The sequence below is a fragment of the Sinorhizobium fredii NGR234 genome, from assembly GCF_000018545.1.
GTDB classification, from domain to species: domain Bacteria; phylum Pseudomonadota; class Alphaproteobacteria; order Rhizobiales; family Rhizobiaceae; genus Sinorhizobium; species Sinorhizobium fredii_A.
On record NC_012587.1, the window covers coordinates 170,398 to 285,740 of the forward strand.

Below are 115,343 nucleotides of genomic sequence, written 5' to 3' on the forward strand. Positions count from 1 at the left end.
CCGTGCGGGTGACGGTCCGGGTCACGGCGCGTGCGGCGTAGTTCGGGGCACGCGGCGCCGAAGTCGCCCGCTTGGGACGAGCCGCCGCGGTCGTTCCGCCAGCCTTGGCGCGGCCGGGCAGGCTCAAGCGATGAACCTTGCCGATGACCGCGTTGCGACTGACGCCTCCCAGCTGCGCCGCGATCTGACTCGCGCTCAGACCCTCCGACCAAAGCTTCTTCAGCTTTTCAACCCGCTCGTCAGTCCAGTTCATCTCTGCACTCCCCGTTCTCGGCGTTGGGATGGCAGAATCCATCACCGTTCTCCGGAAAAGCCCCGGAGTTGCAACGCGATAACTATTTTGGTGACTAGGTCCGCCGCATGCGTCTAGTAATTGAATATTAACCTACCGGCAGGGTGACTCCGTGGCAAGAGTCGCCGGAATCACGCCGAATCGATTTCGCAGTTTTCCCCAACTTGCTGTCGGATAGTTGCATTTTTGCAAGCCCCGCCGGGCGATTTTTTCGCATTGCGGAATCTGTCTCGCGGACGCCGTCGCAAGCCTTGGTTTTGTTGACATGGCGCCGTGAAATGGGAATAGTGCCTGCGCCGCCGCAAGGCGGCATTTTTGATTTTTATCGGGCTGAAAGTCCGGTAGCGATGCCGACGACGAAGGAGACGCTGACCATGGCCGCAACAACGCCGCTTTACGATACCTATCTGCGTGCGCCGTTGCGTTTCGAGCGAGGCGAGGGCGTCTGGCTGATCGCGGAGGACGGCACGCGTTATCTCGATTTCGCAGCCGGGGTGGCGGTCAATTCGCTCGGCCATGCCCATCCCCATCTCGTCGAGGCTTTGAAGGCGCAGGCCGAGAAGCTCTGGCACGTCTCCAATCTCTACGACGTTCCCGGCCAGGAAAGCCTGGCGCGACGGCTGACGGCGGTGACCTTCGCCGATCGGGTGTTCTTCACCAATTCCGGTGCCGAAGCGCTCGAATGCGCGATCAAGACGGCGCGCCGCTATCATTTTGCCAAGGGGCACCCGGAGCGGTTCCACGTCATCACCTTCGAAGGTGCCTTCCACGGCCGCACCATCGCGACGATCGCCGCCGGCGGCCAGCAGAAATATATCGAGGGTTTCGGGCCGAAGGCGCCAGGCTTCTACCAGGTGCCGTTCGGCGACATCGCCGCCGTCAAGAACGCCATCAACGACGAGACCGCGGCAATCCTGATCGAGCCGATCCAGGGCGAGGGCGGCATTCGCCTGGCCTCGAAAGAGTTCATGCAGGAACTGCGCGCGCTTTGCGACGAGTACGGCCTGCTGCTGATCCTCGACGAGGTCCAATGCGGCGTCGGCCGCACCGGCAAGCTCTTCGCCCATGAGTGGTCGGGCATCACACCGGATATCATGGCCGTTGCCAAGGGCATCGGCGGCGGCTTCCCGCTCGGCGCCTGCCTGGCGACGGAGGCGGCGGCCGCCGGCATGGTGGCCGGTACCCATGGCTCGACCTATGGCGGCAATCCGCTGGCGATGGCGGTCGGCAATGCCGTGCTCGACGTCGTCCTCGCGGAAGGCTTTCTGGAGAACGTCCGCGACGTGGCGCTCGTCTTCCGCCAGGGGCTCGCCTCGCTCAAGGACCGCTTCCCGGACGTGATCGAGGAGATTCGCGGCGACGGGCTGATGCTCGGGATCAAGGCCAAGGTGCCGTGCGCCGACGTGCTGAAGGCAATCCGGGCCGAGAAGCTGCTTGCCGTGCCGGCCGGCGAAAACGTGTTGCGGCTGTTGCCCCCGTTGATCACCACTGCCGCCGAGGCACGAGAGGGGCTGGCACGACTTGAGCGCGCCGCCGAAGCGGTCCGGGCCGCCAGCGGCACGGCCGCGGCTTGAGAGCGCGACGGGTTGCAAGCGGCCCGAAAGCATGGTCGATTACCGGTTTATGACAGGAAATACAGCACGATGACTGCCACCAGACACTTTCTCGACCTCTCCGCGATGACGGGTGCCGACCTGCGCACGATCATCGACGATGCGCGCGTGCGCAAGACGGCGACCAAGGCCGGAACGGCCGAGAAGCCGCTCGCCGGCAAGATGCTGGCGATGATCTTCGAGAAGCCGTCCACCCGCACCCGTGTCTCCTTCGATGTCGGCATGCGGCAGCTCGGCGGCGAGACACTGTTTCTGTCCGGGACCGAAATGCAGCTCGGTCGCGCCGAGACGATCGGCGACACCGCCAAGGTGCTGTCCCGCTATGTCGACGCCATCATGATCCGCACGACCGATCATCGCCGCCTGCTGGAATTGGCCGAGCACGCCACCGTTCCGGTCATCAACGGTTTGACCGACGACACGCATCCCTGCCAGATCATGGCCGATATCATGACCTTCGAGGAGCATCGTGGGCCGGTCCAAGGCAAGACGATTGCCTGGACCGGTGACGGCAACAATGTGCTCCATTCGCTGATCGAAGGCTCGGCGCGCTTCGGCTACCGGATGAACATGGCCGTGCCGCTCGGCTCCGAGCCGCAGGACAAGTTCCTGAACTGGGCGCGCAACAATGGCGGCGAGATACTTCTTTGCCATGAGGCGGAGCAGGCGGTTGCCGGCGCCCACTGCGTCGTCACCGACACCTGGGTGTCGATGAACCAGGAGCATCGCGCCCGCGGGCACAATGTCTTCCAGCCCTATCAGGTCAACGCGGCGCTGATGAAGCACGCGGTGCCGGAGGCCGTGTTCATGCATTGCCTGCCGGCGCATCGCGGCGAGGAAGTCACCGACGAGGTCATCGACGGCCCGCAGTCCGTCGTCTTCGACGCGGCCGAGAACCGGCTGCACGCGCAGAAGTCGATCCTCGCCTGGTGCCTGGGCGCCGTCTGAACGGGCTTCCGAGGGCAGACCGGCTATTGAAATCGGAGAGCGGTGACACAATCTACAGCGCCGTGCGGGAGAGTCCGGCCGCTGTGCCGTTTCTCGACACCGCGCGTTTTACCGGAACCGCCGTTTTTCGGGGGCGTTTCCGGGACCGCGCTTGCCTGCTGGACAAATCCGTCCATGACGGGATCAAATAGGATAAGCGGCAGTTAGAGACGGAGCGCGCCGATCGGCGCTCTCGATGTCACGAGCAATGCACGGTGCCATGCGACCGTTGCGCCTCGATTGAGATGCAGCGATGCAAAAGGAACGACAACGGGTGTGCGCGGCTTACCGCTCGCACTACGCACAAGATTGGAAGTTCGAGCACGGCGAATTCGGGTTGCCCGGCCGCCGTGATCGATGCAAGGAGCAAACGATGACAGAGACAGCACCGGGACTTGGCGAGTTCGATTTTGCCGGTGACGACCACGTCGTTCCCTTTCAGGTCGAAGGTCTCGACGTGCGCGGGCGCGCCGTGCAGCTCGGTCCGATGCTCGACGCGATCCTTGAGCGGCACAGTTATCCGCTGCCGGTGGCACGGCTCGTCGCCGAGACCGTCGTTCTCGCCGTTCTGCTCGGAACCTCGCTGAAGTTCGAGGGCAAGCTGATCGTCCAGACGCAGGGTGATGGGCCGGTCGACCTCGTCGTCGCCGATTTCTCCACTCCGGACCGGGTTCGCGCTTATGCGCGCTACGACGAAGAGGCACTCGCCGCCGCCGAAAAGGGCGGGCGCACGCAGCCGCACGAACTGCTCGGCAACGGCATCCTTGCCTTCACGATCGACCAGGGCGTCCATACCCAGCGCTACCAGGGCATCGTCGCGCTCGACGGCGCGACGCTGGAGGAGATCGCAGCGGTCTACTTCCGTCAGTCCGAACAGATACCGACCAAGGTCCGCCTCGCCGTCGCCGAACTGCTCGACCGGGACGAAAACGGCAAGCCGCGGCATCGCTGGCGCGCCGGCGGCATGGTGGCGCAGTTCCTGCCCGAGGCTCCCGAGCGCATGCGCCAGCCGGATCTGCCGGGCGGCGATGGCGATGACGGCGATTCCAGCCTGCTCTTCGACGAGGACGATCTCTGGGCCGAAGCCAAGGTGATGGTCGAGACCATCGATATCGACGAACTGACCGACCCGACGGTCGGCACCGAGCGGCTGCTGTATCGGCTGTTCCACGAGCGGGGCGTGCGGGTCTACCAGCCCCAGGCCGTCTATGATCGCTGCAGCTGCTCGCGCGACAAGATACGCGAGGTCCTGGAGGGATTGAGCGACGAGGACATCGAGCACAGCATCGAGGACGGCCAGATCAAGGTGACTTGCGAGTTCTGCTCCACCAACTATCGCTTCGAGGCAAGCGAGGTGCGTTCTCAGTAAGGGACAAGCGCGTCAGTTCAGCGTCCGCACTAATCCGGGAGAATCGAGCGAAAAGGCGGGGATCGCCACGTTGAAGGTCTCCCCGTCTTCGGCCTCCATGCTGTAGTGGCCGAACATGACGCCCGACGGCGTGTCGAGCGGGCAGCCTGAGGAATATTCGTAGGTGTCGCCGGGATTGAGCAGCGGCTGCTCGCCGATGACGCCCGGACCGCTCACCTCGTCGACCTGGCCGTTCTCGTCGGTGATGTGCCAATAGCGGGTCATCAGCCGAACCGCGATCTCCGAATGGTTCGATATGACGATGCGGTAGCCCCAGACATAGCGGCTGTCATCCGGGTCTGACTGTTCTTCGAGATAGTACGGCTCCACCGTGACTTCTATGTCGCGAGTCAGCGCACGGTACATGTTCGACATCCTGTTTCAAATCTGCTCGAGTATCATACAGCGATAAGGTTTCGTGAAGAATAACGGCAAGATTATACGAGTCGTTTCGAATTTCACGCAAGGCGGGTGAACATGCTCGACGGCGCGGTGCGCAGGCAACTCGATCCCATCCTGAACCGGCTTGGCGCGGCGCTCGCCGGGCGGGGTGTGAGTGCCGATGCGATCACGATTTGCGGCCTTTGCCTGGGCCTTGCCGCGGCCGCGCTCATTGCTTGGCAAGAGTACGTTGCGGGCGCGGTTCTCATTCTGTCGAGCCGGCTCTGCGACGGCCTCGACGGGGCGGTGGCGCGGGCCAGCCGCAAGACCGATTTCGGCGGTTTCCTCGACATCGTCCTCGACTTCGCCTTCTATGGCGCGATCCCGCTCGCCTTCATCACCGCAGATCCGGCAATGAATGGTCTTGCCGGCGGGTTCTTGCTCTTTGCCTTCTATGTCAATGGCTCGAGCTTCCTCGCCTTCGCCGTGATCGCCGCGAAGCGGGCACTGTCGACCGAAATCCGCGGCGCGAAGTCGATCTATTTCACGACCGGGCTTGCTGAGGCGACCGAGACGATCGCCTTCTTTCTGGCCTGCTGCCTGTTTCCGGGCTGGTTCCCCGCGCTGGCGGCGATCTTCGCAGCCATCTGCCTCTATACGGCCGTGTCGCGGATCGTCCTGGCGCGTCTCACCTTTCGCGATGGGCAATGAAAAACCGCCCGTGCGAGCCGGGCGGTTAAAAAATCGTCGAAGCTGCGAGGTGATCAGGCCCTGACGGACGTCAGCGCCTTGGCGAAATCCTCGATCAGATCGTCGCTGTCCTCGATGCCGGCCGAGAAGCGCACGGTGCCGGCCGAGATGCCGAGCTCGGTGCGGGCCTCGTCGGAGAGGTTCTTGTGCGTCGTCGTCGCCGGATGCGTGATGAGGCTCTTGGAGTCGCCGAGATTGTTGGAAATCCTGACGATGTGGAGCGCGTTCTGCAGCGCGAAGGCCGCATCCTTGCCGCCCTTCAATTCACAGGCGACCAGCGTCGAGCCGCCGCTCATCTGCTTGGCGATGATGCCGGCCTGCGGATGGTCCTTGCGTCCAGGATAAATCACGCGCGCCACCTGGGGCTGCTCGGCGAGGAAGTCGGCAACGCGGCGGGCATTTTCCGTCTGCTGCTTGACGCGCAGCGGCAGCGTTTCGATGCCCTTCAGCAGCGTCCAGGCGTTGAACGGCGACATGGCCGGGCCGGTGTGGCGGAAATAGTCGTGCAGGTTCTCGTCGATCCACTGCTTGTCGGAGAGCACGACGCCGCCAAGGCAGCGGCCCTGGCCGTCGATATGTTTGGTGGCGGAGTAGACGACGATATGGGCGCCGAGTTCCAGCGGCTTCTGGAACAGCGGTGTCGCGAAGACATTGTCGACCACGACCTTGGCGCCGATCTGGTTGGCGAGCTTGGCGACGCCGGCGATATCGATTACTTCCAGCGTCGGGTTGGTCGGGCTTTCGAGGAAGAACACCTTGGTGTTCGGTCGCACCGCGTCTTCCCAGTTCTTGAGGTCGCGGCCGTCGACCAGCGTGCATTCGACGCCGTATTTCGGCGCCAGCGTCTCGACAACCCAGCGGCAGGAGCCGAAGAGGGCGCGGGCAGCGACGATGTGGTCGCCCGCCTTGACCTGGCAGAGGATCGCCGCGGAGACGGCGGCCATGCCGGATGCGGTGGCCCGCGCGTCTTCGGCGCCTTCGAGCATGCACATGCGCTTCTCGAACATGTCGTTGGTCGGGCTGCCGTAGCGCGCGTAGATATAACCCTCGGTCTCGCCCTTGAAACGGGCTTCCGCAGCTTCCGAGCTGTCGTAGACGAAGCCCTGCGTCAGGAAGATTGCTTCGGAGGTCTCGCCATACTGGGAGCGGATGGTTCCGCCGTGGACGAGTTGGGTAGCCGGGCGCCAGGTCTTGCTCATGCGACGATCACCTTCAAAAACAAAAAAACCGGCCGCGAAACGACCGGTTTGACACCCGGCCTTTTTAGCTACTTGTTTAACGTGGCTGCAAGCCGACCGGCCAAATCACCACGGGATAAAGCTCCAATACTGCCTGGCCGCGCTTGCGTCAATTCCCGGAGTTTGGTTTTGTCTGGCAACTGAGAATGAGGATGGGAATGGGCCGGGAAACAGGGATTTTGGCCGACCGCGCGATTGCTGCGCTGTTTGCCTCGGGACGTCTGAAGAGCGAGAAGGCGCTGGATGATGACCAGATCCAGCCGGCCAGCCTCGATCTTCGCCTCGGATCCAAGGCATTTCGCGTCCGCGCCAGCTTCATGCCGGGGCCGGCCCACCTCGTTGCCGACAAGCTCGACCGCCTGAAGCTGCATGTCATCGATCTCAGCGCGGGCGCGGTTCTGGAGACAGGCTGCGTCTACATCGTGCCGCTGATGGAGAGCCTTTCCCTGCCGGAGGGCATGTCCGCCTCCGCCAATCCGAAGAGCTCGACCGGCCGCCTCGATATCTTCACGCGCGTCATCACCGACCGGGCGCAGGAGTTCGACAAGATCCCGGCCGGCTATAACGGGCCGCTTTACCTGGAGATCAGCCCTCGGACCTTTCCGATCGTCGTCCGCCGCGGTTCGCGGCTGTCGCAGATCCGTTTCCGCGTCGGTCACTCGGTTCTTTCCGAACAGGAGCTGCTCGGCCTGCACGAAAGCGACGTGCTCGTTGCCAGCGAGCGGCCCAATATCAGCGGCGGCGGCATCGCGCTGTCGATCGACCTCAAGGGGACCGGCCCCGACGGCCTGATTGGCTATCGCGGCAAGCACCACACCTCGGTGGTCGACGTCGACAAGAAGGCGGAACACGCGGTCTTCGATTTCTGGGAGCCGCTCTACAGCCGCGGACGCGACGACCTGATCCTCGATCCGGACGAGTTCTATATCCTCGTCTCGCGCGAGGCAGTGCACGTCCCGCCGCTCTACGCCGCCGAGATGACGCCCTTCGATCCGCTGGTCGGCGAGTTCCGCGTCCATTATGCCGGTTTCTTCGACCCGGGTTTCGGCCACGCCTCGGCCGGCGGCAGCGGCAGTCGTGCCGTGCTCGAGGTGCGCAGCCATGAGGTGCCCTTCATCCTCGAACACGGGCAAATCGTCGGCCGCCTCATCTACGAGCATATGCTGGAGCGGCCGGAGGGCCTCTACGGTCTTGATCTCGGCTCGAACTACCAGGCGCAGGGCCTCAAGCTTTCGAAGCATTTTCGCGCCGAGTGAGCCCACTGCATGATTCCTAAATCGGAATCGATTTAAGCAATCATGCAGCAGTTCAAAGTGCTACAGCGACCTTAGCGCGTCCGATTGGACGCGCGGCGCTGTAAAGCAATTCCAGGAAAAGTGTGTAACGGTTTTCCGTCCGGATTTGCGTCGTTTCAAAGATAGTCGCTTGACAGATCGCGGCGGTTGAGGAAATTTCCGCTTCTGACGCGGGTGTAGTTCAGTGGTAGAACGCCAGCTTCCCAAGCTTGATGTCGTCGGTTCGATCCCGATCACCCGCTCCATTTTTTCTTTCGTCCGCCATCCGTTTGAGGGCCGCCGCTTCTGCGCGGCTCCTGCCTATGGCCAGCCCTGCAACACCCCGCTAAGGTCCGGTCACTGTTCGGGAATCGGATCACAATGACGCGCGTTTTCTTTCATCGTCTTTTCGGAATGCTTGCTGTCACAGTGGCGCTTCTCGCGTCCGGGGCGGGCGCCGCACCGAACGACCTGCCTCTGCTGTTCGATGCCCGCGAGCGCATCGCCAAGCCTGATCTGACCGCGCTGGCGCGGTTGCGGTTCCTCACGACGGTCGATTTCCCGCCGTTCAATTTCATCGACCAGTCGGGCAAGCTTTCCGGCTTTCACGTCGACCTTGCCCGGGAAATCTGCCGCGAACTTGAGATCGAGTCGAAATGCCAGATCCAGGCGGTAACCTATCCCGAGCTGATGCCGGCCCTTGAACAGGGCCAGGGCGAGGCGATCGTCGCCGGCATCGCCGTGACGCCGGAACTGCGGCGGCGTTTCGCCTTCTCCAGGGCCTTCATGCAAATGCCGGCACGCTTCGCCCTCAACAGGAAGGCGGCCGAGGGCGTCAAGAGCCCGGCCGATCTCGTCGGCAAGCCCATCGGGGCGGTCGCCGGGACGACGCATGAGGCGATGCTGAAAGCCTTCTTTCCGCAGCTCGAAGCCAAGGCCTATCCCGATCGCGATGCCTTGCTGAACGCCTTGCGGGAGGGCGCCGTGACGGCCGCCTTCTCCGATGCCATGCAGCTTTCCTTCTGGGTCTCCGGCAGCGTCGCCGCAGGATGCTGCACTTTGCTGGACGGCGCCTATTTCTCTGAGCGCTTCCTGGGCGAGGGCCTGACGATCATGAACCGCACGACCGAGCCTGCCTTGACCCAGGCGATCGACCACGCGCTGCTGGCGCTGTCACGCAGCGGCAGGCTGGAGGAGATCTACCTGCGCTATTTTCCGAACGGCATCTATTGAACGAATCCGCGGCGTGCTGGGCGGCTACCTGCGGAAGCGGGCGAGGGCGCCGCGTTCGATCGCCGCGCAGGTGAGCTTGTCGAGGGCGAGCCGGTCGCGCAACAGCTGCAGCAGCCGGATTTCCTCGGTGCGGATGCGCTGGTCGGCGGCGGCGATCTCGACGGCAAGTGCATAGGCGGTTTCGTAGTGCCGCTGCGGCAGCGATTCGCGAACCATTTCGAGGGTGACGTCGAGCCCCTCGGGAGCGGCAAGCTGGGCCGCGCATTCGCGGCCGATATGGACCAGCCGGTCCTCGTCGAAACCGTCGAAGGCCGGCAGGAAACGCACGAGCCCGCCGATCCGCGCGAATTCGTCATCGCTCATGCTTCTGTCCACGGCCGACATCATGACCATGACATAGACGAGGGCTTCGTGCTGGCTGAAGCTTGCGGACATCGGTTCTCCCGGGACTGGTGGCGCTGAGTTAGGGATTTTCGGGCGGGCTTACAAGTCCGGCGCGGGCTCGCCGAAGTCCGTGCCGGCGGCGGGCTCCTCGATCACCGCAGGCCTGCGGCGCAAGTCACGCGGGTCATCGCCGTAGAAACCGCGCTTGGCGTTTCGCGCGTCTTCGGCTTTCGCTTCGAGCGGCGTGCCGGGCAGGGGAGTGGCCCAGCCGTTCGTGACCAGCCATTCGGCGACGTTCATGTTGCCGACCTTGCAGCTTACGGCGGGGGAGCCTTCGGCCTTCTCGTCGATCTGGTCGCAGACGAGTGCTCGCCCCCTCAGGAAATTGCGGAATGCGGTGCGCGCGACCATGCCGCAGGGCCAACTCTTGCCGGCTCCCTCGCAAACCTTCTCCGCCTTCTCCGGCTCTATGTCCTTGATCTGCAGCGTCGTGTCGCCGTTCTGGACGAGGCCGGCGGCAAGGGCGACGGGTCGTTGCAAGACGAGGGGCACCGCCTTCTTTTCGGGCGGTGCGGAGAAGGGCGGCCGCGGCGCGATCCGTTCAAGCGGTTTGGCAACACCTTCTTCCGGGATGGCGAAAAGATTGGGGTCGACCGGCCGCACCGGCGTCCTGGAGGTCTTGGCGGCCGCCTCGGCGGGCGGCGGCGCCGGCTCGGCTGGAGGCTCCGCCGCCGGAACTGGCTCTTCGGCCGGCTCGTCGATCGCGGCAGCGTCCGGCGTCTCGAGCACGAAATCGGGCGTGGCGGCGCTCTCGCGGCCGCGGATCGTAGCGGCCCCGCCGAGCAGGATGGCGGCGTAGAGGGCGAGGGCGGCGAGCCCGCCGACGATGGAGATGACCTGCGGCCGCATCTTGACGCTATCCTATTGGCTGGCCCAGACGATCCGGGCAATCCATTCGACGTCTTTCATCTCGAAACTTCGGTTCGGGTGGTCGGGATTGAGCGACAGAAGCTCGACGCCGCGCGACGTCTGCCGCGCCAGGATCTTCGCCATCACCTCGCCCTCGCAGCTCTTGAGGACGACGCGGTCGCCACGGCGCACCGATGCGCCCGGATCGACAATCAGGACGTCCCCGTCACGGTAAAGCGGCAGCATGCTGTCGCCCTGGACCTCCAAGGCGTAGACGCTGGCCTTGCTCTGCGCTGCGACTGGAAAATCGACCTCATCCCAACCCTGGCCGACGGGAAACCCGCCGTCGTCGAAAAAGCCGCCTGCGCCGGCCTGCGCGAAACCGATGAGCGGAATGCCGGCAGCCGGCAGACCGGTGCGCGACGATGGGCCGCTACCGGACTGCAGGAGCGCCATGAATTGGTCGATCGTCGCGCCGGTCGCTTCGAGGACCTTCGAAATCGATTCCGTCGACGGCCAGCGGTCGCGACCGTCAGGCGACTGGCGCTTCGACTTGTTGAAGGATGTCGGATCGAGGCCGGCGCGGCGTGCAAGGCCGGACGGCGAGAGCTGATGGCGCTCCGCCAGCGCGTCGATCGCCCGCCAGATGCTGTCATGTGAAAGCATGTCGCTCCACCCCGCCACAGTGCGGCGACGCGGACCGACCATCGGCTACGTCGCGCCCGCTTCCGCCTCATTTTGTACCCTAACGAGGCGAGGAACCGCCGTAAAGAACAGGCAGGAAAATAGTCCTGTGCTTGCGATAAGGGACGCCCACGACGGGCTCATGAACCGGCGTTGGCGGGTTCCCGTTCCGTGGCCTTGCGGGCTATGACCTCCTCATAGGCCGCCTGCAGCGTCTGGCGCACGGATGGGCCCTCCGATACACGAGACACGCCGAGATGTTCGGCCCTGAGCTCGTCCATGAAGCGTTCCCAAAGAACCGGGCCGCCCTCCTCCATGAGCTGGGCGCGGATGCTCAGTTCCTCGCTGACCGGCAGATAGCGTCGGCCCCAGGCGCCAAGATGCGCCATGATCGGCACCAGCGCGATCGCCATCTCGGTCAGGCTGTAGATCGCCTTCTGCTTGTGGCTCGGATCGTCGCGCTTGGTCAGCATGCCGATTTCGAGCAGCGTCTTCAGCCGGTCGGCGAGGATGTTGGAAGAAATGCCCTCCTGTGATCGCAAGAGCTCGCGGAAATGGCGTTTGCCACCGAAGATCATGTCGCGGATGATCAGGAGGCTCCATTTGTCGCCGAAGACTTCGAGCGAGAGATTGATCGGGCAGGCAGAGCGGTGATCGTCAGTCATTCGGGCCTCTGTAGCGGGGCGGATGCGGACCGGCAATTTTCCGCACCCTTCAAAACTGCTTGCATTATTGCAGCAGTAACGCTACAGTGCAACTGCTTTCAAAATGATATCAGTATTGACGGCGCGGGTGCGGTCGCCCATGGGCCTCGCTTCAGATCATCGACGCAAGCGCGCTGCCGGCGATCCCGAAGGAAAAGGCGACGAGGCAGACTGCGGCGATGCGGCGGGGCAGGCGCGGGGCGACCGGCCGCGGCAAACGCGCCAGGAGAGTGCCGGCGGCAATCCACAGCGAACCGGCACCAAGCGTCAGCATCGCAAACCCGAGAAGCCATGGCAGCATCGCTTGAAGCCCAACCTGCGGCATGATGACGAGCGCAATGATCAGCGCCTTCGGGTTGAGGAGAGTGGTAACGAACACCTGTCCGGGGGCGATCGGCCGATCGCTTGCGCCCTGCGCCTTCATCGTCCAGAGGGCATGCGCCATGAAGAGGATCCAGCCGGCGGCGGCGAGCTTCAGCAGGAGGCCGACAGCCGGATGCGCGGAAATGAGCGGCGCCGCCAGCACCGTCACCGGGACGATCACCGTCAGATAGCCGCCGAGTTCGCCGGCAAGCAGCGGCAAGGAGCGTCGCATGCCGGCCGCCGCACCGGAAAGCCACAACAGCGTATTGGTCGGCCCGGGCGTCGCGAGCAGAAGCAGGATGGCAAGGGCGAAGGGGAGCGGCTGCATGATTGGTGCTGTCGTTGCTGATCTCTTCTCCTGCTCTTAGCGGACCGGTTAGCGCGCGGACTTGATCTTGGTCAACTACCCGCCCAGTGACCTCAGCTTCGTGTCAGGCGCTGTGTCTCCCCTTGCTCCGTCATCCTCGGGCTTGACCCGAGGATCCAGAATCAATCGGGGAGGCATTGCATTCAGTGTGCCAATGGTTGCTCGTGTTTGGATCCTCGGGTCAAGCCCGAGGATGACGGAGGTATTGGGCAAAAGGGAGCTCACAAAGCCCTATTTTCGCAGGCTGCGAGTTCCCCGAAAACGACAGGGCACAGGAAGAAAAGCGAGCGTCAGCTCCTGTGCAGCCGGATCGGCCGCGTCTTCTCCCGCACGATCTCTCCCCTTGCCTCGAGGTCGAGTTGCACGGCTTTCGACCACCAGGAGACGCCCTTGCCGCCCGGAAACCGCTCTTCCGGCAGATGGGCGAAGATGCGCTCGCGAACTTCGGCCAGCGTCAGCCCGGGCGCTTGCACGGGGATCACCGCGAGCAGGGCGGTCTTCATCGCCGCATACTTATCGGCGTCGACCGAAGTGGTCTTGCCGGGGTGGATGATGTTCTCGACGGTGATCCGGTTGGACTTCGACATGGTTGTTCCTCCAGTTCGCATCCCAAGGACGGTCGAGCGGGGTGGGAACCGACAACGCGTTGGCATGATCGGCTCTCACCCCCCCCCCGTCATCCTCGGGCTTGACCCGAGGATCCAGTATCAAGCGCGCCTCCACCGGTGCGCTCACGTTGGCTTGTGCATGGATCCTCGGGTCAAGCCCGAGGATGACGGAGGTGGTATACGAGGCCAGTACTGCTGATGTCTGGAAGACTGACGAAAAAGGGCCGCACACGGTGCGGCCCTCGAACACTCCTCGTGTAGAGCGGGATGAGGAAAAGTGTGTGCGGTTTTCCGCCCGCATCCCGCTCTAACCTATTGGAATCGATCACGTTCATGATTTTAGGTCGAGCCGGCCTAAAATCATCGTGATCTAGGGCTGGCGGCTTAAGCCGCCTTCTGCGCCTGCCCGTAGGGGTCGAACCGACCGTAGAAGGTCTCGCCCTTTTCGGCCATCTCCTTCAAGAGCGGCGTCGGCTCGAAGTGGTCGCCATAAGCCTTGGCTAGTTTGTTGCACATCGCGACGAAGGCTTTGATGCCCATGCCGTCGATATAGGAGAGCGTGCCGCCGGTGTAGGGCGCGAAGCCGAAGCCGAGGATCGAGCCGACATCCGCCTCGCGCGGGTCGGTGACGATGCCTTCCTCGATGGTGCGGGCCGCTTCCAACGCGATCGTCGCCAGGAAGCGCTGCTTCACCACCTCGACATCGACCTTGTCTGCCGGCTTCTGCGAGTAGAGCTCCTTGAGCCCCGGCCACAGATATTTCTTGGCCGGCTTCGCCGGATACTCGTAGAAGCCCTTGCCGTTCTTGCGGCCGCGCCGGTCGAGTTCGTCGACCATCTTGTTGACCAGTTCCATGTGGCGCGGGTCGACGGCCTTTTCGCCGAGGTCGGCGACCGTCGCCTTGAGGATCTTCTGGCTGAGGTCGATCGCCACCTCGTCGTTGAGCGACAGCGGTCCGACCGGCATGCCGGCCATCTTGGCGGCATTCTCGATCATCGCCGGCGGCACCCCCTCGATCAGCATGTCGTAGGCTTCGTGGATATAGCGGAAGACGCAGCGGTTGACGTAGAAGCCGCGGGTGTCGTTGACGACGATCGGCGTCTTCTTGATCGCCGCGACATAGTCGAGCGCCGTGGCCAGCGCCTTGTCGCCGGTCTCCTTGCCGACGATCACTTCCGTCAGCATCATCTTTTCGACCGGCGAGAAGAAGTGGACGCCGATGAACTGCTCCGGCCGCTTCGAATTCCTGGCAAGGCCGGTGATCGGCAGCGTCGAGGTGTTGGAGGCGAAGATGGCGTCCGGGGCGATGACCGCCTCGACCTTCTCGATCACGTCCTTCTTGACCTGCCGGTCCTCGAACACCGCCTCGACGACGAGGCCGGCGTCCTTGAGATCGCCATAGTCGGCCGATGGCGTGATGCGCGAAAGCAGCGCCTCGCCCTCTTCCTTGGTCAGCCGCCCCTTGCCGATCGCGTCCTTGACCAGCCCCTCCGAATGCGCCTTGCCCTTCTCGGACGCTTCCATGTCGCGGTCGATGAGGGTGACGGGAATGCCGGCGGCGGCCGTCACGTAGGCGATCGAGGCGCCCATGAAGCCGGCGCCGACGACGCCGACCGTCTTGAACTCCGTTTTCGGGACGCCGGCCGGGCGGCGGGCGCCCTTGCCAAGCTCCTGCATCGAGACGAACAGCGAGCGGATCATAGAGAAGGCTTCGGTGGTCTGCAGGATCTCGGTGAAATAGCGCTGCTCGATCTTGAGCCCGGTGTCGAACGGCACCTGCAGACCTTCATAGACGCATTTCAGGATGGCGATGGCGCCCGGATAATTGCCATAGGTTTCACGGCGCAGAATGCCGGACGCTGCCGGCCAGAGCTGCGCGGAGGCAGGCGTCCAGACGCCGCCGCCCGGAAGCTTGAAGCCCTTCTCGTCCCAGGGCTGCACGGCTTTGAGCCCGTTCTTGATCATCGCCTTGGCGGCTTCGACCAGCTTCTCCGGCTCGACCACTTCGTGCACGAGGCCCATCGCCTTGGCGCGCGCCGCGGTCAGCGACGAGCCGGTGGTCATCATCTGCAGGGCGTCCTGCGTATTGGTGAGCCGCGGCACGCGCTGGGTGCCGCCGGCGCCCGGGAAGATGCCGACCTTGACCTCGGGGAGGGCGATCTTCACGGATTTCGAGTTGGAAGCGACGCGGCCGTGGCAGGCGAGCGACAGTTCGAAGGCGCCGCCCATGCAGGTGCCGTTGATCGCCGAGACCCACGGCTTGCCTGAGGTTTCGAGCTTGCGGAACAGCCCGGTCATGCGACCGACGAGATTGAAGAGCTTCTGCGCGGCGTTGGCCGGATCCTTTTTCCTCTCCTCGGCCTGCAACGTGAACATCGACTTGATCATCGACAGATCGGCGCCGCCGGAGAAGGACGACTTGCCGGAGGTGAAGACGACGCCCTTGACGGCGGCATCGGCGGTCGTCTGGTCGACGATCGCATCGAGTTCGTCCATCACCTCCTCAGTGAAGACGTTCATCGACTTGTCGGGCATGTCCCAGGTGACGAGTGCGATGCCGTCCGCGTCGGTTTCGATCTTGAAGTTCGTGTAAGACATATTCTCTCTCCCGGGATCGGATCAGACGCGTTCGATGATCGTGGCGGTGCCCATGCCGGCGCCGATGCAGAGCGTCACCAGAGCGGTGTTGAGGTCGCGGCGTTCGAGCTCGTCGAGCACCGTGCCGAGGATCATCGCGCCGGTCGCGCCGAGCGGATGGCCCATGGCGATGGCGCCGCCGTTGACGTTGATCTGGTCGTGCGGAATGTCGAAGGCCTGCATGAAGCGCAGCACTACGGCGGCAAAGGCCTCGTTGAGCTCGAAGAGGTCGATGTCGGAGAGCTTCATGTCGGCGCGCTTCAGCAGCTTTTCAGTAACGTCGACCGGGCCGGTCAGCATCAGCGCCGGATCGGAGCCGATATTGGCGAAGGCGCGGATGCGGGCGCGCGGCTTCAGCCCCATGGCTTCGCCGCCGGCCTTCGAGCCGAGCAGCACGGCGGCTGCGCCATCGACGATGCCGGACGAATTGCCGGCGTGGTGGACATAGTTGATCCGCTCGATTTCCGGATGCGCCTGGATGGCGACGGCCTCGAAGCCGCCCATCTCGCCGGGCATCTGGAAGGAGGGGTTGAGCGAGGCGAGTGCCTGCATGTCGGTGCCGGGGCGCATATGCTCGTCGCGGTCGAGGATCGTCAGGCCGTTCTGGTCCTTGACCGGCACGACCGAGTTCTCGAAATAGCCCTTTTCCCAGGCGTGCGCAGCGCGCTTCTGGCTTTCCACCGCATAGGCGTCGACGTCGTCGCGCGAGAAGCCGTATTTGGTGGCGATCAGGTCGGCCGAGACGCCCTGCGGCATGAAATAGGCCGGCAGGCTGACGGAGGGATCCATGAACCAGGAGCCGCCCGACATGCCGAGGCCGACGCGCGACATCGACTCGACGCCGCCGGCAATGACGATGTCGTCCGCCCCTTGCGCGATCTTGGCGGCGCCGAAATTGACGGCGTCGAGACCGGAGGCGCAGAAGCGGGAGATCTGCATGCCGGGCGCCCTCGTCGAGTAGCCCGCCTCGAAAGCGGCCGCCTTCGGGATCACCGACCCTGCATCCATCACCGGATCGACGCAGCCCATGACGATGTCGTCGACGGTCGCGGTGTCGAGCCCGTTGCGGTCGCGGACCGCCTCGAGCACCTTGGCGGCGAGCCGGACGGACGGCACTTCGTGCAGCGAGCCGTCCTTCTTGCCACGGCCGCGCGGCGTGCGCACGTGGTCGTAAACGAAGACTTTCGTCATGTCTCATCTCCCTTTCGTCGGCACCTCGTCGGGCCGCGCATCATCGGTTGGATCGGCCCGCGGGCGGAAAACCGCCGCGCGGACCGTTCCTCATCCAGGTCCACTGTGAAATCAGAACGCGGCGGCGTCCAGCGCCATCAGCGTGTCGGCGCCGGTTTCGATGCGCGCCTTGCGCAGCGCCGTCTCCGGCAGGATTCGCTCCATGAAGAAGTTGGCGGTGATCAGCTTGTTCTTCAGGTAGTCCGCCTGTGCGGTTTCGCCAGCGGCAAGTTTATCATGCGCAGTCTTGGCGATCTTCGCCCACATGTAGCCGAGGACGACGAGGCCGAAGAGATGCATGTAGTCGGTCGAGCCGGCGCCGGCATTGTCGGGCTTGGCCATGGCGTTCTGCATGAACCACATGGTTGCCGCCTGCAGGTCGTTGAGGCCCTTCTTCAGCGCCTTGGTGTAGGCGGAGAGCCTTTCGTCGCCGCGGTTCTCCTCGCAGAAATCGCCGATTTCCTTGAACAGCGCCATGACGGCGCGGCCGCCGTTGATTGCGAGCTTGCGGCCGACGAGGTCGAGCGCCTGGATACCGTTCGCGCCCTCGTAGATCATGGCGATGCGGGCGTCGCGGACATACTGGCTCATGCCGTGCTCTTCGATATAGCCGTGGCCGCCGAACAGCTGTTGCGCCACGACCGTATGGTCGAAACCCTTGTCGGTCAGCACGCCTTTCAGGATCGGCGTCATCAGGCCGAGAATGTCGTCGGCCGCCTGCCGCTCCGCTTCGTTGTCGGAGCGGTGGGCGATATCGGACTTCAGTGCCGTCCAGAGGGTGAAGGCGCGGCCGGCCTCGTTGAAGGCCTTGATCGTCATCAGCGAGCGGCGCACGTCCGGATGGACGATGATCGGGTCGGCCTTCTGCTCGGGCGCCTTGACGCCGGAAAGCGAGCGGCCCTGGAGGCGTTCGCGGGCGTAATTGGCGGCATTCTGATAGGCGATCTCGGCGATCGCCAGTCCCTGCATGCCGACGGCAAGGCGGGCCTCGTTCATCATCACGAACATGGCGTTGAGGCCCTTGTTCTCCGCGCCGATCAGATAGCCGGTCGCCTCGTCATAGTTCATCACGCAGGTGGAGTTGCCGTGAATGCCCATCTTGTGTTCGATCGCGCCGCAGGAAACGCCGTTGCGCGCGCCGGGCTCACCGTCGTCGTTCAGCTTGAACTTCGGCACGATGAAGAGCGAGATACCCTTGACGCCTTCCGGCGCGCCCTCGATACGGGCAAGCACCAGATGGATGATGTTCTCGGCCATGTCGTGCTCGCCGGCGGAGATGAAGATCTTCTGGCCGGAGATCCTGTAGGACCCGTCGCCGTTCGGTATGGCCTTGGTGCGAAGCAGGCCCAGATCGGTGCCGCAATGCGGCTCCGTCAGGTTCATGGTGCCGGTCCAGGTGCCGTCGACCATCTTCGGCAGGTAGGCGCGCTTCTGCTCCTCGGAGCCGTGCACGAGGATGGCGGCAATGGCGCCCTGCGTCAGGCCCGGATACATCATCAGCGACATGTTCGCGGCGGACAGGAATTCGCCGACGGCGGTGTGAAGCGTGTAGGGCAGGCCCTGGCCCCCGAACTCCTCCGGCGCGGCGAGGCCCAGCCAGCCGCCCTCGCGGTAGAGATCGAAGGCCTGCTTGAAGCCGGCCGGCGTAGTGACTGACCCATCGTCGTTGCGCTTGCAGCCCTCCTGATCGCCGGAAAGATTGATCGGAAAGAGCTCTTCCTCGGCAAGTCTGGCGGCCTCGCCGAGGATCGCCGCCACCATGTCCGGCGTCGCATCCGCAAAACCCGGCAGGTTGTGATAGCGCTCGAGGCCGAGCACGTCGTTGAGGATGAACAGGGTGTCGTCGACCGGAGCCTTGTAAATGGGCATTGCTTTCCTCGCCTTGATGTCCCCTCGGGCGGCGCTGCGGCTTGCCCGACTTGATCTGCCTTGAGCGCGCCGAACGGTCGGTGTCGCATCGTTGGCAGGATGCTACAAAATTTTGACGTTTGCGTAAACGTCAAAAAATTTCGCATCGCAAAAAATTGGCGCGAGGCGGCTGCCGGGCAGATGAGCACCTTTTGAATGAAGATTAGGACCTGCGCAGATGGATAAATCGTTAAAAAACCGCGCCGATTAACGGGTTGTTTACCACGTTTAATGAATTGTGGGCTGTGAGATGGGCAAAGCCACAACCGGAAGGCTCGCGTTGTTGTGGCTTTGCCCGCATCGGCTGGGCTGCTGAAGAGGAACGGACCTAAACGCCCTTCCGCGGCTTCCACGATAGTCGACGACAGGGGCGAAGAGACAATGAACGGATCGCGATCCAATCCTCAGCGCACAGGCAGCCCATCCTATGGCGACAGGCCGTCGCTTGATGCCCTGAACCGGACAATCGAAGGCCTCGAGGCGCGCATCGAGGGCCTGATGAGCAGCGTCGGCCGCGAGCAGCGCCAGCCGGACCGCCGGGCAGCGCCGGCGAACAACGCCGTTTCCGAAATACTCGACCGCCAGCGCGCCCTGAGCGGCGCACGGGAGCGGCTGCCGTTGCGCGAGCGCATTTCGGCGCGTCAATCCGATCGCCCGGTTCCCGCGCCCGCGCGCCTTGCGGAAGAGCCGCGGTACCAGCCAACCCCGCCGGTGCCGACCCAGCCGCCGCGCCCGTCCGCGGCAACCGATATCGCCGAGGCTCTCGTCGGCTTGAGACAGGATCTGAAGCGCGATATCAGCGACGGATTTGCCCGCGAAATGCATGCCCTTCGCTCGGAAATCCGTGGCATCAAGGCCGAGGCTTCCGAAGACCGCGGCTACGCCGCCGATATCCGCGCCGATTTGCAGCGGCTCGCCGACAACATCAATCAACTCGGCCGTCAGGCACCCTCGGCGCAGGCCGACGCGCTTCGCGTCGAATTCGACGACCTGCGGGCAATGATCGACGGCCTGGCGCGCGAAGACAGCATGCGCCGCATGGAAAGCCGCTGGAGCGGCGTCGAGGATCGGCTGAATGCCTTCGACCAGAACCGTGATGACGAGCTCGTGGCGCTCGCCTACCGTCTTGACGAAATCAAGTCGCAGATCGGCACGCTGAGCCAGGTCTCGGCGGTCGATATGCTGGAGGACAAGCTCGTCGTCGTGGCGCGGGCGATCGAGACGCTCGGGCGCCAGATGGAGCCGGACGACAGGCGCTTCGCCTCGCAGTTCGCCGAACTCGATCAGCGGCTCGACGAAATCAGCCGGGCGGTCGCCGTCGGCCGCAATGCCGCCAGCCTCGACAGCGCCTTCGTCAACCGGCTGGAAAACCGCCTTGGCGATCTCTCGCACCAGATCGACAATCTTGCTCGCCCGGTGGACGCTGGCCTTGGCGCACGGATCGAGGCGCTGTCGGCGCGCGTCGAAGACCTTGCCGGCGACAGGGCCGCGGCCCGGCTCGAGGAACGGCTCGATCAGCTTTCCGCGCTGCTGGAGCGCAGCCAGCGCAATGTGGCGCCGGAACTGGCGGACTACCTTGCCGATATTTCGCGCAGGATCGAGGCGCTGGACCAGGGCAGCGTCAACGATGTCCTGGCGGAACGATTGGATTACCTCGCCCGCCGAATCGACGAACTGGACGGCCATGGCGAATCGCCGGCGCCGGACATGCGCTTCGACCGGCTCGAGGACCGGCTTGCCGATATCGCGCAGCGCCTGGAGGAAACACAAGCCGCGCCGTTCGACGATCGCGAGGCGCTGCGCAATCTCGAAGCGCAGATCGGCAATCTCTCGGCGCTGGTGAGCCGGTCGCATCAGGAGCCGGCCGGCGCCGCGCCGATCGAGTTCGAAAGCCGCATGACGGCGCTCGAAGACTATCTGGCGACCAGCGACGAATACATCATCGAAGCGGCCCGGCAGGCCGCCGAAGCGGTGATGGAGGCCTATGCCCGGAACGGCATGCCGCAGACCGCCTCTGGCACCGACATGGCGGCGATCTCGGCGCTCGCCGAAGATCTCCGGGCGCTCGAGGATATCAGCCGTTCGAGCGAAGAGCGCACGGCGCGCACCTTCGAGGCCCTGCACGACACGCTCGTCCACATCGCCGAGAAACTGGAACGGCTCGAAGAACGAGAGCCGGGTGCCGGCGTGCGGATCGCCTCGCCCAACGCGCCGGCAATGCCGAAAGCGGTGGAGCCTGAATTTGCAGGTGCTTTCAACGAAGCCGATCTTGCGCGGCAGGGAAGCCTTCAGCGGCTTGGAACGGCTGTTGATGCCGACGTTGACGTCACGGTCGCAAGCCCGGTCGCCGCCGACCTGTCTCCCTCCGGCGCTGCTTCGCAGGTCGCGGTCCCGGCAGCAAAAGCCGGCTTGCTCGCCGGCCTGACCAGGCGTTTCTCCGCCAAGCGCAACGAGACGGCGCCCGCGCAGGCGCGCCAGATGGTCGAGCCCACCCCCTCGATCGATCCGTCCGAAATGCTCGCCCCGGAGGACGCCAACCAGTTGCTCGAGCCGGGCTCCGGCGTACCGGACGTCAAGAAGATCCTCGAGCGCGTGCGGGCCGGGCAAATGGCCCGCGGCGGCCAGTCGGCAGACGGCGGCGAAAAGGCGGATTTCATCGCTGCGGCCCGCCGTGCTGCGCAAATGGCCGTTGAGGAAGCCGATTCGCTGAAGAGCGCCAAGGACCATAAGGGACCGTCCGCCGCAGGGGGTGCCTTCGCCCGCCATCGCCGCCCGATCCTCATGGCGGTCGGTGCGGTGCTGCTGGCGATCATGTCCTATCCGCTGGTCAGCACGATGCTGAAGGACAGGGACGCAGAGAGCGTCCAGCCTGCCGCGGCGATCGAACGCAAAGCTGAAGCCGAAATTGCGCCGAAGGCCGTCGGCGAGGAAGCGGCCAAGCCGCTTGCCGCTGCGGTCGCGGCAAAGCCCGCCGGGCTGCCGAAGGCTGCCGCTCCGGTCGAGAAGACCGGCACGCCCCCCATTGCGACGAAGGCAGCCGCGACGGGAGGCGACAAGCCTGCCGCAGCCGTTCCGGCCGTCGAGGCTGGCCAGGCGCCCCTCTTGCAGCCCGTGGCCGAGCCGGCAAAGTCGGGGCCGGTCTCGACATTCCAGCCGACGAGCCCAGGCGCACCCACGGTCGCGAATTTTGCGCCGGTCAAGGCGAACGAAATCGTCCTGCCCGAAGGCTTTGGTCCGCCGGCGCTGTTGACTGCCGCGAAGGGCGGCGATCCGCTCGCCTATTACGAGATCGGCACCCGTTTCACCGAGGGACGCGGCGTCAAGGAAGATCTTGTCGAAGCTGGCAAATGGTATCAGCGCGCCGCCGATGCCGGCGTCGTTCCGGCCGCCTACCGTCTCGCCAATCTCTACGAGAAGGGGGCGGGCGTTGCGCGGGATGCCGCCAAGGCCAAGGCCCTCTACCAGAAGGCCGCCGAGGCGGGCAACGCCAGTGCGAGCCACAATCTCGCGGTGATGCTTGCCAGCGGCCGCGATGGTGCGCCGGATCTCGCCGCAGCCGCGAAATGGTTCGAGAAGGCCGCCGATCTCGGCGTCCGCGACAGCCAGTTCAATCTCGCCGTGCTCTATGCCCGGGGCAACGGCGTCGCTCAGAGCCTCGAGGACTCCTACAAGTGGTTCGCGATCGCCGCGCGCGACGGCGACAAGGACGCCGGCGAAAAGCGCGACGAGATCGCCAAGGCGCTGAAGCCCGAGGAGCTCGCGAGCGCCAAGGCGAAGGCCGAGGCCTGGAAAGTCCAGCCGGTCGATGCCGGCGCGAATACGGTGGATGTTCCGGACGCCTGGATCGGACCCTCGACGAAGACGGCGTCGGTCGACATGACGAAGGCGGTGCGCAACATCCAGGCCATTCTCAACAACAACGGCTTCGATGCCGGCGCGCCCGACGGCCACATGGGCAAGAAGACGATCGCCGCGATTAAGGCGTTCCAGAAGTCGATCGGCCACGAGCCGACCGGTGAAGTCACCGACGAACTGGTGAAGGAACTTTTGAAGCGCAATTCATGAGGGCAGGGGAGGCCTTTCCCTCAAGAACGCCAGTGGTTCGCCACCGTCCTTTCGGCGCCCCGGCGCCGCAATGAGCCGCAAACCGCGGATGACCGGGCGACGGCGCGGAAACTGCGGCTCCATGTCCCTGAAAAGGTTGACAGCTCCCGCCCGAGGGCGCATGAGCGGAGGCGCCGTCAGACATCCCTTTGTGGACGCAGGCGGTCGGTCGAGATGCCCCTGCTCGTGGTGAATTTCCGCCACTTCGAAGAATCCCGCCATGCCTCGCCCCGAAGCGGGGTGCGAATAATTCAAAGCATTGCACGATTCCTAAATCGTTTCCGGTTAGGAGTTGTGCAGTTGCAGTTGTCACCCGCTGTGCGGGTTCGTTGTTACATCGAGGTTTGGCCGTGACGGTCTATCTGCCCATTGCAGAATTGTCGGTGAACATATTCATCATTCTCGGCATGGGCGCGGCCGTCGGTTTTCTGTCGGGCATGTTCGGGGTGGGCGGCGGCTTCCTGATCACGCCTCTCCTGATCTTCTACAACATTCCGCCGGTGGTGGCGGTGGCGACCGGGGCGAACCAGGTGGTCGCCTCATCGATCTCCGGAGCGATCACCCATTTCCGGCGCGGCACGATCGACATCAAGCTCGGAACGGTGCTGCTCTGCGGCGGTCTCGTCGGCGCGACCCTGGGTGTCTGGCTGTTTTCGCTGCTGCGCAGCATCGGCCAGCTCGATCTCGTCATTTCGCTGCTCTACGTCGTCTTGCTCGGCTCGGTCGGCGGCTTGATGCTCTGGGAGAGCATCGGCGCGATGCGCAAGGCGGCCAGGAACCAGCCGACTCAGTTGCGCCGGCCCGGCCAGCACAACTGGATCCACGGCCTGCCGCTGAAGATGCGCTTCAAGAAGTCGAAGATCTATCTGAGCGTCATCCCGGTCGCCACGCTCGGCTTCTCAATCGGCATCCTCACGTCGATCATGGGTGTCGGCGGCGGTTTCATCATGGTGCCGGCGATGATCTATCTCCTGCGCATCCCGACCAGCGTCGTCGTCGGGACCTCGCTGTTCCAGATCGTCTTCGTCTCGGCCTATACTGTGATCGTCCAGGCCTCGACCAATTATACGGTCGACATCGTGCTGGCCTTCGTCCTGATGATCGCCGGCGTCATCGGCGCGCAATACGGCGTGCGGGTCGGCCAGCGGCTGCGCGGCGAGCAGTTGCGGGCCCTTCTGGCGCTGCTCGTGCTTGCGGTCGGCATCCGCCTGGCGATCGAGCTCATCATTCCGCCGAAGGACATCTATTCGGTGGTTTCCGCGGGGTTCGGCTTCTGATGCGCGCGCTCGCCCGTCTCGTCCTGTTTGCTGCCGCTTTGACGGTTTGCGGGCCGGTGGCGGCGCAGTCGCTCGAGCGGGAAGTCGGGGACTTCACCGAAAAGCTCGAGATCGGCATCTCGACGGACGAGATTTCCATCACCTCCGATTTCCGCGGTGCCGACCTGACGATCTTCGGCGCCATCGACGGCTTCGACGCCGACCTTCTCGCCCAGGGCAAGTACAACATCATCGTCGTGCTCGAAGGGCCGAAGGACAATGCAACGGTACGCAAGAAGCAGCGTGTCTTCGGGATCTGGGTCAACACCCAGTCGATGACCTTCGAGCTGGTGCCGGAGGCTTATTCGCTGTCGAGCACGCGTGACATCGCGACGATCGCACCGCCGCGCGACATCGCCAATATGGGCATCGGCGTCGACCACATGCGGCTGGTGCCGCTCGGCTTCATCGGCGACGGCAGCAGCCTCGGCGAGTTCCGCAACGCGTTTCGGCGCATCCGCGAGGAGAGCGGCGTCTACCAGCGCGATCCGGGCGGCGTGCAGTTCATCAGTTCGAGCCTGTTCAAGGCATCGGTCCGCCTCCCGGCCAATGTCCCGAACGGCATTCATGTGGTGCGCGCCTATCTCTTCCGCGACGGCCTCTTCGTCGCCGCCAAGGCCCTGCCGCTCCGGGTGGTGAAAACCGGCCTCGAACAGGCGATCACCCGCGCCGCGCACGAGCAGCCGCTCATCTACGGCTTTCTGGCCGTGACACTCGCGGCGATCACCGGCTGGGGCGCGAGCCTGCTGTTCCGCAAGGAGTGATGCGGAACCGAGCTGTAGCTTCTCGGCCCTTCGCCGGCGTTGGCGCGTTCCCTTTTGTGTGCTTGGGGTTTAAGAGAGGGCTGAAGATCAGCAACGCCCCTTCTGCCCTTGCGCCGAAAGGGCGGCGACAAGTTCGGGAGACCGCCTCCCGGAAGCAGAGGAAAGCCCATGAAACCGATTTTCGTGCAATTGCAATGCGCTCCCGGCCGGACGTACGATGTCGCCGACGAGATCTACCGCAAGGAAATCGTCTCGGAGATGTATTCGACGAGCGGTGACTACGACCTGCTCTTGAAGATCTATGTCGAGGAAGGCCAGGATATCGGCAAGTTCATCAACGACAATATCGCCAGCGTTCCGGGCATTTCCCGTTCGCTGACGACGCTCACCTTCAACGCCTTTTAGACTAACCCAACAGGTTGGCAAAGCGCACCGAATAAATCCGGTCGCGGCCGAGCATGTGGGCGACGAGCTGTTGTCTGTCGAAGAGGCCGCTCATGGCGCGGTGCCGGAGATCGAGTCCGCCGGTGGTGACGCCGAAGGCCGGCATCAGCAGGCGCCTGCCGTCCGTCGCAAAGCAGGCGCGCCGGATGGACCTTTCCCGGCGCCGGACCGTTGCCGAGGGATGCATGTGACCGGCGATTTCGCCGAGGCCGTCTGCCATGGAGGGCTCATGGCGGAAGACAAGCCCCGCATGACGCAGCTCGTCCATCGAGGCGCCGGGCAGGCCGGAGGCGCCGTCCGGGTCGTGATTGCCGTTGATCCAGATCCAGTCGCGGCCGCGGGCCATCGCGGTAATCATCTGGCGGAAAGTATCCGGCATCGCTACCGAGCCGCGCCGGTCATGGAAATTGTCGCCGAGGCTGATCACCGTTGCGGGATCGTACCGCGCGACGATCGCCTCGAGAATGCGCAGGGTCGCCAGCGTGTCATAGGGCGGCAGCATCATGCCGCGCCGGGCGAAGGCCGAGCCCTTTTCGAGGTGGAGGTCGGACACCACCAGTGTCCGGGTGTCGGGCAGAAAGAGACCGCCGAGCGCATCGCAGATGGCGGCCACGCCGTTGACCGTCGTGCGCGCCTGGAACAAGGCGCTTGTCTCGATAGCCGATGTCGCATGAACGAGCCGGTGCATGGTCACACCGACGTTCTCGGGGGTGACGCGCCCAGGCCTGCACCCCCCTCTGGCCTGCCGGCCATCTCCCCCACAAGGGGGGAGATTGGCCCGCGGCGAGCCCAACGCTCCAATAGAAATCGTCGCATACTCTGGACACGTTCCGATGAGCGCGTCGCGCGTGCCGCATGTGCTCTCCCCCCTTGTGGGGGAGATGGCCGGCAGGCCAGAGGGGGGTAGAGCGTCGGCATCCCGCCCGGAGCGTCCATAATCTCTCTCATACCGCCTCTATTCCCCCGCAGCCTGGCCGATCCCCATCGCCTCGTTGATCAGCTCGTCGGCGGCTTCTGTCAGCAGGAAGTCCTGGGCCTCTCCGTGAACCGATTCCCGGCCGATTTCCAGCATGACCGGAACGGCGAGCGGCGAGATACGATCGAGCCGGCGATGGGTGATGTGCCCTTTGATTCGCTTGAGCATAGTGCCGAGCCGGCCAATGTCCAAAAGGCCCGACGCCGCGTCGTTGCGCGTTGCTTCCAACAGGATGTGGTCGGGCTCGTGCATCCGCAATACGTCGTAAATGAGGTCGGCGGAAACCGTGACCTGGCGGCCGGTCTTTTCCTTGCCCGGGTGGCGCTGGTCGATCAATCCGGCGATCACTGCGCAGGTCCGAAAGGTGCGTTTCAGCAGGAAGGATTCGTTCAGCCAGGCCTCCAGGTCGTCGCCGAGCATGTCCTCGTCGAAGAGCTGTGCGAGCGATGGCGCGCCGGCGCGAAATGCCGCGCCCATGTCGTCGAGCGCCCAGATGCCGAGCGAATAGTCGGTGGCGACGAAGCCGAGCGGCTTCAGGCCAGCCCGGTCGAGCCGGCGGGTCAACAGCATGCCGAGCGTCTGGTGGGCAAGCCGTCCCTCGAAGGCGTAAGTGACCATGTAGTGGCGGCTGCCGCGCGGGAAGGTCTCGACCAGCAGTTCGTCCTCGCGCGGCAGCATCGAGGCGTCGCCCTGCAGCGCCAGCCAGTCGCGCACCTGGTCCGGCAGGGTGGCGCGCCGCGCCGGGTCGGCAAGCATCTTCCTGACCTGCGCGGCGAGATAGGTGGAGAGCGGAAACTTGCCGCCGGCATAGCTCGGCACCTTGGGGTCGAAGGAAAAGGCCTGCGAAACGAGACACTCGTTCTCGCGGATGCCTTCAAAGCGCAGCACCTTGCCGGAGAAGAGAAACGTGTCGGCCGGCGACAGCATTTCGAGGAAATACTCCTCCACCTTGCCGAGCGACATACCGCCGCGGCCGAGCGAGCCGCGTGCGTTGCGCTTGACCATTCGCACGTTCAGCATCGGCGATTCGACGATCGTCCCGACATTGAGGCGGTATTGCTGTGCGACCATCGGATTGGAAACCCGCCACAACCCTTCCTTCGTCTTGCGGACGCGGGCGTAGCGCTCATAGGTGCGCAGCGCGTAGCCGCCTGTGGCGACGAGGTCGACGACCCGTTCGAAGGTCTCCCAGGAAAGATCGGCATAAGGAGCCGCGCTGGTGATCTCGTCATAAAGCGCCAGCGGGTCGAAGGGCTTGGCGCAGGCCATGCCGAGGACGTGCTGTGCCAGCACGTCGAGCGCGCCCTTGCCGACGGGCGGCGTATCCTGCGCGCCGACATAGTTGGCGTCGAGCGCCGCCTGGCACTCCATCACCTCGAAGCGGTTGGCGGGGACGAGGATCGCCCGGCTAGGCTCGTCCATGCGGTGATTGGCGCGGCCGATGCGCTGGGCGAGTCGGCTCGCTCCCTTCGGGGCGCCGACATGGACAACCAGGTCGACGTCGCCCCAGTCGATGCCGAGATCGAGTGTCGAGGTGGCGACGACGGCGCGCAGCCTGTTCTCTGCCATCGCCGCCTCCACCTTGCGGCGCTGGGCGACGTCGAGCGAGCCGTGGTGGAGGGCGATCGGCAAATTGTCGTCGTTGATCGTCCAGAGCTCCCGGAAGAGCATTTCCGCCTGGCTGCGCGTATTGACGAAGAGCAACGTCGTGCCGTGGGCCTTGATCGCCGCATAGATGTCCGGGATCGCATAACGGGCTGAATGCCCCGCCCAGGGCACGTGGCTCTCGGCGCGCAGAATGGAGATCTCGGGCTTTGCCCCGCCCGATACGGTGATCAGTCCGGCGTAGCTCTCCTCGTCCGGTGTCTGGCCGACCAGCCAGCGCTGCAGTTCCATCGGTGCGGCCACCGTCGCCGAAAGGCCGATCGTCTGCAGGCCCGGCGCCAGGCGGCGCAGACGGGCGAGGCCGAGGGCGAGCAGATGGCCCCGCTTCGAGGTGACGAGCGAATGCAGCTCGTCGAGCACGACATAGCGCAGGTCCTTGAAGAAGCGCTCCGCCTCGCCATCGGCGATGAGCAGCGCAAGCTGCTCCGGCGTGGTCAGCAACAGGTCGGGCGGGCTGAGCTTCTGGCGCTGCCTCTTGGCCTGCGGCGTGTCTCCGGTGCGGTTCTCGATCCGGACCGGCAGGCCCATTTCATTGACCGGCTTCATCAGGTTGCGCTCGATATCGACGGCGAGCGCCTTGAGCGGCGAAATATAGAGCGTGTGAATACCGATGAAGGCGGAGCCCGGCGGAATTCGGCCGCGCCGCACGAGATCGACCAGCGACGGCAGGAAGCCGGCAAGCGTCTTCCCCGCACCCGTCGGCGCGATCAGCAACGTGCTTTGCCCTGCCTCGGCCCGTGACAGCAGTTCCAGCTGGTGGGCGCGCGGTCGCCAGCCCTTTTCCGCGAACCACCGCAGAAAGGGCGCCGGCAACGTCAGGGCGTCGCTTTCCGGCAATGGGGAATCGATCCTGTCCACGGGGAACAAAGGTAGATCAAACGAGACAAAAGAGAAGCCCGATGCTGTATGCGCGCAATTGCCCCTCTCGGGATTAATCCGAGGAGAGGGGCGAAGACCATCCAAGCGTCAGAGCGCAATGTAACGATCGGCGCGGTGGTTAATTGCCACGAAGAGGTTGAGGACGACCGCGCCGAGCACCGACCAGAGAACGACCCACGGCGTCGTCACTGCAAAGGCAACGCCAAGGACCACCATGTCGATCGCGAGTTGCACGAGGCCGGCACGGATGCCGAAGCGCTCCTGCAGATAGACGCCGAGGATGCCGACGCCACCCAGGCTGGCGCGGTGGCGGTAGAGCGCCAGAACGCCATAGCCCAGCAACAACCCGCCGAGAAGGGCCGCCCAGCCGGGATGGATCTGTTCGATCTCGAAAAGCCGCGATTGCGCGTCCGTCAGCAAAGAGGTCACCCCGATGGCGATGAAGGTTTTTATGGTAAAAGCCGCCCCGAGTTGCTTCAGCGACAGGTAGAAGAACGGCAGGTTGAGCAGGAAGAAGGCGAGGCTGAAATTCACGCCGGTCGCATAGTGCAGCAGGAAGGCGACACCGGCGGTGCTTCCGGTCAGCAGCCCGGCGCTTGCGAGGAAGTAGAGCCCGAGGGCTGCGACGAGGCTGCCGGAAAAGACGCCCTGCACATCCTCGATCGGCGTATGCCGAGTGGGGCTGGTGTTCCAGAGACCGAAAACGCTGCTCGTCTGTGCCATGGCAAACTCCCGCGAAGAGCTCCACCATCTGCTGTAGTGCACAAACAGAATCAAGGAAAATATGTAAGCAATGCTGACCTATTTTCGCGGGGCAGCGTTGCGTTTCACGCAGACTTGCCGGCCAGGAACAGGATACCGGCAATCGGCAATCCGGCATCCATGCGGATGACCGTCCGTTCGATGGCGATCGTCGACAGCCCGAAGGCGGCACAGAGCGACGCGACATGGGCTTGCGAATGCGCGTAGCGCAGCGACGGCCGGAGCACGAAGCCGACGTTATCCGCCGCGTCCTCGACAGAGAAGGCAAACAGCCCGCCCGGTGCCAGAAGCCGGTCTGCGATGGTGAAGGCGCTTTCGAGACTGCCCAGATACATCAGCACGTCCGCAGCGCTGACGAGATCGGCGCGCGCTTCCGCGAGTTCGCCGAAAAGGCCGCAATCGTCCGGCGACAACGACAGGTCCGCCCGGCCCAGCCGATCGTAGATCGCCTTGCCTTCGGCCTTGGCAAGCATGTTGGCCGAAAGATCGAAACCCTCGAGAAAGTCGGCGCGGCCCCGGATGCGCTCGCCGAAAAGCCCCGTGCCGCAGCCGAGATCGGTAACATGGCGAAACTTTTGCGCGCCGGTCGCCCGGTCGATCAGCGCCGCGAGCTTTTCCGGGACGCTATAGTCGAGCTTCTCGACAAGGGCCTGATCGAAGCGCTCGGCATAGTCGTCGAAGAGCCGCTCCACATAGGTGCTCGGCGGCTGCTCCGGCGCATCGCCGGCGCCGAGCAGCGCCAGTTTCAGGCTGGCCCCGAAAATATCCTCGGAATTGAGGCGCAGCGTGGTGCGCAAGGCTGCGACGGCCGCCTCTTTTCGGCCTGATTTCTCCTCATAGTCCGCCAGCCGGAACCAGCCGGCCGCCCAATTCGGAACAAGTTCCAGCGCCTGGGCCATGAGTTCGGCCGCGCCCTGGTGGTCGCCGCTTTCGGCGAGCATCTTGGCGTAATCGGCGCGGCGATCGGCGATCAGATCGCCGGAGGAGAGCTGGTGAGCGGCCATGAGGGTGACGGGTTGGGTTGCGACGGACGCTTCTGGCGCCGGACGCGGCAAAACACAAGCGGAATCTGAAAAGCCGCGTTTCGCGCGGCTTGCGGGCCCTGACGGAGCGGCTTATGTGATGGGAAACAGGAGAACTATTCGCTGATGTCGGACGGCGTAAACAAATTCCTCGGCGATTCACCGCTGCGCGTGCTCGTCAAGCTCGTCGTCGTGTCGATCCTCGTCGGCTTCGTCATGACCGTCTTCGACTGGCGCCCCATGGACCTTCTCGACGGTATCCGCGACTTCGTCGTCGACCTCTGGCGGTCGGGCTTTGCGGCGCTTGGACGCGTCGGCGACTACCTGTTGCTCGGCGCTGCCGTGGTCATCCCTGCCTTCATCATTCTACGTCTCCTCAGCTATCGACGGTAAGCATGCAGGACCAATTCTTTCTTCCCCGCAGACGGCTTGTTCTGTCCGCCGGTGCCGCCCTCTCGCTCGGGCTTGTCGCCGGCTGCTCGACCACCGGTCTCCTTACGCCCGACGACGGCACGGGGAGCGACCAGACCGACGCGACGCTTGGCTACGTCAACACGCTGCGCAAGGGCAAGGGGCTTGCGACCCTCGAGCGCGACCCCGCCGCGTCCGTCGCCGCGATGCATCAGGCCGCCCGCATGGCACGCGCCGGCAAGATGAAGCACAATATCGGCTGGCGCGACGATTTTGCCGATCGGATGAAGGGCGACGGCGTCACGCTTCCGGCCGCCGAGAACATCGCCATGGGCCAGGACAACGCCGAGCGGGCCTATGAAGCCTGGTTCAACTCGCCGAAGCACTTGGAAAACATGCTCGGCCGCTATCGCGGCCTGGGCGTGGCGGTGGCGCAAAATACCGCTTCCGGAAATCGGCCGTTTTGGGCGATGGTGCTCTCCGGCTGAGTTGATTCCCAAGATGGCCTTGCGGAGACGGCCGCAGGGGCACTGAAGATGACTGCCATGGCAGGCCGCGAGCGCGAAAGGCTTGCCTCCGAAGCGGGGCCTTTTGACGTCACCAACCGGCTGATCCTCTCGATCGCCCTGCCGATGACGCTCGGGTTTTTGACGACGCCGCTTCTCGGCCTCGTCGACACCGGCGTTGTCGGCCGGCTCGGCCGGGCCGAGATGCTCGCCGGCCTCGCCATCGGCGCCGTCCTGTTCGATCTGATCTTCACCACCTTCAATTTCCTGCGCGCCTCGACCACCGGCCTCGTCGCTCAGGCCTATGGCCGCGGCGACCGGCGCGAGCAGCAGGCGGTGTTCTGGCGCTCGCTCGTGATCGCGCTCTTCTGTGGTGTCGCCATTGTCCTCCTGTCGCCGCTGCTGCTCTCCCTCGGTCTCTGGCTGATGGCGCCGGAGGCGGAAGTCGCCGCGGTCACGCGCACCTATTTCCTCTACCGCATGCTGTCCGGCCCGGCGGCGCTCGCCAATTATGCGATCCTCGGCTTCGTGCTTGGCCGCGGCGAAGGGACGCTCGGCCTGCTGCTGCAGACGCTTATCAATGGTATCAACATCGTGCTGGCGATTCTGCTCGGCCTCGTCCTTGGCTGGGGCGTTGCCGGTGTCGCCATCGCTACGGTGACGGGGGAGGTGGCCGGCGCGGTGGCAGGCTTCGCGATCGTCTACAGTCGCTTCGACAGAAGGGATGCGCCGAACTGGGCGACGATCTTCGCCGGCGACCGGCTCAAGGCCCTGTTTGGCCTCAACCGCGACATCATGATCCGGTCCTTCGTATTGCTCGCCGCCTTCACGCTGATGACCCGGATCGGCTCGTCCCTGGGCCCGGTGACGCTGGCGGCCAATGCCGTGCTGATGACCATCTTCCTTGTCGCCGGCTATTATCTCGACGGCCTTGCCAATGCGGCCGAGCAACTGACCGGGCGCTCGATCGGCGCCGCCTATCGCCCGGGCTTCGATCGTGCGCTCCGGATGACCGCGCTATGGTCGCTGGGGCTCGCGCTGCTGACGACGGTCTTCTTCCTCGCCTTCGGCAATGGGCTCGTCGATCTTCTGACGACGGCGCCGGAGGTGCGGGCACTCGCCTATGAATTCATGCCCTGGGCGGCTGTGACGGCACTCACCGGCGCGATGGCCTTCCTGATGGACGGAGTGTTCATCGGCGCCACCTGGTCGCGCGACATGCGCAACATGATGCTGGCGGCCTTCGTCGTCTACGGCGCGGCACTCACCGTTCTCGTGCCGGCCTTCGGCAATCACGGCCTGTGGGCCGGTCTCAACCTGTTCCTGCTGCTGCGTGGCCTGTTCCTGGTGCTGTTGCTGCCGCGCCGCGCCGCTCAGACGTTCCGCCCGGCCCAGTAATCGAGACGGCTGTCGCGGATCTCGCGGATCGAAGCGAGCTTGTCGCGATCGCAAAGCTGCGACAGGCCGCGCACGATTCTGCCGGGCAGGCCCGGTCCCTCGTAAACCATGCAGGAATAGAGCTGCACGAGGTCGGCGCCGGCGCGGATCTTTTCCGCGGCGGTCTCTGCCGAGCTCACGCCACCAACGCCGATGATCGGCACGTCTGGCCCAAGCCGTTTGCGCATCCGGGCGAGCACTGCCGTCGATTTCTCGAAGAGCGGCCTGCCGGAAAGCCCACCAGCCTCCTTGGCCTGACGCTGATCCCTAAGGCCGTCGCGCGCGAGCGTCGTGTTGGAGACGATCAGGCCGTCGAGATTATGGGCCAGCACTTCCGCCGCGATGTCGTCCATGCCCTCTTCGGTGAGATCCGGGGCGATCTTGAGGAACACCGGAACCCGCCTGCCGGTCTTCGCTGCTTCCTCGTCGCGGGCGGCGAGCACGGCCGAAAGCAGTGCCGCCAGGCTCTCGCGGGCCTGCAGGTCGCGCAGGCCCGGCGTGTTCGGCGAGGAGATGTTGGCGGTGAAATAACGAGCCACCGCATAGAAGGTGCGGATCCCCGCGACATAATCGGCGATCCGGTCCGCGCTGTCCTTGTTGGCGCCGATGTTGACGCCGATCAGCGCCTGGCGCGAGCAGGCCTGAAGGCGCGCCAGCGCCGCTCCGTGCCCGTCATTGTTGAAGCCGAGCCGGTTGATCACCGCCTCGTCCTCGACGAGCCGGAAAATGCGTGGCTTGTCGTTGCCGGCCTGCGGCCGCGGCGTCACGGTGCCGATCTCGGTAAAACCGAAGCCGAGCCGCAACAGGGCTTCCGGCACCTCGGCATTCTTGTCGTAGCCGGCCGCCATGCCGAGCGGATTCGGGAAGTTGAGGCCCGCAATGACCTGCTCGAGCCTGGTGTCGGCAGGTGCGGCACAGCTTGGCACGACGCCGCTCTTCAGCGCTTTGATCGAGACGCCATGGGCGGTTTCGGGATCGAGAAGGAAGAGGCCGCGGCGGGCGAGGCGTTCGAGAGGCCCGGTCATGGTGCAAGCTCGGGGAAGATATGCTTGCCGTCGGCACCGAGCGGCAGGGGCTTTTCCCACCGCACCGCGTCGAGCGTCAGCGGCGCATAGAGATGCGGAAACAGCGCACCGCCGCGCGAGGGCTCGTAGACGAGCTTGTCGCCGAGCGCGTCGGCGTCGACGGCGACGAGCAGCAGATCCGTCTGGCCCTCGAAATGCCGCGCCGCCGTCTCAGCGACCTGGTCGTGCGTGGAGAAGTGAATGAAGCCGTCGGCGAGATCGATGGGCGCGCCGGCGAATTGCCCGGCGCGCCGGGCTTCCTGCCATAGAAGCGCCGGAACGATCTTGTATATGGTAGCATTCATCTTCGTCCGCTCGTCCGTCATGAATCCGAGCCATGGCCTTGCCGCAAATATCGGCGCGTGTCCACCGCGGTGCACCGGATCGAACGCAGATTTCCGCCAGTCTCCAGGGGAGGATGTCATGAAGAAGGTAGTTGCAGCGCTCGCGTTCGGCTTGGCCCTCGGCGGGAGCCATTCGGCCTGGGCGCAGGAAGCGGCGCCGGGGCGCTTCAGCATGCAGAAAGCGGAGACGGGATTTGCCCGGCTCGACACAGAGACCGGCGAAGTCACCCTCTGCCAGGAAAAGAACGGCGAACTCGTCTGCCGGATGGCAGCCGACGAGCGCGCTGCCTTCGAGCGGGAACTCGACCTGCTCACCAAACGGGTCGAAGCACTGGAAAAGGCCGTGCAGGGCGGCGCGACTGCCGTTAAACCCGATCTCCCGACCGACGAAGAGATTGACCGGACCATGAGCATCATGGAAAGAATGATGCGCAAGTTCATGGATATCGTGAAGGAGCTCGAAGGCCGCGATACCACCGAAGAAGGTGGACCGGTGCCCGACAAGACCTGATCGTCCTGAGCGGACACCGAATGGCGCGCGGAGGACGAAGCCGATCGGTGAGAAACATGCGGCATTCCGGATGCTGCATCCGAGGCTCTTGGGAGGGAGCGTCATCATGCCCGACATGACCATCATCATTGCCGACGATCATCCGCTGTTCCGCGGCGCGATGCGCCAGGCGCTGAGCGGCATGGACGGCTCACCCGCCGTCGTCGAGGCCGGCGATTTCGCGGCCGCTCGCAAGGCGGCGGCGGATAACCCGGATGCCGATCTGATGCTTCTCGATCTCACCATGCCGGGGGTCAGCGGTCTCTCCGGTCTCATTGCGCTGCGCGCCGAGTTCCCCAGCCTGCCGGTGATGATCGTCTCGGCCCATGACGATCCGGCCACCATTCATCGCGCCATCGATCTCGGTGCGGCAGGTTTTCTTTCGAAATCGGCCGGCATCGAGGAGATCCGCGACGGCATCGGCAAGGTGATCGCGGGCGAGATCTTCGTGCCGGCCGGTTACGACCAGAACCAGGAATACGAGCCGGAAGTGGCCGATCTCCTGCATCGCCTGCAGACCTTGACGCCGCAGCAGTCGCGCGTCCTGTCGATGCTGGCCGAGGGCCTGCTCAACAAGCAGATCGCCTACGAGCTCGGCGTCTCCGAGGCGACCATCAAGGCACATGTCTCGGCGATTCTCCTGAAGCTCAACGTCGACAGCCGCACCCAGGCGGTCATCCAGCTTTCAAAGCTCGGGAGCGTGGCGGCGGCTTAAGCGGTAACAACTGCGGACGAATTTGCCCCTCATCCTGCTGCCGCGATCTTCTCCCCGCAGGCGGGGAGAAGGGGCAAGCCGCGCCCTCTGCCCCAGGGCCGCTGCCCGTGTATCGGCTCGCCCGGCGCCGCCGGGAACGGGAAACGAGCGGTGCGGCGGATCCCTTCGCCCCGCTTGCGGGGAGAAGGTGCCGGCAGGCGGATGAGGGGCAAATTCCGCGTCCCGCTACTCCGCCGCCGTCCGTCCCGCTGCGGCGAGCTGGGTCAGCCAGGCACGGAGGGCGGCGGGCCGCACCGGCTTGTGCTGCAATGAGACCCCATCACGCTCGGCGGCGCCGCGGACCTCCGGCGTGCGGTCGGCGGTCACCATCAGCGCCGGAATGCTCTCCTGCCAAAGCGCGCGGATTGCGGCGATCGCCTCGATGCCGGTGCCGTCGTCGAGGTGATAGTCGGCGACGATCGCGTCGGGCCGTGCCGGCAGGTTTCCCGGGCCCATCCGAGCGCAGGCGGCCACCGATTCCACCGTTGTGACGGCGCAGCCCCAACCGCCCAGGAGCAGCGCCATGCCCTCGAGGATCTTCGGCTCGTTGTCGATGCAGACGACAGCAAGGCCGGTCAGTGCCTCGCTCGTCTTCGTCGCGGCGACCGGCTGCGGCCTAGCCGGCTCGGTGGCGCTTGTATCGAGCGGTACGCTAACCTTGAAACCGGTGCCCTTTCCAGGCTTAGACTGCAGGCCGACCGGATGGTTGAGCACACGTGAGATGCGGTCGACGATCGAAAGGCCGAGGCCGAGCCCGGAGGCCGTACGCGCCCCTTCGTCGAGGCGTGCGAATTCCTTGAACACGGTGCGGAATTTCGATGCCGGAATGCCGATACCGGAGTCGAGCACTTCGATCGTCGCTGTCTGCCCGTGCTGCCGCACGCCGACCAGCACCTTGCCCTCAAGCGTGTACTTGATCGCGTTCGAGACGAGATTCTGGACGACGCGCCGCAAAAGGTTGGGGTCGCTGCGCACGACGAGCGAGGTCGGCATGACAGTGAACGCGATGTCCTTCGCCCGCGCCATCGGGGCGAAGTCCGTCTCGATGCGCCGCAACAGATCATTGAGCGGCACGGCCTGCAGTCGCGGCTTCATCGCGCCGGTGTCGAGCCGCGAGATGTCCAGCACTGCCCCGAGAATGGCCTCCACCGATTCGAGCGAGGAGTCGATGTTCTGGACCAGCGCCTTGTTATCGGAATCACCGAGCCGCTCGACGAGCGACGAGGAATAGAGCCGCGCCGCATTCAACGGCTGCAGGATATCGTGTCCGGCGGCGGCGAAGAAGCGGGTCTTGCCGATATTGGCATCCTCGGCGACGGCGCGCGCCTCGCCGAGTTCGCGGTTGACCCGCGTCAATTCGCTTGTCCGCTCGGCGACGCGCAGCTCCAGCGTCTCGTTCGCCTGCTTGAGTGCCATGTCGGCCGCGACGCGTGGGGTGATGTCGGTGTAGGTGGTGACGATGCCCTTGTCGGGCATGGCGTTGGTCCGGACCTCGACGATCCGGGTGCCATTGCCGAGCTCCAGCAGAAACGGCTTGTCGAGCGCCAGGAAGTTGGCGACCAGCGTCTTTTCCTCGTCCTTGCGAATGTCGCCGCGGCGCGCCAGGATCGCCACGATATCGGCAAGCGGGAAGCCGACCTGGCCGGCGGCCTCAGGCAGATCGAGCAATTCCCGGAAACGGCGGTTCCAGATGATCAGATTGCTGGCATTGTCGAAGACCGCAATGCCCTGGTCCATCTGCGAGAGCGCCGTCTGCAGCATGTCCTGGTTATGTTGCAAGGCCTCGCTTGCCTGATCGAGCAGCCAGGCGGTATCCGAGGAGGGATCGTCCATGCGCTGCAGCACCAGCGAAAACACCAGCCGGGCCGAAGAGGAGCCGATGGCGCTGCCGAGCAATTGTTCGGAAAAATGGACAAGGGCCATGTCGGCGGAGGCGTTTTCATCGAGCCAGCGCCCGGACTGCTGCTCATAGGTGTGGAATGACCGCTGCATGCGCTCGTCACCCATATAGCGGGCGATCGTTGTCTTGAGGTCGCGCACCGTCACCTTCGTCTTGCGGCCGCGGAAGGCCCGCTCCGTGCGCGAGCGGCGGGTGATGAACACGCCGGCCTGGAAGCGCTCGAGCGGCTTCGGGGTCCGGGTCAGCGAGCCGAGCACATAGGCGAATACATTGACAAGCAAGCTGAGGGCCGATGCGTTGACGAGCGGGTCGGACTGCGGCCCCGAAAAGAGATCCGTAAACGGTAGGAGGAAGCTCAAAATGGTCGAGGCGACGTGCGAATTGTCGGGCCCGCCGAGGCTCGGCAGGAACAGGGCATAGGCCCAGACCAGGAAGCCGCTGACCATTCCGGCAATCGCGCCGCGGGCGTTCGCCTGCCTCCAGACGAGACCGCCGAGCAGCGCCGGGGCCATCTGCGAAATGGCGACGAAGGAGAGCAGTCCCAGCGAGGCGAGGCCGGCGCTCATGTCGGCCGAGCGATAATAGCTGTAGCCAAGCAGCAGGACGGCGAAGATCGCCGTGCGGCGGATATTGAGCAGCGTGCCGGCCATGCTCTCCTGGAGTGTGCCGCGCGTGCCGAGCCGCTGGCGCAGGAAAACCGGCATGACGATATCATTGGAGATCATGATCGACAGCGCCACCGAGGCGACGATGACCATGGCCGTGGCGGCGGAGAAGCCGCCGATGAAGGTGAGCAGCGTGATGAAGGGCACGTCGCCGGCGAGCGGCAGGGCGAGGAGATAGAGGTCGGCGTCGCCGGAGCCGGAGAAGGTCAGGATTCCCGCAATGGCAATCGGCAGGACGAAGAGGTTGATGGCGATCAGGTAGAGCGGAAACAATATTCCGGCGGTGCGCAGCTCGTTCTCGGTGCGGTTTTCGACGACGGTGACGTGGAACTGCCGCGGCAGCATGATGATGCCGAAGGACGAGAGAACGATCAGCAGGATCCAGCGCGCCACCGGCGTCTGGTACTCGAGAGCGGAAAGCACCGCGGGGCTTTGCTGGGCCGCGGCCAGCAGATTCGCCGGCCCGTCGAACAGCACGAACACGATGTAGATGCCCGCCGTCAGCATGGCGACGAGCTTGACGACCGATTCCATCGCGATCGCCAGGATCAGGCCGTCCTGATGTTCGGTCGCATCCGTGTGGCGGGTGCCGAAGACGATCGCGAAGCAGGCGAGAAAGAGGGTGACGAGCAGCGGCAGGTCGATGAAGTTTTCCCCCGCGCCGATGCCGTAATCGCTGGTGTCGATCATCGCAGCGACGGAGCTCGAAACCGCCTTGAGTTGGAGGGCGATATAGGGAATGGCCCCGACCAGCGAGATCAGCGCGACGATCGCTGCCACCGCCGGGTTCTTGCCGTAGCGCGCCGCCACGAAATCGGCGACCGAGGTCAGCTTCTCGGTCTTGGCAAGCCGCACGATCCTGCGGATCAGCGGCATGCCGAGCGTGAACATCAGGATCGGGCCGATATAAATGCCGGTAAATTCGAGCCCGTGCTCGGCGGCGAGCCCGACGCCGCCGAAATAGGTCCAGGATGTGCAGTAGATCGCCAGGCTCAGCGCATAGACCAGCGGCCTGCCCTTGCTGGCAATCTTGCTTCTGCTGGCCCGGCGGTCGCCGTAGCTTGCGACTGCGAAGAGCAGCAGCAGATAGGCGAAGGCCGAGGCAAGAATGACCGAACCCGAAAGCATGCCTCACTCCTCGACGGTGAGCATAGGACAAGTCCATCCCATTGAGAATTGGTTGCTTTATGCGTCTTAAGTCCAAGACGTGCTTGAGCCTTGCCGCAGCTGCGCGCGCGCCCCGCCGCGCACCCTGATCGCCAAGGGCGGTTCCCTCACACGCGCCTTTGGTCTAGATTCCTACCACCGGTTGCCGCGGGACAGGCGCGGGCGATCGTTCCAGGACGGGGATCTGACGGAGAGAGGCATGCTGAACGAATTCAAAGAGTTTATCGCCCGCGGCAATGTGATGGATCTGGCGGTCGGCGTCATCATCGGCGCCGCCTTCACCAAGATCGTTACCTCGGTCGTCGACGACCTCGTCATGCCGATCGTCGGCGCGATCACCGGCGGCGGGTTTGATTTCTCCAATTATTTCCTGCCGTTGTCAGCCAACGTCACCGCTCCGACGCTTGCCGCCGCCCGCCAGCAGGGCGCCGTCTTCGCCTATGGCAGCTTCATCACCGTGCTCATCAATTTCATGATCCTCGCCTGGATCATCTTCCTGCTGGTCAAGGCAGTGAACCGCATACGCGCCTCGGTGGAGCGGGAGAAGGCGCCGGAGCCGGCCGCACCGCCGCCTGAGGATGTCCGGCTCCTGTCGGAGATACGGGATATTCTGAAGCAGCGCGCCTAGATCACGATGATTTTAGGTCGGATCGACCTAAAATCATGAACGTGATCGATTCTAATAGGTTAGAGCGGGATGCGGGCGGAAAACCGCACACACTTTCCCTCATCCCGCTCTAGGCGCGTAAATTCATCACAGAAATCGATATATCCGTCAGAGAAAATCGCGTGATCGCGGGCGGGAAAGTGTCTAGAAGCGGCGGGCAACTACAGCGCCGTGCGTGTTTCAGACGCACAAAGGTCGCTGTAGCACTTTGAATTGCTGCATGTCTCCTTAAATCGACTGCGATTTAAGGAGACATGCAGTAGGAGCCCGCTGCCGATGACGATCATGACAAGCCTCAGCCCACGCGCGCTTTCGGCGCCCGAAAGCGGCATCGTGGAAGTGGTGAACTATGCCCGCGGTCGCGACGGCCTCATTCCGCTCTGGGTCGGCGAGGGCGACCTTCCGACGCCGGATTTCATCAGCCGGGCTGCAGCACAAGGGCTGATGGGCGGCGAGACCTTCTACACCTGGCAGCGCGGCATCCCGCCGCTGCGCGAAGCCTTGGTGCGCTACTACCAGCGCCGCTTCCAGAAGACGCTCGCGCCCGAGAATTTCTACGTCACCGGATCGGGAATGCAGGCGATCAAGCTTTCGATCGAGGCGATCGCTTCGCCCGGCGACGAGATCGTGCTCCTGACCCCGGCCTGGCCGAATTTCGCGGCCGCCGCGGACCTCTCCGGCGTCCGGCCGGTCTCGGTACCGTTGCGCTTCGAGAACGGCAAGTGGCAACTCGATCTCGACAGGCTCGAGGCGGCGATCGGGAAGAAGACGCGGGCGCTGTTCATCAACACGCCGTCCAATCCGACCGGATGGACGGCGACGCAGGACGATCTCAAGGCCATCCTGTCGCTGGCGCGCAAGCATGGTCTCTGGATCATCGCCGACGAGATCTACGCACTCTATTATTATCTCGGCGGCCGCGCGCCGTCGTTCCTCGATATCATGGCGGAGGACGACCGCATCCTCTTCGTCAATTCCTTCTCCAAGAACTGGGCGATGACCGGCTGGCGTGTCGGCTGGATCGTGGCGCCGCCGGCCGTGGGGCAGGTGCTCGAAAATCTGATCCAGTATTCGACGTCGGGCGTTGCGCAGTTCATGCAGCGCGGCGCCGTCGTCGCCCTGGACGAAGGGGATGGTTTCGTCGACGACAACGTCGCCAAGGCCCGGCGCAATCGCGATATGCTCTGCGATGCGCTGATTGCCACCAACCGTGTCGAGACCCTGAAGCCGGACGGAGCGCTTTATGCCTTCCTGAAGATCGATGGCGTGACGGACGCACGCCGGGCGTCGATGGACATCGTCGACGAGACCGGCGTCGGGTTGGCGCCCGGAACGGCTTTCGGCGAAGGCGGATCGCTCTTCATGCGGGCCTGCTTCCTGCGCGATCCGGCCCAGATCGCCGAAGCGGCGGATCGGCTGCGCACCTATATCCTCGGCCGCTGAACCGGGTCCATTCCTGGCCGATCGATAAAATCCGAATGATTGCCGTGGCGGCCACTTAACCACACGGATGAGAATAGCCGGCGAAGAGCGGCGCCGGCGCCCCGGTTTACCAATTCCGTAAGCATCGCCCGTCTTTCCTGTCCCCGGGTTATATCGGGGGTGAAAGCAGCCATGGCCATATTGGTAACAGGCGGAGCGGGCTATATCGGCAGCCATATGGTTTGGTCATTGCTCGACGCGGGAGAGACCGTCGTCGTGCTCGACAGCCTGACGACCGGCTTCCGTTGGGCGGTTGCGCCGGAGGCGCGTTTCTATTTCGGCGATGTCGGCGACCGGGCCGTGCTGGCGCGGATATTCGCCGAGAACGAGATCGACGCGGTCGTCCATTTTGCCGGATCGGCGGTCGTGCCGGAGTCCGTCGCCAAGCCGCTCGCCTACTACGAGAACAATACGGCAAAGACGCGGATGCTGATTGCCGCGACGATCGAAGCCGGTGTGCGCCGTTTCGTCTTCTCTTCGACGGCCGCCGTCTATGGGACCCAGGATACGCCGGAGCCGGTCAAGGAAACGGCGTGGCTGCGTCCGGAAAGCCCCTATGGGCGTTCCAAGCTGATGTCGGAGATCATGCTGCAGGATGCGGCGGCCGCGCATGACTTCAGCTATGTCGCGCTTCGCTATTTCAATGTGGCCGGGGCCGATCCTCTCGGTCGTGCCGGACAATCGACCTTCGGCGCCACCCATCTCATCAAGGTCGCCTGCGAGGCGGCACTCGGCAAGCGCCGCAAGGTCGACGTGTTCGGCACCGACTATCCGACAGCGGATGGCACCGGCATCCGCGACTACATCCATGTCAGCGATCTGGTCGCCGCCCATCGGAACGCGCTTGATTATCTAAGGCGCGGCGGTGAGCCGCTCGTCACCAATTGCGGCTATGGCGAAGGCTTTTCCGTGTTGCAGGTGCTCGACACGGTCCGGCAGGTTTCCGGCTGCGATTTCCGCGTCGATTATGCGCCGCGCCGCCCGGGCGATGCGGCCCAGGTCGTCGCCGATCCGACCGTCGCGCGGTTGAAGCTCGACTGGGTCCCGACCCATGCGAGCCTCGAACATATCGTCCAGAGCGCCTTCGATTGGGAAGGGTATCTGAGCCGCAAGAACAGTTTCGACGCCGGTCGCAGCGAAGACGGACGCCTTGTCGCCAACGGCTGACCCGGCGAAAGGCTTATTCCTGGTCTTCGCCGAGGAGCGTGCGCTCATGGGCGATTGCGTGGTCGATCAGCTGCGCCCACAGCTCTTCATAAAAGTCCGGCTCGAGGCCGAACGCGACCGCATGCCTGCGGGCATTCTCGCGGACCTCGGCGACGCGCGCCGGAATGTCGGCCTTCAGGTTCAGCGGGCGCTTGATCTCGGCGGCGCGGTCGATATAGCCCCAGCGCTCGGCAAAGAGCGCCATCAGGGCGCGGTCGAGCCGATCGATCTCGGCGCGCACATCTGCCATCGTCGTGCATTCTGCGGGGGTCTTCGGCATATCCGGCTCCTGCCGGGGCGCATCACGCCCCGTTTTCATCGCGCCGAACTGCTAGCAAAGCGGATGCCGGCTGAGAAGGGGAAAAACCGCCGCAGCGCGGCACAGGGGCTTCGGCGGCGCTTTGGGGCCATCTTTGGCTCACCCTGCTGACACACACTCCCGTCATCCTCGGGCTTGACCCGAGGATCCAATCGCAGACCAACCGACATGCTGCTCGGGGATCGCTTGTGTCTGGATCCTCGGGTCAAGCCCGAGGATGACAAGAAATGGAGTGGCGTGCCATGGAAAGTCCTTTGGCGCGCCGGCTTCTCGCGAATTTGGATGTGGTCGCATCCCAGCGACTTGGTCACCTCGGCAGGCGATCGCGGGGGGAGTAGGGTGCGGTCCTGTCTCCGTTCGGCGATTGCCTGCCGATGTGTAGGAAGACGGTATTGCAGCAAGCTTGAGCGGGGCTTTCCCTAACCGCCGAGAACAAGCTTGATCGCGAGGCCGACCACACTCACGGCCGCGACGCCGGCCAGCCAAAGGCCGACGAACCAGAGAAGCCTGCGCCCGAGCCTGTGTTCGCCCATCAATGATAGCCCTCTTCCGGATCGACCTTGCCGCGGAAGACCCAGTAGGCATAGGCGGTATAGGCGAGGATGATCGGCACCAGCACGAGTGCGCCGACGAGCAGGAAAGCGAGGCTCTCGTTCGGCGCTGCGGCGTCCCAGATGGTGAGCGACGGCGGCACCATATAGGGGTAGAAACTGATGCCGATACCGATGTAACCGAGCACGAAGAGACCGAGGGCGGCGAGGAAGGGCTGCGCATCGCGGCGCTCCTGGATGCCCTTGAGCAGCAGGTACAGGCAGCCGAGAACGAGCAGCGGCACGATGACGCTGAAGATCGCCGTCGGCCAGCCGAACCAGCGCTGGAGGTAGACCCGCTCGAGAAACGGCGTCCAGAGACTGACGATGCCCATCGCCGCGATGGTCCCGAAAGCGCATTTGAGGGCGATCGAGCGGGCACGCTCGGCGAGATCGCCACGCGTCTTCATGATCAGCCAGGTCGCGCCGAGCAGGGCGTAGCCGACGACGATCGCCACGCCGGTAACGATGGAGAAGGGCGTCAGCCAGTCCCACCAGCCGCCGGCATAGGCCCGGTCTTCAATCGGGATTCCCTGGACGAGGGCGCCGAGCGCCAGCCCCTGAGCGAAGGCTGCGAGCGTCGATCCGCCGGCAAAGGCCCAGTTCCACAGATATTCGGCGCGCTTCGTCCGCCAGCGATATTCGAACGCGACACCCCGGAAGATCAGGCCGATCAGCATGGCGATGATCGGCGCGTAAAGCGCCGGCATGATTGTCGCATAGGCGAGCGGGAAGACGGCCATCAGACCGCCGCCGCCGAGCACCAGCCAGGTCTCGTTGCCGTCCCAGACCGGCGCCACGGAATTCATCATCACGTCGCGATCGTGCTTCTCGGGGAAAAGCGGAAAGAGGATGCCGACGCCGAGATCGAAGCCGTCGAGCACGACATAGGCGAGCACCGCGAAGGCGATAAGGGCGGCCCAGATGAACGGCAGGTCAAGAGCCATGATGGCCTCCATGCGGTTTCGCCGTCGCCGGGCCAGGGGTAACGCCGGCGGTGCGCAAAGGCCCCTCGTCGAGTTCCGGCATGGTATCGCGCGGTAGGCGAGCCATCAGCCGCAGGATGTAGAAGGTGCCGGCGCCAAAGACGAGGAAGTAGACGACGATGAAAGCGACAAGCGATGCGCCGATGGCCGGAGCCTCGATCGGCGCGATCGAGTTGGCCGTCAACAGATGACCGTAGACAGTGTAAGGCTGGCGGCCGACTTCCGTGGTTATCCATCCCGCGAGAACCGCGACGAAGCCGGCAGGCCCCATCAGCACGGCGGCGCGGTGGAGCCAGATGTCGCCGTCGAGCGTGCCGCGGTACCGACACCAGAGCGACCACAGCCCGATGCCGAGCATGGCCAAGCCCATGCCGACCATCACGCGGAACGACCAGAAGACCACGGCGACCGGCGGATGCAATTCGTCGGGAATCGTGTCCAGTCCGGCGAGCGGCGCATCGAGATCGTGTTTCAGGATGAGGCTCCCGAGCTTTGGCACCTCGATCGCGTAGTCGATGCGCTTTTCGGCGGAATTCGGAATGCCGAAGAGCACCAGCGGGGCTCCGTCGGGATGGCTGTGATAGTGACCCTCCATCGCCATCACCTTGGCGGGCTGGTGCTCGAGCGTGTTGAGCCCGTGCTGGTCGCCGGCGAAGATCTGGATCGGCGCGACGATCGCCGCCATCCACATCGCCATCGAGAACATCGTGCGGGCACGCCGCGGCGCCGTGTTGTGCAGGAGATGCCAGGCGCCGCAGGCGCCGACCACCAACGCCGTCGTCAGATAGGCGGCAAGCACCATATGCACCAGGCGGTACGGGAACGAGGGATTGAAGATGATCGCCCACCAGTCGACCGGAATGAATTGGCCGGCTTCGTTCGTCGCAAAACCCGCCGGGGTCTGCATCCAGGAGTTCGCGGACAAGATCCAGGTGGCCGAGATCAGCGTGCCGATGGCGACCATGACGGTTGCCAGAAAATGCAGTCTCGGACCGACACGGTTCAGGCCGAAGAGCATGATGCCGAGGAAGCCCGCCTCGAGGAAGAAAGCGGTCAGCACCTCATAGCCCATCAGCGGCCCGATGATCGGGCCGGCCTTGTCGGAAAACACGCTCCAATTGGTGCCGAACTGATAGGACATGACGATGCCGGAAACGACGCCCATGCCGAAGGCCACCGCGAAAATCGTCTTCCAGAAGTTGAAAAGTTCCAGATAGACCGCGTCCTTCTTCCACAGCCACAGGGCTTCGAGGACGGCGAGGTAGCTGGCGAGCCCGATGGAAAAGGCCGGAAAGATGATGTGAAACGACACCGTGAAGGCGAACTGGATGCGCGCAAGCAGTGTCGCGTCAAAGGCTTCAAACACGGCGCGATCCTCTCAGCAGCGCAGAGCAAAAGCCCGGCCTGATTTCTGTTGCGCTCGTCGAGCTGTTTCGGCTCAACTTCATCGTGTGATGGAATTTGATGCAGAATTGCCAAAGGTCAATGACAGGGTGGCCGCCACGTTGTCACACTGCGGCAATGTTTCGCCTGCGGCATTTGGACCGGACGGCGGGCGTTATGCTCGCGCCAGATAGGCCTCGGCGAGCTCCGTCCAGAAGGCGGCGCCGATCGGCAGCAGATCGTCGTTGAAGTTGTAGCCGGGGTGGTGGAGCGGTTTCTCCTCGCCGGTCACCCGCGATCCCAGGAAGAAATAGGTGCCGGGCCTTTCCTTGAGCATATAGGCGAAATCCTCGCTGCCCATATATGGGCGGGCGAGATCGACGACCTTGTCCGCGCCGGCAAAGCGGACCGCGAGATCGCGCACGAAATCCGTCTCCGACTTGTGATTGATCGTCGCATCGTAGCTTCGCTGGTAATCGACCGTCGCTCGCATGCCGAAGCTCGCCGCCTGGGCCTCGGCGATCATCCGGATGCGGCGCTCGAGTGCGTCGCGGACGGCCGGATCGAAGGAGCGGATGCCGACGACGATCTCGGCCCGCTCCGGAATGATGTTGCTCGCCGAACCGGCGTGGAAGGCGCCGACGGTGACGACGGTGGGATCCATCGGATGGATGTTGCGCGACACGATCGTCTGCAGCGCCATGACGATGCTGGCGCCGCAGACGATCGGGTCGGCGGTCTCCTGCGGTTCGGCGCCGTGGCCGCCGCGGCCGTGCACGGTGATCCGCGCCTCGTCGACGGCGGCCCCGATCGGACCTTCGCGCAAGGCAAACTGGCCGAAGGGCAGGTTCGGCTCGTTGTGGAGCGCGAAGACGGCGTCGCAGGGGAATTTGTCGAACAGGCCTTCATCGATCATGATCTTCGCGCCCCCGAAATTCTCCTCGGCCGGCTGGAAGATGAGGTGGATGGTGCCGTCGAAATTCCGTCGCTCGGCAAGCGCGCGGGCGGCACCGAGCAGCATTGCGGTGTGGCCATCGTGCCCACACGCATGCATGAGGCCGGGCGTCTTGCTGGCGTAGTCGAGGCCGGTTTCCTCGAGGATCGGCAAGGCGTCGATGTCGGCGCGGATGCCGATCGAGCGCGGGCCGGCGCCGACCTTGAGGGTGCCGACGACGCCGGTTTTCGCCAGACCCGTCGTCACCGTGTAGCCAAGCGCTTCGAGATGGCCTGCGATGAAGGCGGATGTGCGGCGTTCCTCCAACCCCAATTCGGGATGGGCGTGCAGGTCGCGGCGGATGGCGACGAGTTCAGGCAAGGCATTGCTGATGGCGGCAGAGAGTTTCATGTCAGGCACCACGGGTGGGAATGCGATTTTCGAAATAACGGAAGGCGACGACCAGAATGCCGGTCAGGCACAGATAGATGAGCGCAAGCAAGAGCAGCGGCTCGTAGGTGAGAAAGGTTTCCTGCCGCACCTTGGAGATCACCGCATAGACGTCGACCACGGTGATGGTTGCCACGAGCGGTGTCGATTTGAGTTGCAGCACGGTCTCGCCGTTGAGCGTCGGCAGCGCCCGGTGGACGGCGCGGGGCAGCCAGATGCGCCGGAACGTCGTCCAGCGTCCCATGCCGTAGGCGCGCGCAGCCTCCAGTTCGCCTTGCGGCACGCCGGCAAAGGCGCCGCGCATCACTTCCCCCTCGTAAGCCGCGAAGGAGAGCGTCAGCGCCGCCACTCCATAGGGCCATGCTTCGCGCAGGTAAGGCCAGAGGAGGGAATGGCGGATCGCAGGGAATTGCGGAAAGAGCGAGCCGAGCCCGTAATAGAGCAGCCAGAGCTGCAAGAGCAGCGGCGTGCCGCGGATGACGGTGCAGAACAGTCGGGCCGGGGCCTTGAGGAACCAGGGGCCGGTGACCTGGACGAGCCCGAGCGGAACGGCAAGCAGGAAGCCGAGGATCGCCGTGCTGAACAGCATCGCCAGGCTGACGAGGATCCCGGAGCCGAGCCTCGGCAGGTAGCGCGGCAGCCAATCCCAGCGCATGAAGACGGCGATGGCGACGATGAGGCCCGCGAAGACCAGCATCAGGACGATGCGATGCGGTTTGAGGAAGGCCTCCGCCTTGGGAAGGTCCTCGGGGACGAGCGCGAGCGCGTGGGTCGTTTCGTCGGTCATCGCCGCTCCGCGAAGCCGCGCCGGGCGTGCCGCTCGATGACGCCGATGAAGAGGTTCGAGACGAGCGTCAGGACGAGATAGAGCGCGCCGGCGGCGCAGAAGAAGAGGAAGTACGCCTTAGTGGTACCGGCCGCCTGGCGCGTGACGAGCGTCAATTCGCTGAAGCCGACGACGGCAAGCAGCGCCGTGTCCTTGGTGGCGATCAGCCACAGATTGGCAAGGCCCGGAATAGCATAGGGCAGCATGGCGGGCAGGGTGATGCGCCTGAGAACCTTGGTCGGCGACATCCCATAGGCCCGCGCCGCCTCGATCTGCCCGGCCGGCACCGCCTTGATCGCACCGCGCAGTACCTCGGTCGAATAGGCGCCCTGCACGACGCCGATGACGAAGATGCCGGCCATCAGGCCGCTGATATCGACGGTCCCGATCCCCATGGCGCCGAGAAACTGGTTCAGGAGGTCGGTGCCGGCATAGTAGAGAAGCAGGATGAGGACGAGTTCGGGAACGGCGCGGACGATGGTCGTATAGCACTCGAGCAGGTCGCGCAGCACCGGTCCGCCGTAGAGCTTGCCGAAGGCGCCGCCGACGCCGAGCAGCAATCCGAGCGCATAGCCGCCGATAGCGATCTCGATCGAATGCAGGAAGCCCTGCAACAGAACGCCGCCCCAGCCGGGCGCCGCGAGCGCCAGCAGGCTCCAGTTGATGAGGGAATCCGCAGCCATGGCCACCTCATGCTCCGAAAATCAAAGGCCGGCAATCCTACAGCGCCGTGCGTCTTTTCAGACGCACAAAGGTCGCTGTAGCACTTTGAATCGCTGCATGTTTTTGTCCTTAAATCGGACTCCGATTGAAGGAAACATGCAGTGGGACCGCCGGCCTTCCGCGGTCAGCCGCCGTAAATGTCGAAGTCGAAGTACTTCTTCGAGAAGGTGTCGTAGGTGCCGTTGTCGCGGATCGCCTTGATCGCCGCGTTGATCTTGTCCTTGAGTTCGGTCTCGCCCTTGCGCAGTCCGACGCCGACGCCTGGTCCGAGGACGTCGACGTCCTGGGCGACTTCGCCCTTGTAGTCGCAGCATTCCTTGCCTTGATCGCTCTTCAGGAAGGCTTCGAGAGCGATCGCATCGGCCTGCACGGCATCGACGCGGCCGGCCGCAAGATCCTGGTTCGCTTCGTCCTGCGTCTGGTATTCCTTGACCTCGACGCCGGCCGGGGCGAAATGCTTCGTCGCATAGGCCTGGTGCACGGTCGAGACCTGCACGCCGAGCGTCTTGCCGGCGAGGCCTTCCGGCGTCGGCTTGATGTCCTCGCCCTTGGTGCCCATGATGCCGGTCGGCGTGTTGTAGTACTTGTCGGAGAAGTCGATGGTCTTCAGGCGCTCCGCGGTGATCGACATCGAGCCGACGATCATGTCGATCTTCTTGGCGGTCAGCGCCGGAATGATGCCGTCCCAGGCGACCGGCGTGATCACGCAGTCAAGCTTGGCCTCGGCGCACATCGCTTTCATGAACTCGACTTCCCAGCCTTCCCAATTGCCGTTCGCGTCCGGCGAGGTGAAGGGCGGGTAGGGTTCGGCGGCAATGCCGACCTTGATCTGTTCGGCCGAGGCGGCGGCGCCGGTGAGAGACAGGGCGGCGGCGAGCGCCAGGAGCTTCAATGTCTTCTTCATGCTGTTCCCTTTTTTGGTTGTTGAGCACTGCGGAATTCAATGAATCGAACTGATGAACTTCTTCAGCCTTTCGGATTTCGGCGCGCCGAAGATGGCCTCGGGCGGTCCCTGTTCCTCGATGAGGCCGTTGTGCAGGAAGACGATGTGGCTGGCGACGTCGCGGGCGAACTTCATCTCGTGGGTGACGAGGATCATCGTCCGTTTCTCGCGCGCCAGGTCGCCGATCACCGAGAGAACTTCGCCGACGAGCTCCGGATCAAGCGCCGAGGTCGGTTCGTCGAAGAGCATGACAAGCGGCTGGATCGCCAGAGCCCGGGCGATCGCGGCGCGCTGCTGCTGGCCGCCGGAGAGGAAGGCCGGATAGGCGTCACGCTTCTCAAAGAGTCCGACGCGGCGCAGCAGCTTTTCCGCCGTTTCCACCGCCTCGGCCCTGGATTTGCCGAGTACGTGGACCGGAGCCTCGATGACGTTTTCGAGGATGGTCATGTGCTGCCAGAGATTGAAGCTCTGGAACACCATGCCGAGCTGGGTGCGGATGCGCTGGACCTGCTTGCGGTCGGCAGGCATCAACCCGCCGTGGCCGTCCGGCTTCATACGGATTTCTTCGCCGTGGACAGAGACCCGGCCGGCCGAGGGCAATTCCAGCATGTTGATGCAGCGCAGGAAGGTCGATTTCCCCGAGCCGCTGCCGCCGATGATGGCGATGACGTCGCCCTGCCGGGCGTTCAGCGATACACCCTTCAGCACTTCCAATGGCCCGAAACGCTTGTGGAGGTCAGTGACCGCAATTGCCTGGGCCGCGTCCGTCATCGACACGCGGCTCCCTTGGCTCGCAGAGCTTTTGCAGGCATGAAAACAGTTCCCCTGGTCGTTCTTTCGTGCAGCATCTTCGGCTTGTCACGCTGTTTCATGGGGGGCATCGTTGCACTTGTGCCGCTATTATTCAAGTGTATAATAACTGTGCCGCTGATTTTTTGCGGACCTCGCCCAAATGCCGTCCCTACAGTGGAGCACGTCATGAGCCCGACCGGTTCACCGACAATCACGATCTACCGGAACGGCTCTTGTTTCCGGTGGCGGCCATGAACCGCCGTAGCTTCCACCGTGCTCCGGAAGGCGAGCGCCGCCAGGAACTGATCGAAGCGACGCTTGATTGCATATCGGAATTCGGCCTGAAGGGCGCGACGGTCCGGCAGATCGCCGTTCGTGCCGGCGTCACCGCCGGGCTCGTTCGCCACTATTTCGATTCGAAGGACCAGATGGTGGCGGAAGCCTATCGCGCCGTCATCGCCTCGCTGACCGAAAAGGCGAAGAATGTCGAGGGCGATCCGACAACGCGCCTCAAGGACTTCATTGCCATCAACCTGACCGAACCCGTGGCCGACAGCCGAAGCGTCTCGCTCTGGGCCGCCTTCATCAGCCAGGTGCGGGTCGATCCGGTGCTCGCCGAAATCCACCGCGACGGCTATCTCGCCTTTCGCAACGCCCTGCAGGACCTGCTGAGCGATTTCCTGGCGGCGAAGGGCAGGCCGGCCGGTCCGGAGGAATGCCGTCGCTATGCGATTGCGATCAACGGCCTTGTCGACGGGCTTTGGGTGGAAGGCTGCCTTGCCGGTGATCTTTTCCGTGATGGCGAACTGGTGAGCATTGCCATGGCGTCCGTCGAGGCGCTGCTCGGCCTGCCGATGGAAGAATAGGCGAAAAGAACAATAAGAGACGGGAGAAAACACCATGCGTTATGCGTCGATCACCTCGCGCCTGGCGGATCTTGGCTCCGGAAAGTGGTCGTTGCACATCAGGGCGCGGCAGTTGAAGGCAAGCGGTACCGATCTCATCGAACTCACCATCGGCGAGCCGGACTTGCCGCCCGACCGCGCCCTTCTCGACGAGTGCCAGCGCGCCATGTATGCCGGGCGCTATCGCTATTCGAACGGCCGCGGCGAGCCAGCCCTCGTCGCCGCGCTTGCGGACAAATACCGTCGCCGCCGCGCCGATGTGACGGCCGAGAACATTCTTTGCTTTCCCGGCACCCAGACCGGGCTTTTCGCCGTGATGCTGGGGCTGGCTGAGGCAGGCGACGGCGTGCTTGTCGGCGATCCGCTCTATGCCACGTACGAAGGTGTCATCCGTTCGACCGGCGCCCATCCCGTGCTCGTGCCGTTGAAGCCGCACCATGGCTTTCACATGCAAGCGGAAGACCTGGAACGGGCACTCACGCCGGACTGCCGCGTCCTTCTGTTGAACACCCCGCACAACCCGACCGGTGCGGTGCTGACGGCGGCGGAAATCGCGGCAATCGGCGACATCGCGCGCCGTCATGATCTCTGGATCGTCTGCGACGAGGTCTACGAGGAACTGGTCTTCGAAGCCGTCTTTGCATCGCCCTTCGACAAGCCGGATCTCGCCGAGCGCACCGTGGTGGTCTCGTCCATCTCGAAGTCGCACGCCGCTCCCGGCTTCCGCAGCGGCTGGGCCGTCGGGCCGGCGGAGTTCACGGAACGTCTCCTGCCGGTTTCGGAAACGATGCTCTTCGGCCAGCAGCCATTCATCGCCGACATGACCGCCTACGCTCTGTCGCATGAGATCGACACGGCAAGCCAGATGCGTGAGGCTTACAAGCGACGCGCCGGCCGGATCGCGGTCGCTCTCGCCCGGACGCCGGGCATCTCGGTTCTGCCGCCGGAGGCCGGTATGTTCGCGTTGATCGACGTTGCCGGAACGGGTCTCTCGGGCGAGGCCTTCGCCTGGGCGCTGCTCGAAGAGGAAGGCGTGGCGGTGATGCCGGGTTCGTCCTTCGGCAGCCAGGCCCGGGACTTTCTGCGGGTCAGCCTCACCGTAGCGGATGAGCTTATCGACGAGGCATGCCGCCGGATCGCCGCTCTGGCCGAACGCCACACGAGCCGAAAGGAGCGCCGCGCATGAGTGTCGAAACGAAGACAGTCGGCGAGGTCCTCGTCGATCTGCTCGAGGCAAACGGCGTCGAAGTGGTGTTCGGCATTCCAGGCGTTCACACGGTCGAGCTTTATCGCGGCTTGGCAGCGTCGAAGATCCGCCACGTCACGCCGCGCCACGAGCAGGGCGCCGGCTTCATGGCCGACGGCTATGCGCGCGTCAGCGGCAAGCCGGGCGTGGCACTGGTCATCACCGGGCCGGGTCTCACCAACACGATCACGGCAATGGCGCAGGCGCGGCAGGATTCGATCCCGATGCTGGTCATTTCCGGCGTCAACCGGCGCGACTCGCTGGGGCACGGCCGCGGCCTGCTGCACGAATTGCCGGACCAGCAGGGAATGATGAAGACCCTGGCCCTCTATTCGCACACGCTGATCAATCCGGCCGACCTGCCGCTGGTCGTCGACCGCGCCTTTGCGGTGCTGCTTTCCGGCCGACCAGGGCCGGTGCATATCGAGATTCCGACCGATGTGATGGCCGAGCGGATCGAAAGCAGGGGGACAAAGCCGGCGGCGGCGACCCGGCCGCGCTCCGACGGCGAAACCTTGCAGAGAGCGGCGATCCTCTGCGCGGAAGCCTCGCGCCCCGTCATTCTCTGCGGTGGCGGCGCGCTGACGGCGGAGGCCGAAGTGCGCGGGCTTGCCGAGCAGATCGGCGCGCCGGTGGTCACGACCGTCAATGCCCGCGGCATGCTGGCCGGTCATCCCCTGCGCGTTCCGGCAAGCCCGAGCCTCAAGGCGGTCCGCGCCTTGCTGCGCGACGCCGATCTCGTGCTGGCGCTCGGCACGGAGATGGGCCAGACCGACTACGACCTTTATGCCGATGGCGGCTTTCCCATGCTCCGCAACCTAATCCGCACCGATATCGATGCCGCCCAATTGGCACGCGGGCCGCAGGCGGCGCTGTCGGTTCTTTCGGGGGCAAGGGCCGCGACGGCGGGCATTCTGGGTTTCCTGCCCGGCCATACGGCGGCCAGGGACGGCGCATCGCGGGCGGATGCGACGCGCAAGGCGGCACTGAAGGAATTGACGCCGAAGATGCGCGCCGAAGTCGGTATCATCGACCTGATCTACAAGGCGCTACCCGACTGCACGATCGTCGGCGATTCGACCCAGGCCGTCTATGCCGGCAACCTCTACTGCGATGCGCCGCGGCAGCGCGCCTGGTTCAACTCCGCCACCGGCTATGGTTCGCTCGGCTATGCCCCTCCGGCGGCGGTGGGCGCGGCGGTTGCCGACCGCGCGAGGCCGGTCGTCTGCCTTGTCGGCGACGGCGGCTTCCAGTTTTCGCTGGCCGAGATCGGCTCTGCGGTCGACGCCGGAGCGAGGGTGATCTTCCTCGTCTGGAACAATGACGGATACCGGGAGATCGAATCCCACATGGTCGAGGCCGGCGTCACGCCGGAAGGCGTGAAGCCCTCGGCGCCGGATTTCCTGTTGACCGCCGGGGCCTATGGCGTCCCGGCCGAGCGGTTGGCGAAGATCGGGGACCTGCCGCGTGCGCTGGCCGATGCCGCCTCGCGGTCGGGTCCGTCGCTGATCGAGATCCACCAGGAGAAAACCGCCGGTGTCGGCGGCTGACGAGCGTCAGGCCAGCGCACATTTGACTTTTGCGCCCTGGAATGGTGTTAAGGGCGCCTGCTCGAATCCGGCCATGTTCTTTGACTAGGATTATCGGATCGGGCTGAATTTTACGTCTCGTGAGCGTTGAAGGCGCCGAGAGAAAGGGACCGCGTCCTCGATGGACCTCCTGGGTGGTGGCAGCAGAAACATGCAGGCCAGCCGGCTCCTTGCCGTGCTGTGGCTGTTCTGTGCTTCCTTTGCCATGCAGGTCATCACCGTCGGGCAGAGCGTTTCGAGCCGTGTGGGTGCGCAGGGCGGCAATGTCTCCGCACCCGACGGCGGATCACCCGATCGCCCCGCCGCGCGCCAGGTTTCCCGCGCCGTCGCCTTGCCGGAATTGCGCATCGTCGGCGAGCGGCCCGACGGAAAGTCGACGCTTGGTGGCGATCCTGTTGCGATCCTCGCGGCCGAAGCGGCGACCTTGCCGATTTATGAGGACATTCGCCCCCTCTTCTTCACGCGCACCGAAGTCGCAGTCGGCTCCCGTCACGATAGCGAGCGGATCCGCGGACCGCCCGCGGTCTAGAGTTGCGGTTGAGAATTCGGCGGAGCGTCCATCTCCGGCCTCGATGAAACCCAGCCCGAGCAGTGCCAGAACGGCGCGTTCAGGCGTTTTTGGAATTTCCACATGCGTACATCCAGATGGGCGGTTCTCGCCTATGTCGCGATCATTATCTTCGGATGCCTCGCGGCCGTGCCGAGCGTGTTGACGCCGGCCATGCGGGAGCAATTCGCTTCCGTCCTTCCCTTCAAGCCGGTCACCCTCGGCCTCGACCTTCGCGGCGGTTCGCACCTCGTGCTCGAGGTCGACGGGGCCGGGCTGCAGAAGGCTCGCCTCAACTCGCTTCTCGACGACACCCGGCGCGTCCTGCGCGGCGAGCGCGTCTCGGCCTCTTCGGCGCGCATCAGCGGCAACAGCGTGACGGTAAGCGTCCCGGATCCGGCGGACCGCGAAAAGGTGCTGCCGAAGCTGCAGGAGCTGGCGGCTCCCGTCGGCGGCACGGCCGGTTTCGGCGGCTCCGCTGCCGAGGTCGATGTGGCGACGAATGGCGACGTCATCACGCTCGCCATGACGGAGGCAGGCCTTGCCGACCGTATGACCAAGGCGGTCGAGCAGAGCCTTGAAATCATCCGCAACCGCGTCGACCAGGTCGGCGTCGCCGAGCCACTGATCCAGCGCATCGGTTCGAACCGCATTCTCGTCCAGCTGCCGGGGCTCCAGGATCCGACGCGTCTGCGCGAGCTGCTCGGTTCGACCGCGCAGATGAGCTTCCACATGCTCGACCAGACCGTCGACATCACGCAGCCGGCTCCGCGCGGCGTCGATATCCTGCCGGGCGCCGATGACGGCAACAAATATCCGGTCGAAAGCCGCGTCGCGATTTCCGGCGAACGCCTCGAGGATGCCAAGGTCGGCTTCGACCAGCGCACCAACCAGCCGGTGGTGGATTTCGCCTTCGACTCGCTCGGCGCCCGCCAGTTCGCCGATATCACCCGCGAAAACGTCGGCCGTCCCTTTGCCATCGTCCTCGACGGCAAGGTCCTGACCGCTCCGGTCATCAACGAGCCGATCCTCGGCGGCCGCGGCCAAATCAGCGGCAACTTCACCGTCGAGGAGGCAACGGTCCTCTCGGCGCTGCTGCGCTCCGGAGCCTTGCCGGCGCCGCTCACCATCATCGAAGAGCGCTCCGTCGGTCCGAACCTCGGCAGCGACTCGATCCGCATGGGTCTCTATACCGGTCTCGCCGGTTTCGGCCTCGTCGTGACGCTGATGGTGGTCCTTTACGGTGCCTGGGGCATGATCGCCAATGTCGGCCTGGTGCTCCACACCATCATGACGATCGGCGTTCTCGGCCTGATCGGTTCGACGCTGACCTTGCCGGGCATCGCCGGTATCATCCTCGGCATCGGCATGGCGGTCGACGCCAACATCCTCATCAACGCGCGTATCCGCGAAGAGACGGAAGCGGGCGCTGGTGCGATGAAGGCGCTCGATGTCGGCTTCAACAAGGCCTATGCGACCATCCTCGATTCCAACGTCACCACGCTTGCCGGCACGATACTCCTCTTCTGGCTGGGCAGCGGTCCGGTCCGCGGCTTCGCGGTCACGATGATGCTCGGCATCATCATCTCGATGTTCACTTCAGTGACGGTCGTGCGCCTGCTGATGCGCGAGGTCGTCGTGCGCCGCAAGATGAAGAAGCTGGAGATCCCGTCGCTCTTTGGGCGCGTCCCGCATCTGCCGACCTTCTCCTTCATGAAGCGGCGCTTCCAGGCGATCGGCTTTTCGGCCTTCCTGTCGATCAGCTCGGTCATCCTGTTCTTCACGCCCGGCCTCAACTACGGCATCGACTTCATCGGCGGTATCCAGGTCGAGGCGGTATCGAAGGACAAGATCGACCTGCCGACGCTGCGCCACAGTCTCGAAGAGCTCAATCTCGGCGAGGTGGCGCTGCAGGACTTCGGCGGCGGCCAGTCGGTACTGGTTCGCGTCCAGCGCCAGCCGGGCGGCGAGCAGGAGCAGACGGCGGCGCTGAACCGCATCAAGGATGCGGTGACGACCGCCATCCCCGGCGCCAGCATGGAGCGTACGGAGGTCGTCGGTCCGACGGTCAGCGGCGAGCTGGCCCGTTCGGGCTTCCTCGCTGTCGGCCTCGCGATGGTGGCGATCCTGCTCTACATCTGGTTCCGCTTCGAATGGCACTTCGCCGTCGGCGCGATCGCGGTGCTGTTGCTCGATATCACCAAGACCGTCGGCTTCTTTGCGCTGACGGGCATCGACTTCAACCTGACGGCGATCGCCGCTCTGCTGACGATGATCGGCTACTCGGTGAACGACAAGGTGGTGGTCTACGACCGCATGCGCGAGAACCTGCGCAAGTACAAGTCGATGCCGTTCTCCGACCTCATCGACATGAGCATCAACCAGGTGATCGCGCGATGCATCTTCACCTCCATGGCGACGGCGCTTTCACTGGTGCCGATGGCCATCTGGGGCGGCGAGGCGGTGCGCAGCTTCGCCTGGCCGATGATCTTCGGCGTCATCGTCGCGACGACCTCGTCGATCTACATCGGCGGACCGATCCTCCTGTTCCTCAGCCGTTGGTGGAAGGATCGCGAGGCCGGCCGCTCCAGCGCGCAGCAGCCGGGCACGCCGGCGGTCTGAGCGTCACCAACTGCAATCCGGAGCTAACCAAGGGGCAGCCGCGCCTGGCTGCCCCTTTTTTGTCTGAAAGTGCTGCCTTTATGCGAATCGTCGCTTGCAGGTCGATTCGGCGCTCCCTAGATAGGAAGGCGTCCCTGCAGGGGATCGTAACGGAATGTCTGCGCGGTAGGCGAGAATGAGCAGAGGAGAATTATTTTTCTTCTTCTCGTTTTTGTAATTGACCAAATTGGTAGATTATTCTAGTTTGCAAACGGCGACGCGGAAGGACTCCGCTTCGCATTGTTCATGAACCGCCGCGGCGCCATGTGCCCTGCCCAGCCGAAGGAGAGTGACATGTCCAGAACCGTCTCGACCGCCGCCTTCTGCGGCTCTCGTTCCCTTTGTCGTGCAACGGTGAAAGGTCGCATTCGCAAACTTTGCCGAATGTGACCGTCTGAACTTACCGAATTTACCTTTTGCCGAGAATTGAAGGATCCGCGCCTCAGGCGTGGAGGAGCGTTATTCGCATGAGCAAGCAAGTTATCGAATATGGCGGAGAAGCCGTCGGCGTCGTCGTCCCGGATCAGGACCGGTTGAAGTTTCTGGCCGTCAAGTATCACGTCTGGGATCTCGACGCGCAGCGTTTCGGCTCCGCCGATGAGGCGCGCGCAGCCATACGGCACCTGCTTGCCGGCAAGGGTGCGCCGCCCAGGCACGAGGTTGGCGCGGCGGCGTGATTTCTTGCGCCGTCCGCGGCCGCCACGATTTCCCAATAGCGAAAGTAAGCCACAGCTTCCGTGCAAGGCGCGATGCGGTCTGGCGCGTTTCCTGGCTTGATGAGGCCGGCCGACGAAGCATTCTGCCGCCGGATACTTGTGGACAATCGCATCCGCTGAGGTAAACGCTGCGAAAATTGGCTGGTTTTGGCCGAAACGCCGCTTGGAAAGGCTTGGTTTGCGGAAAAAAAGGGCCTATCTGGCTTCTATGTTTCTGCGCGCAGCGGCTGGAGATGGCGGCTGGCGGTGACCTTAGAACCCGGGATTGATGATGGGCTTGCGACATGTGAAGGGTGAGGGGCATTCCCCCAGCGCCATTCTGGACTCTATCGGCCGGACGCTGACGACGGCGAGCAACGGCATCAAGGCACTGGCCGAGCACCTGGCGACGGACGAAAGTTTTGCGCAGAGCCTCGTCGAGGCGGTCGAACTGGTCGGCGACGGGCATGGCCGCGTCGTCGTTTCCGGCGTCGGCAAGAGCGGGCATATCGGCCGGAAGATCGCCGCGACCCTGGCCTCCACCGGCACCTCCGCCTATTTCGTCCACCCGACCGAGGCCAGCCACGGCGACCTCGGCATGGTCACTTCCGATGACGTTCTCATCCTGTTGTCCTGGTCGGGAGAGACGGCGGAGCTCGCCAACATGCTCACCTATGCCAAGCGCTTCAAGGTGCCGATCGTATCGATCTCGTCGAACCGCGACAGCATCCTGGCCCGCAATTCCGAGATCGCCCTCGTGCTTCCAAAGGTGCCCGAGGCCTGTCCGCACGGGTTGGCGCCGACGACTTCGGCCATGCTGCAGCTCGCCGTCGGCGATGCGCTGGCAATCGCGCTTCTGGAACGGCGCGGTTTTTCCGCGGAGGATTTCAAGACTTTCCACCCGGGCGGCAAGCTCGGCGCGCAGTTGCGCCTCGTGCACGAGCTGGCGCATGTGGCGGATCAGATGCCGCTACTCGTCGTCGGCCGGCCGATGAGCGAAGCCGTCATCGAAATGTCGGCGAAAGGTTTCGGCGTCGTCGGCATCGTCGATGAAGGCGGCGTGCTGGTCGGGGTGATCACCGACGGCGATTTGCGCCGGCACATGGCCGGAGACCTGCTTGGCCAGCCGGTCGAAGAGGTGATGTCGTGTCACCCGAAGGTGATCCAGGCAGACGTGCTGGCGAGCGCCGCCATGGAATTCATGCAGGAGCACAAGGTTACCGTGCTGTTCCTCGTCGACGAAACAGGGATGCCTGAGGGCATCCTCCATATTCACGATCTCTTGCGCGCCGGCGTTGCCTGACTGGAAGCCGCCGCCCTCTTTTCCGGTTTTTGTCGCGGCGGCGGGTTGATGAATGCACCTGGTTTGTTGACGGTGTTGCGGTGCAGCCGCTCGGCGATCGCTTCTGCTCCGGCATCGGTGCCGGCAACGGAATAGAAGTTGCCGCGAACCTGGATCGACGCCGCCATCAGCCGGAACATCGCCGCGCTCAGTTCCGCATCCGGTAGCCGGGGCGCCACCCAGAAGGCATCGAGCGGTTGCTGGTCCGTCAGCCCCGCGATGTCGAAAACGGCCCTGCCGAGAATTTTGACCGGTCTGCCCTGTTTCAAGGCGTGCAGCCCGGCGGTCGAGTTGACCGTCACCATGCCGGCGCTCTTCTCCGTCAGCAGATCCAGATTTCCACCGTCGAGATAGATGACCCGCTCGCTGATTCCGAGCGCCGCCGATTGCTGGGCGATGATCCTGCGCCAGGGGATCAGGCTGTTGTCGAGCGGGTGCACCTTGATGGCGAGCTTGCTGGTGGCCGGTGCATGGCGCGCGAAGGAGGCGAGGATATCCGCAATCGCCTCTTTCTGGCTGTTGAAGGGAGAGTGTGCCCGCAATTGGAAGTCGGTCTCGAGCTGCAGCGGGTAGACGAAATAGGGCTCGCTTGCCGAGGTGAGCGAGCCGATCAGCCTGTCTGCCGCTCTTCGCTGGCGCTTGCTCACAACCAGGCGCCTTACCCAGCCGGCATATTCCGCCAGCGGATGAAAGATCGCGTGGCGGCGATAACCGGGGAAAAGAAACCAGAGGAAGACATTCGGCAGATTGTAAAGGAGGTCATAGGCCGCTTCGGCAAGGAAGGTCTGCGTGTGTTGCCGCTGCCAGTCCGGCTCCGGCAGCCCGGCCGCCGCGCTGAGGATCTGCTGGGGATCGGCAGGAAAATGCGAGTTGGACGACATGCCGCCGCGCTCGAGTGTCAGCCAGTCGGGCCTCAGATAGCCCATTTCGACGACGAAGACCTCAGCTCCGACCCGGCGCGCTGCAGCGATGGCCGCCTGGTGGTAGGGGCGTTCCTCGCCGAGAAGGACGAGGTCGCTGACGGAATGGCGGCGCAGGAATGCCTCCACACAAGCCGCCCAATCGTCGATCGTGCCACGATAGTTGTGCGCGCCGCCCCGTCGCCAGAAGATCTGGTCGCCCGCGTTGAGATTGATGCGCAGGCAGATGTGGCCGAATGCCTCGAGCCGCGTGGCGATCTTGGCGAAAATCGGCGAGGAGGGGCCCTGCAGGAACAGGAAAGTCCGCCGTGGCCGCTGCTGGATCGTCGTGCCTGCCGTCATGCTCAAAATTCCCCGCGGTCGCCGCTATTGCAGCGCGTCCTTGTGCAGATTGGCGTGCTTGAGCAGGGCACGCAGAAGATTCCACGGGTCCTCGTCCTGCGGTGGTTTGGGACGCTGATTTGCCGGGCGCGCCTTGGCAAGCGGGACGATGAAATAATCCGTGCGCGGATCGGGAAAAGGGTCGGCAAAGGATTTGAGGAGCGGAGCATGATCACCGTAGAAGACGAGCCAAACGGGGCGATCCAATCTGTCCAGGCCGTCGACCAGTTTCTTCAGTGCGGCATCCGATTGCTGAAGGATCGCCAGGTAGATCTCGACCGGATTGGTGAGCGCTTCAACGCGGCCCGGCTCCCAAGGACCGTGATTGGCCATCGAGGCCACGAAAAAGAGCCCGCTTTCGTCGTCGGGGAGCTTCTGCGTCTCTTCCAGAACTCTGGCGGTCAACACGGCGTCGGAGACGTAGAGACCATCTTGGGACGGATCATGGTCGAAGGCGTCGAGCATGGTCAGCGTGTCGAAGCCCAACACCGGCATCGCCTTGTGGCGCAGGAAGAAGGTCCGGTCATAAGGATGAATGAAATGGGTGCGCCAGCCGGCCCGCTTCAACTTTCCCGGCCAGACGACATCGGCATAGTGGGAGGCGCGAAGATAGGGATAGCTCGCATCGACATGGATATCGTCCGGCACCAGGCCGCTCAGGACGGCGAATTCGGTGCGCAGCGTGTAGCCGCCTTCGAAGACGTTGCTCAGCCGGCCCCATTGCACCGCCTGCTGGCGCAGCCTGTCGATCGCCGGCAGCTTGATCGTGTCCACGCCGAAATGCCGCATGTCGATGAAGGATTCCGATTGCCAGACGACGATCAGCGGCGCGTCCTCGTGGCCGATCAGCTCATGGACGGCGGCGCGCAGGCGTTCGGAGAGTTCGGCGACGATCTTCTCGCGCTTGACCCCCAGCCAGACGATGAAATGGAAGACGACCGAGCCGAAGGTGCCGAAGCGCACCGTGCTCATCTTGACGTTGACCTTCTTCCCCATCAGACGCTGCACGAGGGCGGCGGTGGGGCGGTTGACCGGACCGTAGAACAGCGAGAGCCAGGGTCCTGCGGCGATCCCGATCATCACCAGAATCCAAAACATCTTGTCGCGTGCCGGCAGCACCGTCGGCTCGAAATACATGTAGAGGCCCGAGACGCCGAAGACGTAGAGGACGGCGACGATCCAGAACACGATGTTCAGCGACGTCGCGTAGAAGATCGACTTGTATTTGAACACGTCGGCGACGAGGGCGATGTCGGAGAAGACCAGTGGCTCGCGGATGAACTTGAACTTCGCACGGGAAATGCCGGTGAAGATGATGAAGAAGCTCATGACCCCGGCAGCCGCGTAAAGCGGTCGCCAGGAGATTGCGAAAAAGCCGGCGAAGACGAGCGCTATCACCGGCAGCCTGGCAAGGACGTCGATGATGTCCTGATTACGGCCATGGGGAGACGCGTTCCTTCGGCGCTCGCGGGCCGGCAAGGCAAATCGATCGGTGAAGAAGATCACGCCGCAGGACAGCAGATAGCAGCCGAGCGTCAACGGTGCCGGATAGTCGTGCAACTGGATGGGAAGAAGCGCCAAGCCGATACCTTTGAGCAATTTCACCGCCGAAACCGCCTCGGCAGCAGGCCGTCATCCACTTAGAGGCTAACGTCCACCGGCACAAGCGCGCGCGACGGGGAGTTCCACCGTCACCGTCCCCGGCTGCGCTCGATCGCCCGGTCGAACCACCAGTTGATGAGCGGCCGAACCGCCGGGCCGAAGCGGCCGAGCAGGAAAAGCGTAAGGCCGAAATAGATCTCGAAGCGTTTCCTATCGATGCCGTCGACGATTTTCCGGGCAACGGCCTCGGCGCTCCAGGGGCGGACGACGCCCATCACCACGCTTGCCTCGCGCGGGCGCTCTGCGATTTCCCGCTCGAATTGCGGCGTTTCGGTATCCGGCGGATAGCCCACCGATACGCCGACGCCGTGGCAGCGCGCTTCGCTGCGCAGCGCTTCGGCAAAGCCGCGCAGGGCGAATTTCGACGCGCAATAGGCCGTGTAGCCGTATATGCCGATAAGTCCGCTACCCGAGGAAATCATCACGATATGCCCGCTGCGCCGCTGCACCATGTCCGGGTAGACGGCGCGCACCGCGTGCACGGTACCGGAGAAGTTCGTTTCCATCTGACGACGGAAGGCGGCGCTCGACGCATCGAGGAACGGCGCCGGTTCGACAATGCCTGCGGACGTCACGAGAATATCGCAGGGGCCCAGCGCCTCGATGCAGCGGCCGATCGCCGGGCCGATTTTTGCCTCGTTCGCGACATCGGCGGCTTCGATATGGATATCGCCTTGCCGCGCGCCGTATTTGGAGACAAGCGTCTGCGCCGCCAGTTCCAGGAGATCGCGCGAGCGCGCAATCAGTGACAGCCGAGCGCCGCGGCTTGCATAGAGGGACGCGAGTGCCAGGCCGATGCCGCTCGAGCCGCCGGTGATGATCACATGGGTCATGCGGTAACCTGCCTGCCGCCGCGGCTCGACGCAGCCACGATGTCTAGATCACGATGATTTTAGGTCGGATCGACCCATTCATGAACGTGATCGATTCTAATGGGTTAGAGCGGGATGCGGGCGGAAAACCGGCACACACTTTTCCTCATCCCGCTCTAACGCGCCGAAAGCGTCTTCAGCATTTGGTCGATATCGACACCGCCGAGGCCGAAATTCCGTTCGACGAGATCCTTCAGGCGTTCGGCCGTCAGCGTCACGGTACGGCGGATCTGTTCCTCCGTATGCTCGCTGGTGATGAAGTAACGCAGCCGCGCCATGCCCTCCGGAACGGCGGGATGGATGATCGGCAGCACATTGATGCCGGCGGCGAGCAGGTCGTTCGACAGCTGCACGGCTCTAAGCGAATCGCCGACGATCACCGGCACGACCGAGTAACCGCCGCTCAAGCCGGTGTCGAGACCGGCCTCCTTAGCAAGTTTCAGGAACAGGGCGCCGTTGCGCCTCAGCGCTGCGGTGCGCTCCGGTTCCCGTTCGAGAACGTCGATGCTTGCAACCGCCGATGCGCCGAGAACGGGCGCGAGACCGACGCTGTAGACGAAGCCGCCGGCTGACGCCTTGAGCACCGCCGCAAGCGCCTCGCTGCCGGCGATATAACCGCCGCAGCTCGAGGTGGTTTTCGAGAGCGTCCCCATCCAGATGTCGACCTCGTGAGGATCGACGCCGAAATGCTCGGCCAGGCCCTTGCCCCGCCGGCCCAGTACGCCCAGCGAATGGGCCTCGTCGACCATCAGCCAGAAGCCGAATTCCGCCTTGAGCTTGAGAAGCGCCGGCAGGTTGGCGACATCGCCGTCCATCGAATAGATGCCTTCGACAATCACCAGGATGTGGCGATAGTCGCCGGAAACGGTGCGCAGCACATGTTCGAGGTCGGCCGTATCGTTGTGCTTGAACAGGCGGCGCGCCGCGCCCGAGAGCTTGATGCCGGCAAGGGCGCTGTTGTGGATGAACTCGTCATGGATGACGAGATCCTTCGGCCCCAACAGGCAGCCTATGGCCGCGACATTGGTGAGATAACCGCTGACGAAACAGACGGCCGCCTCGACGCCGTAGAAGCGCGCGATCCGCTCCTCGAGCTCGACGTGAACCGGTCTTTCGCCTGCCACGAGCCGGCTCGCCGAGGCGGAAATTCCGAAGGTCTCGATCGTCTCGCGCGCGCGCTCGAGCACGTGGGCGTGTCTGTTCAGCCCGAGATAGTCATAGGATGCGAAGTTGACGAGCTTGCGGCCGTCGATCATCGTCGTCGCGCCGGCGGCCGTCTGATGCGCCCGATAGAACGGATTGGCGATGCCGAGCTGCTCGCTCGCGAACTTCTGCGCCTGCACCTGCTTGTATTCGGGCAGATCCTCGAAGCGCGCCTGTTGGCGGCGCGGCGCAGGCGGCAAGTCCCGTTCCGAGCGCGCCATTCGGTTGCGCTCCGAGGATTGATGCGTGTTCCTCATCCTGTCCAGCAGGTTCTCCCTGAGGCTGCTGTTCATCTTGGAGAAGGTCTGGCCGTTTCCGTCCTTGCTCATTGGCTCAGTGCTTTTTCCTTGGCTGCTCCGACATGGCGTTGCGTCAGTTCGGTGACGAGCTTGTCGTCGCCGGCTTCGCCATCGTCGCTCTGATCGCGCTTGCTGACCTTTTCGTAAAGCTTGCGCGCAACATCGCCGACGGTCGTGTTGTCGGCGACGCCGCTAAGCGGCATGTCGAAGCCGGTATTCTGCTGGAAGCTGATGCCGAGCTCCACCGCCATCAGGCTGTCGAGGCCGATTTCCTTCAGGATCTTGCCGCGCGTCACCGTGTCCTTGGCCACCCGGAGAATGGCGGCGATCTCGCCCGCGACCAGGTCGAACAGGATATCCTCCGCCTCCTGCGGCGCCTTGCCCTCGATCATCGCCACGAGGTCCATCTTGGTGCCTTCGGTGCCGGAGGCGTGCTGGTCGGCACTGCGCAGGATGACCTCGAAGAGGGCATTTCGGGTAACCGGCAGATTGCGCGCCGCACCCCAGTCGATCTCGGAGATCATGACGACGGCCGCGTCGATGCTGCCCGGATCGGCGGCAATATGGCTCTCCACCATGTCGAGCGCCATATGGGCCTTCAGCGCCGTCTTGCCGATACGCTTCGCGAGCAGGTCGTTCACGTCGGCGTTCTGCGTCAGATAACCCGCATCGGCGATCGCGCCGAACCCGACTGCCAGCCCTGCCAGCCCCGCCGCACGACGGGTGCGGGCGAGGCCTTCGAGATAACCGTTGGCGGCCACATAGTTTGCCTGGCCCGGATTGCCGACGAGCGTCGTTGCCGAGGAGAACAAGATGAAGTTGTCGAGCGTGTCCTGGCGGGTCAGGCGGTCGAGGATCGCTGCGCCCTTCGCCTTGACATCGATGACCGGCCTGTTGCGCTCGCGGGTCAGGTTGCTGATCAGGGCATCGTCGAGCACCATTGCCGCATGCACGATCGAGCGTAGCGGCGCTTGCCCCCGGAGCGTCGCGAGAAGCGCTTCCACAGCCGTGGCATCGGTGACATCACAGGCGTGCAGCGATGCCGCCACGCCGGCCTTCTTCCAGCGCTCGACCATCGCGCTCGTCGCGGTATCCGGCTGGCCGCGGCGTGAACAGAGGGCGATGTTGCGCGCCCCTTTCTCGACGAGCCAGTTCGCCGCAACAAGACCGAAGCCGCCGATGCCGCCGACAACGAGATGCATGCCATCCGGATCGACCTTCATGCCCCGACGCGGCTTCGCGGCAATCTCGTGCTTGCCGGCGACCGGCGGGAGCACGACGATCTTGCCGATATGGCCGGCATTCTGCATCAGCCGGAACGCATTGCCGATTTCGTCGAAATCGAAGGCGCGGTAGGGAAGCGGCGTCAGTCTGCCCTGATCGAAGAGTTCGCCGATCTCCATGAAGATCTGCTTGGTCAGCTCCGGCTGATTGACGAGGAGCTGGTCCGCGTCGATGCCGAAATAGCTGACGTTGCGGCGGAACGGCCTGAGGCCGATCTTGCTGTCGGCGTAATAGTCGCGCTTGCCGAGCTCCAGGAAGCGCCCGAACGGTTTGACGAGCGCGAGGCTCTGTTCCATTGCCTCGGCGAAGAGAGAGTTGAGGACGAGATCCACCCCTTCGCCGCCGGTGACGGACCGGACGTCGTTGACGAAGCCGAGCGAACGGGAATCGAAGACGTGGTCGGCGCCGAGCATCGTCAGGAACCGTCGTTTTTCGCGGGTTCCGGCCGTCGCGATGACCTTGGCGCCCTTCAGTTTGGCAACCTGGAGCGCGGCGAGGCCGACGCCGCCGGCGGCGCCGTGGATGAGAATCGTTTCGCCCGACCGGATACGTCCGAGCTCGACCATCGCATAATAGGCGGTGAGGAACGCGACCGGCAGGGTGGCGGCCGCCACCGGGCTGATCGTCTGCGGCAGCTTGGCGACGCCGGCCCGGGAGACGACCGCATGCGTCGAGAAGGCGGCGGACGCGATCGCCATCACCGCGTCGCCGATGGCGAGATCGTCAACCCCTTCGCCGACTTCGACCACATGGCCGGAGAGCTCCATGCCGATCGTCGCGCCGGCGAAGCCGTCTTCGAGCGCCTCTTCCGGCAGCAGGCCCATCGCCCACATGACGTCGCGGAAGTTGAGACCGGTGGCGGCGACCGAGACGACGATCTCCCCGGGGCCGGCCCGAGGCACATCGGTTTCTTCCCAGGTAATGCTGCTGACCTGGGAACTGACGCGCTGGCGGATTGTAGCCGCCGAGAAAGCGCTGATCTTGCCTTCGCTCTTGGCGGCGGGACCGGATACGGCGCGGATTTCCGAGATCAGGCCGGTCGCCCGATCAAGCAGCCATTCACGGTTGGAACCCTCGATGGTGAGCAGCGGCAATGCCGAGGCGAGCATCTCCTCGCGGCTCGCCGTCTGGTCGGCGAGATCGAGTGAATGAACGTCGAGGAATTCGTACTCGTTCTGCAGCACGCGGACGAATGTCCACAAGCCGGAATTCACGCCCGAGCTTGCCGATTCCGACACGGGCGCGCCGCCCGGCGCCACCAGCACCAGACGGGGACGTGCCTCTCCGACGAGTTCGGCGTTCGCGACGCGCTGCTTCAGCGTTTCGGCAAAGGCGCTGAGCGCCAGCACCTGTGTTTGCAGCAAGGCGGAATCGCCGTCGCCAACATGGTCTGTTGTCGCAGAGAGGAAAACCGCGCGGACCGGTTTTTCGCCGAACCCGTCGAGCGCTGTCCCGAGCAGGTCGATATCGGCGACCATGTCGCCCGAGACGGCAACCGGGATCGCGCCAGCGGCAGCCGAGCTGCCCCGGACGCCCGTTTCGACCAGCAGATAGGGAATTCCGCCAGCGGCGCTTGCCAGCGGCCCGGCTGCGACGGCCGTGCCGCGCGCCTCGATCAGGATCGCATTGCCGTGCGGGCATTCGCAATCGCTGACGCTGACGTCGGCGAGTTCGAGTTCGGCCAGACATTTCTGCCAGTGCGATACCGCGGCGCGCTTGCCGATCGGGAACTCCGCCGTCTGGCTGCGTTCGAACCAGCCTTCGGAGAGGCCCAAGGCGAAGTCACTGAAGATCGACGGGGCACTGACGGCAGCGACCAGGGCGCCGCTTTCCCGCAATGCCGACCGCAGCGCGGTGCGGATGCCGGCTTCCTCTTCGATCAGTTGGTACAGGTTGTCCGAGGCGCTGACGGCGAGGTCGAAGGGCCCGATCGCGGCGAATTCGCTCTTCTTCAGAATACGCACATGGGCGTCTTCTTCGAAGGCGATCTCGAGGTTGCGCTGGGCGTTGTCGCGCGGCTCGACGACGGAAAGGGTCGTTCCATGCCGGGCCGCCAGATCGGCCAAACGCCGCGTGAAGCCCGCCGAGACACTGCCCAACTCGACGATGCGCAGGCGAGCGCCTTCGACCTGTGCGGCCAAGGCGCGTTCGACCATGCCAAGGATCTGATCCATGCGCGAACGGCTCGCCACCGAATGGACGGCCTGGTGATCGAGCGTCGCCTCGCTGATGAAGCCGGCGTTGAAGGCCGCGGCCTCTCCGCTGGCTGTTCCGGCGAGCAGGGTGGTGAGACGGCCCAGCGCTTCCGCATGGGCGTTGTTGATCAACACCGCTTCCACGGCGCGATCGGGACGTTCGCCGTAGAGCTCGCCAAGGATTTCCGCGACGGTCGGAAGCGTGAACTCCGGCGCGACTTTCCAATTGCCGTCCTGGTGTTCGCAGAGCCCGGCGTCCTCGAGCGCATAGAGGCAGTTCGTCAGGAAGCATTGAAACGCGAAATCGCCCGGCAAGCCATTGCCAGGGATCGTGCTCCTTCCGCGCGCCAGCTTGAGAGCGATCTCATGACAGGCGCGATAGATGGCCGCATTGAAGAGCAGCGTCGCATTGTCGACGCCGCTCTCGGCGTCGGCCGGTTCCGACAGCTTCGCCGGAACCGTCCCGGCAACCTTCGTGCCGGGCAGGATCACGTTGGACAGAACCGTCTCGTAGTGGAAGGACAACCCGTCGAGCGCCTTGTGCTTGCGCAGATAGGTCCGGCGGAAACGGCAATCGTCGAAATGCGCGATCGGCTCGCCGGCCGCATCGTAGAAGTGGAACCTTGCCTTGATCGAATTGGCGCTGACGCGCTCGATCTCGATCGTCGCCCGTGCAATCGGCCGGCCTGCATTGACGACGCGTACCGAACCGAAGCGGACCGGAATGTAAGGCGCGCCGCCCTTGTCGCCGGTGAAGCGGTCGAAGAGCGCCACCAGCCCGTGGAAGGTCGCGTCGACGGAGATTGGATGGAGCGCATAGCTGACGAACGGATGCCCTGATCCGGCGGGAGCCTTCAGCTCGACCTCGATCAGCCGATCCCCGTAGGCGACCGCCCTGGCCAGCAATTGGAAATGCGGGCCGTAGTCGAGCCCGAATTGCTTGGCCGTGTCATAGGCCTTCGCCGGCGTGACGATGCCTGACTTGGCCAGGCTGGAGATCGACGCATGTCTTGTGTTTGCACGGGCTATCGGCTTGCGGCTTCTCGCCACCGCATGGACCGTCCAATCGTCCTCCGACAGGCGCTCGCGCGACCGGATCTCGATGTCGCCCGTCTCCGGCGACAGGATGGTCGACAGCTCCATGATCCGGCTGTCGCTGAGTTCGAGCGGCCGGACGATCTCTAGATTGGTGATCTCGACTTCGTCGCTGCCGTAATATTGCTGCGCAGCAGAGACGGCCACCTCGATGAAGCCGCTGCCCGGCAGGATCGCCTTGCCGTCGACGACGTGTTCGGCGAGATCCGGGAAAAGATGCGCGTCGACATGGTTTTTCCAGCTGCCGCTGTTGGGGTCGCCGCGCCAGCCCGTAAGGCGGTAAGGCTTGCTGGAGCGACCGAAGAGGTCGGTCGCATCCGTGGTGGCCTGCGGACGAAGCTCGACCGGCTCGAACGGCAGGCTCGGCAGTTCGATGAGGGCGTCGCGCTTGCCGTAGACGCGGATCCGGTCGACCGCTGCGCCATGCGCGACGGCACGCGCCATCGATGCAGAGATCGGGTCCTGCCCTTTCTCCGCGGCATCGCGAAGCAAGGTCGCAACCACCATTGCCGGAGCCGCCGCCTGCTTGATCGTCTCCTTGACATAGGAGGCCAGGATCGGCCGCGGAGAGATTTCGATGAACAACCGGCAGCCGAGCGCGAGCGCCGCGTCGGTGGCAGCCTGGAAGCGCACCGGCTCGCGGACGTTCTTCCACCAATAGTCCGGATCGAGCTCCGTGCCGTCGAGAGCGTCGCCGGTGACCGTCGAGAGATAGGTCAGTTCCGTCCGGCGCGGGGCGATATCGGGAATATCGGCAAGAAACGCCTCTTTCGCCTGGTCGATGATCGGATGGTGGAACGGGTAGTTGATGTCGAGGATCTGAACCGGGATCTTCGCCTTGCGGGCGGCGTCGCGGAAGGCGGTGACCTCATGCGCCGGCCCGGAAATCGTCACCGAATTATGCGCATTCACGGCTGCGACGCAGACTTCGTCGAGGCCGCGCGCCTCGGCGAAGGCGGCCGCCGCCTCCTCGCCGAGCATCACGGCCGCCATCGTACCCTGGCCCGCCAAGAGGTCCTGGTGCAACGAGCGCTTGGCGACGATCGACACGGCGTCGACCAGCGTCAGCGCGCCGGCCGCATAGGCTGCGGCGATCTCGCCGACCGAATGACCGAACACGGCGGCCGGCTTGACGCCCATCGCCACGAGCGAGTCGGAAAGTGCGGCCTGGATCGCGAACAGCAGCGGCTGGGCGATCTTGGTGTCGGCGAGCTTCTTGTCCAGTTCCGGATCGGTCAAGAGATCCTTGAGATCGATATCGGAGTGGAACTTGAAGAGCGCGCTGATGGAGGTGAAGGACTGCCGGAAGTGCAGGTTTTCGCGGAACGCGTCGACGCCCATGCCGGCCCATTGCGAGCCGTTGCCGGAGAAGACGAAGGCGACCTGCGCATTCTTGACCGGCGCCTCGCCGACTTCGCCGATATCCGACCCCGGCTTGTCGAGGTGGCTGGCGATCGCCCGGACGATGTCTTCGGGATGATCGCTACGCGCTGCAAAGCGGTGGCGCATATGGGTGCGGTTCGCGCCAGAGGCGGCGATGATGGCGCGCGCCTCTTCCTTGGAAGCGTTCGCGAACGATGCCTTGTAGTCCTTGAGCAGGTTTTCGAGGCTCGACTGCGTATGGGCGCTTGCGAGGAACACGTGTCCCGCCGATGTAGCCGGGGCCTTTTCCTGCGGGACCGGATCGGGATCGCTGATGACGACATGCGCGTTGGCGCCGCCGAAGCCGAAGGAATTGATGCCGGCGAGCCGGGCGCGCTTGCCCTTCAGAAGTTCGATCGGATTCGCGGTGACGCGGACATTGAGGCCCTCGAAGTCGATATGCTCGTTCGGCGTGTCGAAGTGCAGCGAGGCCGGAAGGTAATTATGCTCGAGCGCCAGCACGGCCTTCATCATGCCGAACAGGCCCGAGGCCGGCTCGGTATGGCCGATATTCGACTTGATGGAGCCGATCGGTACCGGAGCCCGGCGCTTGGCGCCGATGACCGTGCCGATGGACCACACCTCCGCCGGGTCGCCGACCTTGGTGCCCGTGCCGTGACCTTCGACGAAGGCCACCTGGTTGGCATCGATGCCGTTGCCCTCGTAGATCGCCTTGAGCAGATTGGCCTGGGCTTCGCGCGAAGGCAGCGATATGCCGTTGGTGCGGCCGGCCGAATTGACGCCGGAGGCGACGATCCTCGCGTAGCTCCGGTCCTTTTCCCGACGCGCCCGGTCCGAGCGCCGCAGCACGAAGACGACGCCGCCTTCCGCGCGGACATAGCCGGCGCCGTCATTGTCGTAGGCGCGGCAGAGCCCCTCCGGCGACAGCATGCGCGCCTGGGCGAAGCCGACGAAAGGAAGTGGATGGGCGAGAATGTTGACGCCGCCGACGATCGCCGTGTCGATCTCGCCGGCATTGAGCGCCCGCATCGCCTGGTCGAGCGCAACCAGCGAGGAGGAACAGGCGGTATCGACGGTCATGCTCGGGCCGCTCAGGCCGAAGACGTGCGAAATGCGGTTGGAGACGATCGAGAGCGTATTGCCCGTCATGAAATAGGGGCCGGCGGCAGCCGGGTCTTCGACCGTCAGGTTGGCGTGATCGAGGCTCGAGGCGCCGATATAGACGCCGACATTCTCGCCGTGCAGCGACGCGACCGAGATATTTGCATCCTCGAGCGCGCGCCAGGCAAGCTGCAAGAGCACCCGCTGCTGCGGGTCCATGTACATGGCTTCGCGCTGCGACATGCCGAATACGGCAGGGTCGAAATCGTAGATCGTCTCGAGAACACCGGCGGCGAACGAATAGGTCTTGCCCTGCGTTCCCATCACCGGGTGCCAGAAGCGCGCCAAGTCCCAACGATCGCCCGGCACGCTGGACACGGTGCACATGCCTTGACGAAGAATTTTGAAGAGCGCCTGCGGCGATTGCGCTCCAGGTGCCAGGCATGCACGCCCTATGATTTCAACAGTCATGTATGATCGAACGCTCTAGAACTGCGTTAAAATTGCCCTAGCCAATTGCAACGTCAAACGAAAATTGCAACCGGCGATACATTTGCTGGGTGGTTTTCCCCTTTTTTATCCCCCCTGCTGCATTAGGGAGCTTTTAACTCATAGGGCCTAGCTTTCAACCCCAAAGGACTAGATAAACGGCCTGCAATCCCCGTCCAATACAATTACGGCGACAGCTCGTAACCGATTTCGACGGCGGTATGGCCGGAAAGGCGCAGTTCCGAATATTTTGGCTCGCTTGTCGGCGGGTGGCTTGTTGTGGGACGGCGATTGTGCTTTTCAGGGACCGGCGGATTCCTGCCGGGTAGGATGCGGCGCAGATGTTTGAATGGAATCATCGCTGTGCCGAATACGGAGTGAAGTAGTGAAACGAGTGACTGCCCTTCTGCTTTGTACCGCGCTAGCGGGGTGTCAGGCTGTACCGGGCGAGGGGCCTCTGACAAGCGATATCGTCGCAGAAGCCGGCCAATCGGGATCGCAGATCGGCAGGAAGAATGCCACCGTTTTCGACATCATCGATATTGACGGCCAGTCCGCGCGGCTCGTTTCCGAATATGTGGCGACGACGCTGAGCCGCCGCTTCGGCATTGGCGGCGGGGTCGGCCAGGTGGTGATCGGCGTCGGCGACCAGCTGAAGGTCACCATTTTCGAGGCCGGCAGCGACGGCCTGTTTTCCACAACGGAATCGAAGCAGACCAGCATCGACCTCGTTGTCCAGCCGGATGGCAAGGCGGCGATCCCCTATGTCGGCTCCGTCCGCTTCGCCGGCTTGACGCTGGAACAGGCGCGCCAGGCAATCCTCGACGCGCTGAAGCAGAAGGCCGTCGAGCCGGATGTCATCGTCACCTCGACGTCGACCGCTTCGCGCATCGTCACCGTCTCCGGTGCCGTCGGCCGGCCGTCGGTGGTGCCGCTCAATCTTGTCAGCGAAACGATCAACGAGGTCATCGCCAAGGCCGGCGGTCCCTCGGCGCAGCCCTACGAGACCTATGTCACGCTGGTGCGCGGCAAGAAGACCGGCACGGTTCTGCTGAAGTCGATCATCGAGAGCCCGTCGGAAAACATCCATGTCAAGCAGGGCGACCAGATCTTCGTCACCCGCGATCCGCGCACCTTTACGATTCTCGGCCAGGTGCGCGCCAACCAGCGCGTCGAGTTCGGCGCCAACGACCTGAATCTCCTCGAAGCCGTGGCGCTCGCCGGCGGCGGGGCGGATCGCACCATCGACGCGAAGGGCTATTTCGTCTTCCGCTACGAGGAGCCGGACATCGTCATGAGCCTGCTCGGCCGGGAGCGCTTCAATACCATGTTGAGCAAGGGCATGCAGCCCGACAGGGTCGGTCGCTACCCGATCGTCTACCGCTTCAACATGACGAACCCGGACAGCCTGATCGTCGGACAGACCTTCCCGATCAAGAACCGCGACGTGATCTACGCCTCGCGCCATCCCTCGGTCGACATCACGAAATTCATGGATTTCATCGCCCGGCCGATCGGCATCGCGAATTCCGGCGTCAACATCGCCGACAATCTCGACGATCTCAACAATTAACGATCAGATGGGGAGTCACATCCCCACGGGCCACGCTTCTGCGAACGGAGCCGCGCCCGTCCACGCCGCGCGCCAACATCTTCGAATCGATCGCCTTTATGGGCTTGCATCCAATCGCGCCGGAGCGGTACCGGCCGGCGAACATGCTTGCCGCCTCGCGCGTTCTGTGATTGATCTTGCAGGATTAAATCGATTTGCCGGCCGCCCAAAGCCGGTCGGCGGTCGCGAGGAGTGGCCATGGCTGAAGATGCCCTGATCGTCATCGACATGCAGAACGATTTCTGCCCGGGCGGAGCGCTTGCCGTTGCGGGCGGCGACGAAATCGTGCCGGTCGTCAACAGTTTGATCGAAAAGGCCAAGCACGTCATCCTGACGCAGGACTGGCACCCGGCCGGGCATTCGAGCTTCGCGTCGAGCCACCCCGGCAAGGCGCCCTTTCAGACGGTGACGATGCCCTATGGCGAACAGACGCTCTGGCCCGATCACTGCGTCCAGGGCAGTCCAGGCGCCGATTTTCATCCCGCTTTGCGCTGGACGACGGCGGAGCTGGTCATCCGCAAGGGGTTCCGCACCGGGATCGACAGCTATTCCGCCTTCTTCGAAAACGATCACCGCACCCCGACCGGGCTGGCCGGCTACCTGCGCGAGCGCGGCATCTCCAAAGTGTCGCTCTGCGGCCTCGCGACCGATTTCTGCGTCGCCTTCTCGGCGCTCGATGCGGTTGCGGAGGGATTTTCGACTTCCGTCGTGCTCGACGCCTGTCGCGGCATCGATCTGAACGGATCGCTTGCCGCGATGACCCGGCGCATGCGTGATGCGGGCGTTGAACTGATCTAGCCGCCGGAGCAGGATCAATCGATCGCCGCGGCCCCGTTGGTGATCCAGAAGGAGCGTAGTCCGAGATGCCAAAGACCGATATTGCGCGGCGGGTCTATAACCATACCTGGAAGCTCGATCCGATCATCCGTAGTCTGTTGGATACGGATTTCTACAAGCTGCTGATGCTGCAGATGATCTGGCAGCTCTATCCGGACGTCGACGCGACCTTCTCGCTGATCAACCGCACCAAGACCGTGCGCCTCGCCGAGGAGATCGACGAACAGGAACTGCGCGACCAGCTCGACCACGCCCGCACCCTGCGGTTTAGCAAGAAGGAGATGATCTGGCTCGCCGGTAACACGTTCTACGGCCGCAAGCAGATCTTCTCGCCGGAATTCCTTTCCTGGCTCGCCAGGTTCCGGCTGCCCGAATACGAGCTGTCGCGCCGCGACGGTCAGTTCGAACTGACCTTCCGCGGCCGCTGGGTCGAGACGACCATGTGGGAGATCCCGGCGCTGGCGATCATCAACGAGCTGCGCTCGCGTGCCGCGATGAAGGGCCTCGGCCCCTTCACGCTCGACGTGCTCTATGCGCGCGCCAAGGCGAAGATGTGGTCGAAGGTCGAGCAGTTGCGGCAGTATCCGAACCTGCGCATCTCCGACTTCGGCACCCGCCGCCGGCACAGCTTCCTGTGGCAGCGCTGGTGCGTCGAGGCGCTGAAGGAAGGCATCGGCGCCTCTTTCTCGGGTTCGAGCAACGTGCTTCTCGCCATGGACAACGATCTGGAGGCGCTCGGCACCAACGCCCACGAACTGCCGATGGTGGCCGCCGCACTCGCCCGAAACGACAAGGAACTTGCTGCCGCCCCCTATAAGGTCCTGCAGGACTGGAACCAGCTCTATGGCGGAAATCTGCTGATCGTCCTGCCGGATTCGTTTGGCACCGCCGCCTTCCTGCGCAATGCCCCGGACTGGGTGGCGGACTGGACCGGCTTCCGGCCGGACAGCGCCCCGCCGGTCGAGGGCGGCGAGAAGATCCTCGCCTGGTGGAAGAAGAAGGGCCGCGACCCGCGCGACAAGCTGTTGATCTTCTCCGACGGCCTGGATGTCGATACGATCATCAAGACCTATCGCCACTTCGAGGGCCGCGTCCGCATGAGCTTCGGCTGGGGTACCAACCTGACCAACGATTTCGCCGGCTGCGCGCCGACCGAGATCGGCGGCCTCAACCCGATTTCGATCGTCTGCAAGGTCAGCGAAGCCAACGGCCGCCCGGCCGTCAAGCTGTCGGACAATCCGCGCAAGGCGACCGGCGACCCCGCCGAAGTTGAGCGCTACTTGAAGTTCTTCGGAACGGAGGATTTCGTCGAGCAGACCGTCCGGGTGTGAGAGCTCGTCTCCTGCGTGGCCCCAAAAAAAGAAACCGGCCGGGGCCGGTTGAAAGAAAGGGGAATTGCGATTGTCCACCATCGCACCATCAAACTAACGGTTGAACATTAAACTTCCGTTGCCATCGGCCGCGCTGCCGAAGCCGACGCTCGCGGCGATCAAAAAACGGCGCTGGATGGCGCAATTATATGACTTATTGGGGTCCCTCACTATTTTCTTGTATTTCCCCCGAAATCCCCCATGATGCCCGCATTGAGGTACACCTTGGGAGGGGTTCGTGCGTCAAGCCTATTCACCCGATGATGTCGATGTCATGCGCGGAGCACTGGATGTCTGGTGCGCCTTGCACAATGTCGGCAAGGATGGAGCAGAGGCCGACAGGGCCGCTCGGCGCATCCTCGACCTGATGGACCGGAAGAAGTGCTCCGCCGACGAGCTTCTCGCTCAGCTCGGAGACTTCAGACCGGAACCGCGCCAGCGGGCTTTCTGAAATCAAGCGACAACCTCGTTCGACGTCCTGAGCGGCTGTCCGTGTCAACGGGCTTCCGTGTGGACGGGGATGGGCGCTTGCCTACTCGGCCGGCCGGGTCGACGCATAGCGTCGGCGCTCGACGGTTACCGCGGTATCGACGAGGTGATCTCTCCGGACACGGCGGCGTTCGCCTGCGTCCTGTGCTGGGACAGGGCGACGTGGAGGATTCCGGATACCGCGATCGACACGACGAGAACGGCGATAGTCGCGCCGAGACCCGATTTGATCATCCCATGTCCTCCAAGAAAGCCTGATTTGCCGCTCCTGCTGAAAAAGCGTGAGATGGAGTTATTCCTGTGGCGGCGATCGGGCTGTTCCCCGAGTAACGTCTATTATGGTTAATAATATCTTCGTGGGTTTCGCAGCCGGCCTGTGGACAATGATGCTGTGCCACCATGTTTTGGACATGTTTCTGGCAACCACTCGCCGGCCCATGCGTTCTCAGCGAACGCATGGGTGATAGTCTGATCGAGAGCACGGATGGCGCAAAGCGATGCCGCGTCGAAGATTGGCCCGGAGAACCAGGGGCCAGAAGAAGCCGAGCCGAGCCGCGATCACCCGGGCCGTTCGGACGGCGCCGCATTTCCAAAAACCCGAAAGGCACTTGCCGGACTGGGCCGTGCGCTGACGAGACTTGGCCGGGCGCTGCGCGCGGAAGTGCCCGTTGCTGCCCATCGGGCCGGTGAAAAATCGAAAGCAGCGGCGCTTGGCGCCTTCGAACGCCTGCGGCGGACCTCGAGCGGCAAGGCCGGATCCTCCGCTTCGGCGGGGCGCTCGGCAAGCCGGTGGTTGAAGGCGCGGCGAGGCGCGGCAAGCGAAGATCGGCAAGTCATGCCGAAGCGCCCCATCGGCAGACGCGCAATCCTGCTGCGCAGCGCCGCGGCGGCGACCCTGGCGTCGTTCGTCCTGCTCGCCGTCGTCTTCGCCTGGGCGCTGCGCGATGTTCCCTGGAACGAGATCGCCAAAGGGTCGCTGAAGCCGGTCGTGGTGCTGGAAGCCGCCGACGGCAAGCCTCTGGTGAGCCAGGGGCCGTTTCAGGGCTCCTACGCGGCACGCAAGGATTTTCCGCCGCATCTCGTCGAGGCGGTGCTCGCCAGGGAGGACCGCCGTTTCTACGAGCATTCCGGCATTGATTTGAGGGGCATCGCCCGGGCGATCTACACCAATCTCGGGGCGGGCGAGGTGGTGCAGGGCGGCAGCACCATCACCCAGCAGCTCATCAAGATCCTCTATCTCGAGCGCGACCGCACCTGGAAGCGGAAGATCCAGGAGGCGGTGATCGCCTTCTGGCTGGAGCGCAAGCTCGGCAAGGACGAGATCCTCACCCGCTATCTGAACAACATCTATCTCGGCGCCGGCGCGACCGGTGTGCCGGCGGCGGCGCGCATCTATTTCGACAAGGAGGTGCAGGACCTCAATATCGGCGAGTCGGCGATGCTCGCGGCGATCATCCGCGCTCCCTCGCAGCTCAATCCGCTGACCAATCCGGAGGGCGCCCGCCAGCAGGCGGAGCTGGTTCTCGATGCCATGGTGAAGGGCGACAGGATCACCCCGGAAGAGGCCAAGGTCGCCCGCGCCGACGTCGGCAAGCTCCAGCCGACCAGTCCGGCGATTCGCTCGGGAAGCTGGTTCGCCGACTGGATCATGCAGGATGCCCGCGAGCTCGCCGGCCCCTATCGCGGCACGATCAAGGTCCGGACCACCATGGCGCCGCGGCTGCAGGCGATCGCCGAAAAGGTCGTCGCCGACGCGCTGAAACGGGAAGGCCCCAAGGCGGGCGCCTCGCAGGCCGCACTGGTGGCGATGACCCCGGAGGGCGCCGTCGTCGCCATGGTCGGCGGCCGCGACTATACGAAGAGCACCTTCAACCGCGCCGTCCAGGCGATGCGCCAGCCCGGCTCGGCCTTCAAGCTGTTCGTCTATTATGCAGCCCTGAAGCGGGGCCTGACGCCTTTCGACCCGGTCGAGGATGCGCCGATCGAGATCAACGGCTGGTCGCCCGAAAATTTCGGCGGCGGCTATCGCGGCGTGGTCAGCATCGCCGAAGCCTTCGCACGGTCGCTGAACGCCGCAACGGTGGCCCTGGCGATGGAGGTCGGGATCGATGAGGTCATCGCCGCGGCCCGGGAACTCGGCATCGACGCCAAACTTGCCGATACGCCGAGCCTCGCGCTCGGTTCCTCGGAGGTGAACCTGCTTGATCTGACCGGCGCCTATGCCTCGGTCCGGGCCGGCCGGGCGCCGATCGAGCCATGGGGCATCGAGGCGCTGCACGCCGAAGGGCAGCCGCAGGCCTTCCGCGTCGGCCCGTCCCGGGAGGCGGCGACCGATATCAGCCAGTACCGGCCGGATCTCGTTTCGCTGTTGCGGCTGGTCGTCCAGCGCGGCACCGGCCGCGAAGCCGATATCGGCACGTTCGCCGCCGGCAAGACCGGCACCAGCCAGAACCACCGCGACGCCTGGTTCGTCGGCTTCACCGAACCGCTGATCGTCGGCGTCTGGGTCGGCAACGACGACGAGACACCGATGAAGGACGTCACCGGCGGCAAGCTGCCGGCACGGATCTGGAAGAACTTCATGACGGCGGCGCTCGCCGCCGGCACGCCGGAGGAGAGCGAGGCGCAAGCGGCCGGCTCCGCGCCGGCCTGCAACTTCAGGGCTTGCGCGCGGGCCTATCGGTCGTTCCGGCCGGATGATTGCACATTCCAGCCGTATTACGGGCCGAGAAGGCTGTGCGAGAAGTAGGGATTGCAGCGACCCCCGTGCATCTGAAAAGACGCACGGCGCTGTAGAGGCAGCCCCTCATGTGCCGGCCTCTGTTTCGCTTCCCTCGTCCAATTCCTGGATTGGCAGAAAGCCGTATCCCTGTAGCCACTCGCGAATGATGAGGCGGATTATCGCTTCTCGCGTCATCTCAAGCAATTCGCAGGCGAGGGCGAGCGCCAACTCGACGTCATCGTCATCGGACATCCGCCTATCCACGGTCTCGGTGTGAACCATTGTCATCATGCCGGCCCCTTGCCACTACAACCTCACAGGCTAAAGGGTCTCACAGCACACGTTACAGTCAAGGATTACAGCCCCCTTCAAAGGGGTAAAATATTCCGCTAAATCATTGGAAAAATTGGGCTAAGACCTTTGTCGCGGTCTCCTAGGACTAACGTCTTAAAGTCCCGTGCGCGCAGCAAAACCGGACAGTGTCCGCAGAGGAGAAGCGGACGCTGCCAGCGAACGGTCAGAAGAAAAAGTCGCGTTTTTTGAGGGGACACCACTTCACCCTGTCGCCGACGTGTCCAAGGCGGACATCTGGATTTGGGCGCTCCTTAAAACCAATAAATAGGCCGGGCGGGCAAGCCCCGCTCAGACGGATCGGGTCCAGAGGGGCGGACCCGAGTCCCAGAGCTGCCGAGGGGATACGGCAATGCTCTGGGCCCGCCGTGGCCCACACCAGAGGGGGATTGTTCTCCGGCGTGGTAGCTCAGCATTCTGCTCCGCCGATGCCCTTGAGAAAATCTCCCAAATCGGCGGCGGAGGGTACCTCCGGCGGAGTGCTCGATGTGCCTCCCTGGCACATGCGAATTACTGACGATCTCGGCAGGAACCTTTTGGGCGCCAATGTGTTAACTGGAATCGCTCCCGAGCAAACGGCGCATGAATATATGCGCCTCGCCAAGGCAGACCAGCAGGAGCGATCGGCGGCGTAATTGTCGGCGCGAGAGAGTCAGTATTCGCCGCCCGGCTTAAAAAATACGTGTCCGCTGAGGTCAGCCACTTTAGCGTCTTCGGTCCGGTGCCAAATTAGCGTGGCGTTCATTGGCCACGCACATCCCTTTTGGAGAAACTGCGCAAGACGGGCACTTGGGTCGTTCGGGCAGGGTGAAACGACTTTGAACCCCAAGGCTTGAAGATCACGTTCTACAGCGGCCGCATCACTGCCCGCGGGAAACAGCCTCTGCAAGCGTTTTGTGAGCTCCGGTGAGAAGGCCTGTTTTTTCCCCTTGGGAAGTCCACATCCGGCAGTCCACACGTCGCCTTCGTCTACGGCCGTCAAACTGAGCAGTAGCGGAGGTAGGGGGCGATCGCACTCCCCGATCCTCACCATGACCAGCCCGACAAAGCCGAGAAAGCCGACAAGGCAGACAACACAGGCAACGAGCAGGCGAAGTGCAGCAGTGGAAAGATTCATTCATTGCGTCCCAAACGCACTCAACCAAGAGGTCATAGGGTTTCACAGCGCACCTTGCAGTCAAGGATTAGGGATATCGCCCAAACGGAGTATTTGATTTCATTGCGCTTTCCGTCATTCTTTTGAAGAGGACGAGGAGCGGCAAATGTCGAAGTACGAGGGGCTTACGTACCGACTCGCGAGGGAGCGGTTGAGAGAGATCATCCTGACCTTCAAGGAGATCGAATCGCTTATCGGCGCTGCGTTGCCGAAGAGTGCGAGGCGGCCTCAGTTCTGGGCAAATACAAGCGACCCTGAACAATCTCGGCCTGGGAATAGGGCGGCACGCGAGGCCGGCTGTCGAAGCTTTCTGCTGGCAGGACACGACAAGGTCCGCTTCGTTCGCGCTTGAGGTGGGCCGTGGCTTGGCTGAGTGAAGTTCTCGATCAGACAACGGTTCTCAGTCTGTTGGCGGGCATCGTGGTCGGATTGCCGGCCTACTTTGTCGTGTCAGCCCTCATTCGCGATGATCGACCATCGCCTGCGCCGCGGAGATCGCCACGGCGCAGGAAAAGGAGCTCGATTCCCGGCATCGCCGTTGCCGCGGCAATTGCCCTCTTTGGCGTTTCCCAATACGTGCCGCTGATCCCCGGTTGCGATATCAAGGGCAACGTCAGCTACAACTCTGGAGAGCGGATCTATCACATCCCAGGACAGGAAGATTACGGCCAGACGCGCGTCAATTACTTCGACGGGGAGCGGTGGTTCTGCTCCGAGGCGTCGGCACGCGAAGCTGGCTGGCGACGGGCATACAACTAGGACGGAGTTTATCAACAACCCGACCTTCTGCGGTCGCCTCCCGCCGCTGCCAGTACATCCGTGGTCAGCGACGCGAGGCGTATGTGCCTCTAATGTAGGCGCTGTTTGAATTTTAATCAAACGGGAATCAAAGGCGACGACCAGAACAGCGCTTGAACAGGCTGTGCCGGATTTGTGCCACAGAGCTATTCAGACCAGTGCACAACGGTGCACTTTTGTTCTACGTATCGATCCGCGAGGCTCTGCTAATGCGTTGATTTCGTCGAGGAAAACTGGTGCTGCTAGAGAGATTTGAACTCTCGGCCTCTCCCTTACCAAGGGAGTGCTCTACCCCTGAGCTATAGCAGCATCCGGCGGCGTTGGGTGGTACGCCGCAGCAAGCGAGGCGCCTATTGCCATAGCTTGAGGGTGAGCGCAAGCCGCAATTCGAAGTTTTTGCCGGGGCAGCGTCGCGCCGGCCTGCGGCAGGGCTGGCTGGAATTCAGAAAATCCGCCGTTTCCAATGCGTTAGCGTCGGCCTGGATCGAAAAAACGCTTCCAAAATTTAGGCACTTTTGCTCCTTCGGAAATCGCCTTGCTGCTTTCGGGGCGGCTGGTTTTGCGCTAATCCATGCACATGCAGAACGATGACGACAAGGACCACGCGCCGGGGCCGCGACGGGGCGCGAAAGCCGGCAAAAGCGAGGCGGAGGTGAAGCGCGAGCGCCTGGCGAAGACGCTGCGCGACAATCTCCAGCGCCGCAAGCAGCAGGCGCGGGCCCGCCGGGCCGGCGACGCCGACGAGACCTCCGGTCTGCCTGCCGCAAAAACGGACGAATCGGACGATTAATGCATGTCGCCCAAAAGTCCGCAGCGGTTTTGGGGGACGGCATGCAGGAAGGAAAGTGATCGCCGGGATGGAGGCTGCATCACGCGCGCTCCGCCATTCCTGTCGACTTCGCATTTCAAGGCACTTCTAATTTCGCGGCATCTCCACTAAGAGACGCCCTTCAGAAACACCGGATTTTTTAAGAAAGCGGGCGGCGCCCGTGCGAGAGGCCCCATGGATCGCATCAGGATTGTAGGCGGAAATCAACTTCACGGGGTGATCCCCATTTCCGGCGCGAAGAACGCCGCCCTGCCGCTGATGATCGCGTCGCTCCTGACCGACGACACGCTGACCTTGGAAAACGTGCCGCATCTCGCCGATGTCGAGCAGCTGATCCGCATTCTCGGCAATCACGGCGCCGATATTTCCGTCAACGGCCGGCGCGAGCGCCAGGGCGAGAGCTACGCCCGCACCATCCACTTCACCAGTCGCAACATCGTCTCGACCACGGCGCCCTACGAGCTCGTCTCGAAGATGCGCGCCAGCTTCTGGGTCATCGGGCCGCTGCTTGCCCGCGAAGGCAAGGCGCGCGTCTCGCTGCCGGGCGGCTGCGCCATCGGCACGCGGCCGGTGGACCTGTTCATCGAGGGCCTGACGGCGCTCGGCGCCAACATCGAGATCGACGGCGGCTACGTCAACGCCACGGCGCCGGAAGGCGGGCTGACCGGCGGGCGCTATGTGTTCCCGAAGGTTTCGGTCGGCGCCACGCATGTGCTGATGATGGCCGCGACCCTTGCCAACGGCACGACGGTGATCGGCAATGCTGCCCGCGAGCCGGAAGTCGCCGATCTTGCCAAATGCCTGAACGCCATGGGTGCGAAGATTACCGGTGCCGGCACCGGCACGATCACCATCGAGGGCGTGCGCTCGCTGTCGGGCGCCCGGCATCGCGTCCTGCCCGACCGTATCGAAACCGGCACCTATGCCATGGCGGTGGCGATGACCGGCGGCGATGTTATCCTCGAGGACACCGAGGCGAGCCTGCTCGATACCGCGCTTGAAGCGATCCGCCGGGCCGGCGCCGAGATCAGCGAGACCAACAGCGGCATCCGCGTCGTCCGCAACGGCGCCGGCATCCGCCCGGTCGATATCGTCACCGACCCGTTCCCGGGTTTCCCGACCGACCTCCAGGCCCAGTTCATGGGCCTGATGACCAAGTCGAGCGGCGTCTCCCACATCACCGAGACGATCTTCGAGAACCGTTTCATGCACGTCCAGGAACTGGCGCGGCTCGGCGCGAAGATCTCGCTCTCCGGCCAGACCGCGAAGATCGAGGGCGTCGGCCGCCTGAAGGGCGCCCCGGTCATGGCGACCGACCTGCGCGCCTCCGTCTCGCTCGTCATCGCCGGGCTTGCCGCCGAGGGCGAGACGATGGTCTCGCGCGTCTACCACCTCGACCGCGGCTTCGAGCGGCTTGAAGAGAAGCTGACGCGCTGCGGCGCCCATGTGGAGCGCGTCAGCGACTGATTCCTGATGCATGTCGCCCAAAACTGTGTGCCGGTTTTGGGATAACGGCGCCCGAAACCGTTGCGGATTCGGGCGCGACGTCTTATGTCCTTGATGATTGCGGTGCAAAAAATCGGCGCCGGACGACAGGGATGGATCGCATGGATGCTTTGAAGCTGCTGGCACTCGACGAGGAGGACCTGGGGGTCGTTTCCGCTCATGTGCAGGACGCAGTCTTCAAGGTGGCCGGCATTCACTACGATGCGCGCCGCCGGCAGTTTTCCCTCGTCATCAACCGCTTCGTCTGGGAAACGGCGGAAGGCAAGCGCAAAAACTTCGAGCGGCGGCGTGCCTTGCTGCTCTTCAAATGCGTCACCGCCGTGCGCTCGCTCGGCTTCGACCGGGCCGACATGGAAGCGGTGCTCGATCTCCTGGCGGTGCAATTCCTGGTCAAGGGGGAGGGGCCTGACGGAACGGTCGAGCTGGTGCTCGCCGGCGAGGCCTCGATCGCGCTCGATGTGGAATGCATCGAGGCGCAGCTTGCCGATACCGGCGGGGCGTGGGAAACCGCGTTCAGGCCGCGTCATCCCGAAGGCGACTGAGCAGAGCGCCCGCCACCACCAAGAGGATCATCGCATTGGCAATCCGGTTGAACTTTCTCGACAGCGGCTTCGAACGTGACTTCGCCGCGTTCCTGACCACCAAGCGGGAGGTTTCCGAAGACGTCAACGCCGTGGTGCGCGCCATCATCGACGACGTGCGGGCCCGCGGCGACGCGGCGCTCGCCGACTATTCCGCCCGCTTCGACGGCGTCGATTTCAGCGTCACGCCGATGGCGGTCAGCGCGGCCGAGATCGACGCGGCGATCGACGCGGTCGAGCCGGAGGTGCTCGGCGCGCTCAAGGTTGCGGCGACCCGCATCGAGGCGCATCACCGCCGGCAACTGCCGAAGGACGATCTCTACGAAGATAAGATGGGCGTCGGCCTCGGCTCGCGCTGGACGGCGATCGATGCGGTCGGGCTTTACGTCCCGGGCGGCACGGCGAGCTATCCGAGCTCGGTGCTGATGAATGCGCTGCCGGCCAAGGTCGCCGGCGTGCCGCGCATCGTCATGGTCGTGCCGACGAGGGGGGGCGCGATCAATCCGGCCGTGCTGGCGGCAGCAAGGCTTGCCGGCGTCGAGGAAATCTATCGCATCGGCGGCGCCCAGGCCGTCGCCTCACTTGCCTACGGCACGGAGACGATCGCGCCGGTGGCGAAGATCATGGGTCCCGGCAATGCCTATGTCGCGGCCGCCAAGCGGCAAGTCTTCGGCACCGTCGGCATCGACATGATCGCCGGCCCCTCGGAGGTGCTGGTGATCGCCGACCGCGACAACGACCCGGACTGGATCGCCGCGGACCTCCTGGCGCAGGCCGAACACGATGCCGGTGCCCAGGCGATCCTGATCACCGATGACGCCGCCTTCGGCGCGTCGGTCGAACAGGCGGTCGAGCGGCAGCTGAAGACGCTGCCGCGCAGCGAGACGGCGACGGCAAGCTGGCGCGACTTCGGCGCAGTGATCCTGGTGCCCGATCTCGACAAGGCGGTGCCGCTCGCCAACCGAATCGCCGCGGAGCACCTCGAGCTGGCGATGGCCGACCCGGATTCGATGGTGCCGAAGATCCGCAATGCCGGCGCCATTTTCATTGGCCGCCACACGCCGGAGGTGATCGGCGACTATGTCGGCGGCTCCAACCACGTGCTGCCGACGGCGCGCTCGGCGCGCTTCTCCTCCGGCCTCGGCGTGCTCGACTATATGAAGCGGACCTCCATTCTACGGCTCGGGCCCGAACAACTGCGCATCCTCGGCCCGGCGGCGATTGCGCTGGCCAAGTCGGAAGGACTTGAGGCGCATGCCCGCTCCGTTGCCATCCGCCTCAATTTCGGGGAAGAGGGATGAGGGCCGACCGCCACCTCAGACTCTGCGATGTCGTGCTGGACGAGACGATCGGCCGCTCGACCCCGGACGTCGAGCACGAGCGCGCGGTTGCGATCTTCGATCTCCTGGAGGAGAACCTGTTCGAGCCCGCCGGGCATCCGGGCGGTCCCTATCGGCTCAATCTGTCGCTCGTCGACTCGAAGCTCGTCTTCGCCATCTCGACCGACGGCGGCGAGGCGGTTGCCACCCACATTCTGTCGCTCACCCCCTTTCGCCGCATCGTGAAGGACTATTTCCTGATCTGTGAAAGCTATTACGAGGCGATCCGATCAGCGACGCCGAGCCAGATCGAGGCGATCGACATGGGCCGTCGCGGCATCCACAACGAGGGCTCGCAGACGCTGATGGATCGGCTTTCCGGCAAGATCAGGCTGGATTTCGATACGGCGCGGCGCCTCTTCACATTGGTCTGCGTGCTCTATTGGCGCGGCTGACGGAGGCGGACGTGACCGGGATCGCCTCGCCAGGATCGAAGATGCCCCGCTCGATCCTCTTCATGTGCGGCATGAACGCGATCCGCTCGCCGATGGCCGAGGCGCTCGCCAAAGCCGCCCTGCCGAAGGGAACCTATGTGGCCTCAGCGGGCGTGCGGCACGGCGAGCGCGACCCGTTCGTCGACGTGGTTCTCGATGAGGTCGGGCTGACGATCGGCCGCCACCAGCCGCATACGCTCGATGAACTCGAGGACGATTACTTCGATGTCATCGTGACGCTGGCGCCGGAAGCCCATCACAAGGCGCTGGAACTGACCCGCTCGATGGCCGTCGACGTCGTCTACTGGCCGACGCCGGACCCGACGGTGGCGACCGGTACGCGCGACCAGATCGTCGGCGCCTACCGCGCCGTCAGGGACCACCTCGCCGGCCTGATTGCCAGCCGGCTTGCCGGCCGCGGGCAGGTCGGCTGAAGGACGGCGCCGCTCGCTTTTGCGTGGCCGAAAGCAATAGCGGCAGCGTAGGGTAGAGTTGCCGAAAAAACGGGTATCAAGGCGGGTTCACAAATCCCCAGCGATTGTGTAGTTTCCGGCAAATTTTTCAAGGATGCGTGGCGCATCCGCTGTTGAACATGAGAAAGCACAATCCTTTATGGCGAAAGAAGAAGTCCTCGAATTTCCGGGCGTGGTCACCGAATTGCTTCCGAACGCGACGTTCCGCGTGAAGCTCGAGAATGACCATGAAATCATCGCCCACACGGCCGGCCGCATGCGCAAGAACCGCATCCGCGTTCTCGCCGGCGACAAGGTGCTGGTCGAGATGACCCCCTATGACCTGACCAAGGGCCGCATCACCTACCGCTTCAAGTAAGCGTTGGCGGCGGTAACCTCCGGGATTCGCGGCTCGTTTCCATGACAGTCACCCAGAAACTGATATTGGCCTCCGGATCGCCGCGTCGCGTCGAGCTTTTGGCACAAGCCGGCATCGAGCCGGCGCGCCTGCTGCCGATGGACCTCGACGAGACGCCCAAGCGCGCCGAGCACCCCCGCTCGCTGGCACGCCGGCTTTCCGCCGAGAAGGCCAAGGCGGCACTGGCGGCGGTCAAGGGCGAGCCCAGCTGGGACGGCAGCTATATTCTGGCGGCCGACACGGTCGTCTGCGTCGGCCGCCGCATCCTGCCTAAGCCGGAGCTCGTCAGCGAAGCCTCGAGCGCGCTGCATCTCCTGTCCGGCCGCAGCCACCGCGTCTATACCGGCATCTGCCTCGTCACGCCGGATCGGACGATCCGCCAGAAGGTGGTCGACACCAAGGTCCGCTTCAAGCGGCTTTCGGGCTTGGACATCGAGACGTATCTTGCCTCCGGTCAATGGCGGGGCAAGGCCGGCGGCTATGGCATTCAGGGCATTGCCGGAAGTTTCGTCGTCAAACTCGTCGGCTCCTATACGAATGTGGTAGGCTTGCCGCTCTATGAAACCGTCAATCTCCTCATCGGCGAGGGATACGACGTCCATGGTCGCTGGCTGGAAGGCTGAAGACAAGTGAGTGGCGAAGGCAAGAAGCACGGCTCGAATGTCGAGCCCCTGCGCCCGACCCGACCCTGCCCGGAATGCGGCCGCCCGTCAGTGCGCGAGCGCTATCCCTTCTGCTCCGAGCGCTGCCGCAATGTGGATCTCAACCGCTGGCTTTCCGGCTCCTATGCGATCCCCGTCGCCGACGACGAGTCGAAAGCCGACGACGAGGATCGCTAAACTCGCTTGGCCCCTCATCCGCCTGCCGGCACCTTCTCCCCGCAAGCGGGGCGAAGGGACTCGCGGCGCCCGACCTCGTCCCCCGCTTGCGGGGAGAGGGTAGTCCTCCGGTTAAACCCGAGGAGAGGGGCGATTGCACGACCTAGGCGGCGAAGCTTCTCTAACCTCCGATCCTGCTGAATCCCTTTGCTTTTCGCGGCTTTTCCACGCCCCGGGGATTTCCTTCGAAAAAGTGTCATTTGGTGCTGGACACGGCCGAACAAGATGCTATAACCCCGCTCGCTTCCGGGGCGAACCAAGCGCCCCGACGGTTTCCAGGTGGAAGCCGCTGCCCAAAGGCAGGATGCCCGGATAGCTCAGTTGGTAGAGCAGCGGATTGAAAATCCGCGTGTCGGTGGTTCAAATCCGCCTCCGGGCACCATTTTTCTTCCCCCAGTGCTGGATATCGTGATCGAGCATTTATTTTTGCGGGTCTATTCGGCCGGGCCTGTTCAAATGCCACGCGCTTGCGATTGCCCTGTCGCCAAAGCGGGCTCGGCGCCGTATCTGCCGGCGAAGTCAAGTCCCCAGCGCACCTGCTTTGTGAAGCACCACGCGATTGCGGCCAGCTTGTTTTGCCAGATAGAGTGCCGCGTCAGCCTGGTTCTGGAGCCGCTCCGGCGGAATGATCTCGTCACCCGGCCTCTGAGCCGCCACTCCGATGCTGAGCGTGACATAGGGTAACACGCGCGAGGCAGGATTGGGGAGGGAGGCCGCTTCAACGCTCCCGCGAATTCGCTCGCCCATGGCAATTGCCTCTCGCTCGTCCACTCCCGGAAGCACGATAAGGAACTCTTCACCGCCGTAGCGGGCCACGTGATCGCGATTCCGCCTCACGCTGCTCTGAATTATGCCGGCGACCTTTACCAGGCAGCGATCACCTTCCGCATGGCCCAGCCGATCGTTCAGGTTCTTGAACTCGTCGATATCGCACATCAGCATGGCACAGCCGCGGCGCTCCATTCCATCGCTCCAGAGATGGTCGAGCGTCTCCATCATCCAGCGGCGGTTGGAGATTCCGGTCAAGGGATCCGTTCTCGCGAGGCGTTCAAGGCGCGCATTTGCGTCGGCAAGTTCCGCGACGCGGCTTCTGTCTCTGAGCTCAAGCAGAAAAGTCTTCTGGGCCAGGATAGTCATGGTGCGTCGGGCAACCACAGTGGCGATGATGCCGCTGGCGAAAAACAGGGTCGCTGCCACGGCGCTTCCCTTTTCCAGGCTGGGGTTTTGCAATTGGAAGACCAGATAAAGGCCAAGCGCAAGGGAGGCGACCGTCACCGTCCAGTTCAGTGGAACGCCGAAGATGATAATGGCGGTGATCGCTACGAACAGCATGATGTTCAAGTGCCGTTCGTAGAACTCGCCACCCGCGCTGACGCCCACCAGAGCAACCGACAGGAAGATGAGGAAAAGGCCTGCGATGATAGAAATCCTTTGAAGCCACTGCGCGCGCGGCCTTTGCCAGACGAAGGCCGTGGCCATGGCGGCGGGCGGGAGGAGGCAGGCTGGCAGAAGCATCGACAGTGCGATTGCCTTTGGAAGCAGAATTGCGTTGAGCGCCAGCGTCACCACATCCAGGACAACCACCCATGTCATCCAGGCGCGAACGATCTTGGCCGTTCGCGGCCAGGAACGCTCTTGGAACAGGAGGCGAAGCTTGCCTTTGAGACGGATGTCGCGCGTGCGGCCCGCGAGGAGGCGCTCGACCTCAGACAAGACAGCAGGATCCTGCACCTGGAGCTTTGTGGACGGGCTCACCCGATCCGTGGAAATCGCACTCTCCTGGACGTCCATATTGGCCCATTTAGTGGAGCAACTTCCGCTGGCAAGGTGCGCGCCGGGGGGCGGGTCGCGTTCGAATGCCGTTTCATAGGTTAACGGCCCCACTTCGACTGAGGTGGGGCCGTTGGCTTGATCAGTTCAGTTTTCGAATGATGGACCGTCATCCCGGTTGAGCACCGGGCTCAATGCCGAGGGAACAAGTCCCCCGTCATCGAAGCCGTTAGATGGCCTGGTAGGCCGCGATGATCGCCTCCACCTGCGAGTCGTCCAGGGCTTCCACCTGCGTTGTCGTGACGGCCACCAGTTGGTCGCTCGACAGGCTCATGATGTCGTCCGTGGACAGGCCGGCCAGTGCCGTCGTGCTGATCGCGGCGATGTCGGCGGTCGAGAAGGTCGCGATATCATCGGTAGACAGGGCCGCGATATCGGCCGAGTCCAGCGCTGCGACCTGAGCCGAGGTCAGTGCCTCGACCTGGTCGGTGGAGAGCGCGTCGATCTGGTCGGAGCTGAGCGCCCCGATGACCTTCGAGCTCAGGGCTGCGACCTGGTCGGTGGTGAGAGCCGCGACATTGTCCGTGCTGAGCGCGGTCAGTTGCGTCGAGGTCAGGGCACCGATCTGGGCCGAGGAGAGTGCTGCGACCTGGTCCGAGGTGAGCGCCCCGATCTGGGCGGTGGAGAGTGCCGCGACCTGCGTGGTCTTCAGCGCCGCCGCCTGATCGGTGGACAGTTCCGCGAGATTGTCGGTCGAGAGACCCGTCAGCGCGGTGACCGTGATCGCCGCGATGTCGGCGGTCGAGAAGGTTGCGAGATCCTCGGAGGCCAAGGCTGCGACTTGCGCCGACCCGAGTGCGGCCACTTGAGCGGTGGTGAGCGCCTCGGCCTGGTCGGAACTCAGCGCTTCGATCTGCGTCGAAGTCAGAGCTGCGACCGTCTTCGAGTTCAGCGCCGCGACCTGATCGGTCGTGAGCGCCGCGATATTGTCGGTGGAGATCACCGCAATCTGCGTGGAGCTCAGGGTCCCGACCTGGGACGTGGTCAGCGCAGCCACCTGATCCGAGGTGAGAGCCGCGATCTGGGCGGTTTTCAGCGCCGCGATCTGGGCGGTTTTCAGCGCTGCGGCCTGGTCGGTCGACAGTGCCGCGACATTGTCGGTCGAAAGACCCAGCAGCGCGGTCGCGGTGATTGCCGCAATCTCCGAAGTCGAGAAGGTAGCGATGTCCTCGGAGGCCAGGGCCGCAATGTCAGCCGAGTCGAGCGCCGCGATCTGGGCGGAGGTCAGCGCCTCTGCCTGATCGGAGCTCAGCGCTTCGATCTGTGTCGAACTCAGCGCTGCGACCGTCTTCGAGTTGAGCGCCGCGACCTGGTCGGTGGAGAGTGCGGCGACATTGTCGGTGGAGAGCGCCGAAATCTGCGTCGAGGTCAGGGCTCCGACCTGCGACGAGGTGAGCGCCACGACCTGGTCCGAGGTAAGCGCGGCGATCTGGGCGGTCTTCAGCGCCACGACCTGGGTCGTCTTCAGCGCTGCGGCCTGGTCGGTCGACAGAGCCGCGACGTTGTCCGTCGAGAGACCTGCCAGCGCCGTGACCGTGATCGCCGCGATGTCGGCGGTCGAGAAGGTGGCGATATCCTCCGAGGCGAGAGCCGCAACCTGCGTCGAGGTCAGCGACGCAACTTGCGCCGTGGTCAGCGCCTCGGCCTGGTCGGAGGTGAGCGCCTCGATCTGGACCGAAGTCAGGGCCGCGACGCTCTTCGAGTTGAGCGCTGCAACCTGATCGGTAGAAAGCGCCGCGACATTGTCGGTCGAGAGGGCCTTTACCTGCGTCGAGGTCAGAGCTCCGACCTGCGACGAGGTGAGCGCCACGACCTGGTCCGAGGTGAGCGCCCCGACCTGGGCGGTGGAGAGCGCCGCGACCTGAGTGGTCTTCAGCGCTGCAGCCTGATCGGTCGAGAGCGCCGCGAGATTGTCGGTGGAGAGACCGACGAGCGCCGTGACCGTGATTGCCGCGATGTCGGCGGTCGAGAAGGTCGCGAGATCCTCCGAGGCGAAGGCGGCGAGCTGCGTCGAGCCGAGCGCGGCCACTTGTGCCGTGGTCAGAGCCTCCGCCTGGTCGGAACTGAGCGCGTCGATCTGTACCGAGCTCAGGGCGGCGACCGTCTTCGAGTTCAAGGCGGCGACCTGATCGGTGGAGAGTGCGGCGACATTGTCAGTGGAGAGCGCCGAAATCTGCGTCGAACTCAGGGCTCCGACCTGCGACGAGGTGAGCGCCACGACCTGGTCAGAGGTGAGGGCGGCGATCTGGGCCGTCTTCAGCGCAGCGATCTGCGTGGTCTTCAACGCTGCAGCCTGGTCGGTCGACAATGCCGCGACGTTATCCGTCGACAGGCCTGCCAGCGCTGCGACCGTGATCGCCGCGATGTCGGCGGTCGAGAAGGTTGCGACATCTTCCGAGGCGAGAGCACCCAGCTGTGCCATGGTCAGAGCCGCGACCTGCGCCGAGGTCAGCGCTTCGAGCTGATCGGAGCTCATCGCATCGATCTGCACCGTCGACAGGGAGGCCAGGGTCTTGGTGTTGAGCGCAGCCACCTGGTCGGTGGACAGTGCGGCTAGGCTGTCGGTGCTGATCGCGGACGCTTGCGTCGAGGTCAGCGCACCGATCTGGGCAGTGCTCAGGGCCTCGATCTGGTCCGAGGTAAGGGCGGCGATCTGGGTGCTCTTCAGCGCCGCGACCTGCGTGGTCTTGAGCGCCGCGGCCTGGTCGGTGGAGAGTGCCGCGACATTGTCGGTGGAGAGACCTCCGAGCGCCGTCACGGTGATTGCCGCAATGTCGGCGGTCGAGAAGGCTGCGATATCTTCCGAGGCCAGGACGGAGAGCTGCGTCGAGCTGAGCGCGCCGACAAGAACCGAGGTCAGCGCCTCGACCTGGGTGGAGCTGAGCGCCTCGATCTGTGCCGTGGTCAGAGCGGCGACGGTTTTCGAGTTCAGCGCCGCCACCTGGTCGGTGGAGAGTGCCGCAATATTGTCGGTGCTGATTGCAGATACTTGCGACGAGGTCAGCGCTCCGACCTGGGACGAGGTGAGCGCCACGACCTGGTCAGAGGTGAGGGCGGCGATCTGGGCGGTCTTCAGCGCGGCAACCTGGGTGGTCTTCAGCGCCGCGGCCTGATCGGTGGAGAGTGCTGCGACGTTGTCGGTCGAAAGACCCGTCAGTGCCGTGACGGTGATTGCCGCAATGTCGGCGGTCGAGAAGCCGGCGATATCCTCCGAGGCGAAAGCCGCGATCTGCGTCGAGCCGAGCGATGCGACTTGCGCCGTGGTCAGAGCTTCCGCTTGATCCGAGCTCAGAGCATCGACCTGTGCCGAGCTAAGCGCCGCAACGGTCTTCGAGTTCAGGGCGGCGACCTGGTCGGTGGAGAGCGCCGCGACGTTGTCGGTCGAGAGCGCCTTTACCTGCGTCGAGGTCAGTGCTCCGACCTGCGACGAGGTGAGCGCCAAGACCTGGTCCGAGGTGAGGGCGGCGATCTGGGTGCTCTTCAGCGCCGCGACCTGGGTGGTCTTCAGCGCCGCGGCCTGATCGGTGGAGAGCGCCGCGACATTGTCGGTGGAAAGACCCCCCAGCGCCGTTACGGTGATTGCTGCAATGTCGGCGGTCGAGAAGGCGGCGATATCTTCCGAGGCGAAAGCCGCAATCTGCGTCGAGGTGAGCGCGGCCACCTGCGCGGTGGTCAGAGCCTCGGCCTGGTCGGAGGTTAGCGCGCCGATCTGTGTCGAGCTCAGCGCGGCGACGGTCTTCGAATTCAATGCCGCGACCTGGTCGGTGGAAAGTGCGGCGACATTGTCGGTGGTAAGCGCCGAAATCTGCGTCGAGCTCAGGGACCCGACCTGGGACGAAGTGAGGGCCACGACCTGGTCGGAGGTGAGGGCGGCGATCTGGGCCGTCTTCAGCGCAGCGATCTGGGAGGTTTTCAGTGCCGCGGTCTGGTCGGTCGACAGTGCCGCGACATTGTCGGTCGAGAGGCCCGAGAGGGCGGTCGCGGTGATTGCGGCAATCTCCGAAGTCGAGAAGGTCGCGATGTCCTCGGAGGCCAGAGCCGCAATGTCGGCCGAGTCGAGCGCCGCGATCTGAACGGCGGACAGAGCCTCGACCTGATCGGAGCTCAGCGCGCCGATCTGTGCCGAGCTCAGCGCCGCGACGGTCTTCGAGTTGAGCGCCGCGACCTGGTCGGTGGTGAGTGCGGCGACATTGTCGGTCGAGAGGGCCGAAATCTGCGTCGAGCTCAGGACACCGACCTGCGACGAGGTGAGTGCCACGACCTGGTCCGAGGTGAGGGCGGCGACCTGGGCGGTCTTCAGCGCTGCGACCTGGGTGGTCTTCAAGGCTGCGGCCTGATCAGTGGAGAGTGCCGCGACATTGTCGGTGGAGAGACCGGTGAGCGCGGTGACGGTGATCGCCGCGATATCGGCGGTCGAGAAGGTGGCGATATCCTCCGAGGCGAGAGCCGCAACCTGCGTCGAGGTCAGCGACGCAACTTGCGCAGTCGTCAGAGCCTCGGCCTGGTCGGAGCTGAGCGCGTCGATCTGTGCCGAAGTCAGGGCCGCGACGGTCTTCGAGTTGAGCGCGGCAACCTGGTCGGTGGAAAGCGCCGCGATGTTGTCGGTGGAAAGTGCCTTTACCTGAGTCGAGCTGAGGACGGCGATCTGCGAAGAGCTGAGCGCGCCGATCTGGTCCGTCGTGAGCGCGGCGACCTGGGTGGTCTTCAGCGCTGCAACCTGGGTGGTCTTCAGCGCAGCGGCCTGATCGGTCGACAGGGCGGCGAGATTGTCGGTGGAAAGACCTGCGAGCGCCGTGACGGAGATCGCTGCGATCTCGGCGGTGGAGAAGGTGGTGATATCTTCAGAGCTAAAGGCTGCGAGTTGCGCCGAGCCGAGCGCGGCGACTTGCGACGTGGTCAGGGCCTCTGCCTGGTCGGAGCTGAGGCCGTCGATCTGTGCCGAGCTCAGGGCCGCTACCTGAGACGTCGCCAGGCTTGCGATCTTGGCCGAATCGATGGCTGCCAGCTGGTCGAGGCTGATGCCGGCGACCGAGGTTGCGGCAATGGCGCTCAGTTGTGCGGTGGAGAAGATCGCGACATCTTCCGTATCGAGCGCCGCGATCTGGGTCGAGGAGAGCGCCTTGACCTGAGCAGTGGTCATAGCCGCGACGTCTTCCGTAGTCAGGGAGGCAACTGCGGTGGTCGAGAGGTTTTTGATCTGGGTGACGCTCAGAGAAGAGATGATGGAAGTCATGGACGCGAGCCTTCAAAGTTAATCGCTTGTGGAACTAACCCGTTGGCGCCGACCGTGCGACAAGCGCTGGGACCCTTGAGGGGTCCAAGCGCGTGATGCGTGCGACCACATACGACGCCCGTCCACCCGGACGCGAAGATCAGCTTCGGCTGTCAAACCGTCCTGATGGGCGAAATATCGGGTTGAGGGACATGGCTCGCGGGAGCCTTAGCGTTCGGAAAGCTTCATGCAGACAGGACGAGTGCGTCCTATTTCCTACGCCTGTGAATGAAACCGTTCTCCTGGCGAGATCGGTTTCGTCATCTTCTCCGCAGCCTCATCCGGTGGTTGCTGACTGCGGTACTCGGTTACTACGACTAGCTACGAAAGTTAAAGTTTTAGTTAACGGGTCGGCTCAAAGCGCGGATGCCGCAATGTTCGACCGGACTGGGCGCGATTCGGGCACGGGCCGCGTCTGGCGCGACGCTACAACATCGAGTCGGCGGTTTGCAATATTCAGCGACGCCTGAAATGCCGAGCGGGTCGACAACCGGCTTCCATACTCCTTCCATCCTCAACAGCCCGCCCCATAGGCAGTCGAAGAGGCGCAAGCCCAGGGCAAGCTAGTCCGGTTAATGGCCTAAAATAGCATTCGAACATGTTCTCAGCGTCGGTCGCCAACTCGCCTGTCAGTGGGATTTTCATGACCATCTACACTCATCTCGCCTCCGATCCTGCTTCGCCCCTCGCCGGTTTCCTGGAAAGGGCGCGACAGCAACGGCTTCCGTTGACGGAACTGTTCCAGTTTGCGGAGAGCTTCAATGCCGCCGGGCAAAGGGAGCAGGCCGCCGAACTCTACAAATCCTGGATCGCCTACAACGATTCCAATCCGCTGCTTCACCTTGTCTATTTCAACTACTCAGTCACGCTCAGGCAGATGGGCGATCTTGCCGGCTCCATCCATGCGCTGCGCGCTTGCCTGAAGTTCGAACCACGCTTCGGCCAGGGCCATATCAATCTCGGCCGAGCGCTGGAGGATGCCGGACTGACGGGTCAGGCGATTCAACAATGGCAAGTCTATGCCGAGGCGACCTCCGAGATCACGCCGGAGCGCGCTGCTCATCGCCTGATGGTCCTCCAGCACATGGGCCGGGTGCTTGAGAATGCCGGTCTCATGGAGGAGGCGGAAAGCACGCTGTGGAAGGCGATTGAGCTGAGGCCCGACAAGACCGAAGCCGGCCAGCATTGGACGTCGCTCAGGCAACGCCAGTGCAAATGGCCGACACTGGCCCCTTCGGAACATGTTTCGGCCCGGCAACTGCTCGACGCGCTATCCCCGTTGACCCTTGCCTGTTATGCCGACGATCCGGTTTTCCAGCTTGCCAAGGCCTATCGCTACTGCAAGTCGCTTGTCGGCCGACCCGATCTGAGCGGCTTCCCGAAGCTTCAGCCTCGCCAAAAGTCCGGAACCGGGCAGCGATTGCGTGTCGGCTACGTGTCGTCCGACCTGCGCGATCATGCGGTCGGCTTTGCGCTCAGCGAAGTCTTCGAAACGCACGACAAGAGCAGCGTCGAGATCTACGCCTATTATTGCGGCGAAGCGCGGACCGGCGACGCCACGCAGACGCGGATGATGAGCACCATCGACTGCTGGCGCGACATTTCCGCCATCAGTGACAGCGACGCTGCCAAGCAGATCATCGCCGACGAAATCGACATCCTGGTCGATGTCAACGGCTATACGAAACACGCCCGTACCAGGATCTTCGCCTACCGGCCGGCACCGGTGATCGTCAGCTTCTGCGGCTATCCGGGTACGATGGGCAGCCCCTTCCACCAATACGTCATCGCCGACGAGCAGATCATCCCGCCGGAGAACGAGATCTACTATTCGGAAAAGGTGCTGCGGATTCCCTGCAACCAGCCCGTCGACCGCAAGCGGCAGATCGCACCGCGGCCAAGCCGGGCTGAAGCGGGGCTGCCCGAGGACGGCTTCATATTCGCCTGCTTCAACGGCGCGCAGAAGATCACCGCCGCTTGCTTCGACCGCTGGATGGCGATCCTTGCCGCGACGCCCGGCAGCTGCCTCTGGCTGCTCGGCGGCGGTGAGGACGTCGATCAGCGCCTCAAGCAGGCGGCCCAGCAGCGCGGCGTCGCGCCCGAGCGCCTGATCTTCGCTTCGAAGGCCCCCAATCCCAAGCATCTGGCGCGCATCGGACTGGCCGATCTGTTCCTCGACACCTTCCCCTATGGGGCGCATTCCACCGCGGGCGATGCGCTGACCATGGGATTGCCCGTTCTGACATTCCCCGGCAACGGCTTCGCTTCGCGGTTCTGCTCGAGCATCGTCGCTGCGGCCGGCGTGCCCGAACTCATTTGCGAGGGACCGGACGACTTCGTCCGAAAGGCAATCGGATTTGCGAAGGACCGGCAGAGCCTCGCAAGTGTCAGAGAGGCCCTGGAGAGCCGCCGTGACGCCAGCGTGTTGCGCGACATTCCGGCGCTCGTCCGGCGCCTGGAGGAATTGCTCTGGCAAATGCAGGGCGAGTGCGAGCGCGGCGAAACGCCCGTGCCCGATCTCAGCAATCTCGACATCTATTACGAGGTCGGGGCTGAGATCATGAAGGAAAACGTGGAGTTCGTCGACAGCGCCGCCTATCGGCAGCGCTACGTCGAGAAGCTCGCCGAGTGGCACGCCTTTTCGCCAATCCCGTTCGACTCCCGCCTGTGGACAGCGGCGACAGCCGGCGCCCGTCGATAAGCAAGCACCCGTTTCAGATAGTGAGGATGATATGGCTCCGGTTATACTTGTCACATTCGCAGGCCGACAGAAGAGAATGGAAATCCTCACCCGGTATATCCATTCCGCCATGGATGCCGGGATCATAGACGAATGGCATGTGTGGGATTTCACCCGCTCACAGCAGGATCATGAATGGGTGACGCGCGAATTCGGACCTGTCCGCTATATGGGCTCCGCCGCGCCCTACCAGTCCAACGGATCGATCGCTCCCAACCAAGCGCTGCGCCTCGGCGCAACGATCACCAATGACCTTCATCTCGCCATCGTTCCGAATGACGGCAGCGACGACTATTTCGAACTGGTTGTCGGCGGCTGGAGCAATTCGCACTCGGTATTGCGTAAACTGCCATTGAGCCAGCTTAGGAGTTTTGACCGCAACGATGTACCGGCGCTGTGGAGCAGGCCCACTCCGGGCATCCTGTCGCCGGGCACCGCCAACCAAATCGTCATCAATGTCGATGCGGCGGGTGTTCCTTCGCTCCATGTCAACAACGTCGCGATCGGCCACTGGCCGGAACTGGACTTGTCGGCCGGTGCGTCCGTCATGGTCAGAGGCGGGTGGGGTGCGGATCTCGAACTTGGCAATGTACGCTCGCGCATCCAGCGTTTCGTCGGCAACCCGAATGAGCAGATGCCCTATTGGCAGGCCTATGACTACTACGCCAAGCGGCTGAAGATCTTCTCGGACTCCATATTTTTGAAGTGCGACGACGACATCGTCTATATGGATCTCGAAAAGCTCAGCGATTTCATCGAATTCAGGCGGACCAACCCGAAATACATCGTTGTATCCGCCAATGTGGTGAACAATGGAGTATGCGCCCATTGGCAGCAAGTGGCGGGCTCCATTCCCGTGGGGGTAGGTCACTTCGAACGGCCGCCGGGCGGGTTTGGCGGAAGCCTCTGGCAGAGCGCGGAGCGTGCCAATGAGTTGCACGACTACTTCCTGCAGACCAACGACAAGCACCTGCCGTTGCCGAGCAAGGTGATCGAGTGGACCGAACGCCAGTCGATCAACTTCATCGCCTGGCTCGGCAAGGACCTCGTGCATATGGCCTTGCCGAAGGGAGACGACGAGCGCGCGCTTACGGTCGATCTGCCGCTGCTGCTCGATCGGCCGACGGCGATCTATTCGGATTTCACCGTCAGCCATTTGAGCTTCGGACCGCAGGAGCAGGGCCTGGCCCTCGATCGCTTGATCGATGCCTATGACGAACTGATGCGCAACGCGCTCGCCGCGTAACGCCTTCGTCGAATATCGCAATACGGACTTGGGACTGGAGCGTCTTCGAATGCGCGCAAGCGGAAGAATCGGCATTGTAGGGGCAGGATTGTCGGGTGCGGTCATTGGCCGGGAACTGGCTGAGGCGGGCCACCAGGTCGAGATCTTCGACGCGCGCGAACATATCGCCGGAAACTGCCACACCGAGCGCGACGAAGGCACGGGCGTGATGATCCACGTCTACGGCCCGCACATCTTCCATACGGACGACCGTGAAGTCTGGGACTATGTCAACAGCTTCCAGACTTTCATGCCCTACAAGAACCGGGTGAAGGCGACATCGCGGGACCAGGTCTTTTCCCTGCCCGTCAATCTCCACACGATCAATCAGTTCTTCGGCAAGACCTTCAGGCCGGACGAGGCCCGCACCTTCATCGAAGAACAGGCCGACACGTCGATCGAGGACCCGAAAACCTTCGAGGAGCAAGCGCTTCGTTTTGTGGGCAAGGACCTCTACGAGGCCTTCTTCCAGGGATATACGCAGAAGCAGTGGGGCTGCTCGCCGACGGACTTGCCGGCATCGATCCTGAAACGGCTTCCGGTGCGCTTCAACTACGACGATAACTATTTCGCGCACAAATACCAGGGCATGCCGGAGAACGGCTATACCGACATGATCGGCCGCATTCTGGATCACCCCAACATCAATGTCAGCCTGAAGACACGCTTTGTCCGGGCGCAAAAGGACGATTTTGCGCATGTGTTCTATTCAGGTTCGCTCGACGGCTACCTGGATCACGAATTTGGCCCGTTGGGTTATCGAACGCTCGATTTCGAGCGGTTCGAATATGACGGCGACTACCAGGGCTGCGCCGTCATGAACTACGGCGATGTCTCCGTGCCCTATACGCGCATCACCGAGCACAAGCATTTCTCGCCGTGGGAGGAGCACAAAGGCTCCGTCTGCTATCGCGAGTTCTCCCGTGAATGCGGCCCCGAGGACATCCCCTATTATCCAATCCGCCTCGTCAAGGACAAGGAACAACTGGCCCAATACGTGGAGCGGGCAAGCCGCGAAACAGCGATCACCTTTGTCGGACGGCTCGGCACCTATCGCTACCTCGACATGGACGTGACCATTCGTGAGGCACTCGATACGGCACGGCTTTACCTTGCCCGCAAGGCCGAAAACGCCTCTATGCCGGTATTCCTGCATTCGCCGATCTGATTGTCGTTGTCGCGGACCGGCGCCATCTCACCGCCTCGATAGGCTCGCGACGCGATCGGCGGGCGGACCCGGTCGGCAAGCGATTGCCGCGACCTTCAGCCGAGGGACAGAGAATAAGTCGTTTCCATAGGAGGCGCCGCGCGGACTGGTGCGGCGCAACGAGGACGCGATCGCGCCGAAGGTCAGACAGACACAAGGTTGCTGACTATTATCAACGGCAGCTTATTCCCCGAGCAGCCATGAGAGCGCCCATGCCGGTAACCGGACGTTTGCCTTCCACAGCCCGCAAATCGAACCCGGGCGAAGCCCGCTGACGACCGCTAATCCGCCGGTCGTCCGGATGCAATGCCAGCCGTTGCCGGGATGCCGGCGCTGTAGGAACGACTGCTCTTTCGAAGCGGCCGCTGGCTGATAAGACCAATCAGGCCCAAGGGTTTTCACGCATGACCTCCATCATTTCGTCCCTCAGCCCCACTCTGATCAAATCCTATTCGACAGCGGCCGTTGCTGCCTGGACGACGGAAGACGTGGCTTCGCTGACGACGAAGCAGATCAGCGCGATGTCGTCAGCTCAGATCGCGGCGCTCGACACGGAGGATGTCGATGTTCTCAGCTCCCGGCAGCTGGGCGCCATATCTCCCAGCGCCATTGTCGGTTTGACCCTGGAGCAACTCGCCGTCCTCGACCAATCCGACATCGAGAGCTTCGGTACGAGCCAGGTCGCGGCCCTGACGACCAAGCAGATAGACGGTTTGTCGGCGGAGCAGGCGGAGGCGTTGAGCTCGACCCAGGTCGGAGCCTTGAGCGCCTTGCAGCTCTCGGTCTTGACCGAGGAAGACCTGGAGTCCTTCTCGACCGCCGACATCGCCGCCATCGGCGCGAAAGCCATAACCGGGCTCCCGGCCGATGTCGTCGCATCCCTTTCCACGGATCAGATTGCCGGCTTGAGCACCCGTGCCGTCGCCGCCCTGTCGACCGCGCAGATCGCCGCCCTGTCCACCGATCAGCTTGCCGCCTTGACGACCGCCCAGGTCACAGCGCTGAAGGCCTCGCAAATCGAGGCCTTGGGCACCGACGACATTGCCACGCTTTCCACCCAGCAGATGGCTGCGTTGAGCGCCTCGGCAATTTCGGGGCTTTCCACCAAACAGATCGCCGCCCTGTCGGTCGACCAGATCGAGGCACTGACCGTCTCGCAGGTGAAGGCGCTGACGGCGGCGCAACTCGGGTCCCTCGAGACCGACGGCATAGCGGCATTCTCGACTGCCGAGATCGCGGCGATCAGCAGGGCCGTATGGGGCTTGACGACGGAGGCCTTCGCCGCACTCTCCACCGCCCAGGTTGCCGCCCTGAACACGGCCGCCGTCGCCAGCCTGACGACGGCGCAGATGGCCGCCTTGTCGGCTGACCAGGCCGAGGCGATGTCCGTCTTGCAGGTGAAGGCACTGAATTCGAGACAGCTTGCGGCGCTCGGGACCGAGGGCATTGCGACATTCTCGACCGGCGAAATCGCCGCGATCGCCAACCTGGCCATCAAGGGCGTGAGCACGGACGCGATCGCTGCACTTTCGACCGCTCAGGTTGCGGCGCTCAGCACGAGTGCGATCTCGGGCTTGACGACCGCACAGAGCGAGGCATTTTCCTCCGACCAGGCCGCGGTCCTTTCCGCGGCACAGCTGCGGACGCTGAGCTCGGCGCAAGTCGCCGCACTTGGCACCGACAATATCGAGGCGCTCTCCACAGACCAGATCGCGGCGCTCAACACCAAGGGCGTCATGGGCCTGACGACCGATCAAGTCGCCGCCTTGTCGACCGACCAGGTCGAGGCTCTGTCCGTCACACAGGTGAAGGCCCTGAACGCACTGCAGCTTGAGGCGCTCGGGACCGACGGCTTGGCAATGTTCTCTACCGGCGAGATCGCCGCACTCAGCAACAAGGCCATTCTGGGGGTGGACGCCGAGGTCATTGCGTCCCTGTCTACCGATCAGATCGCGGCGCTCAGCACGAGTGCGGTCGCCAGCCTGACGAGCGCCCAGCTGGCGGCTTTGTCGACCGACCAGGCGGAGGCCTTGTCCGTCTCGCAGGTGAAAGTCCTGAGCTCGGCCCAGCTCGCCGCCCTTGGGGAAGACGGGATTGCGACGTTCTCGACCGCCGAGATCGCGGCGATCACCAGCAAAGCCGTGCCCGGCGTCAGCGACGACGCCATAACAGCGCTTTCCACGGCCCAGATAGCGGCACTCAGCACGACTGCAGTCGCGAGCCTGACGACCGCACAGGTCGCCGCCTTGTCGACCGACCAGACCGCGGCCCTCTCCACCGCGCAGCTTAAAGCCCTGAGTTCCACGCAACTCGCCGCCTTGAGCACGGACAACGTCGCGGCTTTGACCACGGTTCAGGTCGCCGCGCTTGGCACCAAGGCGGTCGCCGGCCTAACCGCCGATCAGGTCGAAGCCTTGTCGTCCGATCAGGTCGCGGCTCTCTCCACTCAACAGGTTGCCGCCCTCGGCTCCGAGCAGCTTGCCGTTCTCAGTGCAGAGGACATAGCGGCATTCTCGACCGCCGATATCGCGGCGATCAGTTCGAGCGCCATTGCCGGATTGTCGGCAGATCTCATGGAAGCCCTCACGACGGCCCAGATCGTAGCGCTCAGCACGAAGGGCGTCGCGCGCCTCAGCACCGATCAGATCGACGCGCTGTCCAGCGACCAGCTTGCAGCCTTGTCGTCAGTCCAGGTTGCCGTTCTAAGCTCCGCGCAGCTCTCGGCCCTGGAGGCGGAGGACATTGCAACCTTCTCGACTGCCGATATTGCCGCAATAGGCTCCAAGGCCATTTCCGGCCTGTCGGAGGATGTCGTCGCCGCCCTGACCTCGACGCAGATTGCCGCGCTCAGCACCGGCGGCGTTGCCGGGCTGAGCACGGATCAGATGGCGACGCTGAGCTCCGACCAGGTCGTCGCTTTGAGCACCAAACAGATCGCAGCGCTGAAATCGACGCAAGTCGCCGCCTTGAGTACGGAGACTGTCGCGGCCCTGTCCTCGGACCTGATCGCCGCGCTCAGCACTGCAGGCATCAACGAACTGACCACCGATCAGGTCGAGGCGCTATCCACCGACCAGATCGTGGCGCTGAGCACCAAGCAGGTTGCCGCGCTGAGCTCTGCGCAAATCGCCGCGCTGGACACCAGCGATATCGCGGTGTTTTCGACCGAACAGATCGCCGTGTTGACGACGGCCGCGATCAGCGGGCTGAGCACCAGGCAGATCGACGCGCTGAGCACCGAGCAGATGGAAGCCCTGACCGCCGTGCAAGTCGGCGCGCTCAGCTCGGCGCAGCTGGGGGCGCTCGGAACGGAAGACATAGCGGTCTTCTCGACGAAGGACATCGCGGCCATCAGCGCCGCTGCGATGGCGGGACTGTCGACGGCCGTCGTGGCCGCCCTTTCCACCGATGAGATCGCTCTTCTGAGCACTGCCGGCATTGCCGGCCTCAGCAGCGCGCAGTTGAACGTGCTCAGCACCAGCCAGCTCGCCGCCTTGAGCACCAAGCAGGCCGCTGCGCTCACTTCGGCGCAGGTGGCCGCCTTGGGTACGAGCGGACTTGCGGCCCTCTCGACGGATCAGATCTCGGTCCTCAGTGCCGCTGCCATCGCGGGACTGACCACCAAGCAGCTCGTTGCCCTGGGCGCCGGTCAAATGGAAGCCCTGACCTCGACCCAGATCGGCGCCTTGAGCGCGACGCAGCTCGGGGTTCTGGGGGCGGAAGACATTGCGGCGTTCTCGACCAAGGACATTGCCGCTATCCGGTCGACCGCCATTTCGAGCCTCTCGACGGCCGCCATAGCTGCCCTCTCGACCGATCAGATCGCCGCCGTAAGCGCGGCCGGCATTGCCGGTCTGAGCAGCGCGCAGGTCAACGCGCTCAGCGCCACGCAGCTCGCCGCCCTGAGCACCAAGCAGGTTGCCGCGCTCACGTCGGCGCAAGTCACCGCCCTGGGGTCGAGCGATATCACCGCGCTTTCCGCCGATCAGATCGAGGCCTTGGGTTCGGCAGCCGTCGCGGGCCTGACCACCAGGCAGCTCGCTGCCTTGAGCACGGATCAGCTGGAGGCCCTGACCGCGGTCCAGACTGGCGCCCTGAGCTCGGTGCAGCTTGGAGCCCTGGGCGCGGAAGACGTGGCGGTCTTCTCGACCAAGGACATCGCGGCGATCGGTTCGAGTGCCATAGCAGGACTGTCCACGGCTGCCATCGCTTCGCTCTCGACCGAGCAGATCGGCGCCCTGAGCGCGGCCGCCGTGTCGGCATTGACCACCAAACAGATCGCTGTTCTGAGTTCCGGCCAGATTGCCGCGCTGTCGACCGAACAGCTCGGCGGGCTGACCTCGCAGCAGATCGCTGCGCTGGATGCGGACGACATCAAGGCGCTGTCGATCGACGACATCGCGGCGCTTGGCGCGGATCTCGTTTCCGGCCTTTCAACGGACGTCATAGCTGCCTTCTCCACCGACCAGATCGCCGCGTTGAGCACGGCCGCCGTCGCGGCGTTGAGCACCAAGCAGGTCGATGCCTTGAGCACCGGTCAGCTTGCGGTCTTGACCACGGCCCAGATCGGGGCGCTCACCTCCAGACAGGTCGATGCCTTGAGCACGGATGACGTGGCGACGCTCACGACCGACCAGATCGCCGCTTTGAGCGCGGCCGGCGTGGTCGGCCTGAGCACCGCGGACATCGCCATCCTGAGCTCGGGCCAGGTCGATGCCCTGACGACGAGCCAGATCGCGGCTCTCGGCTCCAAGCAAATCGCCGCCTTGGGCACGGACGACATTGCAGGCTTCTCGGTCGCGGAAATTGCGGCCCTCAGTTCGAGTGCGGTAGCGGGACTGTCCACCGAGACGATTGCGGCGCTTTCGGCGGAACAGATCGCGGCCTTGAGCACGGCCGGCATTGCCGGCCTTTCCACCGCCCAGGTCAATGCGCTGAGCACCGACCAGATCGGGGCGCTGTCGACCGAACAGGTCGCTGCTCTCAGCTCCAAGCAGGTGGCGGCGCTGGGCACCGACGACATGGCGGCGCTTTCGGCGGACCAGATTGCCGCGCTGGGTACGACCGGCATTGCGGTCCTTTCCAGCGCACAGATCGATGCGCTGAGCGCCGAACAGCTCGAAGCCCTGACTTCCGTCCAGGTCGCGGCGCTGAGTTCGACGCAGATCGCTGCGCTCAGCACCGATGATCTGGCCGCCTTCTCGACCGCGGATATTGCGGCGATCAGTTCGGCTGCCGTGGCGGGGCTGTCCACCGACACGCTGGCGGCGCTTTCAGCGGATCAGATCGCCGCCCTGAGCGCGGCCGGTATCGCCGACCTTTCCACGGCCCAGATCAATGCCTTGAGCGCCGACCAGCTCGAAGCGCTGAGTACCGACCAGATCGCCGCGCTTAGCTCCAAACAGGTGGCGGCGCTGGGCACAGACGACATAGCGGCGTTGTCGACGGAACAGATTGCCGCGCTGAGCACCGCCGGCGTTGCAGCTCTTTCCACGGCGCAGATCCAGGCGCTGAGCGCCGATCAGCTCGAGGCTCTGACCCCGAGCCAGGTGGCGGTGATGAGTTCGACGCAGATCGCTGCGTTGAGCACCGCCGATCTGGAGAGCTTTTCCAGCGCGGATATCGGCGCGATCGGTTCGAGCGCCGTAGCCGGCCTGTCCACCGACACGCTGGCCGCGCTTTCGGCGGACCAGATCGCCGCCCTGAGTGCGACCGGCGTCGCCGGTCTTTCCACCGTGCAGATCCTGGCGCTGAGCACCGACCAGATCGAGGCCCTGTCGACCGACCAGATTGCCGCCCTCAGCTCCAAGCAGCTGGCGGTGCTGGGAACCGACGACATTGCGGTTCTCTCTACGGACCAGATTGCCGCGCTGGGTACGGCCGCAATAGCGGGCCTTTCCACGACCCAGATCAACGCGCTGAATGCCGATCAGCTCGAGGCCATGACCTCCGGCCAGGTCGCGGTCATGAGTTCGACGCAGATCGCGGCGCTGAGCACGGGCGATCTGGAGAGCTTCTCGACCGCCGATATCGCGGCGATCAGTTCGCGCGCCGTAGCGGGGTTGTCCACCGACACGATAGCGGCGCTTTCGGCGGATCAGATCGCGGCCCTCGGCACCGGTGGCGTCGCCGGCCTTTCCACCGCCCAGATCAACGCGCTGAACACCGACCAGGTCGAGGCGCTCACTTCTCTCCAGATTGGCGCGCTGACTTCGCAGCAGATCGCCGTCCTCGGCACCGACGATCTGGAGACCTTCTCGACGGACGAGATAGCGGCGATCAGTTCGACTGCCGTGTTGGGACTGTCGACCGACACGATAGCGGCGCTTTCGGTCGATCAGGTTGCGGCCTTGAGCTCGGCCGGCATTTCGGGGCTTTCCACCGCCCAGATCAATGCGCTGAGCACCGACCAGATTGAAGCCTTGTCGACCGCGCAGATCGGCGGCCTCGGCTCCAAACAGGTGGCGGCGCTCGGCACCGCGGATCTCGCGGTGCTGTCGACGAGCCAGATTGCAGCGCTGAGCACGGCGGGCATTGCGGGCCTGAGCAGCGAGCAGGTCGGCGCTTTGAGCGACGAGCAGGTCGAAGCCCTTTCCACCGTCCAGATTGCCGCTATGAGCTCGGATGCGTTGTCAGGCCTTAGCACCGATGACCTGGAGGGGTTCTCGGTCGAGGAACTTGCGGCGATCAGCTCTTCGGCCATCAGGGGCTTGTCCACGGATTTCATCGCCGGACTGTCCACCGCCGAGATTGCCGCTCTGGGCACGGCGAGCCTTGCGGGTCTGAGCAGCGCTCAGGTCGGGGCGATGAGCGCCGAACAGATCGATACGCTGTCCACCCTCCAGATTGCCGCCTTGAGCGCCGACGGGCTCGCCGGTCTGACCACCGAGGACCTCGGCACGTTCACGACCGGAGAACTGGTGGCGATCAGCGCGGCCGCCATAAAGGGACTGTCCACGACCTTTGTCGCCGCGCTTTCCACGGCCGAGATCGCCGCCCTGACGGCAAGCCAGGTCGGGTCGCTGAGCTACAACCAGGTGGCGGCGATGAGCACCACGCAAATTGCCACCTTGTCCACCGCGCAGCTCAGTGCTCTGAACGCCATACAGGCCGCGGCCCTGGGGACGGACGACATCGCCCAGCTCTCCACCGATGATATCGTCGCCTTGGGCACGAGTGCGATCTCCGGACTGACCACCAGGGTCGTCGCCGCCTTGACGACGGATCAGGCGGAGGCCCTGACGGCCGTTCAGGTCGGGGCGATGACCTCGGCGCAGGTCGCGGCCTTGGAGACCGAGGATCTGGCGACCTTCTCGGCGGAGGATGTCGCCTCGTTCAGCTCCTATGGGGTCGCGGGGCTATCCACGGAAGACATTGGCAATCTGTCCAGCACGCAGCTGAACGCCTTGATGGACTCGCAGATGGACGCTCTGGATTCCGATCAGATCGCGGCAGTCATTGCGGCCTATCTGGGGATGTAAATGGGTCCTCAGCCGCGACGGCCCGGCGCTGCGTCACGGGCTGCTGCAGCGAGTTGCTTGCGCGCTGCCGCCGGGGTGATCGAGAATGCCTTCCGGAACTTGCGGATGAAGTGTGAGACGTTCTCGAAGCCGGTTTCCAGCGCAATCTCGATCAGCGGTTTGTTGGTGGAGGCGACGAGGCGCATCGCCGCGTCGAGGCGAAGCTTCAGGTAGACGGATATCGGCGTCGCCCCGAGCTCGTTCTGGAACAGGCGTTCGAGTTGCCTGCGCGAGATGCCGAGCACGGTCGCCACGTCGTCTATGCCGATCAGGTCCTCGAGATGCTGCTCCATGACCATCAGCGCCAGACTGATCCGTTTGTCGTGCACCGGCACGGGGCCGAGCGGGTTTCGCGGCTGCATCTCGCTGGCTTCGCGACGACGCGTGATCTGCATGATTTCGAGCGCATTGCGTTCGGCGTCTTCGCCGACATGCTTCCGGATCAGGTAGGTCGCGAGATCGGCGACGCTGCTGCCGCCGGCGCAGGTGATGATATTGCCATCCTCGAAGAAGATGCGGTTCGAGGTGACCTCGATCTCGGGGAAGCGGGCGCGGAATTCGTTATGATGCAGCCAGCTTACGCATGCGGCATGGCCGTCGAGCACGCCGGCCTCGGCGAGGACGAAGCTGCCGGTGCAAACGCCGATGATCGGCACGCCGGCGCGCGTGGCGCGGTGCAGGTAGTCAACCGTCTCCCTGTCGAGCGGCTCGGCGACGTTGAGCCGACCGCCAACGACCGCGATATAGCTGAACTCGGTCGGCGGACGGAGCGGCGCGGTTGGCGCCACCTGGATCCCGCAGCTCGACATGACGAAGTTTCTCGTGCTGCCGAGCACCTCCCAGTCGCAGTTGACGCGCCCCGACTTGTCCTCCACATCACTGCCCAACCGCAGCGCATCGGCGAACAGCGAGAAGGCGCTGAGCGTGAAGCTGCGCGCCAGAATGAAGCCGACGCGCAGCACGCCCTTGTCGCTGAGGGTCTTTCCGCTGGCAGCCGTTGTTTCTGTGAGAGCTGTTCGCAAAGTCGCGTCGTTCCGTCGCCGATCTGATCGGGGGCCATGAATGGTCTCCCGCCACGCGCCCCTCGGGGCCGCGCATCTGAAGCTTGAGACCTGCTTCTATGCTCCAATTATCCCGCAAGCAACGCTCCGGGTAAATGCTTCAGTTCCCACCCGAGACAGGCGGGCTAATCCGCATTGACAGGATGACTTATTAACCGACTTGTCGGAATATTCTGAATGTCGATGGGAGAGGGGGTCGGCACGCCGGTTGTCGGCGACGGGCCGTCGAGTTGTGCCTTCGCTTGTTCCCATTTGGAGCGCGGGCAAGGATCTGGGCAGATGACAATGCACATGATGAAAGTGCTGTTGAGCCTGATGGCCGCGCTTTCGTTCGGCTCGTTCATGGTTCTCGTGGCCGTTCTGTAGGAACGCACGCCACCCGCCCGACGGTCGCCGGGGCCGGTCAGGTTTCCGACACGTCGATCCATTCCGCGCCGGTCAGTTCCGCCATGCGGTGCGGACTGATGTGAACGGCGGCGTTGATTGCGCCGGCGGCGGGCACGACCACATCGAACGCCTTCAAGGATTCATCGCAATAGACCGTGTGCGGCTTCACAAGGCCGAACGGGCAGACGCCGCCGACCGGATGGCCGGTCTCGGTCTCGACCTCGCTGGAGCCGAGCATGCGCGCCTTGGTGCCGAAGCGGGCCTTGTATTTTTTGTTGTCGAGGCGGGCGTCGCCGCGCGTGACGATCAGGACGACGTCGTCGCCGACGCGAAGCGCCAGCGTCTTGGCGATCTGTGCCGGCTCGACGCCGTGTCCCTCGGCCGCGAGCGCCACCGTTGCGGTGCTTTGCTCGAGTTCGATGACGTCGATGTCCGGGGCGCGCTTGGAAAAGAACTCTTTGACGGAGGTGAGGCTCATCTCGAAAGGCCGGTGCTGCGATTTGCAAATGGGATATCCGCGGCGAATTGCGGCCGACGGTCTTTTCTTGAGGAGAGGAATGTTTCAGTCGTCGTTCGACGCGTCAAGGTCTTCCGGTCGCAGGCCCTCCTGTTGCGGCGGCAGGTAGCCATGGCTTGCAAACCAGTTTTCCAGGATCGTGGAGATTGCCTGTTGGCGCGTCGACGTGGCGGGGTGATCGCTCATATAGGATTGCAGCGCCGTTTCGATCTTTTCTGCATAGAAATCGCTCATCTTTCCCTCCGCTGACTTCTCGCGGCGGCGATCCAGGGCCTTGCGCGCGGATCGCTCGGCGCCCGCGCCCGATCAAACGGGCGAGGGCACCATCGCGCTTGTTATCGCTGAATGATTTTGTCCTCAAACCGGTTCCGATGGTAGGCGAATCCTTGACCGGATATCGCCATTTCAGGCCTGTTTGACGATGCGGATCAGCACCAGCAGGATGATCGCCCCGATGGTCGAATGAATGATTGCAGCGAGGATGCCCGTGCCGAGCGTGATGCCGACCGCCGGAAACAGATAGCCGGCGATAAGCGCGCCGATGATGCCGACGACGATGTTGCCGATCAGGCCGAAGCCGAAGCCGCTGACGATCAGGCCGGCGAGCCAGCCGGCAATCGCGCCGACGATCAGGAACACCAGAATGCTTTCGATACCCATCAATGTCTCCTTGCGGTTGTGTCCATGGAACATAGCCCATCCCTGCCGATCAGATAGGGAGCAATTCGATCGAGGATAATTTTTCTGCGCAAAGGGGATGGTCGGCCGCGGAGCGGATTTTGCTTGCTGCGCAAGCGAGGGCGCGGACGCCGGCAATCTGGCTGCCCGATGATCCCGGGCGCGAAGCCGCACCCGGGATCATGAAACTGAAGGGGTCAGGCCGAGAGGGACGGCCTTCCGCTTCCCTCGGATGCTATCAGACGATGCCGCCGCCACCGCCGGCAATCGCGGGTCGCTCGGCCGCAACTTTCGGCCGATAGCCGCTCTTCCGATAGGTCGCGACCGGCGCGATGGCGCCGCCGTTCTCGAGGCGTGCCACGGCGAGGATCGGCTCGACATCGGTACGGAAGGCGGCTTTCAGCGTTTCCGACGCCATCAGCGCGTCGTTCTCCTGCTGGTGGCCTTCGAGCGCGTTGCGGTCGACGAGAAGCGCCTGGGCGTAGGCGCGGCCGACTTCCATGGCGCTGGTCATCAGGCTCTCGATCGGGTCCGTCACGTTATGGCTCTGGTCGAGCATATGGGCGGGCTCGAAACCGTCGGCGCCGCGCGTCTCGGCATCGACCAGCTCATTGAAGACCAGGAAGAGCCGGTAGGGGTCGATCGATCCGGTATCGAGATCGTCGTCGCCATATTTCGAGTCGTTGAAGTGGAAGCCGCCGAGCTTCTTGAACTGGATCAGCCGGGCGACGATCATCTCGATATTGACGTTGGGGGCGTGATGGCCGAGATCGACGAGGCAGAAGGCCTTCGGCCCGAGTTCCTGGGCGATCAGGTAGTTGGTGCCCCAGTCCTGCACGACCGTCGAATAGAAGGCGGGCTCGTACATCTTGTGTTCGGTGAAGACCCGCCAGTCATCCGGAAGCGCCGCATAGATCGCCTTCATCGAGTCGAGATAGCGCTCGAAGCTCCGGGTGAAGCTGCTCTGGCCGGGAAAGTTGGAGCCGTCGCCGATCCAAACCGTCAGCGCCTTCGAGCCGAGCGCCTTGCCGATCTCGATGCATTCGAGATTGTGCTCGACCGCCTGGCGGCGCGTTGCGGCAGCGTTATGGGTGAGCGAACCGAATTTGTAGGAATGGGCCTGGCCCGGCGCGTCGGAGAAGGTGTTCGAGTTCATCGCATCGAAGCTTAAGCCGAGCGCGCTCCCCCTTTCCCTCAAACCTGCGAGGTCGGATACCTTGTCCCAGGGGATGTGCAGCGACACGGTCGGCGTCGCCCGCGTCAACTCTTGGATGACGCTGCAGTCTTCGAGCTTGTCGAAGATGTTGCGCGGCTCGCCGAGTCCGGGGAAGCGGGCAAAGCGGGTGCCGCCGGTGCCGACCCCCCAGGAGGGAACGGCGACGCCATAGGCGGCGACCTTCCGCTTGACCGCGTCGATGTCGATGCCACGGCGCGCGAGCCGCTCGCCGAGGCTCTCGTAGTCGCTCTTCAGCGCTTCCTGTCGCTTGGCATTCTCTGTCTCGATCACCGACGTGCTGATCATATTAGTCATGGCAACCTCCAATCAGCGCGTGAAGGACTGGGCATTGCCCGCGTCGACATTGACGATGTTGCCGGTCGATTTCGCCGACATGTCGGAGGCCAGGAAGTAGATCGCTTCGGCAATATCCTCCGGGAAGACGCTGAGCTTCAGCATCGAGCGTTCGCGGTAGTGCGCCTCCAACTCATCGACGTCCATCTTGTAGGCGGCGGCGCGCTGTTCCTTCCACTCGCCGCTCCAGATCTTCGAGCCGCGCAGCACCGCATCCGGATTGACGACGTTGACGCGGATCTGTGCCGATGCGCCTTCGAGGGCGAGGCAGCGGGCAAGATGGATTTCGGCCGCCTTGGCCGTGCAATAGGCCGAGGCGCCGGGCGAGGCGGCAAGGCCGTTCTTCGAGGCGACGAACACGACATTGCCGCCGGCCTTCTGGTTGCGGAAGATCCGGAAGGCCTCGCGCGACACCAGGAAATAGCCGGTCGCGAGAATGTCGATGTTCTTGTTCCAGAGCGCCAGCGTCGTGTCCTCGATCGCCGCCGACGAGGCGAGGCCGGCATTGGAAACGAGAATGTCGAGACCGCCGAAGGCCAGCAGCGCATCGCCGAAGCCGGCCTCGACCGCCGCCTCGCTGGTCACGTTCATGCTGACGGAGCGCACGAAATCCTTGCCGTAGCGTCCGGCGAGTTCGCTCTGGGCGATTTCCAGGGCCGCGTCATCGATGTCGGCGAGTACGACGCAGGCGCCTTCCTGCATCAGCCGGGCGGCGGTCGCCTTGCCGATGCCACCGGCGCCGCCGGTGACGAGCGCGATCCGCCCGGCGAGGCTCTTCGGCTTCGGCATGCGCTGCAGCTTGGCTTCCTCGAGCAGCCAGTATTCGATGTCGAAGGCTTCCTGTTCCGGCAGGCCGACATAGGTCGAAACGCCCGAGGCGCCGCGCATCACATTGATGGCATTGACGTAGAATTCGCCGGAGATGCGCGCCGTCGCCTTGTCCTTGGCAAAGGTGATCATGCCGACGCCGCGAACCAGATAGACGACCGCGTTCGGGTCGCGCATCGCCGGGCTGTCGGCACGCTTGCAGCGCTCGTAGTAGCGCGCATAGTCGGCGCGATAGGCGGCAATCGCCTCGGGGAGGCCGGAAAGCGTCTTTTCGATATCCGGCTGCGCGGGGTCGAAGTCCACCACCAGCGGCCGGATCTTGGTGCGCAGGAAATGGTCGGGGCAACTCGTGCCGAGCGCCGCCAGCGGCTCCAGATTGGTCGAAGTGACGAAATCCAGCACCGCCTTGCTGTCGTCGAAGTGGCCGACCTTCTTCTCATCAGTGCTGATCAGGCCGCGGATCACCGGCATCAGCTTCTTGACAATTGCGACGCGTTCCGCCGCGCCAAGCGCCGGTTTCGCCTCTCCGCCGAAGGCGGGCGCGGTATTTTCCGCCTCGAACCAGGCGATCGCCCGGTTGATGATCTCGATCGTCGTCTCGTACGCCTCCTTGGCAGTATCGCCCCAGGTGAAGAGGCCGTGGCTCTCGAGCACGACGCCGCGCGCCTTCGGGTTTTCGAGGCAGAATTTTTCCAGCCACAGGCCGAGCTCGTAACCCGGCCGCTTCCAGGGCAGCCAGCCGATCTCGTCGCCGAAGATCTTGCTTGTCAGTTCCTTGCTGTTCTTCGAAGCGGCGATGGCGATGATCGCGTCCGGATGCATGTGGTCGACGTGCGCCTTCGGCACATAGGCATGCAGCGGCGTGTCGATCGAGGCGGCGCGCGGATTGAGGTTGAATGTGCAGTGCGGCAGGTAGCCGACCATTTCGTCTTCGAACTCGACGCCGCGATAGATGTCCTTCAGTGCCCGCAGCTTGTCCATGTAGAGCGTGGCGAAGCCGTCCATCTTGATCGTGCCGACGTCGCCGCCCGATCCTTTCACCCAGAGAACCTCGGCCATCTCGCCGGTCAGCGGATCCTTCTCCATGACTTTCGCGGACGTGTTGCCGCCGCCGTAGTTGGTGATTCGCTTGTCCGAGCCGAGCAGGTTGGACCGGTAGAGAAGCCGCTCCGCTTCGCTCATTCGCGCCACCTTGGCGTCATCCCAGAGATTGGCCAGGCGTGCGCCCTGTTGCTTGTCGAGCATCTCGAATTCCTCCCGGTAAGCCAGCCGCCGGCCCTTGCGGCCGCGACGATATGATTGGCATCAGATCACACGCTCATTGCGCAGATGTCAATCAAAAACGATCAGAAACGTTCATATTGCAGCGCACAATGAAAAAAGATGATCGAAACTGATTGACAATGCTCGGGACTGATGGAAGCATGCAGGGCATCGGAGGAGCGCATGCACGAGAAAGAAAGACATAGGATCATCCTGTCGGCAGTGCAGGAAAAGCCGGTCGTGACCGTGCCCGAACTCGTCGAATTGACCGGCAGCTCCGAGGCGACGATCCGCCGCGATGTTGCGGCGCTGCATGTGCAGAAGCGCCTGCGCCGGGTGCGCGGCGGCGCCGAGGCGATCAATCCGCCGCAATTCGTGGGCCTCGCCGGTCGGCCCTTCAGTGTCAACGAGGGTCTGCATGCCCGGGAGAAGCAGGCGATCGCCCGCGAGGCGGTGGCGCTCTGCCAGGACGGTGAGCCGATCATCATCAATGGCGGCACGAC

90 protein-coding genes, 3 tRNA genes and 1 riboswitch (2 of these 94 only partly in view) are annotated in these 115,343 nt (G+C 64.0%); of the genes, 49 read left to right on the top strand and 44 right to left on the bottom strand.

From position 1 onward, the window contains the following. Positions 1–253, bottom strand: the start of a protein-coding gene (locus NGR_RS12130) for a GcrA family cell cycle regulator (RefSeq protein ID WP_012706737.1). It extends 266 nt beyond the left edge of the window; only the first 253 of its 519 coding nucleotides appear in the window; its start codon is at positions 251–253; its stop codon lies off the left edge, out of view. A gap of 413 nt (positions 254–666) precedes the next feature. Between NGR_RS12130 and NGR_RS12135 the strand changes: the two genes are divergently transcribed. From NGR_RS12135 to NGR_RS12145, 3 genes are all read left to right on the top strand, one after another. Continuing rightward, entirely contained in the window at positions 667–1,866 is a 1,200-nt protein-coding gene (locus NGR_RS12135) for an aspartate aminotransferase family protein (protein WP_164924158.1), read from the top strand. Positions 1,867–1,935: 69 nt separating this feature from the next. After that, positions 1,936–2,853, top strand: a complete 918-nt coding sequence (gene argF / locus NGR_RS12140) for an ornithine carbamoyltransferase (RefSeq protein ID WP_012706739.1) — start codon at positions 1,936–1,938, stop codon at positions 2,851–2,853. 412 nt (positions 2,854–3,265) lie between these two features. Next, positions 3,266–4,261, top strand: a complete 996-nt coding sequence (locus tag NGR_RS12145) for an Hsp33 family molecular chaperone (RefSeq protein ID WP_012706740.1) — start codon at positions 3,266–3,268, stop codon at positions 4,259–4,261. Between the two features lie 12 nt (positions 4,262–4,273). Here NGR_RS12145 and apaG read toward each other — a convergent pair whose 3' ends face one another. Continuing rightward, on the bottom strand, positions 4,274–4,666 hold the full coding sequence (apaG, locus tag NGR_RS12150) for a Co2+/Mg2+ efflux protein ApaG (RefSeq protein ID WP_012706741.1): 393 nt from the start codon (positions 4,664–4,666) through the stop codon (positions 4,274–4,276). A 111-nt stretch (positions 4,667–4,777) separates the two neighbouring features. Here apaG and NGR_RS12155 point away from each other — a divergent pair, with 111 nt between their 5' ends. Next, positions 4,778–5,392 carry a CDP-alcohol phosphatidyltransferase family protein gene (locus NGR_RS12155; RefSeq protein WP_012706742.1) on the top strand — a complete coding sequence of 205 codons (615 nt, stop codon included), beginning with the start codon at positions 4,778–4,780 and terminating at the stop codon, positions 5,390–5,392. A 53-nt stretch (positions 5,393–5,445) separates the two neighbouring features. Here the strand turns inward: NGR_RS12155 and NGR_RS12160 are convergent, their stop codons facing one another. Beyond that, a complete protein-coding gene (locus tag NGR_RS12160) occupies positions 5,446–6,630 on the bottom strand; it encodes an O-succinylhomoserine sulfhydrylase (protein WP_012706743.1) in 1,185 nt (394 codons plus the stop codon). A gap of 43 nt (positions 6,631–6,673) precedes the next feature. Continuing rightward, a riboswitch (SAM riboswitch) is annotated at positions 6,674–6,752 on the bottom strand. Between the two features lie 75 nt (positions 6,753–6,827). Here NGR_RS12160 and NGR_RS12165 point away from each other — a divergent pair. The 3 genes from NGR_RS12165 (at position 6,828) to NGR_RS12175 (ending at position 9,176) form a co-directional block, all read left to right on the top strand. Next, the gene (locus NGR_RS12165) at positions 6,828–7,925 is read left to right on the top strand and encodes a 2'-deoxycytidine 5'-triphosphate deaminase (protein WP_012706744.1); all 1,098 of its coding nucleotides are present in this window, start codon (positions 6,828–6,830) and stop codon (positions 7,923–7,925) included. 209 nt (positions 7,926–8,134) lie between these two features. Continuing rightward, positions 8,135–8,209, top strand: a tRNA-Gly gene (locus NGR_RS12170). Between the two features lie 115 nt (positions 8,210–8,324). After that, a complete protein-coding gene (locus NGR_RS12175) occupies positions 8,325–9,176 on the top strand; it encodes a transporter substrate-binding domain-containing protein (RefSeq protein ID WP_012706745.1) in 852 nt (283 codons plus the stop codon). A gap of 24 nt (positions 9,177–9,200) precedes the next feature. Here the strand turns inward: NGR_RS12175 and NGR_RS12180 are convergent, their stop codons facing one another. The 9 genes from NGR_RS12180 to NGR_RS12220 form a co-directional block, all read right to left on the bottom strand. Next, positions 9,201–9,611, bottom strand: coding sequence for a tellurite resistance TerB family protein (locus tag NGR_RS12180; RefSeq protein ID WP_012706746.1), 411 nt, complete (start codon positions 9,609–9,611; stop codon positions 9,201–9,203). Between the two features lie 48 nt (positions 9,612–9,659). Further along, complete coding sequence (locus tag NGR_RS12185; protein ID WP_012706747.1) at positions 9,660–10,469, bottom strand: thermonuclease family protein; 810 nt, start codon at positions 10,467–10,469, stop codon at positions 9,660–9,662. 12 nt (positions 10,470–10,481) lie between these two features. Continuing rightward, positions 10,482–11,135: a S24 family peptidase gene (locus NGR_RS12190; protein WP_012706748.1), complete on the bottom strand. Its 654-nt coding sequence runs from the start codon at positions 11,133–11,135 to the stop codon at positions 10,482–10,484. Positions 11,136–11,293: 158 nt separating this feature from the next. Beyond that, entirely contained in the window at positions 11,294–11,818 is a 525-nt protein-coding gene (locus NGR_RS12195; protein ID WP_012706749.1) for a winged helix-turn-helix transcriptional regulator, read from the bottom strand. Positions 11,819–11,969: 151 nt separating this feature from the next. Next, on the bottom strand, positions 11,970–12,548 hold the full coding sequence (locus NGR_RS12200; RefSeq protein WP_012706750.1) for a LysE family translocator: 579 nt from the start codon (positions 12,546–12,548) through the stop codon (positions 11,970–11,972). Positions 12,549–12,877: 329 nt separating this feature from the next. Further along, complete coding sequence (locus NGR_RS12205) at positions 12,878–13,174, bottom strand: DUF6958 family protein (RefSeq protein WP_164924159.1); 297 nt, start codon at positions 13,172–13,174, stop codon at positions 12,878–12,880. 405 nt (positions 13,175–13,579) lie between these two features. Next, positions 13,580–15,793, bottom strand: a complete 2,214-nt coding sequence (locus NGR_RS12210) for a 3-hydroxyacyl-CoA dehydrogenase NAD-binding domain-containing protein (RefSeq protein WP_012706752.1) — start codon at positions 15,791–15,793, stop codon at positions 13,580–13,582. Positions 15,794–15,814: 21 nt separating this feature from the next. Next, on the bottom strand, positions 15,815–17,023 hold the full coding sequence (locus tag NGR_RS12215; protein ID WP_012706753.1) for an acetyl-CoA C-acetyltransferase: 1,209 nt from the start codon (positions 17,021–17,023) through the stop codon (positions 15,815–15,817). A gap of 111 nt (positions 17,024–17,134) precedes the next feature. Then, entirely contained in the window at positions 17,135–18,931 is a 1,797-nt protein-coding gene (locus tag NGR_RS12220; RefSeq protein WP_012706754.1) for an acyl-CoA dehydrogenase C-terminal domain-containing protein, read from the bottom strand. A 420-nt stretch (positions 18,932–19,351) separates the two neighbouring features. Between NGR_RS12220 and NGR_RS12225 the strand changes: the two genes are divergently transcribed. The 4 genes from NGR_RS12225 to NGR_RS12240 all read left to right on the top strand — a co-directional run bounded on the left by NGR_RS12225 (position 19,352) and on the right by NGR_RS12240 (position 25,559). Continuing rightward, complete coding sequence (locus tag NGR_RS12225) at positions 19,352–23,035, top strand: peptidoglycan-binding protein (protein ID WP_012706755.1); 3,684 nt, start codon at positions 19,352–19,354, stop codon at positions 23,033–23,035. 389 nt (positions 23,036–23,424) lie between these two features. Then, positions 23,425–24,351 (top strand): sulfite exporter TauE/SafE family protein, encoded by a 927-nt coding sequence (locus NGR_RS12230; RefSeq protein WP_012706756.1) that lies wholly within the window; start codon positions 23,425–23,427, stop codon positions 24,349–24,351. Continuing rightward, the gene (locus tag NGR_RS12235) at positions 24,351–25,154 is read left to right on the top strand and encodes a TIGR02186 family protein (RefSeq protein ID WP_012706757.1); all 804 of its coding nucleotides are present in this window, start codon (positions 24,351–24,353) and stop codon (positions 25,152–25,154) included. The genes NGR_RS12230 and NGR_RS12235 overlap by 1 nt, the downstream gene beginning before the upstream one ends. 168 nt (positions 25,155–25,322) lie before the next feature. After that, positions 25,323–25,559 (top strand): Lrp/AsnC ligand binding domain-containing protein, encoded by a 237-nt coding sequence (locus NGR_RS12240; protein ID WP_012706758.1) that lies wholly within the window; start codon positions 25,323–25,325, stop codon positions 25,557–25,559. Position 25,560: 1 nt separating this feature from the next. Here the strand turns inward: NGR_RS12240 and pdeM are convergent, their stop codons facing one another. The 4 genes from pdeM to NGR_RS12260 all read right to left on the bottom strand — a co-directional run bounded on the left by pdeM (position 25,561) and on the right by NGR_RS12260 (position 30,884). Then, positions 25,561–26,286: a ligase-associated DNA damage response endonuclease PdeM gene (gene pdeM, locus NGR_RS12245; RefSeq protein ID WP_164924579.1), complete on the bottom strand. Its 726-nt coding sequence runs from the start codon at positions 26,284–26,286 to the stop codon at positions 25,561–25,563. 267 nt (positions 26,287–26,553) lie between these two features. Next, positions 26,554–29,106 (bottom strand): ligase-associated DNA damage response DEXH box helicase, encoded by a 2,553-nt coding sequence (locus NGR_RS12250; RefSeq protein WP_164924160.1) that lies wholly within the window; start codon positions 29,104–29,106, stop codon positions 26,554–26,556. 99 nt (positions 29,107–29,205) lie between these two features. Further along, the gene (locus NGR_RS12255) at positions 29,206–29,841 is read right to left on the bottom strand and encodes a YitT family protein (protein ID WP_012706761.1); all 636 of its coding nucleotides are present in this window, start codon (positions 29,839–29,841) and stop codon (positions 29,206–29,208) included. Positions 29,842–29,945: 104 nt separating this feature from the next. Beyond that, positions 29,946–30,884 carry a methyltransferase gene (locus NGR_RS12260; protein WP_012706762.1) on the bottom strand — a complete coding sequence of 313 codons (939 nt, stop codon included), beginning with the start codon at positions 30,882–30,884 and terminating at the stop codon, positions 29,946–29,948. Between the two features lie 144 nt (positions 30,885–31,028). Between NGR_RS12260 and NGR_RS12265 the strand changes: the two genes are divergently transcribed. Genes NGR_RS12265 through NGR_RS12275 form a run of 3 tightly spaced genes read left to right on the top strand, consistent with a single transcriptional unit; the run spans position 31,029 to position 33,217 of the window. Further along, positions 31,029–31,295 (top strand): DUF6460 domain-containing protein, encoded by a 267-nt coding sequence (locus NGR_RS12265; protein WP_012706763.1) that lies wholly within the window; start codon positions 31,029–31,031, stop codon positions 31,293–31,295. Positions 31,296–31,297: 2 nt separating this feature from the next. Then, entirely contained in the window at positions 31,298–31,801 is a 504-nt protein-coding gene (locus NGR_RS12270) for a CAP domain-containing protein (RefSeq protein ID WP_012706764.1), read from the top strand. Positions 31,802–31,849: 48 nt separating this feature from the next. After that, complete coding sequence (locus NGR_RS12275; protein ID WP_012706765.1) at positions 31,850–33,217, top strand: MATE family efflux transporter; 1,368 nt, start codon at positions 31,850–31,852, stop codon at positions 33,215–33,217. Here the strand turns inward: NGR_RS12275 and NGR_RS12280 are convergent. Further along, positions 33,193–34,281, bottom strand: coding sequence for a quinone-dependent dihydroorotate dehydrogenase (locus NGR_RS12280; RefSeq protein ID WP_012706766.1), 1,089 nt, complete (start codon positions 34,279–34,281; stop codon positions 33,193–33,195). The two genes, NGR_RS12275 and NGR_RS12280, sit on opposite strands and share 25 nt — an antisense overlap. Continuing rightward, a complete protein-coding gene (locus NGR_RS12285) occupies positions 34,278–34,625 on the bottom strand; it encodes a DUF952 domain-containing protein (RefSeq protein ID WP_164924161.1) in 348 nt (115 codons plus the stop codon). The genes NGR_RS12280 and NGR_RS12285 overlap by 4 nt, the downstream gene beginning before the upstream one ends. A gap of 118 nt (positions 34,626–34,743) precedes the next feature. On the opposite strand from NGR_RS12285, the gene NGR_RS12290 reads away from it, so the two are divergent. Both NGR_RS12290 and NGR_RS12295 read left to right on the top strand, forming a co-directional pair. Next, on the top strand, positions 34,744–35,175 hold the full coding sequence (locus NGR_RS12290; protein WP_012706768.1) for a hypothetical protein: 432 nt from the start codon (positions 34,744–34,746) through the stop codon (positions 35,173–35,175). A gap of 106 nt (positions 35,176–35,281) precedes the next feature. Next, positions 35,282–35,929 (top strand): response regulator, encoded by a 648-nt coding sequence (locus NGR_RS12295; protein WP_012706769.1) that lies wholly within the window; start codon positions 35,282–35,284, stop codon positions 35,927–35,929. A gap of 225 nt (positions 35,930–36,154) precedes the next feature. Here NGR_RS12295 and NGR_RS12300 read toward each other — a convergent pair whose 3' ends face one another. After that, the gene (locus NGR_RS12300; protein ID WP_012706770.1) at positions 36,155–39,661 is read right to left on the bottom strand and encodes a hybrid sensor histidine kinase/response regulator; all 3,507 of its coding nucleotides are present in this window, start codon (positions 39,659–39,661) and stop codon (positions 36,155–36,157) included. Positions 39,662–39,899: 238 nt separating this feature from the next. Here NGR_RS12300 and mscL point away from each other — a divergent pair, with 238 nt between their 5' ends. The 3 genes from mscL (at position 39,900) to galE (ending at position 43,016) form a co-directional block, all read left to right on the top strand. After that, the gene (gene mscL, locus NGR_RS12305; RefSeq protein ID WP_012706771.1) at positions 39,900–40,328 is read left to right on the top strand and encodes a large conductance mechanosensitive channel protein MscL; all 429 of its coding nucleotides are present in this window, start codon (positions 39,900–39,902) and stop codon (positions 40,326–40,328) included. Positions 40,329–40,643: 315 nt separating this feature from the next. Continuing rightward, positions 40,644–41,810: a pyridoxal phosphate-dependent aminotransferase gene (locus tag NGR_RS12310; RefSeq protein ID WP_012706772.1), complete on the top strand. Its 1,167-nt coding sequence runs from the start codon at positions 40,644–40,646 to the stop codon at positions 41,808–41,810. Positions 41,811–41,981: 171 nt separating this feature from the next. Continuing rightward, entirely contained in the window at positions 41,982–43,016 is a 1,035-nt protein-coding gene (gene galE / locus NGR_RS12315) for a UDP-glucose 4-epimerase GalE (RefSeq protein WP_012706773.1), read from the top strand. Positions 43,017–43,029: 13 nt separating this feature from the next. Here galE and NGR_RS12320 read toward each other — a convergent pair whose 3' ends face one another. The 8 genes from NGR_RS12320 to NGR_RS12355 form a co-directional block, all read right to left on the bottom strand. After that, a complete protein-coding gene (locus tag NGR_RS12320; protein ID WP_012706774.1) occupies positions 43,030–43,335 on the bottom strand; it encodes a chorismate mutase family protein in 306 nt (101 codons plus the stop codon). A gap of 571 nt (positions 43,336–43,906) precedes the next feature. Further along, entirely contained in the window at positions 43,907–44,911 is a 1,005-nt protein-coding gene (cydB, locus tag NGR_RS12325) for a cytochrome d ubiquinol oxidase subunit II (protein ID WP_012706775.1), read from the bottom strand. After that, entirely contained in the window at positions 44,901–46,316 is a 1,416-nt protein-coding gene (locus NGR_RS12330) for a cytochrome ubiquinol oxidase subunit I (protein WP_012706776.1), read from the bottom strand. Before NGR_RS12330 ends, cydB begins: the two co-directional genes overlap by 11 nt. Before the next feature lie 192 nt (positions 46,317–46,508). Further along, positions 46,509–47,678, bottom strand: coding sequence for a M20 aminoacylase family protein (locus NGR_RS12335; protein WP_012706777.1), 1,170 nt, complete (start codon positions 47,676–47,678; stop codon positions 46,509–46,511). A 1-nt stretch (position 47,679) separates the two neighbouring features. Further along, positions 47,680–48,504 carry an ABC transporter permease gene (locus NGR_RS12340; RefSeq protein ID WP_012706778.1) on the bottom strand — a complete coding sequence of 275 codons (825 nt, stop codon included), beginning with the start codon at positions 48,502–48,504 and terminating at the stop codon, positions 47,680–47,682. Beyond that, positions 48,501–49,226: an ABC transporter permease gene (locus tag NGR_RS12345; protein ID WP_012706779.1), complete on the bottom strand. Its 726-nt coding sequence runs from the start codon at positions 49,224–49,226 to the stop codon at positions 48,501–48,503. The genes NGR_RS12340 and NGR_RS12345 overlap by 4 nt, the downstream gene beginning before the upstream one ends. 164 nt (positions 49,227–49,390) lie before the next feature. Continuing rightward, a complete protein-coding gene (locus NGR_RS12350) occupies positions 49,391–50,170 on the bottom strand; it encodes a transporter substrate-binding domain-containing protein (RefSeq protein ID WP_012706780.1) in 780 nt (259 codons plus the stop codon). Between the two features lie 36 nt (positions 50,171–50,206). Beyond that, positions 50,207–50,980: an ABC transporter ATP-binding protein gene (locus NGR_RS12355; protein ID WP_012706781.1), complete on the bottom strand. Its 774-nt coding sequence runs from the start codon at positions 50,978–50,980 to the stop codon at positions 50,207–50,209. A 272-nt stretch (positions 50,981–51,252) separates the two neighbouring features. Here NGR_RS12355 and NGR_RS12360 point away from each other — a divergent pair, with 272 nt between their 5' ends. From NGR_RS12360 to NGR_RS12390, 7 genes are all read left to right on the top strand, one after another. Next, positions 51,253–51,867: a TetR family transcriptional regulator C-terminal domain-containing protein gene (locus NGR_RS12360; protein ID WP_164924162.1), complete on the top strand. Its 615-nt coding sequence runs from the start codon at positions 51,253–51,255 to the stop codon at positions 51,865–51,867. A 34-nt stretch (positions 51,868–51,901) separates the two neighbouring features. Next, positions 51,902–53,092, top strand: a complete 1,191-nt coding sequence (locus NGR_RS12365; RefSeq protein WP_012706783.1) for a pyridoxal phosphate-dependent aminotransferase — start codon at positions 51,902–51,904, stop codon at positions 53,090–53,092. After that, positions 53,089–54,702 carry a 5-guanidino-2-oxopentanoate decarboxylase gene (locus NGR_RS12370; protein WP_012706784.1) on the top strand — a complete coding sequence of 538 codons (1,614 nt, stop codon included), beginning with the start codon at positions 53,089–53,091 and terminating at the stop codon, positions 54,700–54,702. Before NGR_RS12365 ends, NGR_RS12370 begins: the two co-directional genes overlap by 4 nt. Positions 54,703–54,862: 160 nt before the next feature. After that, on the top strand, positions 54,863–55,270 hold the full coding sequence (locus NGR_RS12375) for a hypothetical protein (RefSeq protein ID WP_012706785.1): 408 nt from the start codon (positions 54,863–54,865) through the stop codon (positions 55,268–55,270). Positions 55,271–55,372: 102 nt separating this feature from the next. Continuing rightward, positions 55,373–57,910 (top strand): protein translocase subunit SecD, encoded by a 2,538-nt coding sequence (gene secD, locus NGR_RS12380; RefSeq protein WP_012706786.1) that lies wholly within the window; start codon positions 55,373–55,375, stop codon positions 57,908–57,910. A 506-nt stretch (positions 57,911–58,416) separates the two neighbouring features. Continuing rightward, complete coding sequence (locus NGR_RS12385; protein WP_012706788.1) at positions 58,417–58,626, top strand: hypothetical protein; 210 nt, start codon at positions 58,417–58,419, stop codon at positions 58,624–58,626. Positions 58,627–58,933: 307 nt separating this feature from the next. Then, positions 58,934–59,947: a KpsF/GutQ family sugar-phosphate isomerase gene (locus NGR_RS12390; protein WP_193377891.1), complete on the top strand. Its 1,014-nt coding sequence runs from the start codon at positions 58,934–58,936 to the stop codon at positions 59,945–59,947. Here the strand turns inward: NGR_RS12390 and NGR_RS12395 are convergent. From NGR_RS12395 to NGR_RS12415, 5 genes are all read right to left on the bottom strand, one after another. Beyond that, the gene (locus tag NGR_RS12395) at positions 59,917–61,248 is read right to left on the bottom strand and encodes a capsule biosynthesis protein (RefSeq protein ID WP_012706790.1); all 1,332 of its coding nucleotides are present in this window, start codon (positions 61,246–61,248) and stop codon (positions 59,917–59,919) included. The two genes, NGR_RS12390 and NGR_RS12395, sit on opposite strands and share 31 nt — an antisense overlap. Positions 61,249–61,272: 24 nt before the next feature. After that, positions 61,273–62,892, bottom strand: coding sequence for an LTA synthase family protein (locus tag NGR_RS12400; RefSeq protein WP_012706791.1), 1,620 nt, complete (start codon positions 62,890–62,892; stop codon positions 61,273–61,275). 86 nt (positions 62,893–62,978) lie between these two features. Then, positions 62,979–63,782, bottom strand: a complete 804-nt coding sequence (locus tag NGR_RS12405; RefSeq protein WP_012706792.1) for an SDR family oxidoreductase — start codon at positions 63,780–63,782, stop codon at positions 62,979–62,981. 155 nt (positions 63,783–63,937) lie between these two features. After that, positions 63,938–65,353, bottom strand: a complete 1,416-nt coding sequence (locus NGR_RS12410; RefSeq protein ID WP_164924163.1) for an aminotransferase class I/II-fold pyridoxal phosphate-dependent enzyme — start codon at positions 65,351–65,353, stop codon at positions 63,938–63,940. Next, complete coding sequence (locus NGR_RS12415) at positions 65,350–72,852, bottom strand: type I polyketide synthase (RefSeq protein WP_012706794.1); 7,503 nt, start codon at positions 72,850–72,852, stop codon at positions 65,350–65,352. The genes NGR_RS12410 and NGR_RS12415 overlap by 4 nt, the downstream gene beginning before the upstream one ends. Positions 72,853–73,255: 403 nt before the next feature. Here NGR_RS12415 and NGR_RS12420 point away from each other — a divergent pair, with 403 nt between their 5' ends. The 4 genes from NGR_RS12420 to NGR_RS12435 all read left to right on the top strand — a co-directional run bounded on the left by NGR_RS12420 (position 73,256) and on the right by NGR_RS12435 (position 77,140). Next, positions 73,256–74,443, top strand: a complete 1,188-nt coding sequence (locus NGR_RS12420) for a polysaccharide biosynthesis/export family protein (RefSeq protein WP_037391981.1) — start codon at positions 73,256–73,258, stop codon at positions 74,441–74,443. Between the two features lie 237 nt (positions 74,444–74,680). Then, on the top strand, positions 74,681–75,280 hold the full coding sequence (gene pncA / locus NGR_RS12425) for a bifunctional nicotinamidase/pyrazinamidase (RefSeq protein WP_012706796.1): 600 nt from the start codon (positions 74,681–74,683) through the stop codon (positions 75,278–75,280). Between the two features lie 65 nt (positions 75,281–75,345). Continuing rightward, positions 75,346–76,650, top strand: a complete 1,305-nt coding sequence (pncB, locus tag NGR_RS12430) for a nicotinate phosphoribosyltransferase (protein ID WP_012706797.1) — start codon at positions 75,346–75,348, stop codon at positions 76,648–76,650. Positions 76,651–76,927: 277 nt separating this feature from the next. After that, complete coding sequence (locus tag NGR_RS12435) at positions 76,928–77,140, top strand: hypothetical protein (RefSeq protein WP_012706798.1); 213 nt, start codon at positions 76,928–76,930, stop codon at positions 77,138–77,140. A gap of 125 nt (positions 77,141–77,265) precedes the next feature. On the opposite strand, the gene NGR_RS32300 is transcribed toward NGR_RS12435, so the two are convergent. Beyond that, positions 77,266–77,412 carry a hypothetical protein gene (locus NGR_RS32300; RefSeq protein WP_012706799.1) on the bottom strand — a complete coding sequence of 49 codons (147 nt, stop codon included), beginning with the start codon at positions 77,410–77,412 and terminating at the stop codon, positions 77,266–77,268. A gap of 250 nt (positions 77,413–77,662) precedes the next feature. Here NGR_RS32300 and NGR_RS12440 point away from each other — a divergent pair, with 250 nt between their 5' ends. Next, positions 77,663–79,927, top strand: coding sequence for a PBP1A family penicillin-binding protein (locus tag NGR_RS12440; RefSeq protein ID WP_012706800.1), 2,265 nt, complete (start codon positions 77,663–77,665; stop codon positions 79,925–79,927). A 57-nt stretch (positions 79,928–79,984) separates the two neighbouring features. On the opposite strand, the gene NGR_RS32305 is transcribed toward NGR_RS12440, so the two are convergent. Continuing rightward, a complete protein-coding gene (locus tag NGR_RS32305; RefSeq protein ID WP_165447142.1) occupies positions 79,985–80,152 on the bottom strand; it encodes a hypothetical protein in 168 nt (55 codons plus the stop codon). 751 nt (positions 80,153–80,903) lie between these two features. Then, entirely contained in the window at positions 80,904–81,368 is a 465-nt protein-coding gene (locus NGR_RS12445) for a hypothetical protein (RefSeq protein WP_164924164.1), read from the bottom strand. Between the two features lie 145 nt (positions 81,369–81,513). Here NGR_RS12445 and NGR_RS33855 point away from each other — a divergent pair, with 145 nt between their 5' ends. Then, the gene (locus tag NGR_RS33855; protein ID WP_012706803.1) at positions 81,514–81,759 is read left to right on the top strand and encodes a DUF7662 domain-containing protein; all 246 of its coding nucleotides are present in this window, start codon (positions 81,514–81,516) and stop codon (positions 81,757–81,759) included. An 8-nt stretch (positions 81,760–81,767) separates the two neighbouring features. Next, positions 81,768–82,166, top strand: a complete 399-nt coding sequence (locus NGR_RS12450; protein WP_012706804.1) for a sunset domain-containing protein — start codon at positions 81,768–81,770, stop codon at positions 82,164–82,166. 273 nt (positions 82,167–82,439) lie between these two features. Here the strand turns inward: NGR_RS12450 and NGR_RS12455 are convergent. After that, a tRNA-Thr gene (locus tag NGR_RS12455) sits at positions 82,440–82,514 on the bottom strand. A gap of 262 nt (positions 82,515–82,776) precedes the next feature. On the opposite strand from NGR_RS12455, the gene NGR_RS12460 reads away from it, so the two are divergent. The 10 genes from NGR_RS12460 to NGR_RS12505 all read left to right on the top strand — a co-directional run bounded on the left by NGR_RS12460 (position 82,777) and on the right by NGR_RS12505 (position 89,064). After that, positions 82,777–82,995, top strand: coding sequence for a hypothetical protein (locus NGR_RS12460; RefSeq protein ID WP_012706805.1), 219 nt, complete (start codon positions 82,777–82,779; stop codon positions 82,993–82,995). Between the two features lie 213 nt (positions 82,996–83,208). After that, entirely contained in the window at positions 83,209–84,501 is a 1,293-nt protein-coding gene (gene murA / locus NGR_RS12465; RefSeq protein ID WP_012706806.1) for a UDP-N-acetylglucosamine 1-carboxyvinyltransferase, read from the top strand. 140 nt (positions 84,502–84,641) lie between these two features. Further along, complete coding sequence (locus NGR_RS12470; RefSeq protein WP_012706807.1) at positions 84,642–85,082, top strand: DUF2948 family protein; 441 nt, start codon at positions 84,642–84,644, stop codon at positions 85,080–85,082. A 35-nt stretch (positions 85,083–85,117) separates the two neighbouring features. After that, the gene (hisD, locus tag NGR_RS12475; protein WP_164924165.1) at positions 85,118–86,422 is read left to right on the top strand and encodes a histidinol dehydrogenase; all 1,305 of its coding nucleotides are present in this window, start codon (positions 85,118–85,120) and stop codon (positions 86,420–86,422) included. Then, on the top strand, positions 86,419–86,895 hold the full coding sequence (locus NGR_RS12480) for a UPF0262 family protein (protein ID WP_012706809.1): 477 nt from the start codon (positions 86,419–86,421) through the stop codon (positions 86,893–86,895). The genes hisD and NGR_RS12480 overlap by 4 nt, the downstream gene beginning before the upstream one ends. A gap of 41 nt (positions 86,896–86,936) precedes the next feature. Further along, complete coding sequence (locus tag NGR_RS12485; protein ID WP_012706810.1) at positions 86,937–87,368, top strand: low molecular weight phosphatase family protein; 432 nt, start codon at positions 86,937–86,939, stop codon at positions 87,366–87,368. Positions 87,369–87,546: 178 nt separating this feature from the next. Next, entirely contained in the window at positions 87,547–87,765 is a 219-nt protein-coding gene (infA, locus tag NGR_RS12490; protein ID WP_014327290.1) for a translation initiation factor IF-1, read from the top strand. A 41-nt stretch (positions 87,766–87,806) separates the two neighbouring features. Beyond that, positions 87,807–88,427, top strand: coding sequence for a Maf-like protein (locus NGR_RS12495; protein WP_012706812.1), 621 nt, complete (start codon positions 87,807–87,809; stop codon positions 88,425–88,427). 6 nt (positions 88,428–88,433) lie between these two features. Then, a complete protein-coding gene (gene yacG, locus NGR_RS12500) occupies positions 88,434–88,643 on the top strand; it encodes a DNA gyrase inhibitor YacG (RefSeq protein ID WP_012706813.1) in 210 nt (69 codons plus the stop codon). A gap of 345 nt (positions 88,644–88,988) precedes the next feature. Then, positions 88,989–89,064, top strand: a tRNA-Phe gene (locus NGR_RS12505). Between the two features lie 137 nt (positions 89,065–89,201). On the opposite strand, the gene NGR_RS12510 is transcribed toward NGR_RS12505, so the two are convergent. Beyond that, positions 89,202–90,473: a GGDEF domain-containing protein gene (locus NGR_RS12510; protein WP_164924167.1), complete on the bottom strand. Its 1,272-nt coding sequence runs from the start codon at positions 90,471–90,473 to the stop codon at positions 89,202–89,204. Positions 90,474–90,681: 208 nt separating this feature from the next. Then, complete coding sequence (locus tag NGR_RS12515) at positions 90,682–95,745, bottom strand: beta strand repeat-containing protein (protein WP_012706815.1); 5,064 nt, start codon at positions 95,743–95,745, stop codon at positions 90,682–90,684. Between the two features lie 682 nt (positions 95,746–96,427). Here NGR_RS12515 and NGR_RS12520 point away from each other — a divergent pair. The 4 genes from NGR_RS12520 to NGR_RS12535 all read left to right on the top strand — a co-directional run bounded on the left by NGR_RS12520 (position 96,428) and on the right by NGR_RS12535 (position 108,497). Further along, a complete protein-coding gene (locus NGR_RS12520) occupies positions 96,428–98,485 on the top strand; it encodes a hypothetical protein (protein ID WP_012706816.1) in 2,058 nt (685 codons plus the stop codon). Between the two features lie 31 nt (positions 98,486–98,516). Continuing rightward, positions 98,517–99,770 (top strand): hypothetical protein, encoded by a 1,254-nt coding sequence (locus NGR_RS12525; RefSeq protein ID WP_012706817.1) that lies wholly within the window; start codon positions 98,517–98,519, stop codon positions 99,768–99,770. A 49-nt stretch (positions 99,771–99,819) separates the two neighbouring features. After that, a complete protein-coding gene (gene glf / locus NGR_RS12530; protein ID WP_012706818.1) occupies positions 99,820–100,977 on the top strand; it encodes a UDP-galactopyranose mutase in 1,158 nt (385 codons plus the stop codon). 443 nt (positions 100,978–101,420) lie between these two features. Next, entirely contained in the window at positions 101,421–108,497 is a 7,077-nt protein-coding gene (locus tag NGR_RS12535) for a hypothetical protein (RefSeq protein ID WP_012706819.1), read from the top strand. 8 nt (positions 108,498–108,505) lie between these two features. Here the strand turns inward: NGR_RS12535 and NGR_RS12540 are convergent, their stop codons facing one another. After that, entirely contained in the window at positions 108,506–109,558 is a 1,053-nt protein-coding gene (locus tag NGR_RS12540; protein ID WP_012706820.1) for a GlxA family transcriptional regulator, read from the bottom strand. Between the two features lie 216 nt (positions 109,559–109,774). Between NGR_RS12540 and NGR_RS12545 the strand changes: the two genes are divergently transcribed. After that, positions 109,775–109,963 carry a hypothetical protein gene (locus NGR_RS12545; protein WP_012706821.1) on the top strand — a complete coding sequence of 63 codons (189 nt, stop codon included), beginning with the start codon at positions 109,775–109,777 and terminating at the stop codon, positions 109,961–109,963. Between the two features lie 37 nt (positions 109,964–110,000). Here the strand turns inward: NGR_RS12545 and NGR_RS12550 are convergent, their stop codons facing one another. From NGR_RS12550 to NGR_RS12570, 5 genes are all read right to left on the bottom strand, one after another. Further along, positions 110,001–110,462 carry a YbaK/EbsC family protein gene (locus NGR_RS12550; protein ID WP_012706822.1) on the bottom strand — a complete coding sequence of 154 codons (462 nt, stop codon included), beginning with the start codon at positions 110,460–110,462 and terminating at the stop codon, positions 110,001–110,003. Between the two features lie 84 nt (positions 110,463–110,546). Further along, positions 110,547–110,735, bottom strand: a complete 189-nt coding sequence (locus NGR_RS12555; protein WP_012706823.1) for a hypothetical protein — start codon at positions 110,733–110,735, stop codon at positions 110,547–110,549. A gap of 171 nt (positions 110,736–110,906) precedes the next feature. Next, positions 110,907–111,161: a GlsB/YeaQ/YmgE family stress response membrane protein gene (locus NGR_RS12560; RefSeq protein WP_164924168.1), complete on the bottom strand. Its 255-nt coding sequence runs from the start codon at positions 111,159–111,161 to the stop codon at positions 110,907–110,909. A gap of 256 nt (positions 111,162–111,417) precedes the next feature. Next, positions 111,418–112,710: an L-rhamnose catabolism isomerase gene (gene rhaI, locus NGR_RS12565; protein WP_012706825.1), complete on the bottom strand. Its 1,293-nt coding sequence runs from the start codon at positions 112,708–112,710 to the stop codon at positions 111,418–111,420. 12 nt (positions 112,711–112,722) lie between these two features. Continuing rightward, the gene (locus NGR_RS12570; RefSeq protein WP_012706826.1) at positions 112,723–114,822 is read right to left on the bottom strand and encodes a bifunctional rhamnulose-1-phosphate aldolase/short-chain dehydrogenase; all 2,100 of its coding nucleotides are present in this window, start codon (positions 114,820–114,822) and stop codon (positions 112,723–112,725) included. Between the two features lie 201 nt (positions 114,823–115,023). On the opposite strand from NGR_RS12570, the gene NGR_RS12575 reads away from it, so the two are divergent. Then, positions 115,024–115,343, top strand: partial view of a DeoR/GlpR family DNA-binding transcription regulator gene (locus NGR_RS12575; RefSeq protein WP_012706827.1) — the 5' end (the start) only. Its footprint extends 493 nt past the window's final position; 320 of the gene's 813 nt are visible here — the first part of the coding sequence; its start codon is at positions 115,024–115,026; its stop codon lies beyond the right edge, outside the window.

What these genes read in the sequence shown, in the direction of transcription:
- NGR_RS12135 (WP_164924158.1), top strand. Translation starts at nt 667, where the DNA reads ATGGCCGCAACAACGCCGCTTTACGATACCTATCTGCGTGCGCCGTTG.
- argF (WP_012706739.1), top strand. Translation starts at nt 1,936, where the DNA reads ATGACTGCCACCAGACACTTTCTCGACCTCTCCGCGATGACGGGTGCC.
- NGR_RS12145 (WP_012706740.1), top strand. Translation starts at nt 3,266, where the DNA reads ATGACAGAGACAGCACCGGGACTTGGCGAGTTCGATTTTGCCGGTGAC.
- apaG (WP_012706741.1), bottom strand. Translation starts at nt 4,666, where the DNA reads ATGTACCGTGCGCTGACTCGCGACATAGAAGTCACGGTGGAGCCGTAC.
- NGR_RS12155 (WP_012706742.1), top strand. Translation starts at nt 4,778, where the DNA reads ATGCTCGACGGCGCGGTGCGCAGGCAACTCGATCCCATCCTGAACCGG.
- NGR_RS12160 (WP_012706743.1), bottom strand. Translation starts at nt 6,630, where the DNA reads ATGAGCAAGACCTGGCGCCCGGCTACCCAACTCGTCCACGGCGGAACC.
- NGR_RS12165 (WP_012706744.1), top strand. Translation starts at nt 6,828, where the DNA reads ATGGGCCGGGAAACAGGGATTTTGGCCGACCGCGCGATTGCTGCGCTG.
- NGR_RS12175 (WP_012706745.1), top strand. Translation starts at nt 8,325, where the DNA reads ATGACGCGCGTTTTCTTTCATCGTCTTTTCGGAATGCTTGCTGTCACA.
- NGR_RS12180 (WP_012706746.1), bottom strand. Translation starts at nt 9,611, where the DNA reads ATGTCCGCAAGCTTCAGCCAGCACGAAGCCCTCGTCTATGTCATGGTC.
- NGR_RS12185 (WP_012706747.1), bottom strand. Translation starts at nt 10,469, where the DNA reads ATGCGGCCGCAGGTCATCTCCATCGTCGGCGGGCTCGCCGCCCTCGCC.
- NGR_RS12190 (WP_012706748.1), bottom strand. Translation starts at nt 11,135, where the DNA reads ATGCTTTCACATGACAGCATCTGGCGGGCGATCGACGCGCTGGCGGAG.
- NGR_RS12195 (WP_012706749.1), bottom strand. Translation starts at nt 11,818, where the DNA reads ATGACTGACGATCACCGCTCTGCCTGCCCGATCAATCTCTCGCTCGAA.
- NGR_RS12200 (WP_012706750.1), bottom strand. Translation starts at nt 12,548, where the DNA reads ATGCAGCCGCTCCCCTTCGCCCTTGCCATCCTGCTTCTGCTCGCGACG.
- NGR_RS12205 (WP_164924159.1), bottom strand. Translation starts at nt 13,174, where the DNA reads ATGTCGAAGTCCAACCGGATCACCGTCGAGAACATCATCCACCCCGGC.
- NGR_RS12210 (WP_012706752.1), bottom strand. Translation starts at nt 15,793, where the DNA reads ATGTCTTACACGAACTTCAAGATCGAAACCGACGCGGACGGCATCGCA.
- NGR_RS12215 (WP_012706753.1), bottom strand. Translation starts at nt 17,023, where the DNA reads ATGACGAAAGTCTTCGTTTACGACCACGTGCGCACGCCGCGCGGCCGT.
- NGR_RS12220 (WP_012706754.1), bottom strand. Translation starts at nt 18,931, where the DNA reads ATGCCCATTTACAAGGCTCCGGTCGACGACACCCTGTTCATCCTCAAC.
- NGR_RS12225 (WP_012706755.1), top strand. Translation starts at nt 19,352, where the DNA reads ATGAACGGATCGCGATCCAATCCTCAGCGCACAGGCAGCCCATCCTAT.
- NGR_RS12235 (WP_012706757.1), top strand. Translation starts at nt 24,351, where the DNA reads ATGCGCGCGCTCGCCCGTCTCGTCCTGTTTGCTGCCGCTTTGACGGTT.
- NGR_RS12240 (WP_012706758.1), top strand. Translation starts at nt 25,323, where the DNA reads ATGAAACCGATTTTCGTGCAATTGCAATGCGCTCCCGGCCGGACGTAC.
- pdeM (WP_164924579.1), bottom strand. Translation starts at nt 26,286, where the DNA reads ATGCACCGGCTCGTTCATGCGACATCGGCTATCGAGACAAGCGCCTTG.
- NGR_RS12255 (WP_012706761.1), bottom strand. Translation starts at nt 29,841, where the DNA reads ATGGCACAGACGAGCAGCGTTTTCGGTCTCTGGAACACCAGCCCCACT.
- NGR_RS12260 (WP_012706762.1), bottom strand. Translation starts at nt 30,884, where the DNA reads ATGGCCGCTCACCAGCTCTCCTCCGGCGATCTGATCGCCGATCGCCGC.
- NGR_RS12265 (WP_012706763.1), top strand. Translation starts at nt 31,029, where the DNA reads ATGTCGGACGGCGTAAACAAATTCCTCGGCGATTCACCGCTGCGCGTG.
- NGR_RS12270 (WP_012706764.1), top strand. Translation starts at nt 31,298, where the DNA reads ATGCAGGACCAATTCTTTCTTCCCCGCAGACGGCTTGTTCTGTCCGCC.
- NGR_RS12275 (WP_012706765.1), top strand. Translation starts at nt 31,850, where the DNA reads ATGACTGCCATGGCAGGCCGCGAGCGCGAAAGGCTTGCCTCCGAAGCG.
- NGR_RS12280 (WP_012706766.1), bottom strand. Translation starts at nt 34,281, where the DNA reads ATGACCGGGCCTCTCGAACGCCTCGCCCGCCGCGGCCTCTTCCTTCTC.
- NGR_RS12285 (WP_164924161.1), bottom strand. Translation starts at nt 34,625, where the DNA reads ATGAATGCTACCATATACAAGATCGTTCCGGCGCTTCTATGGCAGGAA.
- NGR_RS12290 (WP_012706768.1), top strand. Translation starts at nt 34,744, where the DNA reads ATGAAGAAGGTAGTTGCAGCGCTCGCGTTCGGCTTGGCCCTCGGCGGG.
- NGR_RS12295 (WP_012706769.1), top strand. Translation starts at nt 35,282, where the DNA reads ATGCCCGACATGACCATCATCATTGCCGACGATCATCCGCTGTTCCGC.
- NGR_RS12300 (WP_012706770.1), bottom strand. Translation starts at nt 39,661, where the DNA reads ATGCTTTCGGGTTCGGTCATTCTTGCCTCGGCCTTCGCCTATCTGCTG.
- mscL (WP_012706771.1), top strand. Translation starts at nt 39,900, where the DNA reads ATGCTGAACGAATTCAAAGAGTTTATCGCCCGCGGCAATGTGATGGAT.
- NGR_RS12310 (WP_012706772.1), top strand. Translation starts at nt 40,644, where the DNA reads ATGACGATCATGACAAGCCTCAGCCCACGCGCGCTTTCGGCGCCCGAA.
- galE (WP_012706773.1), top strand. Translation starts at nt 41,982, where the DNA reads ATGGCCATATTGGTAACAGGCGGAGCGGGCTATATCGGCAGCCATATG.
- NGR_RS12320 (WP_012706774.1), bottom strand. Translation starts at nt 43,335, where the DNA reads ATGCCGAAGACCCCCGCAGAATGCACGACGATGGCAGATGTGCGCGCC.
- cydB (WP_012706775.1), bottom strand. Translation starts at nt 44,911, where the DNA reads ATGGCTCTTGACCTGCCGTTCATCTGGGCCGCCCTTATCGCCTTCGCG.
- NGR_RS12335 (WP_012706777.1), bottom strand. Translation starts at nt 47,678, where the DNA reads ATGAAACTCTCTGCCGCCATCAGCAATGCCTTGCCTGAACTCGTCGCC.
- NGR_RS12340 (WP_012706778.1), bottom strand. Translation starts at nt 48,504, where the DNA reads ATGACCGACGAAACGACCCACGCGCTCGCGCTCGTCCCCGAGGACCTT.
- NGR_RS12345 (WP_012706779.1), bottom strand. Translation starts at nt 49,226, where the DNA reads ATGGCTGCGGATTCCCTCATCAACTGGAGCCTGCTGGCGCTCGCGGCG.
- NGR_RS12350 (WP_012706780.1), bottom strand. Translation starts at nt 50,170, where the DNA reads ATGAAGAAGACATTGAAGCTCCTGGCGCTCGCCGCCGCCCTGTCTCTC.
- NGR_RS12355 (WP_012706781.1), bottom strand. Translation starts at nt 50,980, where the DNA reads ATGACGGACGCGGCCCAGGCAATTGCGGTCACTGACCTCCACAAGCGT.
- NGR_RS12360 (WP_164924162.1), top strand. Translation starts at nt 51,253, where the DNA reads ATGAACCGCCGTAGCTTCCACCGTGCTCCGGAAGGCGAGCGCCGCCAG.
- NGR_RS12365 (WP_012706783.1), top strand. Translation starts at nt 51,902, where the DNA reads ATGCGTTATGCGTCGATCACCTCGCGCCTGGCGGATCTTGGCTCCGGA.
- NGR_RS12370 (WP_012706784.1), top strand. Translation starts at nt 53,089, where the DNA reads ATGAGTGTCGAAACGAAGACAGTCGGCGAGGTCCTCGTCGATCTGCTC.
- NGR_RS12375 (WP_012706785.1), top strand. Translation starts at nt 54,863, where the DNA reads ATGGACCTCCTGGGTGGTGGCAGCAGAAACATGCAGGCCAGCCGGCTC.
- secD (WP_012706786.1), top strand. Translation starts at nt 55,373, where the DNA reads ATGCGTACATCCAGATGGGCGGTTCTCGCCTATGTCGCGATCATTATC.
- NGR_RS12385 (WP_012706788.1), top strand. Translation starts at nt 58,417, where the DNA reads ATGAGCAAGCAAGTTATCGAATATGGCGGAGAAGCCGTCGGCGTCGTC.
- NGR_RS12390 (WP_193377891.1), top strand. Translation starts at nt 58,934, where the DNA reads ATGATGGGCTTGCGACATGTGAAGGGTGAGGGGCATTCCCCCAGCGCC.
- NGR_RS12395 (WP_012706790.1), bottom strand. Translation starts at nt 61,248, where the DNA reads ATGACGGCAGGCACGACGATCCAGCAGCGGCCACGGCGGACTTTCCTG.
- NGR_RS12405 (WP_012706792.1), bottom strand. Translation starts at nt 63,782, where the DNA reads ATGACCCATGTGATCATCACCGGCGGCTCGAGCGGCATCGGCCTGGCA.
- NGR_RS12410 (WP_164924163.1), bottom strand. Translation starts at nt 65,353, where the DNA reads ATGAGCAAGGACGGAAACGGCCAGACCTTCTCCAAGATGAACAGCAGC.
- NGR_RS12415 (WP_012706794.1), bottom strand. Translation starts at nt 72,852, where the DNA reads ATGACTGTTGAAATCATAGGGCGTGCATGCCTGGCACCTGGAGCGCAA.
- pncA (WP_012706796.1), top strand. Translation starts at nt 74,681, where the DNA reads ATGGCTGAAGATGCCCTGATCGTCATCGACATGCAGAACGATTTCTGC.
- pncB (WP_012706797.1), top strand. Translation starts at nt 75,346, where the DNA reads ATGCCAAAGACCGATATTGCGCGGCGGGTCTATAACCATACCTGGAAG.
- NGR_RS32300 (WP_012706799.1), bottom strand. Translation starts at nt 77,412, where the DNA reads ATGATCAAATCGGGTCTCGGCGCGACTATCGCCGTTCTCGTCGTGTCG.
- NGR_RS12440 (WP_012706800.1), top strand. Translation starts at nt 77,663, where the DNA reads ATGGCGCAAAGCGATGCCGCGTCGAAGATTGGCCCGGAGAACCAGGGG.
- NGR_RS32305 (WP_165447142.1), bottom strand. Translation starts at nt 80,152, where the DNA reads ATGTCCGATGACGATGACGTCGAGTTGGCGCTCGCCCTCGCCTGCGAA.
- NGR_RS12445 (WP_164924164.1), bottom strand. Translation starts at nt 81,368, where the DNA reads ATGAATCTTTCCACTGCTGCACTTCGCCTGCTCGTTGCCTGTGTTGTC.
- NGR_RS33855 (WP_012706803.1), top strand. Translation starts at nt 81,514, where the DNA reads ATGTCGAAGTACGAGGGGCTTACGTACCGACTCGCGAGGGAGCGGTTG.
- NGR_RS12460 (WP_012706805.1), top strand. Translation starts at nt 82,777, where the DNA reads ATGCACATGCAGAACGATGACGACAAGGACCACGCGCCGGGGCCGCGA.
- murA (WP_012706806.1), top strand. Translation starts at nt 83,209, where the DNA reads ATGGATCGCATCAGGATTGTAGGCGGAAATCAACTTCACGGGGTGATC.
- NGR_RS12470 (WP_012706807.1), top strand. Translation starts at nt 84,642, where the DNA reads ATGGATGCTTTGAAGCTGCTGGCACTCGACGAGGAGGACCTGGGGGTC.
- NGR_RS12480 (WP_012706809.1), top strand. Translation starts at nt 86,419, where the DNA reads ATGAGGGCCGACCGCCACCTCAGACTCTGCGATGTCGTGCTGGACGAG.
- NGR_RS12485 (WP_012706810.1), top strand. Translation starts at nt 86,937, where the DNA reads ATGCCCCGCTCGATCCTCTTCATGTGCGGCATGAACGCGATCCGCTCG.
- infA (WP_014327290.1), top strand. Translation starts at nt 87,547, where the DNA reads ATGGCGAAAGAAGAAGTCCTCGAATTTCCGGGCGTGGTCACCGAATTG.
- NGR_RS12495 (WP_012706812.1), top strand. Translation starts at nt 87,807, where the DNA reads ATGACAGTCACCCAGAAACTGATATTGGCCTCCGGATCGCCGCGTCGC.
- NGR_RS12510 (WP_164924167.1), bottom strand. Translation starts at nt 90,473, where the DNA reads ATGGACGTCCAGGAGAGTGCGATTTCCACGGATCGGGTGAGCCCGTCC.
- NGR_RS12515 (WP_012706815.1), bottom strand. Translation starts at nt 95,745, where the DNA reads ATGACTTCCATCATCTCTTCTCTGAGCGTCACCCAGATCAAAAACCTC.
- NGR_RS12520 (WP_012706816.1), top strand. Translation starts at nt 96,428, where the DNA reads ATGACCATCTACACTCATCTCGCCTCCGATCCTGCTTCGCCCCTCGCC.
- NGR_RS12525 (WP_012706817.1), top strand. Translation starts at nt 98,517, where the DNA reads ATGGCTCCGGTTATACTTGTCACATTCGCAGGCCGACAGAAGAGAATG.
- glf (WP_012706818.1), top strand. Translation starts at nt 99,820, where the DNA reads ATGCGCGCAAGCGGAAGAATCGGCATTGTAGGGGCAGGATTGTCGGGT.
- NGR_RS12535 (WP_012706819.1), top strand. Translation starts at nt 101,421, where the DNA reads ATGACCTCCATCATTTCGTCCCTCAGCCCCACTCTGATCAAATCCTAT.
- NGR_RS12545 (WP_012706821.1), top strand. Translation starts at nt 109,775, where the DNA reads ATGTCGATGGGAGAGGGGGTCGGCACGCCGGTTGTCGGCGACGGGCCG.
- NGR_RS12550 (WP_012706822.1), bottom strand. Translation starts at nt 110,462, where the DNA reads ATGAGCCTCACCTCCGTCAAAGAGTTCTTTTCCAAGCGCGCCCCGGAC.
- NGR_RS12555 (WP_012706823.1), bottom strand. Translation starts at nt 110,735, where the DNA reads ATGAGCGATTTCTATGCAGAAAAGATCGAAACGGCGCTGCAATCCTAT.
- NGR_RS12560 (WP_164924168.1), bottom strand. Translation starts at nt 111,161, where the DNA reads ATGGGTATCGAAAGCATTCTGGTGTTCCTGATCGTCGGCGCGATTGCC.
- rhaI (WP_012706825.1), bottom strand. Translation starts at nt 112,710, where the DNA reads ATGACTAATATGATCAGCACGTCGGTGATCGAGACAGAGAATGCCAAG.
- NGR_RS12570 (WP_012706826.1), bottom strand. Translation starts at nt 114,822, where the DNA reads ATGCTCGACAAGCAACAGGGCGCACGCCTGGCCAATCTCTGGGATGAC.